The 115343-nt window shown below is 66.9% G+C and carries 106 protein-coding genes, 3 tRNA genes, 1 rRNA gene, 1 other RNA gene, 1 pseudogene and 1 riboswitch (1 of these 113 running past the window's edge); of the genes and pseudogenes, 72 read left to right on the plus strand and 40 right to left on the minus strand.

What is annotated here, in order from left to right; genetic code table 11:
- A 5S ribosomal RNA gene (gene rrf / locus E0E18_RS00005) occupies positions 1-111 on the plus strand; the annotation flags it as partial.
- A gap of 192 nt (positions 112-303) precedes the next feature.
- On the opposite strand, the gene E0E18_RS00010 is transcribed toward rrf, so the two are convergent.
- Positions 304-1143 (minus strand): response regulator transcription factor, encoded by an 840-nt coding sequence (locus tag E0E18_RS00010; RefSeq protein WP_130839027.1) that lies wholly within the window; start codon positions 1141-1143, stop codon positions 304-306.
- Positions 1143-2390, minus strand: coding sequence for an ATP-binding protein (locus E0E18_RS00015; protein WP_161972223.1), 1248 nt, complete (start codon positions 2388-2390; stop codon positions 1143-1145). Before E0E18_RS00015 ends, E0E18_RS00010 begins: the two co-directional genes overlap by 1 nt.
- 264 nt (positions 2391-2654) lie before the next feature.
- On the opposite strand from E0E18_RS00015, the gene E0E18_RS00020 reads away from it, so the two are divergent.
- Positions 2655-3965 carry a PspC domain-containing protein gene (locus tag E0E18_RS00020; RefSeq protein ID WP_130839029.1) on the plus strand — a complete coding sequence of 437 codons (1311 nt, stop codon included), beginning with the start codon at positions 2655-2657 and terminating at the stop codon, positions 3963-3965.
- Here E0E18_RS00020 and E0E18_RS00025 read toward each other — a convergent pair.
- The 3 genes from E0E18_RS00025 to E0E18_RS00035 form a co-directional block, all read right to left on the minus strand.
- Positions 3937-4701 (minus strand): gamma-glutamyl-gamma-aminobutyrate hydrolase family protein, encoded by a 765-nt coding sequence (locus E0E18_RS00025; RefSeq protein ID WP_066589326.1) that lies wholly within the window; start codon positions 4699-4701, stop codon positions 3937-3939. The two genes, E0E18_RS00020 and E0E18_RS00025, sit on opposite strands and share 29 nt — an antisense overlap.
- Before the next feature lie 132 nt (positions 4702-4833).
- Complete coding sequence (locus E0E18_RS00030) at positions 4834-5502, minus strand: helix-turn-helix domain-containing protein (RefSeq protein WP_066589321.1); 669 nt, start codon at positions 5500-5502, stop codon at positions 4834-4836.
- Positions 5503-5564: 62 nt separating this feature from the next.
- Positions 5565-6803, minus strand: a complete 1239-nt coding sequence (locus E0E18_RS00035; RefSeq protein WP_066589318.1) for an NAD(P)/FAD-dependent oxidoreductase — start codon at positions 6801-6803, stop codon at positions 5565-5567.
- Between the two features lie 121 nt (positions 6804-6924).
- Here E0E18_RS00035 and E0E18_RS00040 point away from each other — a divergent pair, with 121 nt between their 5' ends.
- From E0E18_RS00040 to E0E18_RS00090, 11 genes are all read left to right on the plus strand, one after another.
- On the plus strand, positions 6925-8259 hold the full coding sequence (locus E0E18_RS00040) for an allantoate amidohydrolase (RefSeq protein ID WP_110481587.1): 1335 nt from the start codon (positions 6925-6927) through the stop codon (positions 8257-8259).
- A gap of 100 nt (positions 8260-8359) precedes the next feature.
- Positions 8360-9496, plus strand: coding sequence for an ornithine cyclodeaminase family protein (locus E0E18_RS00045; RefSeq protein ID WP_066589312.1), 1137 nt, complete (start codon positions 8360-8362; stop codon positions 9494-9496).
- A gap of 304 nt (positions 9497-9800) precedes the next feature.
- On the plus strand, positions 9801-10436 hold the full coding sequence (locus E0E18_RS00050) for a dimethylamine monooxygenase subunit DmmA family protein (RefSeq protein WP_227871004.1): 636 nt from the start codon (positions 9801-9803) through the stop codon (positions 10434-10436).
- Positions 10433-11461: a PDR/VanB family oxidoreductase gene (locus tag E0E18_RS00055; protein ID WP_237559554.1), complete on the plus strand. Its 1029-nt coding sequence runs from the start codon at positions 10433-10435 to the stop codon at positions 11459-11461. Before E0E18_RS00050 ends, E0E18_RS00055 begins: the two co-directional genes overlap by 4 nt.
- Entirely contained in the window at positions 11458-12504 is a 1047-nt protein-coding gene (locus E0E18_RS00060) for a heme-dependent oxidative N-demethylase family protein (protein ID WP_237559555.1), read from the plus strand. Before E0E18_RS00055 ends, E0E18_RS00060 begins: the two co-directional genes overlap by 4 nt.
- Positions 12505-12622: 118 nt before the next feature.
- Positions 12623-13855: an ammonium transporter gene (gene amt / locus E0E18_RS00065; protein ID WP_130839030.1), complete on the plus strand. Its 1233-nt coding sequence runs from the start codon at positions 12623-12625 to the stop codon at positions 13853-13855.
- A 332-nt stretch (positions 13856-14187) separates the two neighbouring features.
- Complete coding sequence (locus E0E18_RS00070) at positions 14188-14511, plus strand: cupin domain-containing protein (RefSeq protein ID WP_066590038.1); 324 nt, start codon at positions 14188-14190, stop codon at positions 14509-14511.
- A gap of 84 nt (positions 14512-14595) precedes the next feature.
- Complete coding sequence (locus tag E0E18_RS00075; RefSeq protein ID WP_130839031.1) at positions 14596-15072, plus strand: dimethylamine monooxygenase subunit DmmA family protein; 477 nt, start codon at positions 14596-14598, stop codon at positions 15070-15072.
- Complete coding sequence (locus E0E18_RS00080) at positions 15069-16082, plus strand: PDR/VanB family oxidoreductase (protein ID WP_237559556.1); 1014 nt, start codon at positions 15069-15071, stop codon at positions 16080-16082. The genes E0E18_RS00075 and E0E18_RS00080 overlap by 4 nt, the downstream gene beginning before the upstream one ends.
- Complete coding sequence (locus E0E18_RS00085; protein ID WP_130839032.1) at positions 16079-17242, plus strand: heme-dependent oxidative N-demethylase family protein; 1164 nt, start codon at positions 16079-16081, stop codon at positions 17240-17242. Before E0E18_RS00080 ends, E0E18_RS00085 begins: the two co-directional genes overlap by 4 nt.
- Before the next feature lie 125 nt (positions 17243-17367).
- Positions 17368-18654, plus strand: coding sequence for an ammonium transporter (locus E0E18_RS00090; RefSeq protein WP_066589299.1), 1287 nt, complete (start codon positions 17368-17370; stop codon positions 18652-18654).
- Between the two features lie 96 nt (positions 18655-18750).
- Here the strand turns inward: E0E18_RS00090 and E0E18_RS00095 are convergent, their stop codons facing one another.
- A complete protein-coding gene (locus E0E18_RS00095; RefSeq protein ID WP_110481585.1) occupies positions 18751-20232 on the minus strand; it encodes a CitMHS family transporter in 1482 nt (493 codons plus the stop codon).
- 154 nt (positions 20233-20386) lie between these two features.
- Between E0E18_RS00095 and E0E18_RS00100 the strand changes: the two genes are divergently transcribed.
- The 3 genes from E0E18_RS00100 (at position 20387) to E0E18_RS00110 (ending at position 23773) form a co-directional block, all read left to right on the plus strand.
- Positions 20387-22255: a sensor histidine kinase gene (locus E0E18_RS00100; RefSeq protein WP_130839033.1), complete on the plus strand. Its 1869-nt coding sequence runs from the start codon at positions 20387-20389 to the stop codon at positions 22253-22255.
- The gene (locus E0E18_RS00105; protein WP_237559557.1) at positions 22255-22962 is read left to right on the plus strand and encodes a response regulator; all 708 of its coding nucleotides are present in this window, start codon (positions 22255-22257) and stop codon (positions 22960-22962) included. The genes E0E18_RS00100 and E0E18_RS00105 overlap by 1 nt, the downstream gene beginning before the upstream one ends.
- Before the next feature lie 115 nt (positions 22963-23077).
- On the plus strand, positions 23078-23773 hold the full coding sequence (locus tag E0E18_RS00110; RefSeq protein WP_130839034.1) for a hypothetical protein: 696 nt from the start codon (positions 23078-23080) through the stop codon (positions 23771-23773).
- Here E0E18_RS00110 and E0E18_RS00115 read toward each other — a convergent pair.
- The 6 genes from E0E18_RS00115 to E0E18_RS13935 form a co-directional block, all read right to left on the minus strand.
- On the minus strand, positions 23758-25098 hold the full coding sequence (locus E0E18_RS00115) for an FAD-dependent oxidoreductase (protein WP_130839035.1): 1341 nt from the start codon (positions 25096-25098) through the stop codon (positions 23758-23760). The two genes, E0E18_RS00110 and E0E18_RS00115, sit on opposite strands and share 16 nt — an antisense overlap.
- On the minus strand, positions 25098-26270 hold the full coding sequence (locus E0E18_RS00120; RefSeq protein ID WP_066589279.1) for a tyramine oxidase subunit B: 1173 nt from the start codon (positions 26268-26270) through the stop codon (positions 25098-25100). The genes E0E18_RS00115 and E0E18_RS00120 overlap by 1 nt, the downstream gene beginning before the upstream one ends.
- A gap of 88 nt (positions 26271-26358) precedes the next feature.
- On the minus strand, positions 26359-26949 hold the full coding sequence (locus tag E0E18_RS00125) for a TetR/AcrR family transcriptional regulator (RefSeq protein ID WP_066589275.1): 591 nt from the start codon (positions 26947-26949) through the stop codon (positions 26359-26361).
- Positions 26950-27022: 73 nt separating this feature from the next.
- Positions 27023-27937 carry a 3-hydroxyacyl-CoA dehydrogenase gene (locus tag E0E18_RS00130; RefSeq protein WP_066589272.1) on the minus strand — a complete coding sequence of 305 codons (915 nt, stop codon included), beginning with the start codon at positions 27935-27937 and terminating at the stop codon, positions 27023-27025.
- A gap of 21 nt (positions 27938-27958) precedes the next feature.
- On the minus strand, positions 27959-28861 hold the full coding sequence (locus E0E18_RS00135; RefSeq protein WP_130839036.1) for an NADP-dependent oxidoreductase: 903 nt from the start codon (positions 28859-28861) through the stop codon (positions 27959-27961).
- A gap of 57 nt (positions 28862-28918) precedes the next feature.
- Positions 28919-29185, minus strand: a complete 267-nt coding sequence (locus E0E18_RS13935) for a hypothetical protein (RefSeq protein WP_066589266.1) — start codon at positions 29183-29185, stop codon at positions 28919-28921.
- Between the two features lie 137 nt (positions 29186-29322).
- On the opposite strand from E0E18_RS13935, the gene E0E18_RS00145 reads away from it, so the two are divergent.
- The 5 genes from E0E18_RS00145 (at position 29323) to E0E18_RS00165 (ending at position 33421) form a co-directional block, all read left to right on the plus strand.
- Positions 29323-30048, plus strand: a complete 726-nt coding sequence (locus tag E0E18_RS00145; protein ID WP_130839037.1) for a hypothetical protein — start codon at positions 29323-29325, stop codon at positions 30046-30048.
- 17 nt (positions 30049-30065) lie between these two features.
- The gene (locus E0E18_RS00150) at positions 30066-31037 is read left to right on the plus strand and encodes a D-isomer specific 2-hydroxyacid dehydrogenase family protein (RefSeq protein ID WP_130839038.1); all 972 of its coding nucleotides are present in this window, start codon (positions 30066-30068) and stop codon (positions 31035-31037) included.
- 65 nt (positions 31038-31102) lie between these two features.
- The gene (locus tag E0E18_RS00155) at positions 31103-31879 is read left to right on the plus strand and encodes a chymotrypsin family serine protease (RefSeq protein WP_066590031.1); all 777 of its coding nucleotides are present in this window, start codon (positions 31103-31105) and stop codon (positions 31877-31879) included.
- Positions 31880-32185: 306 nt separating this feature from the next.
- Entirely contained in the window at positions 32186-33055 is an 870-nt protein-coding gene (locus E0E18_RS00160; RefSeq protein ID WP_066590029.1) for a 3-hydroxybutyryl-CoA dehydrogenase, read from the plus strand.
- A 168-nt stretch (positions 33056-33223) separates the two neighbouring features.
- On the plus strand, positions 33224-33421 hold the full coding sequence (locus tag E0E18_RS00165) for a CsbD family protein (RefSeq protein ID WP_110482552.1): 198 nt from the start codon (positions 33224-33226) through the stop codon (positions 33419-33421).
- Positions 33422-33471: 50 nt separating this feature from the next.
- Here the strand turns inward: E0E18_RS00165 and E0E18_RS00170 are convergent, their stop codons facing one another.
- From E0E18_RS00170 to E0E18_RS00180, 3 genes are read right to left on the minus strand one after another with little or no spacing between them, the layout of a single operon-like run.
- Positions 33472-35397 (minus strand): ABC transporter ATP-binding protein, encoded by a 1926-nt coding sequence (locus E0E18_RS00170; protein WP_237559558.1) that lies wholly within the window; start codon positions 35395-35397, stop codon positions 33472-33474.
- Entirely contained in the window at positions 35394-36599 is a 1206-nt protein-coding gene (locus tag E0E18_RS00175; RefSeq protein ID WP_130839039.1) for a MalY/PatB family protein, read from the minus strand. Before E0E18_RS00175 ends, E0E18_RS00170 begins: the two co-directional genes overlap by 4 nt.
- Before the next feature lie 52 nt (positions 36600-36651).
- Entirely contained in the window at positions 36652-38031 is a 1380-nt protein-coding gene (locus tag E0E18_RS00180; RefSeq protein WP_130839040.1) for a carboxylesterase family protein, read from the minus strand.
- Positions 38032-38067: 36 nt separating this feature from the next.
- Between E0E18_RS00180 and E0E18_RS00185 the strand changes: the two genes are divergently transcribed.
- The 15 genes from E0E18_RS00185 (at position 38068) to E0E18_RS00255 (ending at position 54482) form a co-directional block, all read left to right on the plus strand.
- Positions 38068-40158: a M3 family metallopeptidase gene (locus E0E18_RS00185; RefSeq protein ID WP_130839041.1), complete on the plus strand. Its 2091-nt coding sequence runs from the start codon at positions 38068-38070 to the stop codon at positions 40156-40158.
- A gap of 10 nt (positions 40159-40168) precedes the next feature.
- Positions 40169-40408 carry a hypothetical protein gene (locus E0E18_RS13940; protein ID WP_066589246.1) on the plus strand — a complete coding sequence of 80 codons (240 nt, stop codon included), beginning with the start codon at positions 40169-40171 and terminating at the stop codon, positions 40406-40408.
- Positions 40409-40601: 193 nt separating this feature from the next.
- Entirely contained in the window at positions 40602-42449 is a 1848-nt protein-coding gene (locus E0E18_RS00195) for an AMP-dependent synthetase/ligase (RefSeq protein ID WP_130839042.1), read from the plus strand.
- A 118-nt stretch (positions 42450-42567) separates the two neighbouring features.
- Entirely contained in the window at positions 42568-43263 is a 696-nt protein-coding gene (locus E0E18_RS00200) for a hypothetical protein (protein ID WP_066589242.1), read from the plus strand.
- Positions 43264-43277: 14 nt separating this feature from the next.
- Positions 43278-44519, plus strand: a complete 1242-nt coding sequence (hemW, locus tag E0E18_RS00205) for a radical SAM family heme chaperone HemW (protein WP_237559559.1) — start codon at positions 43278-43280, stop codon at positions 44517-44519.
- Positions 44520-44529: 10 nt separating this feature from the next.
- Entirely contained in the window at positions 44530-45558 is a 1029-nt protein-coding gene (hrcA, locus tag E0E18_RS00210; RefSeq protein ID WP_066589231.1) for a heat-inducible transcriptional repressor HrcA, read from the plus strand.
- A gap of 60 nt (positions 45559-45618) precedes the next feature.
- Positions 45619-46755: a molecular chaperone DnaJ gene (gene dnaJ / locus E0E18_RS00215; RefSeq protein ID WP_130839043.1), complete on the plus strand. Its 1137-nt coding sequence runs from the start codon at positions 45619-45621 to the stop codon at positions 46753-46755.
- Between the two features lie 36 nt (positions 46756-46791).
- Positions 46792-47562, plus strand: a complete 771-nt coding sequence (locus E0E18_RS00220; RefSeq protein ID WP_066589226.1) for a 16S rRNA (uracil(1498)-N(3))-methyltransferase — start codon at positions 46792-46794, stop codon at positions 47560-47562.
- A 34-nt stretch (positions 47563-47596) separates the two neighbouring features.
- Complete coding sequence (locus E0E18_RS00225) at positions 47597-48688, plus strand: PhoH family protein (RefSeq protein WP_237559560.1); 1092 nt, start codon at positions 47597-47599, stop codon at positions 48686-48688.
- Positions 48685-49323, plus strand: coding sequence for an rRNA maturation RNase YbeY (gene ybeY, locus E0E18_RS00230; RefSeq protein ID WP_078057450.1), 639 nt, complete (start codon positions 48685-48687; stop codon positions 49321-49323). Before E0E18_RS00225 ends, ybeY begins: the two co-directional genes overlap by 4 nt.
- A complete protein-coding gene (locus E0E18_RS00235) occupies positions 49320-50744 on the plus strand; it encodes a hemolysin family protein (RefSeq protein ID WP_130839045.1) in 1425 nt (474 codons plus the stop codon). Before ybeY ends, E0E18_RS00235 begins: the two co-directional genes overlap by 4 nt.
- Positions 50728-51702, plus strand: a complete 975-nt coding sequence (gene era, locus E0E18_RS00240) for a GTPase Era (RefSeq protein ID WP_419866031.1) — start codon at positions 50728-50730, stop codon at positions 51700-51702. The genes E0E18_RS00235 and era overlap by 17 nt, the downstream gene beginning before the upstream one ends.
- 59 nt (positions 51703-51761) lie before the next feature.
- Positions 51762-52634, plus strand: a complete 873-nt coding sequence (gene recO, locus E0E18_RS00245; RefSeq protein ID WP_130839046.1) for a DNA repair protein RecO — start codon at positions 51762-51764, stop codon at positions 52632-52634.
- Complete coding sequence (locus E0E18_RS00250) at positions 52621-53382, plus strand: isoprenyl transferase (protein WP_066589213.1); 762 nt, start codon at positions 52621-52623, stop codon at positions 53380-53382. Before recO ends, E0E18_RS00250 begins: the two co-directional genes overlap by 14 nt.
- Complete coding sequence (locus tag E0E18_RS00255; RefSeq protein ID WP_066589207.1) at positions 53379-54482, plus strand: VIT1/CCC1 transporter family protein; 1104 nt, start codon at positions 53379-53381, stop codon at positions 54480-54482. Before E0E18_RS00250 ends, E0E18_RS00255 begins: the two co-directional genes overlap by 4 nt.
- Positions 54483-54495: 13 nt before the next feature.
- Here E0E18_RS00255 and E0E18_RS00260 read toward each other — a convergent pair whose 3' ends face one another.
- A complete protein-coding gene (locus tag E0E18_RS00260; protein WP_066589204.1) occupies positions 54496-54936 on the minus strand; it encodes a Fur family transcriptional regulator in 441 nt (146 codons plus the stop codon).
- 401 nt (positions 54937-55337) lie between these two features.
- On the opposite strand from E0E18_RS00260, the gene E0E18_RS00265 reads away from it, so the two are divergent.
- Both E0E18_RS00265 and E0E18_RS00270 read left to right on the plus strand, forming a co-directional pair.
- Complete coding sequence (locus tag E0E18_RS00265; RefSeq protein WP_066589194.1) at positions 55338-56720, plus strand: glycine--tRNA ligase; 1383 nt, start codon at positions 55338-55340, stop codon at positions 56718-56720.
- Positions 56721-56739: 19 nt separating this feature from the next.
- On the plus strand, positions 56740-57342 hold the full coding sequence (locus tag E0E18_RS00270) for a hypothetical protein (protein WP_066589190.1): 603 nt from the start codon (positions 56740-56742) through the stop codon (positions 57340-57342).
- Positions 57343-57432: 90 nt separating this feature from the next.
- Here E0E18_RS00270 and E0E18_RS00275 read toward each other — a convergent pair whose 3' ends face one another.
- Positions 57433-59475 carry a TPM domain-containing protein gene (locus E0E18_RS00275; RefSeq protein WP_130839047.1) on the minus strand — a complete coding sequence of 681 codons (2043 nt, stop codon included), beginning with the start codon at positions 59473-59475 and terminating at the stop codon, positions 57433-57435.
- A gap of 50 nt (positions 59476-59525) precedes the next feature.
- Between E0E18_RS00275 and E0E18_RS00280 the strand changes: the two genes are divergently transcribed.
- Both E0E18_RS00280 and E0E18_RS00285 read left to right on the plus strand, forming a co-directional pair.
- The gene (locus E0E18_RS00280) at positions 59526-60182 is read left to right on the plus strand and encodes a YdcF family protein (protein WP_066589178.1); all 657 of its coding nucleotides are present in this window, start codon (positions 59526-59528) and stop codon (positions 60180-60182) included.
- Between the two features lie 16 nt (positions 60183-60198).
- Complete coding sequence (locus E0E18_RS00285) at positions 60199-61482, plus strand: deoxyguanosinetriphosphate triphosphohydrolase (protein WP_130839048.1); 1284 nt, start codon at positions 60199-60201, stop codon at positions 61480-61482.
- Here E0E18_RS00285 and E0E18_RS00290 read toward each other — a convergent pair.
- Positions 61479-61985 (minus strand): guanyl-specific ribonuclease, encoded by a 507-nt coding sequence (locus E0E18_RS00290; RefSeq protein WP_130839049.1) that lies wholly within the window; start codon positions 61983-61985, stop codon positions 61479-61481. The two genes, E0E18_RS00285 and E0E18_RS00290, sit on opposite strands and share 4 nt — an antisense overlap.
- A 107-nt stretch (positions 61986-62092) precedes the next feature.
- On the opposite strand from E0E18_RS00290, the gene dnaG reads away from it, so the two are divergent.
- Positions 62093-64063 (plus strand): DNA primase, encoded by a 1971-nt coding sequence (gene dnaG, locus E0E18_RS00295; protein WP_202616669.1) that lies wholly within the window; start codon positions 62093-62095, stop codon positions 64061-64063.
- 214 nt (positions 64064-64277) lie between these two features.
- Here the strand turns inward: dnaG and E0E18_RS14065 are convergent.
- Positions 64278-64529: pseudogene (locus E0E18_RS14065) on the minus strand (hypothetical protein); the annotation flags it as partial.
- Positions 64530-64698: 169 nt separating this feature from the next.
- On the opposite strand from E0E18_RS14065, the gene E0E18_RS00305 reads away from it, so the two are divergent.
- From E0E18_RS00305 to E0E18_RS00315, 3 genes are read left to right on the plus strand one after another with little or no spacing between them, the layout of a single operon-like run.
- Entirely contained in the window at positions 64699-65817 is a 1119-nt protein-coding gene (locus E0E18_RS00305; protein ID WP_066589166.1) for an S-(hydroxymethyl)mycothiol dehydrogenase, read from the plus strand.
- Positions 65814-66485, plus strand: coding sequence for an MBL fold metallo-hydrolase (locus E0E18_RS00310; protein ID WP_110481567.1), 672 nt, complete (start codon positions 65814-65816; stop codon positions 66483-66485). The genes E0E18_RS00305 and E0E18_RS00310 overlap by 4 nt, the downstream gene beginning before the upstream one ends.
- A gap of 49 nt (positions 66486-66534) precedes the next feature.
- A complete protein-coding gene (locus E0E18_RS00315; RefSeq protein ID WP_419866032.1) occupies positions 66535-66894 on the plus strand; it encodes a metal-sensitive transcriptional regulator in 360 nt (119 codons plus the stop codon).
- A 2-nt stretch (positions 66895-66896) separates the two neighbouring features.
- Here E0E18_RS00315 and E0E18_RS00320 read toward each other — a convergent pair whose 3' ends face one another.
- Both E0E18_RS00320 and E0E18_RS00325 read right to left on the minus strand, forming a co-directional pair.
- Positions 66897-67778 (minus strand): pirin family protein, encoded by an 882-nt coding sequence (locus E0E18_RS00320; protein WP_066589159.1) that lies wholly within the window; start codon positions 67776-67778, stop codon positions 66897-66899.
- Positions 67779-67971: 193 nt separating this feature from the next.
- A tRNA-Ile gene (locus E0E18_RS00325) sits at positions 67972-68045 on the minus strand.
- Between the two features lie 154 nt (positions 68046-68199).
- Between E0E18_RS00325 and E0E18_RS00330 the strand changes: the two genes are divergently transcribed.
- Together E0E18_RS00330 and E0E18_RS00335 are read left to right on the plus strand one after the other, a co-directional pair.
- Positions 68200-68271: transfer RNA gene (locus E0E18_RS00330), tRNA-Asn, on the plus strand.
- A gap of 445 nt (positions 68272-68716) precedes the next feature.
- A complete protein-coding gene (locus E0E18_RS00335) occupies positions 68717-69985 on the plus strand; it encodes an alpha-hydroxy acid oxidase (RefSeq protein ID WP_066589156.1) in 1269 nt (422 codons plus the stop codon).
- A 12-nt stretch (positions 69986-69997) separates the two neighbouring features.
- Here E0E18_RS00335 and E0E18_RS00340 read toward each other — a convergent pair whose 3' ends face one another.
- From E0E18_RS00340 to aceE, 3 genes are all read right to left on the minus strand, one after another.
- Positions 69998-70894: a serine hydrolase domain-containing protein gene (locus E0E18_RS00340; RefSeq protein WP_130839051.1), complete on the minus strand. Its 897-nt coding sequence runs from the start codon at positions 70892-70894 to the stop codon at positions 69998-70000.
- A gap of 27 nt (positions 70895-70921) precedes the next feature.
- Positions 70922-71257 (minus strand): acyl carrier protein, encoded by a 336-nt coding sequence (locus E0E18_RS00345; RefSeq protein ID WP_078057447.1) that lies wholly within the window; start codon positions 71255-71257, stop codon positions 70922-70924.
- Positions 71258-71396: 139 nt separating this feature from the next.
- Positions 71397-74180, minus strand: a complete 2784-nt coding sequence (gene aceE / locus E0E18_RS00350; protein ID WP_066589149.1) for a pyruvate dehydrogenase (acetyl-transferring), homodimeric type — start codon at positions 74178-74180, stop codon at positions 71397-71399.
- A gap of 227 nt (positions 74181-74407) precedes the next feature.
- Between aceE and E0E18_RS00355 the strand changes: the two genes are divergently transcribed.
- The 6 genes from E0E18_RS00355 to bsaP all read left to right on the plus strand — a co-directional run bounded on the left by E0E18_RS00355 (position 74408) and on the right by bsaP (position 79996).
- The gene (locus E0E18_RS00355) at positions 74408-74836 is read left to right on the plus strand and encodes a DUF3052 domain-containing protein (RefSeq protein WP_110481563.1); all 429 of its coding nucleotides are present in this window, start codon (positions 74408-74410) and stop codon (positions 74834-74836) included.
- A gap of 37 nt (positions 74837-74873) precedes the next feature.
- Positions 74874-74946 (plus strand) — tRNA-Val (locus E0E18_RS00360).
- A 162-nt stretch (positions 74947-75108) separates the two neighbouring features.
- Complete coding sequence (locus E0E18_RS00365) at positions 75109-77586, plus strand: HtaA domain-containing protein (RefSeq protein WP_130839052.1); 2478 nt, start codon at positions 75109-75111, stop codon at positions 77584-77586.
- 43 nt (positions 77587-77629) lie between these two features.
- Positions 77630-78706 (plus strand): SURF1 family cytochrome oxidase biogenesis protein, encoded by a 1077-nt coding sequence (locus E0E18_RS00370; RefSeq protein ID WP_066589146.1) that lies wholly within the window; start codon positions 77630-77632, stop codon positions 78704-78706.
- A 37-nt stretch (positions 78707-78743) separates the two neighbouring features.
- Positions 78744-79742: a biotin synthase BioB gene (gene bioB, locus E0E18_RS00375; protein WP_066589142.1), complete on the plus strand. Its 999-nt coding sequence runs from the start codon at positions 78744-78746 to the stop codon at positions 79740-79742.
- The gene (gene bsaP / locus E0E18_RS14540; protein WP_078057445.1) at positions 79742-79996 is read left to right on the plus strand and encodes a biotin synthase auxiliary protein BsaP; all 255 of its coding nucleotides are present in this window, start codon (positions 79742-79744) and stop codon (positions 79994-79996) included. Before bioB ends, bsaP begins: the two co-directional genes overlap by 1 nt.
- A 27-nt stretch (positions 79997-80023) precedes the next feature.
- Here the strand turns inward: bsaP and E0E18_RS00385 are convergent, their stop codons facing one another.
- Positions 80024-81220: an arsenate reductase/protein-tyrosine-phosphatase family protein gene (locus E0E18_RS00385; protein WP_237559561.1), complete on the minus strand. Its 1197-nt coding sequence runs from the start codon at positions 81218-81220 to the stop codon at positions 80024-80026.
- A 100-nt stretch (positions 81221-81320) separates the two neighbouring features.
- Here E0E18_RS00385 and E0E18_RS00390 point away from each other — a divergent pair, with 100 nt between their 5' ends.
- From E0E18_RS00390 to E0E18_RS00420, 7 genes are all read left to right on the plus strand, one after another.
- On the plus strand, positions 81321-82262 hold the full coding sequence (locus E0E18_RS00390; RefSeq protein ID WP_202616744.1) for a Nif3-like dinuclear metal center hexameric protein: 942 nt from the start codon (positions 81321-81323) through the stop codon (positions 82260-82262).
- Positions 82240-83091, plus strand: coding sequence for a zinc ribbon domain-containing protein (locus E0E18_RS00395; protein ID WP_237559562.1), 852 nt, complete (start codon positions 82240-82242; stop codon positions 83089-83091). The genes E0E18_RS00390 and E0E18_RS00395 overlap by 23 nt, the downstream gene beginning before the upstream one ends.
- Positions 83084-83797 (plus strand): histidine phosphatase family protein, encoded by a 714-nt coding sequence (locus E0E18_RS00400; protein ID WP_066589136.1) that lies wholly within the window; start codon positions 83084-83086, stop codon positions 83795-83797. The genes E0E18_RS00395 and E0E18_RS00400 overlap by 8 nt, the downstream gene beginning before the upstream one ends.
- A gap of 37 nt (positions 83798-83834) precedes the next feature.
- An RNA gene (rnpB, locus tag E0E18_RS00405) (RNase P RNA component class A) lies at positions 83835-84293 on the plus strand.
- Between the two features lie 21 nt (positions 84294-84314).
- Complete coding sequence (locus tag E0E18_RS00410; RefSeq protein ID WP_227870999.1) at positions 84315-84692, plus strand: YidH family protein; 378 nt, start codon at positions 84315-84317, stop codon at positions 84690-84692.
- Positions 84683-85018: a DUF202 domain-containing protein gene (locus E0E18_RS00415; RefSeq protein WP_066589130.1), complete on the plus strand. Its 336-nt coding sequence runs from the start codon at positions 84683-84685 to the stop codon at positions 85016-85018. The genes E0E18_RS00410 and E0E18_RS00415 overlap by 10 nt, the downstream gene beginning before the upstream one ends.
- Before the next feature lie 28 nt (positions 85019-85046).
- The gene (locus E0E18_RS00420; protein ID WP_066590013.1) at positions 85047-85229 is read left to right on the plus strand and encodes a hypothetical protein; all 183 of its coding nucleotides are present in this window, start codon (positions 85047-85049) and stop codon (positions 85227-85229) included.
- Positions 85230-85277: 48 nt separating this feature from the next.
- Here E0E18_RS00420 and panB read toward each other — a convergent pair whose 3' ends face one another.
- Complete coding sequence (gene panB / locus E0E18_RS00425; protein ID WP_066589127.1) at positions 85278-86123, minus strand: 3-methyl-2-oxobutanoate hydroxymethyltransferase; 846 nt, start codon at positions 86121-86123, stop codon at positions 85278-85280.
- Between the two features lie 110 nt (positions 86124-86233).
- Here panB and E0E18_RS00430 point away from each other — a divergent pair, with 110 nt between their 5' ends.
- Positions 86234-87577, plus strand: coding sequence for a glutamine synthetase family protein (locus tag E0E18_RS00430; RefSeq protein ID WP_066589125.1), 1344 nt, complete (start codon positions 86234-86236; stop codon positions 87575-87577).
- A gap of 33 nt (positions 87578-87610) precedes the next feature.
- Here the strand turns inward: E0E18_RS00430 and E0E18_RS00435 are convergent, their stop codons facing one another.
- A complete protein-coding gene (locus E0E18_RS00435) occupies positions 87611-89038 on the minus strand; it encodes a helix-turn-helix domain-containing protein (RefSeq protein WP_066589123.1) in 1428 nt (475 codons plus the stop codon).
- A gap of 225 nt (positions 89039-89263) precedes the next feature.
- Here E0E18_RS00435 and E0E18_RS00440 point away from each other — a divergent pair, with 225 nt between their 5' ends.
- The 6 genes from E0E18_RS00440 to E0E18_RS00465 all read left to right on the plus strand — a co-directional run bounded on the left by E0E18_RS00440 (position 89264) and on the right by E0E18_RS00465 (position 97152).
- Entirely contained in the window at positions 89264-90310 is a 1047-nt protein-coding gene (locus E0E18_RS00440; RefSeq protein ID WP_130839054.1) for an ABC transporter substrate-binding protein, read from the plus strand.
- 167 nt (positions 90311-90477) lie between these two features.
- Entirely contained in the window at positions 90478-93744 is a 3267-nt protein-coding gene (locus tag E0E18_RS00445) for a bifunctional [glutamine synthetase] adenylyltransferase/[glutamine synthetase]-adenylyl-L-tyrosine phosphorylase (protein WP_130839055.1), read from the plus strand.
- Positions 93745-93800: 56 nt separating this feature from the next.
- Entirely contained in the window at positions 93801-94823 is a 1023-nt protein-coding gene (locus E0E18_RS00450; RefSeq protein ID WP_066590011.1) for a FecCD family ABC transporter permease, read from the plus strand.
- Entirely contained in the window at positions 94820-95620 is an 801-nt protein-coding gene (locus E0E18_RS00455) for a heme ABC transporter ATP-binding protein (RefSeq protein WP_227870997.1), read from the plus strand. Before E0E18_RS00450 ends, E0E18_RS00455 begins: the two co-directional genes overlap by 4 nt.
- Positions 95621-95719: 99 nt before the next feature.
- Entirely contained in the window at positions 95720-96373 is a 654-nt protein-coding gene (locus E0E18_RS00460; protein WP_110482544.1) for a biliverdin-producing heme oxygenase, read from the plus strand.
- Positions 96374-96495: 122 nt separating this feature from the next.
- Positions 96496-97152 (plus strand): hypothetical protein, encoded by a 657-nt coding sequence (locus E0E18_RS00465; RefSeq protein WP_066590007.1) that lies wholly within the window; start codon positions 96496-96498, stop codon positions 97150-97152.
- On the opposite strand, the gene E0E18_RS00470 is transcribed toward E0E18_RS00465, so the two are convergent.
- Entirely contained in the window at positions 97118-98383 is a 1266-nt protein-coding gene (locus E0E18_RS00470; RefSeq protein ID WP_237559563.1) for a hypothetical protein, read from the minus strand. The genes E0E18_RS00465 and E0E18_RS00470 overlap by 35 nt on opposite strands.
- Before the next feature lie 123 nt (positions 98384-98506).
- Between E0E18_RS00470 and E0E18_RS00475 the strand changes: the two genes are divergently transcribed.
- Entirely contained in the window at positions 98507-99835 is a 1329-nt protein-coding gene (locus E0E18_RS00475) for an MFS transporter (protein ID WP_110481556.1), read from the plus strand.
- A 41-nt stretch (positions 99836-99876) separates the two neighbouring features.
- Here E0E18_RS00475 and moeB read toward each other — a convergent pair whose 3' ends face one another.
- From moeB to thiO, 4 genes are all read right to left on the minus strand, one after another.
- A complete protein-coding gene (moeB, locus tag E0E18_RS00480) occupies positions 99877-101049 on the minus strand; it encodes a molybdopterin-synthase adenylyltransferase MoeB (protein WP_237559564.1) in 1173 nt (390 codons plus the stop codon).
- Complete coding sequence (locus tag E0E18_RS00485; protein ID WP_066589103.1) at positions 101046-101846, minus strand: thiazole synthase; 801 nt, start codon at positions 101844-101846, stop codon at positions 101046-101048. Before E0E18_RS00485 ends, moeB begins: the two co-directional genes overlap by 4 nt.
- 8 nt (positions 101847-101854) lie before the next feature.
- Positions 101855-102079 (minus strand): sulfur carrier protein ThiS, encoded by a 225-nt coding sequence (gene thiS / locus E0E18_RS00490; RefSeq protein WP_066589101.1) that lies wholly within the window; start codon positions 102077-102079, stop codon positions 101855-101857.
- Positions 102076-103332 (minus strand): glycine oxidase ThiO, encoded by a 1257-nt coding sequence (gene thiO, locus E0E18_RS00495; protein ID WP_130839057.1) that lies wholly within the window; start codon positions 103330-103332, stop codon positions 102076-102078. The genes thiS and thiO overlap by 4 nt, the downstream gene beginning before the upstream one ends.
- Positions 103325-103432: riboswitch (TPP riboswitch) on the minus strand. Its footprint overlaps the gene before it by 8 nt.
- An 18-nt stretch (positions 103433-103450) precedes the next feature.
- Here thiO and thiE point away from each other — a divergent pair.
- Positions 103451-104179 carry a thiamine phosphate synthase gene (gene thiE, locus E0E18_RS00500; RefSeq protein WP_130839058.1) on the plus strand — a complete coding sequence of 243 codons (729 nt, stop codon included), beginning with the start codon at positions 103451-103453 and terminating at the stop codon, positions 104177-104179.
- A 153-nt stretch (positions 104180-104332) separates the two neighbouring features.
- Here thiE and E0E18_RS00505 read toward each other — a convergent pair whose 3' ends face one another.
- Positions 104333-105352, minus strand: coding sequence for a DUF1648 domain-containing protein (locus E0E18_RS00505; RefSeq protein ID WP_130839059.1), 1020 nt, complete (start codon positions 105350-105352; stop codon positions 104333-104335).
- Entirely contained in the window at positions 105349-105702 is a 354-nt protein-coding gene (locus E0E18_RS00510; RefSeq protein WP_130839060.1) for a GntR family transcriptional regulator, read from the minus strand. Before E0E18_RS00510 ends, E0E18_RS00505 begins: the two co-directional genes overlap by 4 nt.
- Before the next feature lie 116 nt (positions 105703-105818).
- Between E0E18_RS00510 and E0E18_RS00515 the strand changes: the two genes are divergently transcribed.
- On the plus strand, positions 105819-106388 hold the full coding sequence (locus E0E18_RS00515; protein ID WP_130839061.1) for a GNAT family N-acetyltransferase: 570 nt from the start codon (positions 105819-105821) through the stop codon (positions 106386-106388).
- On the opposite strand, the gene E0E18_RS00520 is transcribed toward E0E18_RS00515, so the two are convergent.
- Genes E0E18_RS00520 through E0E18_RS00530 form a run of 3 tightly spaced genes read right to left on the minus strand, consistent with a single transcriptional unit; the run spans position 106385 to position 108610 of the window.
- Positions 106385-107044 carry an NAD(P)H-binding protein gene (locus E0E18_RS00520; protein ID WP_130839062.1) on the minus strand — a complete coding sequence of 220 codons (660 nt, stop codon included), beginning with the start codon at positions 107042-107044 and terminating at the stop codon, positions 106385-106387. The two genes, E0E18_RS00515 and E0E18_RS00520, sit on opposite strands and share 4 nt — an antisense overlap.
- Before the next feature lie 9 nt (positions 107045-107053).
- Positions 107054-107533, minus strand: a complete 480-nt coding sequence (locus E0E18_RS00525) for a hypothetical protein (protein ID WP_130839063.1) — start codon at positions 107531-107533, stop codon at positions 107054-107056.
- Positions 107534-108610 (minus strand): SPFH domain-containing protein, encoded by a 1077-nt coding sequence (locus E0E18_RS00530; RefSeq protein ID WP_130839064.1) that lies wholly within the window; start codon positions 108608-108610, stop codon positions 107534-107536.
- Positions 108611-108842: 232 nt separating this feature from the next.
- Between E0E18_RS00530 and E0E18_RS00535 the strand changes: the two genes are divergently transcribed.
- Together E0E18_RS00535 and E0E18_RS00540 are read left to right on the plus strand one after the other, a co-directional pair.
- Positions 108843-110009 carry an acyl-CoA dehydrogenase family protein gene (locus E0E18_RS00535; RefSeq protein WP_130839065.1) on the plus strand — a complete coding sequence of 389 codons (1167 nt, stop codon included), beginning with the start codon at positions 108843-108845 and terminating at the stop codon, positions 110007-110009.
- A 15-nt stretch (positions 110010-110024) separates the two neighbouring features.
- Complete coding sequence (locus tag E0E18_RS00540) at positions 110025-111233, plus strand: acyl-CoA dehydrogenase family protein (RefSeq protein ID WP_130839066.1); 1209 nt, start codon at positions 110025-110027, stop codon at positions 111231-111233.
- 45 nt (positions 111234-111278) lie between these two features.
- Here the strand turns inward: E0E18_RS00540 and E0E18_RS00545 are convergent, their stop codons facing one another.
- Positions 111279-112358, minus strand: a complete 1080-nt coding sequence (locus tag E0E18_RS00545) for an NAD(P)-dependent alcohol dehydrogenase (RefSeq protein ID WP_066589077.1) — start codon at positions 112356-112358, stop codon at positions 111279-111281.
- Positions 112359-112568: 210 nt separating this feature from the next.
- Positions 112569-114005 carry a type I glutamate--ammonia ligase gene (gene glnA, locus E0E18_RS00550; protein WP_066589074.1) on the minus strand — a complete coding sequence of 479 codons (1437 nt, stop codon included), beginning with the start codon at positions 114003-114005 and terminating at the stop codon, positions 112569-112571.
- A gap of 222 nt (positions 114006-114227) precedes the next feature.
- Between glnA and E0E18_RS00555 the strand changes: the two genes are divergently transcribed.
- Positions 114228-114812, plus strand: coding sequence for an RDD family protein (locus tag E0E18_RS00555; RefSeq protein WP_078057440.1), 585 nt, complete (start codon positions 114228-114230; stop codon positions 114810-114812).
- Positions 114813-114842: 30 nt separating this feature from the next.
- Here the strand turns inward: E0E18_RS00555 and E0E18_RS00560 are convergent, their stop codons facing one another.
- On the minus strand, positions 114843-115343 hold the 3' portion of the coding sequence (locus E0E18_RS00560) for a DUF4191 domain-containing protein (RefSeq protein WP_066589071.1). Its footprint extends 273 nt past the window's final position; only the last 501 of its 774 coding nucleotides appear in the window; the start codon falls outside the window, past its right edge; it ends in the stop codon at positions 114843-114845.

The following is a 115343-nucleotide window of genomic DNA, read 5'->3' on the forward strand; positions in this document are numbered from 1 at the left end:
GGTTTCAGCGGTGGGGTCACGCCCGGTCCCTTTCCGAACCCGGAAGCTAAGCCTGCCTGCGCCGATGGTACTGCACCTGGGAGGGTGTGGGAGAGTAGGTCACTGCCGGCATCATTCTTTGTTGTTGTTGAGGGTGTGTGGGTGCGGGGTCTGGTTGACTGTCCTGTGTGGATGGTTGGTCGGTTCCTGTGCCTGTGCACTCTTTTTTTGTGTGTGGTGTTTACCCACAATTCACCCCACCGGGGTGGGAGGAGTGTCGCTGCCCGCCGTCCGGTATAGGTGCCCCCGGGGGACGGGGGACAGTCACCCCAACCGGTTGTCGGTCACCCAACGTGACAGCTGATGCCTGTTGCTATGCTGTGTCTTACGCAGCACATGGGAGACATGGGTCTCCACGGTCTTCACCGAGATGAACAGCCTCTCCGCCATCTCGCGGTAGGTGTACCCCCGCGCCAGAAGTCTCATGACCTCCGTCTCCCGCGGTGTCAGCGCGTCCACCAGGACCGGTGCAGCCCCGCCCTCCGATCCCTCGTCCATCTGGGACGGGACCTGCCTGCCACCGCCCGGCATGTCAGTGGACCGCCCACCCGACCCGGCAGCACGCGGCCGTGGGGCGTCGACGTCGGTAGCCACGTCAGTACCCGCTGCCGCTGCGGCACGGTTCCCGTGAGACCCCGAAGTGAAGGCGTCCAGAACATAGCCGGCCAGCCTGGGGGAGAACACGGCGTCCCCGGAATGCACCCGGCGCACCGCGTCCGCGAGCTCCTCGCCTCCGATGCTCTTGGTGACATAGCCCCTCGCACCCGCGCGGATCAGCGCTATGACGTCAGCCGGCTGGTCAGACACGGACAGCCCGAGAAAACGGGGGGTGGTGCCACCCGGCTGTGTGTCCGGTGACCCGGCAGGATGCGCTACGGCGTCGCCGTCCGGAGCGAGGGAGGACCGGATCACCGCCAACCCACCGCCGTCAGGCATGTGGACGTCCAGGACGACCACGTCCGGGCCCAGCCCTGCGATGCCGGCGACAGCGTCACCGACCGTTCCCGCCTCCCCGACAACCTCCAGATCGGCGACGGCATCGAGTTCCGAACGCACCCCCGCACGCACGATGGAATGGTCGTCAACCAGAAACACCCTGATCATCACTGCCCCGTATCGGTCGTCGGAAGGTGAAGCGTCACTTCGGTGCCGAAGGTACCGGAATCAACCGTCGCACTGCCCCCGGCGTCCTTCATCCTCGCGATGACGGACCCGCGGACCCCGTGCCTGTCCGGCGGCACATCCTCAAGACGGAATCCCGGCCCACGGTCGTGGACGTAGATGTCGGTCGCATCATCACCTGTCTCGCAGAACACGTTGACCTCGTCACAGCCGGAATGGCGTGCCGCATTCACCATCGCCTCGCGGGCCGCCCGCAGCAGCTCCATGGAGGCTGCGGTGACCACCCGGTCCTCACCGACGGTCACCGGACGGATCTGCACCCCGTACATGTCCTCCACCTCCCCGCACGCGACCCGCAGACCACCGAAAACAGTCCCGGTGGACACCGACTCACCGGCACCGAACAACCACTGGCGCAACTGGCGCTCCTGGGTACGTGCCAGCCTCACAATCTCCGCCTGGTCGGACTTCCGCTGGACCACAGTCAGAGTCTGCAGCACCGAATCATGGATCCTCGCGGCAATCCGTGCACGCTCCTCATCAGCAGCACGTTCGCGGGCGGCGGCCTCGGCGGTGCTCCACAGCTTCAGCCAGAGAGGAATGAGAACAACAAGAACCCCGGTGACGAGGACCACCGCGGCGACAAGTGCGGGGAGGAAAGGACCCGACCCCTCGGCCCCCCAGGTCCGCCACGCCCAGAACCCCGGCCCGGCGGTGACCAGCAGCAGCCCACCGAGAAGTGCGGCCCACTGGGAGACACCGGGGGAGCGTCCGGGCGTCCTCCCCGGCAACCTGGCCGGGAGACCCGCAGGATCAGGACCGAACGTCCTCCATACGAGAACAGCGCCGGCGATGACGAGCACAGAGGACACTCCGAGGGTGAAAGACACCCCCACCCCGGCCCCGCACACCAGGACACCCACCGGAACCAGGAGACGGTCCACCGTCCCCGCGACCCGGTCACAGCCGCCACCCCTACGGGCCGCCGGAGGATTGGTCGCCTGATCCGCCGAATCCACCTGGACCGTCAGCGCGGTCAGCGCCGCATAGGCCATCGCCCCACTGCCGAAAGCCAGGCATGCGAGGACGAAGGCGATCCGTACCGATCTGGGGGAGACGCCCAGATGCGCGGCCAACCCGGTGCACACCCCCGACAGCACACGGCCCCGCCTCACCCGGTGGAGTTCCGGCGCCGGAGAAGCTGGGGCGGGGGACATGCGACCGGTCATGGTGTCCAGGGTGCCAGCCGGACACCCCCACGGCATCAGGGATCACCCTGAATCTCACCCCGACGACACGTGGCAGCCTACGGCCCCGACCGCCGTCGACCGGCTCCGCCCCCTCGACCGGAGGTCGACAGGGCCGCACCGTCGACCGGAGGTCGACAGGGCCGCACCGTCGACCGGAGGTCGACAGGGCCGGCCGGACAGCCGGGGGAATATCAGGGTGCTCCCCGATGCGCGGACACCCCGCCGACAGGAAAGGTAGGTCCCATGGACGACAACCTCGAGAACCAATTCCGACGCATGTGGGACTCCCGGCCACGACGCCTGCCACGGGACCAGTCACCCCACAGCTGGCTGTTCGGGGTGTGCGAGGGGATCGCAGTCAGGTACCAGATATCCCCGGTACTGGTCCGGGTCGTACTCGGGCTCAGCGTGTTCCTCGGAGGACTCGGACTGTGGGTCTACCTGGCGGCGTTACTGGTGTTCCCGCGCTACGGCGTCCCCCTGTCCCCGGCCGAGATCCTGATGAAGAACGTCACTGACCCCCGCTACGCCGTCGACCGGAAAGTCGGCGTACGCACCGGCCTGGTGGTTGTGGTGATGCTCGTGCTGGGAGGACTCGGCAGCAGCGGGGTGACACTCGGCGGAGTTCTTGGAGGAGCACTGGTCACCGGGGTGGTCTGGTGGCTTCTGCACCAGCGGCTTCCGGAACCCCCGGGAGACCTGACAGGCCACGGGACCACTGAGGCCAGGGCAGGGGCCACCGGGTCCGCGGCCGACCCGGTGACGGCTGTCCCGGACCTCGGGTCACTGACCCCGGCCGACGGCTTCGCCCCGCCGCGGACCACTCCGCCGTCGTGGGATCCGTTGGGGGCGGCACCGTTCGCCTGGGACCTTCCCGACCCGCCGGACCCCGACCCCGGTACAGGACAGTCGGGAGGCACGGCCGAAGCTGACCCGGGAGGCCCCGGAAGCAGAGCCGCCGGGACAGGGACCACCGGCAGCAGGACCCGCCGACCCGGCCCGTGGAGACGCCTGGTGCGGACGGTACTGGCCGGCGTCACCCTGGTGGCTGCCGCAGGTGTCGTGGTGGTCGTGGCACTGTGGGCAGGTGTCGGCAGGGACTCCGGGACGGCGGACACGCCAGACGGGGCGACGATGACCCGGAGCTTCACCGGTAGTGCCGTCCAGGTCCCCGACCTGGACCGGGACCGCACGGTGGAGGCACTGTTCTCCGACGTGGTCGTCGATCTCACCGGGGTGGAGTTCCCTGCGGACCGCGACAGGGCCGTACTCACCCTCGACAGCCGGTTCAGCAGTGTCCGACTGGAGATTCCGGAGTCGACGGCCGGACCCGCCTACCGCATCCGGGTGAACTGCACGGACGTGAAACTCAGTGACATCGACTGCGACAGCACCGCGACCGTGGAGGTCAGATCCACCGGCGGTGGTCGCGGCGGCGCCTCCGCCGGAACCCGCCCTGGGCAGGACGCCACCTCCCCCGGGGTCAGGGAACTGACCCTGGATCTGCGGGCCACCGCCTCAGAACTCAGGATGCGACAACATCCGACTGACTGAGCTGACGCTCCCGCTGCCCGCCCATCCGCAGCAGCAGGTGCGCCAGCTGTGTGGTGGCGACGTCGGGATGCTCAGGATGCCACTGCACCCCGGTGACAGGGGCGTGGTCGTGGAGGACAGCCTCGACCACCCCGTCGGCGGCGCGGGCCACCACCGTCAGATCCCGTCCGAGAACTCCGACAGCCTGGTGGTGGGTGCAGCGCACCGGTGAATCCAGGTCCAGGCCGTCGGTGTCCGTCCCGGGGACCGGGAAAACCGCGGTCGTGACGAACGGGTCGTCGCCGGAGTCGGACCGGTGAAGGTGGGTTGTCTCCAGATGCTGGACCAGGGTGCCACCCTGTGCGACATTGATCAGCTGCAGACCACGGCAGATGCCGAGCAGTGGCGTCCTGCGGGCCACGGCGTCGCGGATCACCGCGATCTCCACGATGTCGGCGGCGGGGTGGTGGCTCCCGGCGTCCTCGTAGTCGGCACCGGCACCGTAGAGGGTGGGGGTGACGTCCTCCCCGCCCATCACCACCGTGACATCCGCCGCCCGTGCCGCGGCGAGAGCGGCGTCGGTACCGACCTCGCCGGAGGCGGTGAAGTGGCAGCTCCACCCCAGGGAGGAGACTGCGGTCCGGACACCGTCGTTGAGCTGCAGGAGCAGGTGGTGGAACTCCGGGTCACCGGGTCTGGAGCTGACCGGGTGGAACACCTCGACGTGGAGAGCAGGGCTGGTGGGCTGGCTGGTCACGTTCGGTGCTCCTTGTCTGTCCGGGAGAGTCTGTCCGGGAGAGTCTGCATGGGAGAGTCGGTCCGGGGCGTTCGCGGCCGGGCCCGGGGGATCGGTCCTCTGATTCAGGCCCTGTAGGTCAGGCTCTGTAGATCAGTCTTGGGGACTGTCTGCCGGGTAGGCGGTGATCGCGAGGAACCGGATGGGAAGTTCATTGAGTTCGGTGGGGCCGTGCACCCCCTCGCCGTCGAGGAGGAGAGCGTCCCCGGGCCGGAGCCGGTAGTCGGTCTCCTGGTAGCGGTAGGTCATGTCGCCGTCGAGCATGTACAGCACCTCGGTTCCGGGGTGCTGGAACCGCGGGTACGTCTCCGAACGGTCGTTGAGGGTGACGAGAACCGGTTCCAGATGCGGCCCGGAGGCTGTACCCCCGTGTCCACGGAAAGAACCGAGAAGCTCATATATGTGGTTGTGTCTGGTCCCGCGTCCGTTGATGATCGTGCCCTTGCCGGCCGGAGTGTAGGCGACCGGGCGTTCCACGGTGGAGTCCCGGAACAGGGTGGCGACCGGGACATCCAGGGCGGCGGCGAGGTTGGCCACCGAAGTCAGGGAACAGGACGTCTGCGCGTTCTCGATCTTCGACAGCATCGCCTTGGACAGACCCGCCCGCTCCGACAGTGCCGCCACCGACATGCCCCGGGAGGTGCGCAGGGCGCGGACCCTGTGTCCGAGACCGACCTCGATGGACCTGTCCTCGACGGGTGTCGTCGGATCCGTGATCTCGTGGTCAGGGACGGCGTCGGCGGGGTCAGTGTGTTCGGTCATGGGCACTGATCGTAGCCGTACCGTGGACAATCCTCAGGACAGACAGACCGTCGGTGACCGGGCTACCTCATCTCGCCGGCGCCGATGTACGGGTGCAGGCTGCGGGTGAGGTCGCCTTCGGCGAAGCGGGACAGACGGAAGTCCGAGGCCGGCACGTCCGGGTCGGAGGATTCCCCGTCAAGCAGGAGGTCGGCGACGAACTCGGCGACGGCCGGTGCGATCTTGAAGCCGTGCCCGGAGAAGCCCACGGCGAGGAAGAGACCGTCGATACCGGAGGGGCCCATGATGGGGTTGTAGTCCGGGGTGGTGTCGTAGCAGCCGGCGTAGGTGCTGGTCAGGCCGGGATCGGGCATGTCCGGCAGTCGGTGCATGAGCTTGCCGATGGTCCACTCGATGAAGTCGTCGTCTGCACGGTTGGGGTAGTTGTCGGGATCTGCCCAGTGCGGTTCCTCGTGGTCGGAGTTGCCGCAGAGGATGTCGCCGTTGGGCTCGCCGGCGAGGTACTGCAGGCTGACGAGATCGGAGAGCACGGGGACGTGGGGGAGGGCCTCGCCGGGACTGACGAGCATCAGCTGTGCCCGCTGGGCGCGCACCGGGATGTCCAGCCCGACGGCGTCCCCGAGGCGGGAGGCCCATGCCCCGGTGGCGAGGATCACCTGGCCTGCTCCGACGGTGGATCCGTCGGCGAGGGTCACTCCGGTGACGCGGGCTCCGTCCTCACCGGATTCGCGGGTGAATCCGGTCACCTCCGTACCCTGGCGGATCTTGGCGCCCTGCCGGCGGGCCACGACGGAGAACGCCATGCCGAGCATGGGGGCGTCTCCGCGTCCTCCCAGGGGTTCATAGGCGATTCTGGCGAAGTCGTCGACGTAGAGGCCCGGCCACAGTTCGCGGGCTTTGTCGCCGCTGATGTACTCGACGTCGATGCCGAGGCCGTGCTGCATGTCGATGGTGGCTTCGAGGTTGCCGACGTTCTCCTCGCCGACGGCGACCATGTAGCCGCAGTTGCGGAATCCGCAGTCGTCGCCGAGGATCTCCTTGGCCCGGTGGAAGAACTGGGTTCCCTTCCACCCCATCTTCGCGACGGAGGGTGTGCCGTAGTGCGCCCTGACGACTCCGGAGGACTTGCCGGTCATTCCTCCGCAGAGCTGGTCGCGTTCGATGACGAGGACGCTCTTCTGTCCGCGGGAGGTCAGGCCCCAGGCTATGGCGAGGCCTTCGAGACCGCCGCCGACGATGACATAGTCGTAGTTGTCCGTGACGCCGGTCGGCGTGCCGGAGGTGCTTCCTGCGCTGCTCATGAAGTGTTGTCCTGTCTGTGGGGGAGGCGTACTGTGGAGCGAGATTCTTGCTGTGAATCGACGACAACTGACATGAAACTACCGCGATGTTACCGGAATGTAACGACAGGAAGAACGAACGATGACTGATATCCCGGCCGCCGCCCGCATCGCCGCAGAACTTGACGGTGACGCCGCCCTGGAGACCTTCCACACGATGTGGAGCGAACTCGACGCGATCGGGGTCCACCCCACGGGTACGCGCCGCTACTCGTGGACCGACGAGGACGCCGCCCTGCGGGCATGGTTCAGCGCCCAGGCGTCCTCCCGCGGCATGGACGTCCACACCGACGCCAACGGCAACATCCGTGCCTGGTGGGGAGGACGCCCGGAGGACGGTACCTCCGGAGTGGTCACCGGATCCCACCTCGACTCGGTGGCGGACGGGGGGAAATGGGACGGTCCTCTCGGGGTGGTGCTCGGATTCCTCGCGGTGGACGCACTCGCGGCCGCCGAGCTGCAGGGGCGACGGGAAGGACCGTCGGGGTACGACGCCTACCGCCGGCGGAAGCCCCTCGGTGTCGTCGACTACATGGACGAGGAGGGCACCCGTTTCGGCGTGGCCTGTCTGGGGTCCAAGCTGATGGCGGGAGCGCTCGACCCCTCGAAGGCCCGGGAGCTCACAGACTCCGACGGGGTGACCCTGGCGCAGGCCATGCGGGACGCCGGCGCAGACCCCACCGGGATCGGCCGGGACGACGCGGAGATAGCCAGGTCAGGTGTCCAGGTCGAGGTCCACATCGAGCAGGGCAGGCAGCTCGACGTCATCGGCGCGCCGGTGGGGGTGGCCTCGGAGATCTGGCCGCACGGGCGGTGGGAGTTCGTCTTCGAGGGGCTTGCCGACCATGCCGGTACCGCCCGCCTGCAGGACAGGAAGGACGCCTCCCTTCCTTTCGCCGCCACCGTGCTGGCCGCCCGTGAGGCAGCCGCGGACCTGGATGCCCGGGCCACCTTCGGCAGGTTCAGGGTGGAGCCGGGTGGCCCGAACGTGGTTCCGGCGACCGTTGTGGCCCTGCTGGACGCCCGGGCCGCCACTGACGGCGTCCTCACTGCGATGGTTGACCGTGTCTCCCGGGCGGCGGGGACCGCGGCGGCGGAGCACGGGGTGACCGTGACGGTCAGGAAGATCTCCCATGCGCCGGTGGTCGAGTTCGACGCCTCCCTGCGTGAACTCCACGGGAAGCTGGCGGCGGCGGCCGGGGAGCCGGCCCCGGAGGTTCCGACGCAGGCCGGTCACGACTCCGGAATCCTGGCGCCGGTGATGCCGACGTCAATGCTCTTCGTCCGTTCCCCGCACGGGGTCTCCCACTCGATGATGGAGGATGCCTCGGATGCGGATGTCCTGGCGGGACTGCGGGCGCTGGTGCGTTCCCTGGCCGTGCTGACCGGCGGGGACGACGAACACTCCGATCATTAACAGATGCGAAACAAACCCTTGACCGGTCGGAAAACACCCGTCCGTAAGTTTCATAGTGTTCAACCTCAGCCACTCCAGGGAATCGCAAGGAGAACCCCGAATGACCATTGACGGCACCGCCATCAACTTCCGCTACCTCAGTGAACCCGACATGATCGAAGCCGGTGTCCTCGACATCGCCCGCTGCGTCGACGTGATGGAGGAGACCCTCATCCTGCTCAACAAGGGTGACTACCGGATGGCAGGTCTCAACCACAACTCCCACGGCGCCATGATCTCCTTCCCGGAGCACCCGGAGTTCCCGGGCATGCCCGCTGACGGCCCTGACCGCCGGTTCATGGCCATGCCCGCCTACCTCGGCGGCCGGTTCAACAACACCGGGGTCAAGTGGTACGGCTCCAACGCCGAGAACCGTGAACACGGACTTCCCCGGTCCATCCACATCTTCGTGCTCAACGACACCGTGACCGGTGCCCCCAAGGCGATCATGAGCGCCAACCTCCTCTCCGCAGTGCGCACCGGCGGCGTCCCCGGAGTGGGCGTGAAGTACCTGTCCAACCCGGACTCCACGGTCCTCGCGGTCGTCGGCCCCGGCGTCATGGCCAGGACCAACACCGACGCCATCCTGGCACTGCGTCCGGGGATCACCACCGTGAAGGTGAAGGGACGCAGCCAGCGCGGCGTGGACGCCTTCGCCGCCTTCCTCAAGGAGAAGTACCCGCAGGTCGAGGTCATCGGATGTGACTCCATCGAGGAAGCGGTGAAGGACGCCGACATCGTCATGGCCGCCACCACCACTGACGCGGCGGGTCCCTCCGCCTTCCCGTACTTCAGGCAGGAGTGGCTCAAGCCGGGCTGCCTCGTCGCAGCCCCCGCCGCTGCGCGTTTCGACGACGAGTTCCTCGCCGGCGACGCCCGCCTGGTCCTCGACGCCTACGGCCTCTACGAGGCATGGGAGGAGGAGTACGGTGACCAGGCGTTCGTGTTGCTCGGCATCCCGGGCACCAGGTGGTACGACCTGGTCCGCGAGGGGAAGCTGGAGAAGTCCAAGATCGAGGTTGTCGCCGATGTCGCCGAGGGTAAGGCCCCGGGCTGGGATCCGGAGACGGTGACCCTTTACTCCGTCGGCGGAATGCCTGTCGAGGATGTCGCCTGGGCCACCGACCTCTACGCGACCGCCGAGGAGAAGAACATCGGCCAGGTGCTCAACCTCTGGGACAAGCCCGTGCTGGCCTGACCGTGGACCGTCGCTGGGATCGCCGGCAGGACAGCAGACAGGATGACCGACAGCTGCGGTGACGGCTGCGGTGGATGGTCCGAGGGGACCGGGTGTGCAACCCGGTCCCCTCGGGGCATGTCTGCCCCTGAGGTGGGTCAGGGGGACTGGTCCGGCGGCTCACCGGTAGCACCGGCGGTTTCCGCCGGCCGGTCCGGTGACGGACGCCGAGGTGTCGGCAGTGTTTCGGGAAGGGCGGGCCGTCGTCACCGACCTTTAACGGTAAGGCTCACAACATGAAACGGTTATTCATGACAATGAACCCATGACCACAGCAGAGATCACCACAGCACCACTGCACACCACCGGCCGGAACCCGCGGGACCCCTCCCCGCCGGCCACCAGTCTGCCCCGCTGGGCCCCCGCGCCGCCCCCGGTCGACGACACCTCCAGCGAACAGATGCTCGTCATCTGTGACGGGGACGCCGGTGCCGGCGACCACTGGTTGCGGGAACTGCGCTCCCGTGGCATCGAACCACTCCAGGTCAGGGTCCGTGCCCCCCGTCTCTGCGCCCCTGTACCCGTGCACACCGCCGAAGAACGGGGCCTCACCGGCCTCTCCCAGCTCCGGAGGATGCTCGACACCGCCACCGTGGGGCTGCGCCTGCTGGTCACGGGAACTGAATGGCAGGTACTCACCGTCACCGCCGCCGCCCTGGAATGCGGACTGCTGCGCTCCGAGATACGTGCGGTCGCCACCTCACCGGGGATCTCCGGGGACCCGGTGCCGCTGATCGTGTTCTGCGTCCACTGTGAGGCGGAGACTCTGTCCCCGGCGGCGGCCCCGGGCGGAACCGTCACCTGTGCAGGTTGCGGCCGGTTGCTCGACATCCACCCCCACGTCAACAGTTCCCGCGCCCGTTACCTGGGCTCGGACGCCACGGCAGGAGAGCTGACATGAACGGTACCGCGAACACCACAGTGAAGGCCGGCCCGGTGACGGGCACAGGCAGGCCCCGTCCTTTCACCGTTGACTCCCGGGTGTGCGAGCTGGTCGTCACCGCCGTGGAACAGCCCACCGAACGGGTGAGGGTGCTCCACTTCGCCGCCCCGGACGGCCGTCAGCTCCCCGGATACTCCCCGGGCGCGAACCTGCAGGTCAATGCAGGCGGCAAATGGAACGCCTACTCTCTGACCGGGTTGGGTGTGGCCCCGGTGGAGTACGTCATCGGCGTCCTCGGTCAGAGCGGGGGATCCCGGTGGATCCACGACAACCTCCGTGTCGGGGACACCGTGGAGGTACGTGGTCCTGAAAACGCATTCCTTCCCGATCTCAGTCAACGGCGCGTCTTCCTTGTCGCCGGCGGCATCGGCGTGACCCCCGTGGTCTCCTACGCCCGCGCGGCGGTCTTCCACGGCTGGGATCTCGAGGTCGTCTACAGCCACTCCGCGCCGGAGGACGCCTTCTCCCGCGAGCTGCGGGAGCTGGTCGACAGGGCGGGAGGACGATTCACCGAGGTGGGGCACCGGGACGAACTGACCGCGGTGCTCACGGACCGTTTCCAGCGTCAGCCCCTGGGGACCCGGGCCTATGCCTGCGGTCCGGACGGGATGATCGAACTGTACCGCAGCGTGGCCAAGAGCCAGGGCTGGCCGGAGGAGCGGCTGAACTGGGAGCACTTCGGTGTCTCGGACCTCGCACCGGGGAACGCCTTCGAGTACCGGGTGGAGGGGGACCCGGAGGGGGTCACCCGGAAAGTGCCGCCCGGGGTCAGCCTGCTCGATTCCCTCCTCGAGGAAGGACGCCGCGTTCCCTACCTGTGTCGGCAGGGAGTGTGCGGCCAGTGCCGCCTACCTGCCCGTGGCGCGACCATCGAACACCGCGACCATGTGCTCGACGACGCCGAGCGTGACGCCGGCGACTGTATTCTCACCTGCGTGTCCCGGGGAACCGGGGACGGAATTCTGGAGGTATCCCTGCCGTGAACACCACACCCGTGAAACTGCCTTCCGACCGCCTGGCCACTTTTCCCTGGCCTTTCTCCGGGGATGAACGGTCCTTCCGCTATTCGGTCAACGTCGGGGAGGCCCGTCTGCCCCAGCCCACAGCGGCGGGGGAGTGGGGTCGTGAGATTATCGCGATCGACGACGACTATCCGGCGCTGATCCGCGCCAGGGAGAATGTGCTGAGTGCCGACCCGGGCAGGCTTGCTGTCGCCGACCACATGGGACCCGCCTGCTGGGACGTGATGCTGTGGCTGATGACCCAGCTCGACGCCGACCACCCGGGTACCATGCACCTCGAACGGATCGGTGACGGTACCGGTGCGGGGGAGTACAGGTGGCGTAACGACCTGCTGGACATCGACCAGACCTTCGTCTTCGGTGACGACAGCTCCCTGCCGGAGAATCCGCTGCTCTTCATCGGCCGCCAGGTTCCGGAGGATCTTCTTCTCGCGACGGAACGGGAGGGCCAGATTTTTCTCGACGCAGGTCTGGTGACATTCGCCAACGACTGGTCGGTGAAATTCGACGTGGGAATGAGTTTCCGTGAAATTCACGGCCCGATTCCGAGGTTCACGGGCGAGGGAATCACGTCGCGTGCGGAGAAGTTCATGATGCTGATGACGGGGGAGAAGATCTACCGTCGGGTGAACTGGACATTCTCCGGAATAGGTTCCAGACGGATGGACGCGAGCCTGGAGACCTATGACCGGTGGGGATGGGAGCCTGCCAGGATCGTCGCAGACAGGGACTGGGGCAGGGTGCAGCTGCGCATCGAGCTCGAGCACTTCGTCCGCCTCCCGGTCACCGGGGCGCACCTGTTCAGCATCCGCACCTACATGGCGTCTCTGGCCGAGATCGCGGCGGTGCCGGAATGGGCGGAACAGCTCGCCGACATCGTCGAAGAACTTCCGGAGGATATTGCCACCTACAAGGGCTTCGTGGAATGGCGGGATGACGCCATGGCCTGGCTCCGGGACAATACCGTCACTGATTCCTCACCTTCCACTGCCGGAAACAATTGACTTCTGTTTCTTTTACCCGGGAGTAACCGAGGGTAGACGGTGGTGACACAGATTCACCGTAATCTCCTCTGCAGTGTTCCGGTCGGGTGCCGGGACAACTGACTGAGGAGAGTTACGTATGGAACCCGCAGACGTTGCATGGATCCTGGCCGCGGTGGCCCTGGTCCTGCTGATGTTCCCCGGCCTGGCCATGCTCTACGGCGGAATGCTGTCAGGGCGCAGTGTCATCAACATGATGATGATGGTCATGTCCTCCCTGGCCGTCACCACCGTCATCTACGTCATTGTCGGACACGGGCTTGTCGTCGGCGAATCTGTCGGCGGGCTAGGGCTCATCGGCGATCCGACAAGCTATTCGTTCTTCTCCGGGCTCGTCCATGACGACGGGGAGGGAACCACCCTTTTCGGGGCCTTCTACATCCTGTTCGCCGCGATCTCGGTGGCCCTTGTCGCATCCGGGGCGGCGGGGCGGATGAAGTTTGACGCGTGGATGATCTTCACCGTCTTCTGGGTCCTGCTGGTCTATGCCCCGCTGGGACACTGGGTGTTCAATCCGGAGGGGTGGATGCGCAACAACCTGGGCCTGCACGACTACGCCGGAGGTACGGCGGTGCACATGAACGCCGGTGCGGCTGGTCTGGCCCTGGCTTTCGCACTCGGCAGGCGGGCGAAGACAGAGGAGAAGCCGCACAATCTGCCTCTTATGCTCACCGGTACGGGCATGATCGCCATGGGGTGGCTGGGATTCAACGGCGGCACCGCCGGTGCGGCGAACTTCCTGGCGCAGTACGTGGTGCTGACCACGATTCTGGCCTTCGCCGGGGGAATGCTCGGATTCATCATCATGCAACGGATCTTCAACGGGGCCTACACGCTCATGGGTCTGGCCACCGGCGGTCTGGCCGGAATGGTGGCGATCACCCCGGTCGCGGACGCGGTGAACCCGGTCTGTGCTCTCGCGGTCGGTGCCTTGGGGGCGGCGGGTGCCTTCGGGATGATCCAGGTGAAGGACCGGGTCGGCATCGACGATGCGGCGGATGTCTTCGCCGTTCACGGGGTGGCGGGGATGGTCGGCGCTCTGTTCGTCGTCTTCTTCGCGGACCCTGCAACTCCTGCGGAGAGGACGGGCATCCTCTTCGGCGGTGAGTGGGACCTGCTGTGGAGGGAGGTGGTGGCCATCGTGGTCACCGTGGTCTTCTCCTTCGTGGTGACCTTCATCATCGCGAAGGTGATGAACATGGTCCATCCGATCCGGTTCGAGGAGTCGGTCGAGATCAGGGGGGTTGACGCCCAGGTCCACGCGGAGACCGCCTATGACCGGGACAGTGCCTACGACAGGGTCATCGAGTAGCTCCTCTGTCAGGCCCGCCCCTGTCGCCGGGTCTGGTGTCGCCGTCGGGTCCCCGTGCGCTGCCGTAGTGGCGGACGGGGCCCGGTGTGTTTCGTGCATGTGTTGCAGGACAGGATGTATTGTTTACCGACCGGAAACTGATCGGAGACCAAGGGGAAAAGGGCGGCCCATAGAGTTTCTCAGTGTTCAACGACGAACACCCGGGGGAATTTTTCCCCGGACCGGAACCACTTTCCAGGAGAGCTCCAGTGACCGACCAGACCGCCACCGACTCCACCGCCACTCTTACCGGCACCACACCGTTCCTCGTGACCAAGGGCTTCTACGAGAACATGCCCCAGATGCCCGTCGAAGAGTACCCCGGCACCGAGGGCTACATCGACGACGTCTACGCAGATCCGTCCGGCTCATCCCTGTGGGCGGGGTACTTCCGCCTCAACCACACAGAGGCGCCGCTGGACTACCTCTACACCTACAACGAGATGAAGGTCGTCCTGGAGGGCACCTTCAAGCTTCACAATCCTGCCACGGGCCAGACCGAGTACGCCGGACCCAGGGACGCCATCTTCTTCCCCAAGGGGTCCCGGATCATCTTCTCCACCGAGGACGAGTACGCCCTGGCCTACTACGTCCGGTGCGAGGATCTCCCGGCCTAGCGCGACGAGACCAGCCGGTCCCCACAGCCGGTCCCCACAGCCGGTCCCGAAGCTCGGGGACCACAGAGAGGAAAGGAGAGCACCGTGCCCGTCCAGATGGAGACGACCACCGTCCCACGTTTCACCGAGACGTCCCCCACCGGCGGGGAGATACAGCGACCTGCCGACGCCCGGTACCGGGACATCGAGGTAGAGGTCCCGGCCGGAGACTTCGACACCACCGCGACCCGTCTGCTCGACCTGTGCCGGCCGGCGGTGGTCGGGGACACGGTGCACCTCACCGGCCCGGAGGAGGAACTCCTCAGAGCTGCCGCTCTGCTGCGGGAGAACGGCTTCGACGACGACGAGATCAGCCTGACCTGCACCACCCCGGGCAGTCCGTTCAGCCGGCCCGGTGCGCGCCGGGTGAACTGCTGCCACTGCCGTACCGTGTTCACCTCGGAAGTTGTCGTCGGTGACCAGGTGACCTGCCCGGGCTGTGGCCGGGGCCTCGTCGTGTACCACCACTTCTCCCGCCAGACCGCCAGCTATCTCGCCTACATGCCCGAGGAAGAGTCATGACCGGCGTACTGCGTCATCCCCGTGTCGTCCGACCCGAGAATCTCGAGATGACTGTGAGCGCGGTCGAGGCGCTCACCCCGGACATCCGCCATATCGTCTTCAGTCCGGTCGAGCCCTGCCGGACCGGGGCGTCCCTGCTTCCCCCCTTCGATGCCGGAAGCCATATCGTCGTGCACTGGGAGGGCGGGGACGGCTCCTCCGGAGCCAACGCCTATTCGCTGACCAATGACGGCGCGGCCCCGGACACCTACGAGATCTCCGTGCGCCTGTCACCGGAAGGGGCGGGAGGGTCACGGTGGGTCCACCGGCTCGTTCCCGGGGACACCGTGACGGTCAGCCGGCCCCGCAGTCTGTTCCGGCGCAGCAACCGGGCGTTGTTCGAGGTGCTTGTCGCCGGAGGTATCGGCGTCACCCCCGTCCTCGCCCATGCCAGGGACGCCGCACGGTGGGGACGTCCGGTCGAGGTCATCTACTCCCACCGTCCGGGGGCGGGTGCGCATGCCGCAGAACTGCGCGCGCTGTGTGACCGCCCCGGAGCGGTGTTCACCGAGGTCGGAGATGCCGCAGAGACCTCGCGGGTGTTCGACCGGGTCCTGTCCTCCAGTCCGATAGGAACCCACGCCTACATCTGTGGGCCGGCTCCGATGATCGAAGCTTTCCGTGACCGTGCCGCCGCCTACCGGTGGCCGAGCGGGCGGGTGCACCACGAGGTTTTCGCGGCACCCGAGCTCGACGCCGGTGAACCTTTCTCTGTCGTCGACGCGTCCTCCGGACGCAGTATCCCCGTCCCCTCCGGTGTCAGCGCACTCAGTGCCCTCGAGGACGCCGGATACCGCGTGCCGAACATGTGCCGCCAGGGAGTGTGCGGCGAATGCCGGCTCTCTGTCACCCGCGGCACCCCGGTTCACCGCGACATGGTCCTCACCGACAACGAACGGTCCGCCGGAGACACCTGGCTGCCGTGCGTCTCCCGTTGTGAGGGCTCCACCCTGGAGGTAGTTCTGCCATGACCGTCCCGTCCACCACCGCCCGTACCACCACCGCCCGTACCACCGCGGCCACCAACCGTGCCGACGGCGTGTACCGTCAGCCGCTTCCGGCGACCCCGCAGGAGGCCGACAGGTCCCTCGCGGAGTTCCCCTTTCCCTTCCCCCACGAGACCTACCGTTACAGTGCGAATGTCGAACCGGCCGAGAAGCTGCGGCGCAGTGCGGCCGGGCAGTGGGGGGAGACGGTCATCGACATCGACCGTCACTACGCCGCCGAGCTCCGCGAGAAGGACCGCATCCTCACCGTCGACCCGTCCCGGTACGTCGCCCTGCCACACATGCTTCCGGCGGAGTGGGACGCCCTGCTCGCCGTCCTCAACGAGCTCGCGGTGGTGTACCCGGGTTCCTTCACCCTGACCCGGACATCCACCGCGAAAGACGGTGAAGACAGAAAAGACAGTGCCGGTGCCGGTGACAGCTACCACTGGTCCAACCGGTTGTCGGATCCCCCGGTCGAGCAGGATTTCACGGTGGGGGACAGCTCCACCCTGCCGTGCGCACCACTGGAGTTCGCCGGCAGGCAGGTCCAGGAGGACATTGCCCTGCTCGCGGAGAGAGACGGAATGCTGTGGGGGGACTCGATGGTCGTGACCTTCGCGGCGGACTGGTCCCCGGCGTTCGACGCGGGCATGAGTTTCCCTGAGATCCACGGACCGGTGCCGAGGGTGCATGAACAGGGGATCGTGGACCGGGCCCAGAAGTTCATCATGGGTCTGCGACCCGGGCAACGGTTCCGCCGCACCAACTGGACCCTGACGATCGACGGACGCCTCGACACCGGCACCGAGTCCTACCCGGAGTGGGGGCCGGACCGCATGAGCGTGGTCAACGGCCCCCTCCGGGAGGTGGGGGACAGGGTCTTCCTGAGGGTGGAGGTGCAGCACCTGATCCGGCTGCAGTGGTCGGGTGCGGTGATGTTCCTCATCCGTACCTACCTGCAGCCTCTGTCCACCCTGGTACGGGTGCCGGAGTGGGCCACAAGGGTCCGGGACGTGCTCGCTGAGCTTCCCGAAGACATGGCCGAGTACAAGGGCGTGCACCGTACCCGCTGGCCGGCCGTGGAGTGGCTGGAGACCGTCGGTGGTGTGGACCCGGCGACACGGCCTGAGGTGGGGAACTGAGCAGTAACTGACATTTAACAGTAGTTACTTCGAGGAAACGCCGGGCGCGACGTCCCGAAATGAACGGCTTCTACCGTGACACATGAACGACAAAATGACGAATCAAGAATTTTCAAGGAGATGACATGGATGCAGCATCCGTCGCGTGGGTACTGACCGCGACCGCCCTCGTCCTGCTGATGTTCCCCGGAGTTGCCATGCTCTACGGCGGCATGCTCAACGGGCGGAGCGTCATCAACATGATGATGATGGTGATGAGCTCCCTGGCTGTGACGACTGTCGTGTACGTCATCGTCGGCCATGGTCTGGTGATGGGGGAATCCGTCGGAGGACACGGATTGATCGGTGCCCCGGGAGAATTCTCGTTCTTCAGTGACCTGGTCACCGACGACGGTGAAGGCACCACGATCAACGGGGCGTTCTTCATCCTCTTCGCCGCTATCTCCGTGGCCCTGGCGTCCTCGGGGGCCGCCGGGCGGATGAAGTTCGACGCCTGGATGGGCTTCGCCGCCATCTGGGTCCTCGTGGTCTACGGTCCGATCGCCCACTGGGTGTTCAACCCCGAAGGCTGGATGCGGGCGGACCTGCAGCTCCATGACTACGCGGGTGGTACGGCCGTCCACATGAACGCCGGTGCGGCCGGCCTGGCTCTCGCACTCTTCCTCGGACGACGGAACTTCACCAAGAAGGAGAAGCCGCACAACCTGCCGCTGATGCTCATCGGTGTCGGCATGATCGCCATGGGCTGGCTCGGGTTCAACGGCGGCACTGCCGGTGCCGCGGACTTCCTCGCCCAGTACGTGGTCCTGACCACGATCCTGGCGCTGGCGGGAGGAATGCTCGGCTTCATCATCATGCAGCGCATCATCGACGGCGCCTACACGCTGCTGGGACTGGGTACCGGTGCCATCGCCGGCATGGTGGCGATCACCCCGGTCGCGGACGCCGTGAACCCGACCGTCGCGATCATCGTCGGGATGCTCGGTGCCGCGGGTGCCTTCGGCGCCATCAAACTGGCACACCGCTTCGGAGTCGACGACTCCGCCGACGTCTTCGCCGTCCACGGTGTGGCCGGCATGGTCGGCGCGATGATCGTCGTCTTCCTCGGGGACCCGGAGGCACCGGCCGAACACGCCGGAATCTTCTTCGGCGGCGGCTGGGACATGCTGTGGAGGGAACCGGTGGCCATCATCGTCACGGTCGGCTACAGCTTCTGCGCCACCTACGTCATCGCCTGGCTGATGAACAAGGTGCACCCGATCCGCATCACCGCCCGCGACGAGAGCGTCGGCATTGACGCCGCCGTCCACGATGAAGCCGCCTACGACCGGTACAACCTCGACCAGAACGAGGCGGACAGTGACTTCGCGGACAGTGAGATCACAGGAGAGGCGGACCGTCAGTTGAAGTGACTTCGCCCGCCGGACGGTGGCAGCCACCGGCCTCTCCCAGATTCAGGACCCCCGACGCGGAACTTGGCGCGACGGGGGTCCCGGGCGTTCTTCCGGCTATCCGGCGTGGAAGGGGACCACGCCGATGAGGATCGAGACGGCCAGCATCACCAGGGAAACGACGACCGCACGCCACAGGACCTTGCGGTGGTGTTCACCGAGGCCGACGTTGGCCAGGGAGACCAGGAGCAGGATCGCCGGGACCAGCGGGGACTGCATGTGCACCGGCTGGCCGGTGATCGATGCCTGGGCCATCTCGACCGGGGCGATACCGTAGTGGGACGCGGATTCGGCGAGCACCGGGAGCACACCGAAGTAGAAGGCGTCGTTGGACATGAAGAAGGTGAACGGCATCGACAGCAGCCCGGTGATCGGTGCGAGATATCCGCCGAGGGAGTCCGGGATCACCGTGGTGACCCATTCGGCCATGGCGTCGACCATGCCGGTGCCGTTGAGGACGCCGACGAGCGTCGCCGCGGCGAAGACCATTCCCGCGACGGCGACGATCGAGCTGGAGTGTGCCGTCATCTCGTGGGCCTGGTCCTTCACCCGCGGGAAGTTGACGACCAGGGCGACCGCGGCTCCGACCATGAACACGTAGGCCAGGGGGAAGATGTCGATGACCAGCAGCACCATCACCAGGGCAGTGAGCACCAGGTTGAACCAGATGAGCTTCGGACGCAGGGTGTCACGGTCAGGGTCGAGCATTGTGTCGGCCATGGAGGTGTGCTCGGACCCGTCGGCGACAGCTCCCGTGACAGCTCCGGTGTCAGTGCCGGTGACAGTGCCGGTTCCTGAACCTGCGCCGGTCGCGGGTACCGCCACCGGTGCGTCGATGCCGACGGTGCCGAGCCGTCGGCGTTCGGCCAGTCCCATCATCCATGCGAAGACGAGGCAGACGACCACTCCGGCGATGAGGGAGGGGATCATCGGGACGAAGACCTCGGAGGGGTCCAGTCCCAGTGCCGCCGCCGCCCGGACGGTGGGCCCGCCCCAGGGCAGGATGTTGACCGTACCGTTGATGAGGCCGGCGACACAGGTGAGGATCACCGGGTTCATTCCCAGACGCAGGTAGAGCGGGAGCATCGCCGAGGTGGTGATGATGAAGGTGGTGGAACCGTCACCGTCGAGGGAGACAGCTCCGGCGAGGACGGCGGTACCGAAGACGATCTTCGCGGGGTCGTTGCCGAGTACACGGGTGATGACCCGTATCAGCGGGTCGAAGAGCCCGACGTCGATCATGATCCCGAAGTACATGATCGCGAACATCAGAAGGGCCGCCGTCGGGGCCATGTCCTTGACGGCGTCGATGACCATGTCGCCGAGACCCAGGCCGGCGCCTCCGATGAGACCGAAGACTGTCGGTACGAGGATGAGGGCGAGCAGCGGGGTCATCCTGCCCGTCATGATCAGGGTCATGAACGTCAGGATCATGAGGAACCCGAGGGCGACGAGAATGCCGTCTGACGGGGTGTGGCTGAGATCGTAGCCGGCGTCCGCCGCGTCGGCGGCGAGCGTGAGAATGCCGCTGGTGGACACTGCTCCTCCTTGGTGTGTCGGTGGCAATGTACGCACTTTAAAGTGACCTCTGACACATGGAAGCACTTGAGCGCATTGCCCCCACTTCGTCCCGAAACCCGCATTGTGTGCATTGTGCTCACCGGCTGTGTCCGGGACCACGTACACTGCCTCTGTGCGATACTCCACCCGCGTACTGCTGCTGCAGCTGGCGACGGTTGTCGCGGTCGTGGCGGTGTGCGCCGGAGTGTTCTCCTGGATCACCTACGACCGGCTCCGTGACAGTGCCGCAGACAACGCCACATCCATCGCCCGCAGCATCGCCGCGGCGCCACAGGTCCGCGAGGCTGTCGCGGCGAGGACGGGACAGTCCGGCCGCTCCGACCCTGCCGATACCCCGTTGCAGGACTACGCCGCCGACGCGGCGGCCCGGACCGGAGCTCTCTTCGTCGTCGTCACCGATGCCCGGGGGATCCGGCTGGCCCACCCCGACCCGTCCCTGATCGGTGAGCGGGTCAGCACATCCCACGACGCCGCCCTGCGCGGTGAGGAAGTCACCGCCTGGGAATCAGGCACCCTGGGTACCTCGGTCCGCGCCAAGGTCCCCGTCTTCGCCCCGGGTACCGGACAGCCCGTGGGGGAGGTCAGTGTCGGATTCCGGCCGGCACACGTGTTCAGCGGTCTTCCGAAGCTTCTGGCAGCCGTCGGTGCCGCCGCCGCTGGGGCGGTCGTCCTCGGTCTCGCCGCGACGGTCCTGATGCGGCGCCGGTGGGAACATGTCACCCTGGGGCTCCAGCCCGAGGAGATGGCGGAACTCGTCCGCGCACAGGCTGCGGTGCTGGAGGGGGTCGACGACGGCGTCCTGTCCCTGGACAACGCTGCGGTGGTGCAGCTGGCCAACTCCAGGGCGGGGTCACTGCTGGGGGTGGAGGACGCCGTCGGCAGGAACTTCACTGACCTGGGACTTCCGGAGGACGCGGTCCGGGACCTTCTGGCCGGCCGTTCCCGCGACCAGGTGGTCGTGGGAGACAAGGTGCTCTACCTCGACGCCCACCCCGTGCACCGCCACGGACGACCGCTCGGCACCGTCATCGTGGTGCGCGACCGTACCGACCTGACCGCCCTGAGCCGGCGCCTCGGGACAGTCCGCGCCCTCGGCGGGGCCCTGCGGGTCCAGCGCCACGAGTTCGCCAACCGGATCCACGTCGCCGCCGGACTGCTGGACGCCGGCCGTGACGACGACGCCCGGGCCTTCCTCCGGGAGATGGAGCAGCGGGGGCCCGTCGACTTTCCCCTGGTGGACGCCGCACTGCTCGCGGAGCCGTTCCTCCAGTCCTTCCTCGGAGCAAAGTCGGTGGAGGCGGCCGAACGCGGCGTCACCCTGCGGGTGGGGCCGGACACCCTGGTCCTGGGCACGGTGGGACCGGTCAACGCGGTAGAGGACGTGGCGACCGTCCTGGGGAACCTGGTCGACAACGCGGTCGCCGCCGCGGCCGGAGGGGCCGCAGCCGGAGAGTACGCGGCCGGTGGGTACGCGGCGGTGAGCCGCCGGGAGCTGCCGGAGACACGCGGCGTCAGCTCCCGGGGTGAGGGGGCGCGCCGGGCGGTGGGCGGTCCCTGGGTCGAGGTCACCGCCCTGCAGGACGCCGACAGTCTGGTCCTCACCGTCGCCGATTCCGGGCCCGGTCTCGCCCCGGCGGCCGGTGGCGTACCTGTCAGAGCTACCGAGGCGGTCTCCGGTCCGGCACGGGGCGTGGCACCGGATTCACCGGATTCACCGGATCCACACGATTCCGCGGATCACACGGACACTCCGGTCGACCGGGTCCACGGCCACGGCATCGGGCTCACCCTGTCCCGTGATCTCGCGCGGCGCAGAAACGGTGAACTGTGGCTCATCGACCCGGGCGGGGACGGTACCGGGGCGGTGTTCGGGGTGCGGCTACCCGGGGTCTTCGCCACGGAGACGACCACAGAGACCACAGATGCCGTAGAGACCACAGTCACATTCAGGGACGACGCAGACGGAAGAGGGGAGCGGTAGTGGCGGCATCGGACAGGACCGGGACCGGGGGTACCTCACCCTCCCCGCGCGGACACGGGGTCCTGGTGGTCGACGACGATTTCCGGGTGGCGCAGATCCACGCCGACGTGGTCTCCGCGACACCCGGGTTCGTGGTGCGCGGGACCGCGCGGTCTGTGGCGGAGGCCCGGGGAATGATCAGCGACCGGCGTCCTGACCTGCTGCTCGCCGACGTTTTCCTGCCGGACGGCGACGGTGTCGAGCTCGTGCGGTCCAGCGGACTGGACGCCTTCGTCCTCACTGCGGCGGTGGAACCGGCGACAGTGCGACGGGCGCTGTCAGCAGGGGTCCACGCCTACCTCGTCAAGCCGTTCACCCGTCAGGAACTCACCGGACGGTTGGAACGCTACGCACGCTACCGCAGGATCGTCGACACCCCGCACCCCCTGTCACAGCGTGACATCGACCGGGCTGTGGCCAGTCTCCACGGCAGCACCCGTCCGGTGACCACGGCCGCTTCCGCCACCGAGAAGCTGCTGCTGGACGCCCTGGGGGACAGGGAACTGTCCGCCACCGAACTGGCGGAGCTCACCGGGGTGTCGCGGGCGACCGCGCAGCGGCGTCTCGCCGCTCTGGCCGGGCGGGGAATCGTGGGAGTGCACCTGCGCTACGGCCGGTCGGGGCGTCCTGAACATCTCTATGCGAGGTCCACCGGGTCAGGGTGGTGAATCACGGTAATCTTTGCGGTGCTGCACAGCTGACCCCCGAACTGTGGCACGGTGGAGGGGCGGAGTCGTCAGTTCAAGGCCCGCCTGTCATCCGTTTCCCACCGAGGAGAATGCCGTGCACCATCGAAAAGGTCGTCCAGTCCGTCTGTCCGCAGCCGCCTCCGTCGGCGCCCTCGGTGTGACTCTCGCACTGCTCACAGGATGCGACAGTGACGGTGCAGGGGTTGTCGGGGCGGACGGTAACGACGGGGACCACACCGACACCGCCCTGAGCACCTCCCTGACACAGGACGCACCGCAGCCGACGACCGGCAGTTCGTCCACCGGGGGGCCCGAGACAGGAACGGGAGCGGGCACAGGAGCGGAGGAGTCGGACGGGTCCCCGCACCCCACGTCCGGGGCCGCGGCACCGTCGACGACACAGACCGGGGACGCCCCGGCCCGGACGACTGTGTCCTACGGCAGCTACCAGGTGCCCCTCGGTGACGACACTCTTCTCTGTTCATTCGAACAGGACCCTGCCCAGGCCGGATACGCCTGGGCGTGTGAGGCACCGGTTCACGTGAACTGGCAGGCGACCGACGGCGGCGAAGCGAACTCCGTCGCCTACCGTCCGGGGGCGGACCCTGAGGTCTACGCCCTGCTCGGCAACTCCGGGATCTCCCCGCAGGACTCTCTCGCCGCGGGCACGGTGACCGGGGTCGGAGACCTGTACACCGTCGACACCACGGTCGCGGACACCGTGACCGTCACCGACATAGCCACGGGAGCCGTGGTCGACCTCACCGGCAACGGTTACACCCGGTCGTGAGACGACCGGGTGCGGGGGATCCCGTGGGACAGCTCAGAGGTGGGACCGGCAGGNGCGGGGGAGGGTCCGCGGTCGGTGGTGGGGTAGTCGAAGGCGGAGGGTCGCACCGCGGATTCGCCGGTCACGGCGAGCTCGGCGGCGATCCGGCCGTAGACCGGCGCGAACTTCATGCCGTTGCCGCTCATGCCGGTGGCCACGGTGAGTGTGCCGTCGAATCCGGGGACGAGGCCCAGGACCGGGGCGTGGTCGACGGTGAAACCGTCGTGGTGCAGGCTGATGCGGACCGGGGCGTCCAACATGCCGTTGAAGAAGGTGGAGGTGCGCTCGGAGAACACCCGGGTGATCTCCTCGGGGAGGACGCCGGTGCGCAGTTCCTCGAGACCGTCGGGGGTGTCGGCGTCCCCGGCGAAGTCCCCGTGGGAGATCTTCACGCTGTACCCGTCAAGGGTCGGGGCACCGTAGCAGTGCCAGATCTCCCCGTTGTCCCGGACGATGTCCCGCATGAAGATCGGGAGGTTCTGGGGCAGGAAACCGGTGATGTCGAGGGGAAGGTACCAGGTCAGGGGAATAGTCTGCACACTGATGTGGTGGGCGAGACCGGGGAAGAGGTCGGCCGCCCAGGAGCCGTTGGCGACGATCACCTTCGACGCGGTGACCACACCCCGGTCCGTCCGGACGACTGTCGCCCCTGCCGGACCGGCCCCCGGTTCGACCGAGAGCACCCGGGTGTTGTCCCAGAGCCGGGCACCGGCGTCCAGAGCGAACTGCTGGGCTAAGGCCACGGCGAGCTCGGGGCGGATTCCGCCTCCGGCCGGGTCGAGGATCGCCGTGTCCGCGGCGGCGCCGGGAGCGGACGGTGCGAAGACCGGGAACCGTTCCGCCAGGGCCGCGGAATCCAGTACCTCGTGGTCGAGGCCGAACTCCTCGATGACCTTCATCGTCTGCACCATGGTCGGGAAGTCGGCGGGGCCTACGGAGACGGCGCCGACGGGCAGGAAGATGTCGCGGCCGGAGCGGGCGTTCATCTCCAGCCACATTTCGCGGGCCCGCTGCACCAGCGGGATGTAGATTCCGCCTTCTTTGAGCGCGACGCGGAACAGTCGGGACTCCCCGGCGTAGGAGCCGCGGGTGTGCACCCGGGTGAAGCGCTCGATCCCGAGGACGGACGCCCCCGGTGCAATGTCGGTGAGCTGCCACAGTGCCATGGAGCCGATGGTTCCGCAGCCGACGACCACATAGTCGTAGTGGTTGCCGTAGTGGTTGCCGTAGTGGTTGCCGGGGTGGGCGTCGTGGCGGGTGGCGTCAGGTGTCGTCGGAGTGTTCATCACGCCATCTCCGGGGTGTCCCAGACGGGGAGGACGGTGCCGATGCCCTTCTCGCAGGCGTTGCGGTAGAGCACCGTGGCCCAGGCGACATCCTCGACAGGCATGCCGCCGACGGAGTAGATGACGATATCGTCCTCACTGAGCCGGCCGGGCGTGTCCCCGTTGATGATGTCGGCGATGTCACTCACCGCCCCCGGTTCCAGGACGCCGCGCTTCTCGAGTTCGAGGAACTTGTTTCCGATGATGCCCACTGTCTCGAAGGCGTCCTCACCGAACTCCTCATGCCAGCTCTCGTAGAGACTGCGGTTGTCCAGCACCAGACGGGCGGCGTCGGAGGCCAGCCATTCGTCGGGCATGTTCAGGCACGCCGGTGCAGAGACGAAGGCACCGGGGGAGAGCCACTCCGGATCGAGGACAGGGTAGTTGCCGGCCCCTGTGCCGGCGGTGGTGGTGTAGGCGATGACCTGGGAATCCCGGACCGCTTCCTCGGCGGTGTCGACGACCTCCACCGTGGTGAACTGGGGGAGGTTCCGGCGGACCCAGGTGACGAAACTGTCGATACCGGCCTGGCTGCGTCCCTTGATCTTCACGGTGTCGAGGGTGGGGACGCCGGCGGCGAACGCCTCCAGGGCGGTCCTGCCCATCACCCCGGGGCCCACGACTGCGGCGACGGTGGCCCCGGCCGGTGCGAGGTGCCGGGCGCCGACCCCGGACACTGCGCCGGTGCGGTAGGAGGACAGCAGGTTCGCGTTCATGATCGCCAGCGGTGCACCGGTGTCGGCGTCGTTGAGGACGAAGGTGTGTATGGAACGTGGAAGGCCGCTGCGCCGGTTGTCGATGTTGGACCCGTACCACTTCACGCCGGCGGTGTGGAACTCTCCTCCGAGGTACGCGGGCATGGCCATGAACCGACGGTCGGGGCCGTTCTTGGGCATCCGCTCATGGGGAGACTCATCGGGGAAGAGGATCTCGGACCCGTGGGAGTTGTGGTTGGCTCCGCCCATCCGGTAGTCGTCCCTGCCGAGCAGGGCGAACATCTTCTCCATGGTGGCCACGCAGCCGGGCATGTCCCTGACCCCGGCGGCGACCATGTCCGGTTCGGAGAAGTAGCGGGTGACGAGCCGGGTACCGGACTCTGCAGGTGGTGTCTGTGCTGGAATCGTTGCTGTCATGACCGGTAGTCAACCGGTCACGTGTTTCGGGGGCGTTGCGCTGCAGTATCGTCTTTGTACAGATGGAGAAAAAACGGGTATGTGCTGCTCAGAGGCCACGCAGTCGGGTGAAGAATGCCTCCAGGGTCGCCAGCATCCGCTCCGTCCGTCCCTCGGGAAGGTCGAACGCGGCGGTGATCTGGGTGCCCATCAGGATGGTGAGGAGCTCGTCGAGGGCAGCGGTGGTGTCTGTGTCGGGAGGGATCTCCCCGTCCTCCACCGCCTCGGTGAGACGCAGTCGGAGGAACTCGCGCCATGACCCGAAACTGCGGGAGAACAGGTCAGCCTCGTCCCCGTGGTTCAGTGCCCGCTGCCAGAAGGCCAGAGCCACCCGGGCCTCCGCCCGGCGGACGTCGTCGAGGGGCATGATCTCCTCGGCGAGGGTCCGCAGCCCGGCCATTCCACGTTCGGTGGTGGACAGGGCGGCACGGATGTCGGTCGCCTCGACGACGTACCGGTAGGCTTCCGTGATCACCGAGTCCTTGCCCGGAAAGTAGTACCGCAGCAGTCCGTTGGAGTAGCCGGTGACCTCGGCGATCCTCCGGGTGGTCACCGCGTCGATCCCCTCGTCGGCGATGAGCCGCCAGACTGACCCTATGATCTCGTGGCGTCTCAGGTCATGGTCGACTCTTTTCGGCATGACCCAGGATTCTAGCCGGGGCCGCCGTCGTGCTCAGGCCCGGGGACGTACCGGGCGGGTGAGCGCAGGGGGGTCAGTCCTCGTAGATGACCCAGTCCGGGTTCGGGCGGACGATACTGCCCTCGGAGTCGTACTCGTAGAAACCGAGACCGTCGCCGACACCCGTATGGCCCTTGTCGATGCCCCTGGACTTGAGCTCGTCACCGAACTTGCGCAGGGGAGAGCCTTCCGGCTGCCGGGCCTGGATGATGTTGTACGCCACATTGAAGCCGACGATGTCGTAGATCTCGAACGGGCCCCTCGGCGAACCGGTGGAGACCTTCCAGTCCTCGTCGATGACCGACGGGTTGGCGGCCTTCTCCACGTAGAGGTTGCCGGCCGCGTTCAGCCAGGGGATGAGCAGGCTGTTGAGGAGGTAGCCGGGAATCTCCTTGTGGATGGGGAACGCCTGGAGGTTGATCTCGCGGGCAAACTCCACGGTCCGGGTGAACACTGCGGGGTCGGTCTGGGCGGTGGCCATGACCTCACCGGTGTTGGACTTCCAGACCATGTTCGCGAAGTGGAGGGCCAGGAACCGGTCGGGATGGCCGGTTGAGTCGGCGAAGTCGGAGGGACGCAGTGAGGAGGAGTTGGTCAGCAGGATGGTGTGCTCCGGAACGGCGGCACCGACGCCGGCCCAGACGGTCTTCTTCAGCTCGAGGTTCTCCGGTACGGCTTCGATGACGACATCGGCGGCCTTCACTGCCTCGGAGAGGTCGGTGGAGCCGGTGATGCGGGCGATCGCGGCGTCGAACTTCTCGTCGGAGAAGTCGGAGAGGTCACGGCTGTAGTGGCCGCGCATCCACTCCCACCGGTCCGGGAGCTTGTCGAGGAACTCCTGCTTGATGTCGTACGCGACGACGTTCTTGCCCGCGTAGGCGGCCTGCATGACGATCTGGGAGCCGAGAACGCCGGTTCCGAGGACTGTCACATTCTGAATTTCACTCATGAGGCCCGAGCGTACGCCCGTTCAGAACCGGAGGACGGTCTTGCCCTTAGCATGTCCTGACTCCACCCGTGCGACCGCGTCGGCGGCCCTGTCGAACGGCAGAACGGCTGTGATCCGTGGGGCGAAAGTGCCGTCTGCGACGAGCCCCGCAAGCTCGCCGAACACCGCCCGGCTACGGCGCCTGGTCACCCCGCCGCCGACGGCAGGATCAGCTGTACTCCGCACAGGACCCGAGGTCAGGGTGAGTGCCTCTACGAGGACGCCCCCTCCGACGAGATCGACGACGGCGTCCACCGGTCCGGCGTCCCGCACCTCCACCGCCCAGTTTCCGGAGGAGGAGACGTGGGTGGCACCGAGTCCTTCGACGAACCGGCGCTTGTCCTCCCCCGCCACCCCCGTCACACGCAGGTCCATGGCGCGGGCGAGCTGGACCACGCAGTGCCCCACCCCGCCTCCTGCGCCGAGTACGAGGACGCGCCCCCCGGTCGACAGTCCGTCACGGCGCAGCTCGTTGAGGATGTCCCATGCGGTGCCGGCGGCGACCGGGATACACGCCGCCTCCTCGGGCGTGACTCCCTCCGGCAGAGGTGTGGCGCCCACGGCGTCGAGTAGGACCCTGCCCGCGAAAGCCCCGGTCCCGGCGGCCGTCGACCCGAACACGGTCATACCGTGCTCCAGGCCGGTCACCGGGTCGGCGGAGAGAACCGTTCCGGAGGCCTCGCGGCCCATCGCCATCGGGAAGTGGACCGGGAACCGGCCCCTGCGGGCCCCAGACCGGACCTTGATGTCCGCCGGATTGACGGAGGACGCCGTGGTGGATATCAGGACATGACCGTCGGGGACCGAGGCGGGGTCCGGGTCGGCGACGTCGAGGAAACCGGCGACTTCCGGGCCTCCGTACGACTCGAAACCGAAAATTCGCATGGGATCCAGGGTATCGCCGGTGCCGTCCGGGCGCGCGACGACGCAACCGGACCGGAGCTACCGGGCGGCGGGCTCCCCGGACGTGAGGGTGGTGCCGTCCACGGATTCACCGGTGGCACCCGTGGCACTGTCCGTCGCAGCGGCCGCCGCGGATTCGGTGGCGGAGGTGGTCGGCTGTCCTGCGCCCTTGTAGCCGGGGTCGGGGGAGACGGTGGTGATCTGGGAGGCGTCACTGTTCTTCTGGTGCGGCGGTGAGCATGCCGAGATACCCAGCGCCAGGATCACGGCGGCGGAAAGGGCGGCGGTACGGCTGATGCGGGTCATCTAACGTCTCCTGGTTCAGGGTGCTCGAGGTGCAGTTGTGGAACGTCACGTCACTTCGGTCCCATCCTAAATGCTCGGTACGCGGGAACGGAACGCGGATACCCGTTCGGGTGTGCGTCCCGCGTTACACTCGGGTAATGGCATCCCGAGACACAGGCCCGGACAAGGATCCGGGCGCAGACCAGTACACGGACCGGTACAGTGCCCCGGACGGTCCCCGCCCGCCCCAGTACCGGAGGGCAGGTACCGGCGGGACGGACGGTGCCACCGAGAGATTCGACCCACCGGACCAGCAGACCCGTCAGTTCACCCCGGAAGGCTACGGTGCGGGTTCCTACGGTGTCGTGCCGCCCGAGGGGGCCGGATACGACTACCCCGGTGGGGGTGAACCCCCGTACGGCCCGTCACAGGACAATCAACCGTTCGACCGGGAACCGTACAACGGACCCGGCTACGGCAGCCCCGACTACGGCCTTCCCCCGTACACCCCGGTGGAGGCGGACACTCCTCCGACCCGTCGGAGCAGTACCGGCAAAGTGTGGACCTCCGTCATCCTGCTGCTGGCCGCAGGCGTCGCACTGCTGTTCTTCATCCTGTGGATCAGCGACCGCGGGTCCGGTCCGACGGTGGAGACCACGGTCACCCGGACGGTCAGTCCTGAGGCCACACCGGGTCCGGCACCGTCGGACAGCAGTGACGAGCCCAGCCTGCAGCTTCCGACCGAGTTCCCCACCGAACTGCCGGACCTGTCCGAGCTGCCGACGAACCTGCCCTCACCGGAGGAACTCGACCGCCTGCGGTCGGAGTTTGATGACCGTGTCGACGGGCTCCTGAACGAGTTGAACGGTCTGACGGCGAACTGACGGGTACAACTGTCCACATGAGCAACCGTTCCGACGGCGGGAGCACGCCCGTCGACCGTCCACTGCAGGTGTACATCGGTACACACCCGCTTCCGCTGACCGCCGCCGCTCTCGAAGCGGAGGGCGCGGTCATCGTCGACGACATCGCGGACGCCGACGCCTTCATCTGTGTCGCCGTCCGCCCCGAGCGTTTCCCCGAGCTGCCGGACAGGGTGAAATGGGTACAGCTGTGCCAGGCCGGGATCGAAGGGTTCATCGGGGCCGGTCTGGTCACCGCAGGGCCCGCGGGCGACCGGCGCTGGTCGAACGCCTCGGGCGTGTACGGACGGCAGGTCGCGGAAGCTGCTGTGGGGCTGCTGTTGTCCGTCATCCACATGCACGTACGAATCGCACGGGCCGCGAGCTGGAAGGTGTGGCGGGACGTGGACGCCGGGACCCGATGGCTCGGGGGATCCACGGTCGTCATCGTCGGTGCCGGCGGCATCGGACGCCACCTGATCGACATGCTCACGCCTTTCGGTGCGGAGACTGTCGCGGTGAACCATTCCGGACGCCCCGTCGACGGAGCGGTCCAGACTCTGCCGTTCTCCCGTCTCGATGAGGCTCTCCCGCTGGCGGACCATGTCATTCTGTCTGCGCCCCTGACACCTGAGACCCGGGGGCTGATCAATGCCCGGACCCTGGCACTGTGCCGTCCCGGTGTGACCCTGGTCAATGTCGCGCGCGGTCCGGTGGTGGTCACCGATGATCTCGTGGACGCCCTGCGGTCGGGGCAGGTCTCCGGTGCAGGACTCGATGTCACCGATCCTGAGCCTCTCCCGGACGGACATCCGTTGTGGACCATGGACAATGTCACCGTGACCACCCACTCGGCGAACACGGTGTCGTCGATGGACGCTCAGCTGGTCGGGCCGACCGTGGAGAACTACCGGCGTCTCCTGCGGGGGGAGAGGATGCTGACGGAATTCGAGCCCGGTTCCACCTACTGAGGTCACGTTGACCGGGGGTGGTGAATGTCCGGCACAGCGGTGGCAGCTCAGGCTACACTGCAGCCATGAGATTCCACCGGAAAACCACTGCCCTCGGTGTGCTGGCCGTCATGGCCACCGCCGTCGCTCCTGCCGTCGCCTCACCGGCGGCAGCCACCACCACCCACGGCGGAGCTCCCATAGTCATCACCACGGACAAGGGGGACCAGGGGCTGTGCACCCTGAATTCCGTCGCCCGACAGGGAGACACCTACTACGGCATCACCGCCGGTCACTGCCTCGACCCTGAGCACCTCGGCGGCAGGGCCGTCTCCGTCAACACATTGTCCGGCGACCTGCTCGCGGACTCCGCCGATCTCAGGGACAGTGACTACGTGATGGAAGGGGACGCCAGCATCTACGCCCCTGACGCGGGACTCGACGATTTCGCGTGGTTCCGTCTCAACAGTTCAGTCGACCCGGATGACACGGGAATCAGCAGCCGTCCGAACACCGGCATCAGTGAGCTTGACGCCCTGTTCGCAGCCCCCCGGCTGGAGTCCGGTGACCCAGTCCCGGTGTCTCAGAACCTCGTCGGCACGATCGTGTGCAAGGACGGTGCGATGACCGGGCGCACCTGTGGCCCTGTCCTGTCGGTCAACACCACTTCCCAGGAAGTTTTCGCGCTGATACCCGCCATCGCCGGGGATTCGGGCAGCCCCCTCTACGTCTTCGGTGACGACGGCCGGGTGCATGTGGTGGGAACGCTCTCGAGCGGGTCGCCGGTGCTGTTCAACCTCTTCGACGGTACCCAGAGTCACATGGCGGCGGTGGGGAAGCCCGGCCCCCTCCCGCAGTCATAAGAAGACCGCAGCAGGCTGACAGTTTCCTGACAGAATCGGCCCGTATCTTCGGTGGTGTTCCCGTGATCAGCGGGAATTTCCGGACCCGAAGGGAACTCATATACGGCTGCTGCGCATTCTCCTCTTGAAACGTCAGCAGACCACCCCCGGCCACGTCAGGTGCCGGGGGTGTTCTGTGTCCGGTACACCGGACTGTCGGGATTGTCCCGGGTAACATCTCACCGACACCGTGATACGGGTTACACTATGAAGATATAAGTGATCTGCTGGTCGGCACCGGCCGGCCCGTACAGCAAGGAGCAGTGGATGGTTCAGCGTGTAGGCGTCATCGGAGCAGGCCAGATGGGTGGAGGCATCGCCGAGGTAGCGGCCCGCTCAGGCAGTGAGGTCCTGGTCTGGGAGACCGAGCAGAGGTTCCTCGACACGGGGAAGGCGAGGATCGAAAAGTCGCTTGCCAGGGCCGTCGACAGGGGAAAACTCACCGAGGAAGACAGGGACGCCGCCCTCGGTCGGCTGACATACACCACCGACCTCGCGGATTTCGCGGACCGTGAACTGGTGATGGAGGCCATCATCGAGAACGAAGACATCAAGAAGGACGTCTTCTCCAGGCTCGACGCCATTGTCGAGGACACGTCCGCTCCCCTGTGCTCCAACACCTCCTCGCTGCCGATCCAGTCGATCGCCTCGGCCACGAAACACCCGGAAAGGGTCATCGGCCTGCACTTCTTCAACCCGGTGCCGGTGCTCAGGCTTGTGGAGGTCATCCCCGCGCTCACCACCTCGGACGCCACCGTGGAGACCGCCCGCACCTACGCCACCGAGGTTCTCGGCAAGACCGCGATCCTGGCGAAGGACCGGTCCGGATTCATCGTGAACTTCCTGCTGGTCCCGTACCTCCTCTCGGCGGTGCGGATGGTCGAACAGGGTGTGGCATCGAAGGAGGACATCGACACCGGCATGAAGCTCGGCGCGTCCCACCCCATGGGCCCGCTGACACTGGCGGACATGGTCGGACTGGACACCTGCGCCTTCATCGCCGACGTCATGCACGAGGAGTACGGCGACCCCTCCTACGCATGTCCTCCGCTCCTTCGCCGGATGGTGCAGGCGGGACACCTGGGCAGGAAGACAGGCAGGGGTTTCTACGACTACACCCGGGATTCCGGCAACTGAGCCATATGCACCTGCCGGACAGTTCGGGTAGAAGTGGAGGAAGACTGCGCGACAGCGCGGCAGCAGTACCACAACGGTGCGGTACCGCCGGCGCAGACAGCATGACGCCGGCAGTCGGACCACCACAACCAGACCAGAACTATCAGGGAGTTGAGCGCCATGTCCGGAATTGACGACGCAAAGAACAAGGCTGAAGGGCTGGCAGGCCAGGCCAAGGAAGCCCTCGGTGACGCCACGGGCAACGAGTCACTGGAGAACGAGGGCCGTGCAGACCAGGTCAGGTCCGAGGTCAAGGAAAAGTTCGAGGAGATCAAGGACAAGGTCACGGACGCCGCGAACAGGATCATCGGTGGCGCCAAGGACTGATCAGGGTCTGATCAGGGTCTGAGCAGGCTCTGATCGGGGTCTGGGCAGGGTCAGGGCCCTACCCCGTCCCGCGGTGAACCCCCGTCGTCGACAGTCACGTCGTCGTCGGGGGTTGTCCCATGGAAACCGAAGCTACGCAGCCGCCGGCGGTCCTCCTCCGACGAACTGGCGGTGAGCCGGAGCAGCTCGGCGTAGATCCCTCCCGAGACCGCCAGCCGGGAAGGGGGACCGATTTCGTCGACACGTCCGCCGTCGACGGTGACGATCGTGTCCACTGTGGCGATGGTGGACAGCCGGTGGGCGATGACCAGGGTGGTCCGGCCGACCATCAGCTCTTCCAGCCCCTGCTGGACCGCCTGCTCCGAGCGCGTGTCCAGCGCGGACGTCGCCTCGTCGAGGACGAGGATCGGGGCGTCCTTCAGCATGGCCCGGGCGACGGCGATGCGTTGCTTCTGCCCGCCGGACAGGCGAAGTCCCCGCTCACCGATCAGAGTGTCGTAACCGTCGGCGAAGCCGCGGATGAACTCGTCGGCGTTGGCCCGGCGGGCCACCTCCCTGACCTCTTCGTCGGTGGCGTCAGGTCTGGCGTAGGCGATGTTCTCCCGTATGGTCCCGGAGAACAGGGACGGCTCCTGGAAGACCACGCCGACCATGCTCCGCAACTGGGCGGAGGTCAGGGCGGAGGTGTCGTGGCCGCAGATCCTCAGGTGCCCGCCGGTGGGCCGGTACAGTCCGAGCAGCAGGTTGACCAGGGTCGACTTCCCGCCACCCGACTCGCCGACGAGAGCGACCTTCTCATTGTGGTGGGCGGTGAAACTGACCTGGTGGATCACCTCGTCGGCGGCGTCGGAGGAGTCGTAGCCGAAGGACACCCGGTCGAAGTCGATCACCGGGGCGTCCGGTGACGTCGGTGCCGGGACAGCGACCGTGCCCGCAGGCTCCACCAGGTCCGGACCCGTCGGGGTCGCGGCGTCCAAGAGAGCCGGATCCGAGGTCGGTTCCGGGGTCTCGTCCATCGCCTCGAAGTAGTCCCGGGACCCCGCGGCGGCCTTCTGAGCCGAATCCACCATCCAGCTCATCATCGACGCCGGCCCCCTCACCGTCGCCACGAGCTGGACCAGCAGCACCATGTCACCCAGGCTGAAATGTCCCTGCAGCGTGCGCAGGAAGAGCATCAGGTAGATCGCCAGAAAGATCACGTTCATCCCGCCGGTGCGCACCGTGTCCATGAGGTGCCACCACCGTGACTGTGACTTTGTCAGGTCCACGGTGTCGGCGAAATGCTCCTGGAAGTGACGCAGCTCCCGACGTTCGGTGACGAAGGACTTCACCACCTTCACCTGGCCGATGACCTCGGCGAAACGGCCCTGCGCGACATCGATGTGCCGGTTCTTGTCGACCTCCCACCTCATCCATCGCCGACTTGTCAGCGCCGTGAGCCACAGGTACAGGGGAAAGATGATGACGAGCAGGAGAGCCAGGGGGAGGTAGTACCAGGCGACTACGGCGAGCACCAGGACGACCGTCAGCAGCATCGAGAAGAAGTTGTTCGCGAAACTCTGGATGAACTGGGTCAGGCCGAGGATCGACCGGTCGAGCCGGGAGATGACGGTACCGGTCACCTGTCGGTCGAAATACGTCTGCGGCAGTGAGAGCAGCCGTGCGAAGTACCTGTCTGACAGCAGCTGCCGCATCCGGACGCCCAGGACGTCACCGAACCAGCCGCCGATGTTGTGGACGACAGTGAAGGCCAGTTCCGTCGCGAACAGTCCGAGGGCGATGAGTACGACAGCCTTCGTCGCATCCGGGATGTCGCGTCCCCCGCCCGCGGCGTCCACGATCACATCCGTGGCAGCCTTGATGAGGAACGGTGACGCCAGTGTCAGCAGGGCGGTACCGGTGGACGCCACGACCACCATGACATAGTACGGCCACAGCTGCCGGGTCGAACGCAGGATACGGGTGAGACTGTTCACTTGTCTCCCGAACAGTTCTCGCCGCCGTGCAGGTCAGCCGAGCTGATGCGGTCCAGGGCCTCGTCGATGACCTCCCGTGAGGTGCCGAAGTTCAGCCGTGCATGACCGGCGCCCACAGTCCCGAAGTCCGTGCCTTCGTTGAGTGCCACCTTCGCGAAAGTGCGCAGACGCTCCGCCGGACGGGTGACGGTCCCGTCCGCACCGCGCAGCCGGTCGACCTCGGACAGGTCGAGCCAGGCGAGGAAGGTGGCCTCCTGGCGGGGCAGCCGCACCCCGGGCAGCACGCGGGGGAGCTGTTCAGCCAGGTACCCCCAGTTCGCGTGGAGATGGTCGACCTCCTCCAGCAGCCAGTCGTAACCGCTGGTGTACGCGGCGGTGGCCGCAGCCGTCCCGATGGTCGAGGCTTCCCCTGTCAGCAGGTTCGACAGGTGTCCGATGGTGCGGGCGTCCTCGGCGGAGGTGGAGATGATCTGCGCGCACTTCAGTCCCGCGGTGTTCCACCCCTTGGACGTGGCGGTGACGGTGACGGTGATCTCCGCCGCCGTGTCCGAGACACTCGCTGTGGGGATGTGGTGCCCCGAGAAGACCAGGGGTGCGTGGATCTCGTCGGAGATGATCCGGACACCGTGGGCGTCAGCCAACCTGACCACCGCGCGGAGTTCCTCGGCGGTGAACGCCCTGCCCAAGGGATTGAAGGGGTTGCACAGGACCATGGAGCCGACCCCGTTCGGGTTGGCGTCGGAGGTGAAGGCCCGTTCCAGTGCGTCGAGGTCGAAGGTGTCGCCCTTCATCGGCACATAGATCACCGGGCGCCGTGTCGCCTGGGGAATCTTCTGGAAGGGAGGGTAGGCGGGCATCGGGATGACGATCGTCGACCCCTCACCGGTCAGTGCCTCGATCGCCACCATCACGCCCTTGACCACGTCAGGGCAGTATGTCACGGCAGCGGGGTCGATCACCCACCCGTGACGACGCTCGACGAAGGACGCCACCGCCTCGGCGAGGTCCCGGGACGCCGGCCCCGCCACCGGATATCCGAAGTACTCCCGGTCCACGGCGTCCTGCACCGCCGCGGCGACGGCGGGGCAGGTCCCGAAGTCAGTTTCAGCGACCCAGAGGGGCAGGACGTCGGCAGGGTAGCGCGTCCACTTCATCGTGCCGCGGGCACGCAGGGTCTCCAGGGAAGGGAAGGTGAGAGTCATGCGGTTCAGTGTAGGGCCGGGCCCGACAACCGGGCGAGTGACGGTCACCCGGTCACAGTGGCAGCAGGGTCCGGACAGTGCGGAGGATGTCCCGACCGGTCGTGGAGGGACCACCGGTCAGGTCGAAGATGCGTGAGATCCGCCCCTCCGCCCACCGCGGCCACCCCGGCTCCCGGCCGTGGGCGAAGGACACGATCTCCGAGCGCAGCTCCCTTCCCAGCCCTTCCAGACGGTGCGGGGCGTCAGGCCCGCAGAATCTCCGCACCAGTGGGGGGTCGACACCGACGGTGCCGAACAGTACGGGGAGTTCACCGCAGTGGAGAGCGTCGATCCGCTGCCCGTCGGCCAGCTCCCCGCCCCGGAACTCACAGGCCCAGACATCACGGCCGGGAGCGGCCTCGAGCAGTCCAGAGGCCCACCGTCGGACCATCGTGTCGCCGACGGTCCGTCCCAACGGGCGGTCACCGTCGACCTGACGGCACCATGCCGCGAGACTGCCCGGAGGGACCCCCAGCGCCAGCATCCCCGGGGCCAGAACCCCGGCGGGGAGACCGGAACGGTGCAGCCACCGGTCCGTCCCGGCCACCCCGGGGAAGCGGACCAGTTCATCCTCCATGGTCGAGACCAGCAGAGGGACGTCACGCAGCCGGTGCAGGTCGACCGGTCCCGGCCCGAGGGCGCAGTCGGTGGCGTAGACGCCGGCGAGCAGCCGGTACGCCCGCCGCAGCCGGTCCTCGCCGAGATCGCTGACCCGTTCCAGGGTGAGGGGACCGCCGAGACCCGCCGCCGTGACCGCCCGGCGCAGCCTCCAGCCGTTGCGCGGCCGGATCCTCGGCAGTCCCGGAGACAGGACCACGGCCCGGTGGAACAGGGCGTCCGCACGGCGTTCGGTGAGCAGCTGCATGATCAGCCCGCCGCCGGCGGACTGGCCCGCCAGGGTGACATTGTCCGGGTCACCGCCCACGGCGGACACGGCGTCCTGCACCCACCGCAGAGCGTGGACGAGGTCATCCACCCCCCGGAAAGCGCCGGGGGTGTCCCCGTCCAGGGGGATGAAACCCTCGAGACACTTCCGGTAGTTCAGGGTCACCACGACGCACCCCGCTGACGCCAGGACCGACCCGTCGTAGAATCCGTCGTCACCGTGGCCCTCCTCGAAACGGCCCCCGTGGATCCACGCGATGACGGGACAGGACGCCACCTCCGCCCCCTCCGGGGCGAAGACGGAGACGGTGGTGGCCGTTCGCAGACCCCGGCGGCGGGAGGAGTCGGAGCAGTCCAGCACCCCCTGCCAGGACTCCGGCGGTGCCGGCGGGGCGAACCCCGGACTGTGCGCCACAGGCACAGCGCGGAACACGTGGACGCCACCGCGGCGGGTGCCGGAGACGGTGCCGTGCGGGGTGGTGAACAGCGGTGCCCGGGAGTCGGTCATGCGGACCACTCTAGGGCCCCGGCTACCCTTGAGGGCATGAATCCGCTGCTGGAACCTTCCCCCCTCGACCACGAACTCCCGGACTTCGCCGCGGTCCGGGTCAGCGACCTGGTGCCGACCTTCCGCACCGCACTGCAGGAGCACGACGCCGAGATCGCCGCGATCACAGGTCTCAGCGAACCCCCGACCTGGGAGAACACCATGGACGCACTGGAGGCGTCCGGCCAGATGCTGCAACGTGTGCTGGCCATCGTGTTCAATTACGCGGGGACGGACGCCACCGACGAGATCACCGCCGTCGAGGAGACCGTGGCGCCGGAGCTCTCCGCCCACAACTCCCGCATCCTGCTCGACCGGGAGCTGTACGCCCGGGTGAAGGCAATGCCTGCCCAGCCCGAGGGAAGTGAGAACGCCGCTCTGCTCGACCACTGGCTGCGAGCCTTCCGCAGGGGAGGGGCGGACCTCGACGACGCCGGTCGGGAGGAACTGGCGGCGATCGACACCCGCCTGGCGGAACTGTCCACCAGGTTCTCCCGCAACCTCATGGAGTCCACCGTACGCAACGCCGTGGCCGTGACCGATGAAGCGAAACTGGAGGGCCTCGACGAGTCGCGCCGGGAGCAGCTGCGCGCCGACGCGGAGGCGGAGGGCAGACAGGGCTGGCTGATCCGGCTCGGACTGCCGGCCGTGCAGCCGGTGCTGGAGGAGCTCGCCGACGCGGACCTGCGCCGCGAGATCGCCTCGGCATCGCGGGCGCGCGGCAGTGCAGGAGCGGCGGACAATTCCGGTGTGGTCCTGGAGACCGTGAGATTGCGGGCCCGGCGTGCGGAGCTTCTGGGCTACGCCCACCATGCGGAGTTCGTGGCGGAGGGGGAGACTGCAGGAACGGTCGACGCTGTCGAAGAGCTGCTGGACACGGTGACACCGGCGGCCGTCGACAACGCCCTCGGCGAGCACAAGCGTGCCCTCGATCTCGCGCACGTCAACGGAGTGGAGGCGGAGACCCTCGGCGAGGCGGACCTGCCCTACTGGTCCGCCAGACTGCGCGAGGAGGACCTGGCGGTGGACACCTCCGGGCTCAGAAAGTACTTTCCGCTGACCAGGGTGCTGCGTGACGGCGTCTTCTACGCGGCCGAACGGCTCTACGGAATCCGGGTCACCCCCAGGGACGATCTGGCCGGATACCACCCGGATGTCAGGGTCTGGGAGGTCAGTGAAGGTCCGGACCGGGGCGGAGAGTCACTCGGTCTGCTGCTCACCGACCTGTACGCCCGTCCGACGAAAAGGGGCGGAGCGTGGATGAGCAGCTTCGTCGACCAGAACAGGCTGCTGGGGCAGACTCCGGTGGTCGTCAACGTCCTCAACATCGCCAGGCCGGCGGAGGGGGAGGAGGCGTTACTCTCCCTCGACGAGGTCACCACGCTGTTCCACGAGTTCGGGCACGGACTGCACGGACTGCTCTCCGATGTGCGGTACCCGTCACTGTCGGGGACCAACGTGCCCCGGGACTTCGTGGAGTTCCCGAGTCAGATCAACGAGAACTGGGCGCTGGAGCCGGAGGTCCTCTCCCACTACGCGCGGCACGTCGAGACCGGGGAGCCGCTGCCTCCTGACCTGGTGTCGGCGGTGAAGGCCGAGGCCCGGTGGGGGCAGGGGGTCGCCCTGACGGAGTTCATCGCCGCTTGCCGGGTGGACCTTGCCTGGCACCGGCTGTCGTCCCGCCGGGCCGCCGAGGTCACCGATGTGGCGGCGTTCGAGCGTGCGGCGCTGGAGGACGCCGGTCTCACAGTTCCCGGTGTGGGGCCCCGCTACTCCTCGACCTTCTTCAGCCACATCTTCGCCGGCGGCTATTCGGCGGACTACTGGAGCTACCTGTGGGCGGAGGTTCTCGACGCCGACGGCTTCGACGGTTTCGTCGACACCGGTGCGGCCGCCGGAGAGGTGACACAGCATCCGGACCCGGACGACGTGCGTTTTGCGGGGGAGAGGTTCCGGCGGATGATCCTGTCGCGTGGTGCGACGATCGACTACGACGACGCTTTCTGGATGTTCAGGGGCAGGCAACGCAGTGTCGCACCGTTGCTGAGCCGACGGGGACTGTCCGGGTCGGGGCCGGTGTCCGGGTAGTATCGACCGGGTGACGGACGGATTCGAGCAGTGGGTGATCGGCCTGCCGGTGTGGTTCCAGACTCCTCTGGTGCTGGCGGCACTCTCTGTCGTCGCTCTGGCGGCGGCAGTGGTCCTGCTCCGCGTCCTTGCCCTTGTTCTTCCCCCTGACGAGGCGGAGCGCCGGGCTTTCGGTGGTGTCTCCCGTGGCAGCGGCGGTTCCGGTGCCGGACCGGGTGACAGAGACAGGGAAGGAGGTGCCCGGCGGTGAAGCAGCATTCACGGGTACGGCAGGCCCTGGTCCTCCTTATCGTTTTCCTTGTAATAGTATGGGCGGTCACGGCGATTTTCTGAGCTGATCTTCCCGATTTGTCCCGCGACAGAATCCCCGGGGGTATGTTCGCATATTGATGATTTCACAATGTGTCGCGAGCCACACTCAGGCACTGACTGTAAGGAGAGACATGCAGGAGTACTCCTCGGAGGCACTGTTCACGGTCGGAGAGAACGAAACCTGTCTGACCGTTCTGCGCGACAACACCCGACGTCGGCCGCAGACCGTTCTCTACAGCCGCCCCCGGAAGTTCGAGTGGGTCGACGTCCGGGCCGACGAGTTCCTCCGCGAGGTCTACGGTGTCGCCAAGGGTCTCATCGCCAACGGTGTCGAACAGGGTGACCGGGTGGTCCTCATGTCGGACACCCGCTACGAGTGGAACCTCTTCGACTTCGCGATCATGGCCGCGGGCGCGGTCTCCGTGCCGATCTACCCCTCGTCCTCGACCTCGCAGTGTGAGTGGATCGTCGAGGATTCCGGGGCACGGATCGGGATCGCCGAGAAGTCCGGCCACGCCACCCGCCTGGAGACGTTCGTCAACTCCGGTTCCCCGGCAACGAGTGCGGGACCGGACAACGGGTCAGGCGCCCACCTCGACCGGGTCCTGACCATCACCGAAGGGGCGGTCGACACGCTCATCGAGGAAGGGAAGGACATTTCCGACGCCGACGTCGACGCCAGGATCGACGCCACCCGATCCTCCGACCTTGCGTCCCTGGTCTACACCTCCGGCACCACAGGCCGGCCCAAGGGTTGCAGGCTGCTGCACTCCAACTGGCTCGGTGAGGTCCGTGCGATCCTCACGAACCCGATCGGCGGCATCGCCGTCGAAGGCAACCGGGGCCTGACATTCCTCCCCCTGGCGCACGTGCTGTCCCGGGCGGTGTCACTGGCGACCACCCTGGGCGGGGCGACCCAGTCACACTGGTCGGACATGTCCACCCTCGTCCCCGAGTTCACCCGAGCCCAGCCGCATCTCATCCTCGGCGTCCCCAGGGTCTTCGAGAAGGTGCACGCCGGGGTGAAGTCGAAGGCCGTCGACGGAGGAGGCGTCGGCGCGAAGATCTTCCCCCTCGCGGAGAAGACCGCCGTCGAGTACTCCAAGGCCGCCGACACCCCTGAGGGGCCCGGTCGACTGCTTCGTGCGCGCCGTGCCCTGTTCGACCGGCTGGTCTACCGCAAGGTGCGTGAAGCGCTCGGCGGCGCACTGCAGTACTGCATTTCCGGAGGTTCGGCGCTGAACCCCGAGCTCATGCACTTCTTCCGCGGTATCGGCGTCCGGATCTACGAAGGCTACGGCATGACCGAGACAACGGCCGCCATCGCCGTGAACTTCGAACCCGACAACATCATCGGCACCGTCGGCAAGCCTGTCGGCGGCAACACCGTCCGAATCGCCGCCGACGGTGAGATCCTCATGAAAGGCGTCGTCGTCTTCGACGGCTACTGGAACAATGAGGAGGCGACCAGGGAGAGTTTCACGGAGGACGGTTTCCTGCGCTCCGGAGACCTCGGCGCCCTGCTGCCGACCGGCCACCTGAAGATCACCGGCAGGAAGAAGGAGATCATCGTCACCGCAGGAGGCAAGAATGTCTCCCCGGGGCCGCTGGAGGACATACTGCGCTCGGCTCCGCTGATCTCCCAGGCGATGGTCGTCGGAGACGACCAGAAGTTCGTCGGCGCCCTCATCACCCTGGACGAGGATGCCCTCCCGGCGTGGAAGAAGCGCAACAACGTCGACGCCGACACCCCGGTGCGAGAGCTGGCGAAGAACCCGGTCCTGCGCGCGGAGATCCAGGACGCCGTCAATGAGGCGAATGACACCGTCTCCCACGCCGAAGGCATCAAGAAGTTCCGGATCTGCGCCCGTGACTTCAGTGAGGAACGGGGCGAGATGACACCGTCGATGAAGGTCAAGCGGTTCGCCGTGGCGCGGAACTTCGCCGACGACATCGCGTGGATCTACACCTCCCACTGACCTCTGGAGAACCCGTCCTCCACACCCGTCACACCCCGGCCCCGCCTCCCGTGGCCGGGGTGTCGTCTGTCCTATGGTTGTCACGTTCCACCATGACGCCTGAGGAGAGGAGACCGACGTGCACGATGCCGCCCGCCTGCGTCTCCGGGAGCTCACCCAGGGTGTGTACGACATCGGTGACGAGATCGCGGAGGGTATCGACCACGTCGCCGCGGCAATGACGGACTGGGACGTCCTGCTGGTCGGGGACTGCATGGAGGAGCTCGCCGAGTCCGTGGAGCAGGGCAGACCGGAAGTGCGCCAGTATCTCGCGGAGCTCAACGGGCTGCGCCAGGCGTTCGTCTCCGGGGTGAACGCGGGGACCCTGTCGGCACCCACGGACACCTGGTACCACCCGGGCCGGACCCTGTCCTTCCTGCATCCCCGGCAGAAACTCCCGGATTCCACCGCGCAACCCGTGCCGGAGCCGCCGGTGGTCAGCACGGCGACACTGAGGATGACACTGCGGAGACGCAACGAAGAACTCACCGGGGAGCTCGCCGAGCTCGCAGAGTGGGTCGTCGCCCAGACCGAGGAAGCTGTCGAACGTCAGACAGTCCTGCTTCCTCAGTCGTTCGCCCGCGCCTGGCGTCACACCAGGGACACGGTGGCGACCTGGAACCGGGAGGTCGTCGGCGACCACGCCGCTCTGGTCGCCGACATGCAGGGGGAGGCGCCTCCGGAGTTCCTGGCTGAACGAGCCAGGGTCGAGAGAGTCCTCGCGCGTGTCAGGGCCCGTAACCGCAACCGACGCCGCGGTTCGGCGGTGGGATGAGTACGCTGCAGTCAATGGACACGCAGCCAATGGACACGCAGCCAGCGGACACGCAGCACGACACACACGGCCTGTACATCCATGTCCCGTTCTGCACCACCCGTTGCGGATACTGCGACTTCAACACCTACACTCCCGGCGAGGACGGCACCTCCTCGGTGGAGACCTACCTCAGTTCCCTGGAACGTGAACTGGACCGGGCGGCAGCTGACTGGGACCGCCCGGGGCCGCCGTCCACGGTGTTCATCGGGGGAGGCACCCCGTCCCTGCTGGGCGCGGACGGACTTGCCGGGGTGCTGCGCGCGGTGCGGCGCAGCCTCGGTCTTGCACCGGACGCCGAGGTGACCACGGAGTCCAACCCGGAATCAACCTCACCGGAATTTTTCGCGACCCTGCTGGACGCAGGCTTCACCCGGATCTCGCTCGGCATGCAGTCCGCCTCAGCCCGGGTGCTGAAGATCCTGGAACGCAACCACACCCCGGGACGGGCCACCGCCGCGGCGGTGGAGGCGACCGGGGCCGGGTTCAGACATGTCAACCTCGACCTCATCTACGGCACGCCCACGGAGACCGACGAGGACCTGAGACGTAGCCTGGACGCCGCCCTGGCGACCGGGGTGGACCACATCTCGGCCTATTCGCTCATCGTCGAGGACGGCACGGCCATGGCCCGCAAGGTCCGCCGGGGCCAGCTTCCCGCCCCCGACGAAGACACCTACGCCGACCGTTACGAGATGGTGGACGCCGCGCTCCGGGACGCCGGAATGCACTGGTACGAGGTCTCCAACTGGGCGCGACCGGGTGGGGAGTGCAGGCACAACCTCGTCTACTGGCGGGGTGGCCAGTGGTGGGGTGCCGGTCCGGGAGCCCACGGTTGCGTACGTCTGCGCGAGGGTGTCGAGGGCAGTCACGACGGCACCACCAGGCTGGTCAACGCGAAGCTTCCCCGCCGGTACGCGGAGGCACTGTCCTCCGGAGGTTCGCCGGTCACCGGGGTCGAGATGCTCAGCGCCGCCGACGCTCACGTGGAGAGGATCATGACGGGGCTCCGTCTGTCCGAAGGTCTGCCCGACGAGATGCTCGCGGGGGCCCCGGAGACGGTGGCCCGGCATGTCGGTCTCGGGCTGCTGGAAAAGTCCGGGGGGCGAACCAGGGTCACCGACGCCGGGCGGCTGCTCGCCGACGGCATCATCACCGACATCCTCGTCGAGGAGGACCGACGCTGTGTCGGCGCCGGCCGGTCCGGGACCTATTAGGCTTGGACCTATGACGAAGGCGAGTACGGCAGATCAGCGACGCGGAGAAGTGCTGCGGGCCATTGTCGCGGACTTCATCTCCACCCAGGAACCTGTGGGCTCGAAGGCGCTGGTGGAGAGGCACAGTCTCGGGGTGTCCTCGGCCACCGTACGCAACGACATGGCCGTGCTGGAGTCCGAGGGCTTCATCACCCAGCAGCACGCCAGTTCGGGGAGGATCCCCACGGAGAAGGCCTACCGTGTGTTCGTCGACGGGATCCACCGCATCAAGCCGTTGAGTGCCCCGGAACGCCGCGCGATCCTCCGTTTCCTCGAGGAGGGTGTCGACATGGCCGATGTCCTGAGACGCAGTGTCCAACTGCTCGCCCAGCTGACCCGGCAGGTGGCTGTCGCCCAGCTGCCGGACCTGAGGAGAGGGCGTGTCAAGCACTGTGAAGTGGTGAAGCTGGCACCGTCCCGTCTGCTGCTGGTGCTGATCACCGACACCGGGCAGGTAGACCAGCGAAACGTGGATCTGACTGCCCCCCTCCCGGACGATGACGTGCCTCGCCTGAGGGACCTCATCAACTCCACTCTCGTCGGGCACACCCTCGACGACGCTTCGGCGGAGATCGCCGCAATGGCCTCGGGTGAGGATCTGAGAGTTCCCCCGGAGCTGAAGGACGCCGCACTGGCCTGTGCCACGGTCCTTGTCGAGACGATGCTGGAGCGGTCCAACGACCGGCTGATGATCGCCGGTACACCGAACATCGTCCGTGTCGGCGAACTCGAGGGCGTGCTCGACGCCCTCGAGGAACAGGTCGTGGTTCTCCGGCTCCTGTCCGGTGTCCGGGACCTGGGAGTCTCGGTCACGATCGGGGAGGAGAACACTCCCGCGGAACTGCAGTCCGCCACGGTGGTGTCCACCGGCTACGGCTCCCGTGACGAGATTCTCGGGGGGATGGGCGTCCTGGGGCCGACCTACCTGGACTACCCCGGAACCATCAGTTCGGTCCATGCCGTCGCCCACTATGTCAGCCGCATCCTCGCGGGAGAGTAGAATGCCGACGGAGTACCACAACTGAGAAAGCAACTGGGAAAGTAAAGGAACAGGAATCCCTTGGCTCGTGACTACTACGCCATTCTCGGCGTCGAGCAGGATGCGACGGAGGCCGAGATCAAGAAGGCCTACCGTCGTCTCGCCCGTAAGTACCATCCTGACGTGAACCCGTCCGAGGAGGCGGCGGAGAGGTTCCGTGAGGCGTCACTGGCGCAGGAGGTCCTCACCGATCCCGAGAAGCGGCGCATCGTCGACGCCGGTGGGGATCCCGAGGACCCCGGTTTCGGTCGCGGGGCGGCCGGCGGTTTCAACGCCGGTGGCTTCGGTGACATCTTCGACGCCTTCTTCGGCGGCGGTGGCGGTGGGGGTCCGCGTGCCTCGCGGGTGCGCCCCGGCAGTGACGCCCTGCTGCGGATGGACCTGACCCTGGAGGAGTGCTTCACCGGGGTCCAGAGGGAGGTCACCGTGGACACGGCCGTGCTCTGTGACGTCTGTGACGGCACGGGTTCGAAGTCGCATTCTGCGCCGGTGACCTGCCCGACCTGTCACGGTCAGGGGCAGGTCATGGAGATCCAGCAGTCCATCCTCGGACGTGTGCAGGTAGCACGGGCCTGCCCGCGGTGCCAGGGTACCGGGGAGATCATCCGGGACCCCTGCGAGGAGTGTGCCGGTGATGGTCGGGTCCGCGCCCGTCAGGACATCACGGTGAACATTCCGGCCGGTATCCGGGACGGTATGAGGATCCGGATGTCCGGCAAGGGCGAGGTCGGGCCCGGCGGTGGCCCCTCCGGGGACCTCTACGTCGAAGTCCGTGTCGAGGAACACCCCTGCTTCGTCCGCGAGGGTGATGACCTGCATGTGACAGTGCATGTCCCGATGGTGGACGCTGCACTGGGAACCAGTGTCGACGTCGACATGCTCGATGACTCGGTGGTTACCGTGGCCGTGGAACCGGGCACTCAGCCCGAGGCTGTCGTCCGGGTGAAGGACGCCGGAATGCCCCATCTGCGTCGAGAGGGACACGGCAACCTCATCGCCCATGTCGACGTGTCGGTGCCCACCGAGCTCGACCGGCGGTCCCGGGAGCTGCTCGAGGAGCTCCGCGACCGTTCCCAGGAGACCTCGGGGGTGCGGACCACGGAGAATGAGCGTTCCGGCGGGCTGTTCTCCCGGCTGCGCGGAAAGTTCGGCCGGTAGCGTGACCGATCTGTGTCACCCCGGGGTGAACCGCCCATGACCGACCCGGTGTTCCTCGTTCCGGATCTCCCGGCCCAGATCGACCGGGCCGGGGTGACGGGGCTGCTCAGGCTGCCTCCTGCGGAGGCGAGACATGCCGGGGTCAAACGTATCCGTCGTGGCGAACAGATCGTCCTCACCGACGGTGCAGGCCTGGGCGTCACCGCCACCTGGACCGGGGAGGGTGACACAGCGACCGGAACGGGCGTGCTGCCCCGGCGTACCCCCAGACCACGGGTGACGGTGGTGCAGGCGTTGCCGAAGGCGGAGCGCTCCGAACTGGCGGTGGATCTGGCGGTCCAGGCCGGTGCGGACCGGATCATCCCCTGGCAGGCTGACCGCTGCATCGCGAAGTGGGACAGGAAGGCTGCCAAGGCCAGGTCCCGCTGGGAGGCCACCGCTGTCAGTGCGATGAAGCAGTCCCGCAGGACCGAGGGTGCTGTGGTGGGTGAGCTGCTCACCGACATCGCGGGCCTGCCGCGTGCACTTTCCGGGAGGCCCTGGCGGGAACCGGTGGAGACGACCAGGATCCTGGTCCTCCACGAGGAGGCGGCCACGCCCCTGGCGGAGATCGACCTCGACGTGGACGAGATCGTGCTCGTCATCGGTCCGGAAGGCGGGGTGTCGCCGCGCGAGCTCGCGGTCGTCGCCTCATTCGATGATCCGGGTGGACCGGTCGTCCTCGGCCCGGAGGTCTACCGTTCCGCCGCTGCCGCGGCGGTCGCACTCGGGGCCGTCGGCGTGCTCACGGACCGCTGGGCACGGTAGACTTCACCGGCGAGAACAGTCACACAGGAGAAATGTGAAGCAACCAACGAGGCGTATCGCCTCCACCACGGTCGAGCTCGACCCGGACACGGCACAGACGGTGGCAGGGACCGCAGACGAGAACCTGCGCATCATCGAGGACCATGTCGCCGCGGACCTGCTGAGCCGTGGCAACAGTGTCACGGTCCGGGGGGAGGCCGCCCAGGTCTCCCGTGCGCGCCGCGTCCTGCGGGAACTCGAGTCCATGGCCTCACGTGGTCACGTGATCACACCTGACCTGACCAGGAGGGCGGTCGACCTCGTCGACGCGGACCCGCCGTACGCCGCCGGTGCCGCCGGCGAGGGCGTGACGTCGGGCCACGGACCGGGCACGGTCACCGGTATGGCGGATATCGCCGGTGACGCCATCGTCACCAGACGGGGCCGGACAGTCAGACCGAAGTCCCGCGGACAGCGTGAGTACGTCGACGCCGTCGACACCTCCACCGTGGTGGTCGGTGTCGGTCCCGCGGGCACCGGGAAGACCTACCTCGCTGTCGCCAAGGCTGTCCAGGCGCTGCAGAAGCACGAGGTCACCAGGATCATCCTCACCCGACCGGCTGTCGAGGCGGGGGAGAAGCTCGGTTTCCTCCCCGGCACTCTCGGCGAGAAGATCGACCCGTACCTCCGCCCCCTCTACGATGCGCTGGGGGACATGCTCGACCCGGAGGCGGTACCGAAACTCATAGAGTCCGGTGTGATCGAGATCGCACCGTTGGCGTACATGCGTGGGCGCACGTTGAATGACGCCTTCGTCATCCTTGACGAGGCGCAGAACACGACACCGGCGCAGATGAAGATGTTCCTCACCCGGCTGGGGTTCGGCACGAAGATGGTCGTCACCGGTGACCTCACCCAGGTTGACCTGCCCACCCACCAGACCAGTGGTCTGACTGTGGCACGTCAGGTCCTGGAGGGGGTGGACGGGGTGGCGGTCACCGAGTTCGACAGTTCCGATGTGGTCCGCCACCACCTGGTGGGTCGGATCATCGAGGCCTATGACCGGTTCGAGGCGGAGGCCGGTGCGGCCGCAGAGCTTGCCCGGCAGGACCGCGAGGAGATCCGGGCGGAAAGGAAGAGACGATGAGTATCGAGGTCTACAACGAGTCCGGGGTCGGCGAGGTCAACGAGGAGGAGCTCATCGACGTCGCCCGCTTCGCCCTGTGGAGCCTGGACGTGCACTCCTCCGCGGAGCTGGCGATCCACATCGTCGACCCGGACACCATCGCCGACCTTCACCTGCGCTGGCTCGATCTTCCGGGGCCGACCGACGTGATGAGCTTCCCCATGGACGAACTGACGCCGGGATGGGGTCGCAAGGACGGCCCTCCGCCGGGTCCGGGCGTCCTCGGGGACATCATGCTGTGCCCCGAGTTCGCCCGTGGCCAGGCTGACCGGGCGGGCCATCCGCTGGCGCATGAACTTGACCTGCTCACCGTCCACGGGGTCCTGCACCTTCTCGGTTTCGATCATGTCGTGCCCGAGGATGAGCAGCGGATGTTTGCCCTGCAGAACGAGATCCTCGCCAACTGGTACGACTCGCAGGTCGAACGTGGCGTCCACTTCGCACCCAAGCCGACCGGGGCGGGGGCCTTCCCCTCCGCGGCGGACCGTGACGACACCGGGGACGCCGGGGATCCCGGGGAGTCCCGGGACCCGGGGCATCCGGACAGTGGCACCGACTCACCCGGCACCGGCTCACCCGGCGCTTCTGAATCATGACCGGGCTCACCCTTGTCGGGTTACTCGCCCTCGCCGTCGTCGTGGTACCTGTCGCCGGGATCGTCTCCTCGGTGGAGACGGCGCTCTCCCAGCTGTCCGTCGCACGGGTGGAGGCTCTCGTCAAGGCCGACCGTCCCGGCGCCCCGCGACTGCAGCGGGTGATGGACCGCAGGCCGGACATCATCAACCTCCTGGTGCTCGTACGGACCGTGCTGGAGGCCTCCGCCGCAGTGCTGGTCACCATCGTCGCCGAAACACTCGTCGAACCCACCGGGTGGGCCATCGTCGTCGCCGTGGTCGTCTCGACCCTGCTGATCTACGTCATCGTCGGCGTGATTTCCCGTACTGCAGGACGCCGCAATCCTTACTCCCTGTCGCTGCGGGCGGCACCTGCGGTGCTCGTCGCGGCGAAGGTCCTGACCCCGTTCTCCCGCCTGCTCATCCGTGTCGGCGGTCTGTTCACCGGCGGCGGCGCCCTGAAGGCGGGTCCCTTCGCCTCCGAGATTGAACTGCGGGAGGCCGTGGACATCGCCTCGGAGCGCGGAGTCGTGGAACGGGACGAGCGCAAGATGATCCAGTCCGTCTTCGACCTTGGCGCGACGACCGCCCGGACCGTGATGGTGCCCCGCCCTGAGATGGTGTGGATCGAGCAGGACAAGACAGCGGTCCAGGCCACCCGGCTCTGCATCCGTTCAGGGCTGTCACGTATCCCCGTCGTCGGGGAGAGTGTCGACGACATTGTCGGTGTGGTGTACCTGAAGGATCTCGTCACCCGGACCTACGACGCCGGCCAGGAGGCGAGACTGGTGCTCGTCTCCGAGGTGATGCGTGAACCGTTCTTCGTCCCGGACTCCCGGATGCTCGACGATCTGCTGGAGGACATGCAGAGAGACCAGATCCACATCGCCGTCCTCGTCGACGAGTACGGCGGTACCTCGGGACTGGTGAGTATCGAGGACATCCTCGAGGAGATCGTCGGTGAGATCAGCGACGAGTACGACGGTTCCGCTGTCGCCGACATCGAGGAGCTCGGACCGGGAAGCTACCGGGTCGTGCCGTGGCTCAGCCTGGACGACCTCCGCGAACTCTACGAGGACGCCGGCGTGGAGTTCGACGACGACGAGTACGAGGACGTGGAGACCGTCGCAGGTCTCGTCGCCTTCGAACTTGACCGGGTCCCGCTGCCCGGAGCCGAGGTGGATGTGGCGGGACTCCACCTGACATGCGAAGGTGGCAGGGACAGACGTGGACGGGTGAAGGTCCGTTCCGTCGTCGTCACCGGCCCTGCAACCGGCCCCGCCACCGGCCCTGTGACGGGCCCGGTCCGCAGCGAGGTACCCGACACCGCCGGGCCTGACACCCTGTCAGACGGCACCGACAACCATCACACGACCGGAGAACCCGATGACCGACAGTCCTGACTTCCCCTCCCTCCCGGAGGACGCCGCCGCGCCGGTGGACTTCTCCGCCCCGGAGGGCTTCCGGAGCGGTTTCGTCAGCTTCGTGGGACGGCCGAACACCGGCAAGTCCACCCTGACGAATGCGCTGGTCGGCGAGAAGATCGCGATCACCGCCGATCAACCCGAGACGACCCGGCACCCGATCCGGGGAATCGTGCACCGTCCGGACGCGCAGGTCATCGTCGTCGACACGCCGGGTCTCCATCGGCCGCGCACCCTGCTGGGCGAAAGGCTCAACGAGGTCGTCAAGGAGACCTACGCCGATGTGGACGTCATCGGACTGTGCATCCCCGCCGACGAGAAGATCGGACCGGGTGACCGGTGGATCCTTGACGCGGTGAGGGCGTCCGCCCCCCGTACACCGGTCGTCGGCATCGTCACGAAACTGGACAAGGCGTCCAGGGACGAGGTCGGGGCCCAGCTGGTCGCTCTGCACGACCTCCTCTCCGGTGACGGGGTCGACGCCGAGGTCGTGCCTGTATCGGCGAAGGAGCAGGTGCAGCTCGATGTCCTGCTGGACGTCATCACAGGTCTGCTGCCCGAGGGGCCGAAGTTCTACCCGGACGACCATGTCACCGACGACGACCGTGAGACCCGGATGTCCGAGCTGATCCGCGAGGCGGCACTGTCGGGACTGCACGACGAGCTTCCACATTCGGTGGCCGTGCAGATCGACGAGGTCTTCCCGTCCGAGGACAGGGAGGGAGTGCTCGAGGTGCACGCGGTGATCTTCCTGGAACGGGAAGGCCAGAAGAGGATTCTCCGCGGGAAAGACAACCGGCGGTGGGGGAGGATCATCCACAACGCCCGGCAGTCGATCATCGGACTGGTCGGACAGAACGTCTACCTGGACCTGAGGGTGAAGGTCGCCAAGAACTGGCAGTCCGATCCGAAACTGCTCGGACGGCTGGGTTTCTGACGCCGGGACCGTAGGCGGGCGGACGGTGCCGATGCGGGCCCGGGCGCTAGACTCAGGGCATGCCGAAAACCTCCCGTCCCAGTTACCGGGACGAGGCTTTCGTGGTGCGTACCTACGACCTGGGGGAAGCTGACCAGATCATCGTGCTGCTGACCCGCCACCACGGCATCGTCCGGGGGGTGGCCAAGGGGGTGCGGCGCACCAGGTCCCGCTTCGGCGCGAGGCTTGACCGTTTCTGCCTCGTGGACGTCCTCATCTATCCGGGGCGCAACCGGTCGAAGCCCGACGGGGGACTTGCGGTCCTGTCGGATGCGGCCGCGGTGCGCACCTACGCGCCCGCCATTGTCGCGGATGTCGACAAGTTCTACGCGGGGGTGGCGATGCTGGAGATCACGGAACTGGTCGTGCGCGGTGACGACAGTGACGCCGAAACGGTGCTCGAGCTACTGGATGCGGCACTGGGCGACCTCGCGGCATCCACGAAGCCGGGCACAGGACCGGGCACAGGGAGGTCCACTGCCCCTGACACCACGGGGACGCTTCCGCAGACCGTCTCAGGCTCCGGAACCCTGACCACGCTGCTGCCTGCCGTGACACAGGCGGACCGGCTCGTACTCGAGGTACTCACCGCCACAGGGTGGGCACCGTCACTGGTGGACTGCGCCCAGTGTGGTGCGCCCGGCCCTCACCGGGCATTCCATCCCGGTGCCGGAGGGGCGGTGTGTGTCAGATGCCGCCCTCCGGGTGCGGTGGAGCCGGACCCTGCCGCTGTCCGGGTGCTGTGGCTGCTCAGCCACGGCAGGGAGTCCGCGGTGGCGGAGATCGCGGCGTCCCCCGACGGAGGCGGGATCCTGCGGGAGGCGCACTCTCTTCTGCTGGCACACACCAGGTACCAGACGGAGAACGGCTGCCGGGGCTATGCCGCCCTGTAGGCTCTATGCCGTGACTTCATCGCCTTCCCGCCCCGAGATCCCCGCAGAGTTCGTTCCCCGCCACATCGCCCTGGTGATGGACGGGAACGGCAGGTGGGCCACCGGTCGCGGACTGCCCCGCACCGAAGGACACCGCAGGGGCGAGGCCGTCCTGATGGACCTTGTGGACGAGTGCCTGGAACTCGGGGTGGAGTGGCTCTCCGCCTACGCCTTCTCCACTGAGAACTGGCGCCGGAGCGCAGAGGAGGTCCGGTTCCTCATGGGCTTCAACCGGGACGTTCTGCGTCGCCGCCGGGACGAGCTGGACGCCAAAGGCGTCCGGGTGCGGTGGGCGGGGCGTCGGCCCCGGCTGTGGCGGTCGGTGATCTCCGAACTGGAGAAGGCGGAGGAACAGACGCGGGACAACTCCCGGCTGACCCTTGTCATGTGCGTCAACTACGGCGGTCGCGCCGAAATCACCGATGCCGTGAAGGCTGTGGCCGCCGACATCGCCGCGGGGAAGCTGGATCCCCGGGAGGTCACCGAAAAGCGGTTCGCCACTTACCTCGACGAGCCGGAGATGCCGGACGTGGACCTCTTTCTCCGTCCCTCGGGTGAGCAGCGGATCTCGAACTTCCTGCTGTGGCAGTCCGCCTACGCCGAGATGGTGTACCAGGACGTGCTCTTCCCCGACTACACGAGGGATGACCTGCGGGAGGCGGTGCTCGAGTACGCCCGCCGTGACAGAAGGTTCGGTGGTGTGAAATGACCGGGGAGGACCAGCCCACCAGAAAAGACCTGAAGAGGTGGCGACGCTACCTCGCCGATGAGCGGGCCGAGGGTGTGGTCTATCGTGAACTGGCACGTAACCGGACGGGCGAGGAGCGGGAGATACTGCTCGGTATCGCCGAGGCGGAGGCCCGCCACGAGCAGTACTGGAGGGACCGTCTCGGTGATGAGGTCGGGCTTCCGCAGAAGGCGAGTCTGCGGACCCGGATGAACGCCTGGCTGGCCCGCCGGTTCGGTTCGGTGTTCGTCCTGGCGCTGATGCAGTCGGCAGAGGACCGCAACAACTACCTCACCGACGCCGAGCGCAGCGATGACCTGGCGAAGATGGCTGCCGATGAGAAGATCCACGCGGAGATCGTCAGGGGACTGGCGACCCGCGGCAGGGCGCGGATGTCAGGGGACTTCCGGGCGGCGATCTTCGGCGCGAATGACGGGCTGGTATCGAACTTCGCCCTGGTACTCGGCATGTACGGAGCGGGGGCGGGGCAGTCGACGGTTCTCGCGGCAGGCATCGCCGGTCTGCTGTCCGGAGCCCTGTCCATGGCGGCGGGGGAGTACGTCTCCGTGACCTCGCAGAAGGAGCTTCTGGACGCCTCGATCCCGGATCCGGGCACGAAGGAGGCGGTCCCGAAGCTGGACGTGGAGCGCAATGAACTCGAGCTGGTCTACCGCGCCCGGGGGATGGGTCCTGAGGAGGCGAAGCAGAAAGCTCACCTGGTCTTTGAGCGGATGAACGACCTCGACGCGCTGGACACGGTGGACGAGTCGGAGGTGGAGGAGGTGAGACTCGAGCAGGACCAGGGCGGGTCGGGTCTGTCTGCGGCGGTGTCGAGTTTTCTGTGCTTCGGTACGGGTTCGCTGATACCGGTGATTCCGCTGATCTTCGGCATGTCCGGTCTTCCGGCGATGGTGACTGCGGCGGCGCTTGTCGGGGTGGCCCTGCTGTGCACCGGTGCGCTGGTGGGACTGTTGTCAGGAAAGCCGCCGCTGTGGCGGGCTCTCCGGCAGCTCGGGATCGGTCTGGGGGCGGCCCTCGTCACGTTCGGGCTGGGGACGGTCTTCGACGTGGCGACGGGCTGAGCCGCAGGTCGGTTCAGGATGCCCGGCGACGGGCGGCACAGTCGGGGCACAGTCCGAAGACGTCGGCGGTGTGCCCGGCGAGGGTGAAGCCGTGGTCTGCTGCCACCCGCGCCGCCCACGCCTCCACCGGGCCGCCGTCGATCTCCACGGTCTTCCGGCAGTTGGTGCAGACGAGATGGTGGTGATGGTGGTCGGTGGAACAGCTGCGGTAGAGCATCTCCCCGGAATCGTCCTGGAGTGTGTCGACCATCCCGGCGGCGGTGAGCTGCTGCAGGGTGCGGTACACGGTGGTCAGTCCGACCTTCTGTCCGCTGGCGGTGAGGGCGGCGTGGATGTCCTGGGCGCTGGTGAAGCTTGTCAGTCCGTCGAGGGCGCCGACGACCGCGGTGCGCTGCCTCGTGGTGCGTTGACCGATGCGCGGTCGGTCGTCTGAATGGTCCCTTGCAGTGTTCATGATGACCCCAGCCTAACCCGGTGATCCGGGATTTGACAGCAACCCGAGGTCGCCGTAAATTGGGGACAGTTCCCCTGGTGCGGGTGTTAACCCCCCCCAACGCCCCGCCAGTTAACGGGGAACAAGGCCCCATCCTTTCGAGGACAGCGTGGCCGGGGCCCGCGATAATCCCCCCCAACTTCGCGGGCCCTTTTTTAATGCCCGGGTGCTGCTGTGTCGGTCGCGTCCCGGTCCTGTCCTGCCTCTGTCCTGGCTCTGTCCTGCCTGTGTCCTGCGGGGCAGGAGGACGAACCCGGGCAGGACGGTGGGTCACCACCCCGGTAAATGGCCACGGGGGAGAACCCCGGTAGGATGAGTCTGATTGTCCACGAGTGAGCCTTCCGAGGAGCGTGCCGAAGCACATGGCTGCCAGCAGCATCGATACCGTCGTCAACCTCTGTAAGCGCAGGGGCCTGGTCTTCCCGGCCGGCGAGATCTACGGCGGTACCCGCTCCGCCTGGGACTACGGTCCCCTCGGCGTGGAGCTGAAGGAGAACATCAAGCGCCAGTGGTGGCGCCACATGGTGACGTCCCGGCGGGATGTCGTGGGTGTCGACACCTCCGTCATCCAGCCCCGCCAGGTGTGGGAGGCGTCCGGCCACGTGGAGGTCTTCACTGACCCGCTGGTCGAGTCGCTGTACACCCACAAGAGGTACCGTGCGGACCATCTTCTTGAAGCATACGAGGAGAAGCACGGCCATCCGGCGCCCAACGGTCTGTCTGACATCAACGACCCTGAGACCGGTCAGCCGGGGAAGTGGACCGAACCCCGTGCGTTCTCCGGTCTGCTGAAGACCTACCTCGGCCCGGTGGACGACAAGGAGGGTCTGCACTACCTGCGCCCGGAGACCGCACAGGGCATCTTCATCAACTTCAAGAATGTGCTGGGAGCCTCCCGCCAGAAGCCGCCTTTCGGTATCGCCAACACGGGAAAGTCCTTCCGTAACGAGATCACCCCGGGCAACTTCATCTTCCGCACCCGCGAGTTCGAGCAGATGGAGATGGAGTTCTTCGTCAAGCCGGGTGAGGATGAGGAGTGGCACCAGAAGTGGATCGACGACCGGTACAACTGGTACGTCGACCTCGGTATCGACCCAGACAACCTGCGCCTGTTCGAGCACCCCCGGGAGAAGCTCTCCCACTACTCCAAGCGCACGGTCGACGTCGAGTACGCGTTCGGTTTCCAGGGATCGAAGTGGGGTGAGCTGGAGGGTATCGCCAACCGCACCGACTACGACCTGAAGACCCACATGGAGCACTCGGGGGAGGACCTGTCCTACTTCGACCAGGCCACCGGTGAGCGGTGGATCCCGTATGTCATCGAGCCGGCCGCGGGCCTCGGCCGCGCGATGATGGCCTTCCTCGTGGACGCCTACTCCGAGGATGAGGCCCCGAACACCAAGGGTGGCGTGGACAAGCGGGTGGTGCTGCGTCTGGACCGACGCCTCGCCCCGGTGAAGGTCGCTGTGCTGCCGCTGTCGAAGAAGGAGACGCTGACGCCGACGGCGGAGAAGATCGCCGACGACCTCCGGTCCCTGTGGAACGTCGACTACGACACATCCGGAGCGATCGGTCGTCGTTACCGTCGCCAGGACGAGATCGGCACCCCGTTCTGTGTCACCGTCGACTTCGACACTCTCGAGGACAACGCCGTGACGGTGCGGGAGAGGGACACCATGGTCCAGGAGCGTGTCAGCCTGGACAAGCTGCAGAGCTACCTCGCTGCCGAGCTGGCCGGCTGCTAGAGGAAGTCAGGACGCCGACATGCCGAATCCGGACATCCGCTGGGCCCCGCCTTCGGACGGGCACACCTTCCCCATCTACGCCGGTCCCGTCGCGGACATGGAGAGGGTGGGGGAGTTCTCTGTCGAGCGCGACACCGCCACCCTGCGGTTCGCCGGTGACACCTGGCAGCTGGAGGCGGGCAAGGGGCCGGTGATGCGCGCGACAACGTCGCCGGACACCGGGTCACAGGTGTTCACGGCCACCGGTGACGGGGAGTCTTTCGGCCGGTCGACGAATGTGCTGTGCACGGTGGACCGCCATCAGGTGGTCATCCACCGGGAGTCCCGCAAGGAGTATGTCATCCTCGACGCCTCGGGCAGGGGTGGGCCGGGTCAGGAGGAACTCGATCTGCAGAAGGCGCCGAAGGTAGGTCAGTTCTCCGCTGAATCGGGTGCACTGAAGAAACTGCATGTCGAGTTCGAGGGGGCCGGACAGTCGCTACCTCTGGACGCCCAGGTGTTCATTTCCTGGGTGGCCAGGCATGCGATCGAGTCGCGGATGATCTCGTCGACGTGGGCGATGACGCTCTTCCTGGTGATCCTGATTCCGCTGATTCTGCTTTACCTGCTGAACGTCATCTGACCGGCGCCCTGTCAGTTGTGGCGGGAGGTGGCGCGGGGGCAGGGGGCGGCTCCGTGACACGCCCTGTGCCGGCCAGCAGTGCGAAGGGCGTCAGAATCCGAAGTCTCCGCCACCTCCGCCGAAGTCTCCGCCACCACCTCCGCCGAAGTCACCGCCTCCTCCGAAGCCGCCGCCGAACCCGCCGTGGCCACTGAAGAGTGAGCCGAGAACCATGCCGGTGACGAGGTTGCCCATTCCGTTGCCACCACCGCCGTAGTTGTCGTGCCGGCGGTTGTAGTCGTCGATGTCCTTCTGGGCGTACTCGGCGGCCTGGGTGGCCACGGAGTTGGCCTGCCGGGCTGCGGCGAAGGCGTCTTTCGGTCTGGTGTCCCGCAGGCGACGGGCATCGGAGAGTGCCTGCCCCGCCGACTGTGCCAGGGAGCGTGCGGTGACCCCGACCATCGCACCCCGGGTGTGGATGGTGTCCTCAACGCTCTGCAGCCTGGCGGTGGCGTCGGCGATGGTCCGGTCGACCATGGCGATGGTGCGCTCATAGGTGTTGCGGGCGCCACGGGCTTCGTCGATCTGGATGTCGAGTTCCCCGTCAGCCTCGAGAAGGGCGGAGTAGGTGCCCAGCGGGTCCCGGGAGCCGTTGGCACGGGCCTCTGCCAGTGCGTTCCTCGCTTTCTCCACGGCCGCCGCCAGGGCAGTCCGGTCGAGGTCGGCGTTGCTGGCGGCGTGGTCGGTGGCTTCGGTGATCTCTCCGTCGACCTCGTCGATGAGGGACTGCAGGTTGGCACGGGCCTCACGGAGCTGGATCTCCGCGTGGGCGACTCCGTCCAGCTGGCTGGACGCCTGATTCAGTGCGAGCCTGGCGGCGCGTGCGGCGTCCACCAGCTCGCCCTGCTGGCCTGCCGGGAGCTTCAGCAGTTCCCTGGCGTGGCTGATGGCCTGCTCGGCGTGGGAGATCTCGACTTCGGCGATGTCCGGGTTGTCGAGGACCGAGGAGAGGAGTGCCGGGTCGACCCGGGTCTTCAGCGATTCCAGTGTGGCCCGGGCTTCGGGGATCCGGGTGCGAAGGTCGACGGTCTCCTGGAAGAGCTTGTCGACGATCTCCGGGGCGTTGATGAGCTTTTCCCGCAGGGTGGCGAAGCGGTCTGCCTGGGCGTTGAGCTTCTCCACGGCCGTGCCGCAGGAGGCGATGATGCTGATGAGGAGGTCCCTCTCCTCCGCCTCGTCGCGCACCAGACCGTTGGCCAGGCGCTGGTGGTCACTGTAGGCCTGGGACAGGGTGCGCTGGGAGGATTCGAGTGCCTTACGCAGTTCCCTCGTCCTTTCAGAGCCGAACTCCGATTCGGCGGTCTCCAGCTCCTGGGCACCCTTGCGGATGGACTCGTCGGTTGACTGGAGCTTCTCGGCGGCGACGGTGCGCAGTGCATGGGTGGGCTGCTGCGCGAGGTCTGACGTCTCGCCTGGGGTGATGGAACGGGTGGCCTCGATCTGGGCCTCCTCGTCCCTGCGCTTCTTGCGTTTGGACCAGACGACGGCTCCACCACCACCGACAGCGAGGACGCCCACACCACCGAGCAGCCACGGGGTCGCCGACCCTCCGCTGTTTTCCCCGGCGACGACCTTGGCTATTGCTTTCCCACCTTCTGCAAATCCCGAGTTGAGGTTCTTGTCGGCAGCCTTCTTCACGTCTTCGGTGACGGAATTCGGTACCCGGGTACCGGGGCGGACCGAGTACTTTTCGGCACCGGTGTCGATGACAATGACAAGGCCGTTGTCGATGCCCGACTGGGACAGGAGTTGATCTGCCAGCGGACCTGTGGTCTCCGGGGCGTTGTCCACGTACACGAGGTACGCCTTGACCCCGGTTTCGGACGGACCCTTGGCGAGCAGGTCGGAAATCTCAGACCTGTCCGAGTCCGAGAGCACACCGGCGTCGTCGATGACCTGGGAGTTCAGGGTGATCTCGGTATCAGTCGCCGTCTGGGCGAGCACCGTGGTCTCCGCGAATGCGGGCGTGGCCACGGCAGTGCCGAGGCCCGCCGCCCCCAGCCCGGTCAGACCGGCGATCGCGAGGGACGCCACGAAGCGTCGTGAACGTCGGTTACCGGACGGGGAGACAGGGGCGGAATTCACAGCGCGCATAGGTACAACAATAACCGGATTCGCGGGAGGCGGTGCGTAGAGTTGTCTCCATGACTGTCCTGAGAACCCTGGGAAGCATGCTGGGGGCCGGCATCCGCGGCCTGCTGTACATGATCACCGGCACCGTGGTGGTGGCGCTGCTCATTGCCGTGGTCACCGCCGGTCACGTGTGGGCGTACGCGAGGCAGGACGACCAGGGGCGGGCGGACACGATTCTCGTGCTCGGTGCGGCGCAGTACAACGGCACCCCGTCAAAGTGGTTCGCTGCCCGCCTGGACCATGCGGCGGACCTCTACGCCTCCGGCGTGGCCCCGAGGATCGTCACGGTCGGCGGGAAGCTCGCCGGTGACGCGTACACGGAGGCACAGGCGGGGGCGTCCTATCTGGAAGGCCGGGGCGTCCCGGCGTCCGACATCTCCGCGGTAGGCGAAGGCAGCGACACCCTGGAGTCGGCGGTCGCCTTCGCTGACACCGCCGAATCGCAGGGATGGGGAAGTACCGTGGTCGTCACCGACCCGGCGCATTCCCTGAGAGCCACAGAAATGGTCCGTGACCAGGGAGTGTCTGCCCATGCCTCGCCGACGCGCACCGGACCGGCTGTCTCAGGCAGGGAGGCCCAGCTCGACAGCATCCTCCACGAGACAGGTGGTCTGCTGTACTACCGGGTCACCAGGAACAGCGGTGGCGACTACACGGTGAACGACTGAGACGGGGCCTGCACCGATGGAGCGTTACGCCTACACCGCCCATGACCTGGAACGGTTCCTGCCGACCCCGCCGAAGCACCTCGGTGTGGCGGGGGCGCTGCCGGACGGCCGGGAGGACTTCGACCGGGACCGGGCACGGGTACTGCACAGCGCGGCACTGCGCCGCCTCGCCGACAAGACACAGGTCGTCGGCCCGGGCGAGGGCGACACGCCGCGTACCAGACTGACCCACTCCCTGGAGGTCGGTCAGATCTCCCGGGGAATCGGTACGGCCCTCGGGCTCGACCCTGACCTGTGTGAGCTGGCGGGACTGACCCACGACATCGGCCACCCCCCGTACGGACACAACGGGGAGGCCGCGCTGAACACTCTCGCGGCCGGCTGCGGGGGCTTCGAGGGCAACGCCCAGACCCTGCGGATACTGGTCCGCCTGGAGCCGAAGGTCCTCGACGCCGGAGGGAGGAGCCGGGGGCTCAACCTGACCCGGGCGAGCCTGGACGCGGCGGCGAAGTACCCGTGGGGTCCGGTTGACGCGGACGGGAGGCACAGACGCAAGTACTCCTGCTATGCCGAGGACGCCGACGTCTTCGACTGGGTGCGCGACGGTGCCCCGGAAGGACGCCGTTCCATGGAGGCCCAGGTGATGGACTGGGCCGACGACGTCGCATACTCCGTCCACGATGTCGAGGACGGGATTCTGTCGGGACGCATCAGTCTCGGGGTCCTGTGGGACCTTGTCGAACTGGCGAATATCGCGGACAAGGGGGCCGCAGCGTTCGGAGGGGATCCGGCCGAACTGCTCGAGGCCGCCGACCGGTTACGGGGAATGGACCTAGTCTCCCGGGCGGCGGACTTCCACGGGGGGCTGCCGGACCTGGTGGCTCTCAAGGCACTGACAAGTGAACTGGTGAGCCGGTACGTCACCGCCGCAGTCACCGCGACCCGCGCTGCCTACCCCGGTACGGCGGGGCTGGGCAGGTACTCGGCTGACCTGGTCCTTCCCCCGCAGGTGGTCGCCGAGGTCACGCTGCTGAAGTCGGTCGCGGTCCTCTACGTGATGGACGAGAGACGGCATCTTGCCAACCAGGACCGGCAGCGGGACCGGATCTACCGGGTGACCTCGTATCTGGCAGCAGGTGCCCCGGGTTCCCTCGACCTGCTCTTCCGCAACTGGTGGCTCGAGGCGGAGGGGACGGCGGGAAAACTGAGGGTCATCATCGACCAGGTGGCGTCTCTGACAGAATCGCGGCTGGAGCGGATCGACCGGGCGGCAAGTGCGGAGAGCGCTGCCTGGGGTTAGGCGGCACCGTCGTCTTCGGCGTCGGGTATCGCACAGAATGTCCCGTAGTGGTCCCCGGTGTAGTACCAGACGTCAGGGTCGGTGCCGGTCCCTCCTCCGACCACGATCCGTCGGGCACCCCGGTGGCCGACCCCGGGGGTGTCCACGGTGTACTCGCGGTAGAAGCTCCCGTCCTCCCGGGGGAGTGTGCCCTCGTAGTTTCCGAAGTGCTTGCCGTCGTCGGCCCCGTGCTCGAAGGGACCTCCGTCGAGGATCGCGTCGATGACCTCGTCGGCCTGCTCCGGGAGGGTGTCCACGGGACAGCTGCCGCCACCGGATCCCGTCTGCGGAGTGGCAGGGGCTGCTCCGGCTGCCCGTGCGGTGGTGGACGCGGTTCCGGCTGCACCGGTCGTGTCGGTGCTGCCGTCTCCGCCGGCCACGGTGTCCACGCCGAGGAAGACCGCGGCAGCCGCCACGACGACCCCTGCGACGGTGCCGAGAGTTTTCCTGGAGTTTCCTGACATTCCGGTTCCCACGGTGGACAAGTGAACCACACCCGTGCGACCGGTGTGAATCCGCCGCGGTGCCGGGCCGGCCTCGCGCCGGGCGTGGGTGACATACCATGGTCGCCATGGCACGAGGACGTATTCCGGACACCGACATCGCCGCGATCAGGGAACAGACCCCGATCGAGGACGTCGTCGGAGAATATGTTCAGCTCACTCCCGGCGGAGTCGATTCGCTGAAAGGCCTGAGCCCGTTCAAGGACGAGAAGACCCCGTCCTTCCATGTCCGTCCGAACAAGGGGTACTTCCACTGTTTCGCGACAGGTGAGGGCGGTGACGTCTTCAGCTTCCTGATGAAGATGGAGCATGTGACCTTCCCCGAGGCGGTGGAACAGTGCGCTGAGCGCATCGGCTACCAGATCAACTACGAGGGCGGGGGTCCGGTGAACCGTGTGGAGCCGGGGACCCGCCAACGTCTCATCGCGGCCAACCGTGCCGCTCAGGAGTTCTACCGTGCACAGTTCACTGACACGGACAACCGTGACCCGGGCGCGGAGAAGGCAAGGGCGCTGCTGCGTGACCGTGGTTTCAGTGACGACCTTGTCGCCGACTTCGGCTGCGGTTACGCCCCTGACGGGTGGGACACGCTGACCAGGTACCTGCTGCGGCGAGGTTTCAGTTTCAGGGAACTGGAGGACGCCGGACTGAGCAGAATGGGCAACAGGGGTCCGATCGACCGTTTCCACCGTCGTCTGCTGTGGCCGATCCGCAACTCTGCCGGGGATGTCATCGGTTTCGGGGCCCGCAAGCTCTTCGAGGACGACAAGCTCGGCAAGTACATGAACACCCCGGAGACTCTGCTGTACAAGAAGTCGAAGGTCCTGTTCGGTCTCGACCGGGCGAAGAAGTCGATCAGCTCCGACCACCAGGCCGTGGTGGTGGAGGGGTACACGGACGTGATGGCCCTCCACGCCGCCGGGGTGACCACTGCCGTCGCCGCCTGCGGCACCGCCTTCGGTGAGGAACACCTGCAGATGCTGCGGCGGTTCATGCTCGACGACCAGTTCTTCCGCGGGGAGATCATCTACACCTTCGACGGGGATGAGGCGGGCCAGAAGGCCGCGATGCGTGCCTTCGACGGTGACCAGAAGTTCACCGGGCGCAGTTACGTGGCCGTGGCCCCGGACGGGATGGATCCCTGCGACCTGAGGATGGAGAGGGGGGACGCCGCGGTGCGCGAGATGGTGGCGTCCCGCATCCCGATGTTCGAGTTCGTGATCCGCACCATCATCCGCGGGTACGACACCCACTATGTCGACGGGCGGGTGGACGCCCTGAGGCGGGTCGTTCCGCTGCTCGCGGGGATCCGGGATGACGCGCTGCGGGACGAGTACGCCCGTCAGGCGTCCGGCTGGCTGTCCTGGCCGGATCCCTCGGAGGTTGTCGCGAAAGTGCGTGAGGCTGCGAGGACGGCGGGCGGCAGGGGGGTGTCCGGAACGGAACTCAGGGAGGGGGTGGCCAGGGCGAACCGTCGGGCTGCGGCCGCGCAGTCACAGGCCACGGATGCCCCCGTGTCACTGCTGCAGCGGCCGGACCCCGGTGACGCCTACCTGCGTCCGGTGCGTGAGACCCTCAAGCTCATGCTCCAGGAACCGGGACTGGTGGGTCCTGCCGCAGACGGGCTGCTCGTGGAGAGTTTCGAGCATCCCACGTACATGGCGGTGGCCCGGGCGGTGAGGGACGCGGGGGGAGTGGCGTCCGCCACGGCCGGCGATGCGGGGTGGCTGGACGCCGTGAGTGCGGCGACCCGCGACCCCATGTGCCGTGCGGTGATCAGCGAGCTCGCGGTGGAGGAGCCCCGGTGCACCCCGGACAGGCTCAGGTTCTACGCCCCCGCGGTTGTCGCGAGGATGGAGGAACGGTGGGTCGGCAACGAGATCGCCGAGCTGAAGTCGAGAATGCAGCGCATGCGGCCCGACCTCGGAGGGTCGGAGAAGAAGGAGTACAACGCCACCTTCGCCGACCTGATGGCGCTGGAGAAGTACCGCAGGACCCTGCAGGAGCAGGCGCAGAGCTACGGGGAACTGTCTGACTGACGGCTCGTGGCCGTTTCGTGGCCCGTTTCGTGGACCACGGTGACGGCCGGGTGGCGGCGTCCCCGGCAGGAGTGCCGTCGGCGGGACTACGGCGGGACTACCTGGTGCCGGCGGGGTTTCCGTGACCGTCCTGGTCGGCGACGGGGCGTCCGTGGGAGTCGGTCATGGCCCGTCTCCCCGACCCGACGGGCCGGTCTTCGTCGTGGACGGTGAGATCGTCCTCGAGCAGAACCTCGCCGTTGCCGAGTGTCGAGGAGGTGCGCCCGTTGAGGTCCCTGACCTCCCGCATCCGGGGTTCCGGGTCGAGCCTGTCTGCCAGGGCCTTACGTCCGGCGTGGAGAGCCTTCCGGGTGACCGGGGAGTTGATCACAGCTTCGTAGCCGTTGCGGATCTGCTCGAACCGTCGGCGTCCTGCCCGGGTGCCGAGGACGTAGCCGGCTGCTGCTCCGATGACGAGTTGGATCATGGCGTCCACCCTATCGCAGCGTCGGGGTGCCGGTCGCGGGAACGTCGGTAGGGTGGTGAGGGGAACTGGCGGACGCTTCGAGTGGCGGAGTGTCAGGAACCGCGGTTTACTGTCAGTGAATTCGAGCCCGTCGCAGCAGCGAACACCCCTGTGAAAGGAAACGACCACCGTGAGCACAACCGTCAAAGGCGTCATCGCCCGCGAGAAGAACGCCCCCGTCGAACTGGTCGATGTCGTGGTTCCGGACCCCGGGCCCCATGACGTCATCGTCAGGATCCAGGCCTGCGGGGTCTGCCACACCGACCTCGCCTACCGTGACGGCGGCATCGGAGACAATTTCCCCTACCTTCTGGGACATGAGGCCTCGGGGATCGTCGAGACCGTGGGGGCCGAGGTCTCGCATGTGGCGGTGGGGGATTTCGTCGTCCTCAACTGGCGGGCGGTGTGCGGTGAATGCCGCGCCTGCCGGAAGGGTCAGCCGCAGTACTGCTTCGCCACATTCAACGCGAGCGAGCCGATGACGCTCGCCGACGGTACAGAGCTGGAGGCGGCACTGGGCATCGGCGCATTCATCGAGAAGACCGTGGTACACGAGGGTCAGTGCACCAAGGTCAACCCGGAGGCGGACCCTGCCGCCGCGGGCCTGCTGGGGTGCGGCATCATGGCCGGCCTCGGTGCGGCCGTCAACACCGGTGAGATCAGGCGGGGCGAGAGTGTCGCGGTCATCGGGTGCGGTGGCGTGGGCATGGCCGCCGTCGCGGGAGCGAAGCTGGCCGGGGCCACCACGATCATCGCCATCGACGTCTCCGACGAGAAGCTCGCCCGGGCGCGGGAATTCGGTGCCACACATGTCATCAATTCGGCGTCCCTGCCCCCGGCCCCGGACGCCACGGGTGAGGACCAGCCGGTCGTCAAGGCGGTCCACGAGATACTCGGAGGCATCGGCACCGACGTCGTCGTCGACGCCGTGGGCGTGCCGGCGACCTACCGCCAGGCCTTCTACATCCGGGACCTCGCGGGACGGGTTGTTCTCGTCGGTGTCCCCACGCCGGGGATGGAGCTCAACCTTCCGTTGCCCGACGTGTTCGGGCGGGGAGGGTCGCTGAAGTCCGCCTGGTACGGCGACTGTCTGCCGGAGCGGGACTTCCCGCTCTACACGGACCTGTACCTGCAGGGTCGGTTCCCTCTGGCGGACTTCATCGACGAGCGCATCAGCATCGACGCCGTGGAGGAGGCGTTCGCTACGATGAAGTCGGGCAAGGTCCTCAGGTCGGTGGTGGAACTGTGAGCGGCACCGGAGAATCAACCCGCTCCTCGGGATCCTCGGACACCGGGCTGCGGATCGACCGGGTGGTCACCCACGGGGTGTTCGAGCTCGACGGCGGTCAGTGGGAGGTCGACAACAACATCTGGCTCATCGGTGACGGTGACGACGTGATCATCGTGGACGCCGCCCACGACGCCGACGCGATCGCTGATGCCGTGGGTGACAGGAACGTCCGCGCGGTGATCTGCACCCACGCCCACAACGACCACATCACGGTGGCCCCTGAACTGGCCGAACGTTTCGACACCAGAGTTTTCGTGCACCCCGGTGACCAGATGCTGTGGGACCAGACCCACCCGGGTGTCACCCATGCCGACCTCGGTGACGGGCAGACCTTCGACATCGCCGGGACATCGCTGCGGGTCGTCAACACGCCCGGGCATTCGCCAGGGTCGTGCTGTCTCTATCTGCCGGAGGCGAAGGTGCTCTTCAGTGGAGACACTCTCTTCGCGGGAGGGCCGGGTGCGACAGGGCGTTCCTACAGTGACTTCGGGACGATCATCGATTCGATCCGTGGTTCACTTCTGACCCTGCCCGATGACACTGAGGTGTACACGGGACACGGTGACGCCACCTCCATCGGTTCTGAGGCACCCCACCTCGACGAGTGGATCGCGCGGGGGCACTGAGCAGGTCACCGCTTGTCCGGTATACCCCGGTGGGGTATAGAATCCGGGTATGGGTACCGGTGACATGAATCTCCATATTGCGGCGCAGACGGACGACGGGTGCGGATGCGACTGCTCCAGCGAGCCCGCCGACAACGGGTACACCCCGGAGAAGAAGCGCTACCTCACCCGCCTCAAGCGGATCGAAGGGCAGGTGCGGGGTCTTCACCGCATGGTCGATGAGGATGAGTACTGCATCGACGTCCTCACCCAGATTTCGGCGGTACAGTCCGCGCTCAAAGGGGTGGCACTGGCTCTGCTCGACGACCATATGCAGCACTGCGTCCTACACGCCGCACAGCGGGGAGGCGACGAAGCTGTCGAGAAGCTCGACGAGGTCTCCGCCGCCGTGTCCCGTCTGTTGAAATGAGGTCACCCGGGAGTGAAAGGACTCTCGAGAGCTGATATCTCCATCGACCAGACCAGGATCTCGGCATCCTCCACCGCGGTGACGGTCACGCGGTCCGTGTCCGTCAGCCGGGCGGCATCCCCTTCGGTCAATGTGGCGGAGAGGTCAGGCAGGGCGACCACGCCTGTGGCTGTCAAGACATGGGTGAACCGGGACGCCGGGAGAACCGCCGACTGTCCGGCGGCGAGACGGCCGACGCGGAACACTGCACCGGGGGTGTTGATGTGCAGCGGGGTGACAGTCGGGGAGTCCGTCTCTGCGGGAACTGTGGAGGGCGGAGAATCCTGAAGGTCTGCGACGGCCGGTCCGCTGGCGACCGTGACCAGGCTGACCCTGCTGACCGGGCTGACCCTGCTGACCGGGCGATGTGCGTCCTCCGCCGTGTCCGGGGCGTCCCGGGCGGCGGTGAGTGCCGCGGAAAAGTCGGCGGTGCGGTACGTCGGCGAATGGTCCGGGCGGTCCGTGGGCAGCCACATCTGGACCACCCGCAGTACCTGACGTGAAGTGAAGCCGGCGGCATTCGTCTCCGCATGCGCGATCCCACGTCCTGCGGAGATGGCCTCAGCTTCGCCGGGGCCGAGTTCGGTGACAGTGCCGCGGGAATCGCGGTGCCGGAGGCGTCCTTCGAGCACCCAGGTGACAATTTCGGAGTCCCTGTGCCGGTGCATGTCGAACCCTTCCCCGGGTTCCACGAGATCGTCGTTGTGCACGAGGAGGGCCCCGAATCCCGCCTCGGCCATCAGGCGTGGTGTGGAACCGCCGGTGAACGCGAAGGACTGCCGTGACCTGATGTCATTACCGGGCCAGATGGACCGCTCCGCCGAGCGCACGATGACAGTTGACATGTCAACAATATTAGCGGGGAACGGCCGGGCACACCACGGAAGGAGACGCCGGGACATCGGCCCATGCCTCGCCCGCGGCAGGCTCGCCGACAGGAGGCTTGCCCGCAATTGGTGGCTTGCCCACAGTGGACCCGTCCGGACCGGGATGTCCCGTAACGACGGAAGCGCGTCGCAGAGTGCGACGCGCTTGCTGTGGGGCCAGCGGGGCTCGAACCCGCGACCAACGGATTATGAGTCCGCGGCTCTAACCGACTGAGCTATAGCCCCGCGGAACAGTGTAGCGGGTGGCCCTCCACATGCCGTGCACGCACCCCGGAGGACGGAATATCCGCAGGTAGATTCCCTGATTTGTGGGCCCGCACCGGTTCTGGGTATAGTTCTGTCTCGTTGCAGGGGCCGGCACCGACCTCCTGCGAAGTATTCCCCCTTAGCTCAACGGCAGAGCATTCGACTGTTAATCGAAGGGTTACTGGTTCGAATCCAGTAGGGGGAGCAGAAAGGCCCCCGACCAGCGAGAACGGTCGGAGGTTCAGCTGTGTCCGGGTGTTCACCGTCGGCGTACAGGCGCGCTCTGTTGCTCACATCGAACACCTGTAGTGACCGTTCCACGTATCCTGGGGCGGAACCGCAGACCTCGATCAGGGAGTGACCATGCAGAGAATCATCCGTTACGCGCTCGTGACCGTCGGCAGCTGGGCCGTGACCCGGGTCGTCGACCGGGTCCTTGACCGCAGGGGTACCAGGGGCAGGCGCCGCGGCAGAAAGTGACTCAGGCGGCGGAACCCGAACCCGGGGCCGCCCGGGAACAGCGGGCACGTCCCAGGTGTCCGGCAGGAGGGCGGGTGACAGGTGTCACCCGCCCTCCTCTGCCCTGCATCACCTGTTCAAGGGTAGCGTTGAGCAGGTCAGAAGTATCGTTTCAGCAGGAGTACAGAAACATGGCGTCACAGCGACCCACACCGTCCGCTCTCCGGCGGAGATTCCCTCCGGTCAAGGACCTCAGAGAGCTCATGAAGTTCGAGAAGCCCACCATCGACATCACCGGTCGCAGACTGGCGAAGGCGACCAATGTCTGGGAGCTCCGCAAGATCGCGAAGCGTCGCACCCCCACAGCCCCCTTCGACTACGTCGACGGCGCGGCGGAGAACGAGATCTCCCTCAACCGGGCACGGATGGCCTACCGTGACCTCGAGTTCAACCCCGGGGTGCTGAGGGACGTCAGTGACGCCGATCTGTCGACGGAGATCTTCGGTGACCGCGTGAGCATGCCGCTGGCGATCGCCCCCACCGGTTTCACCCGGATGATGCAGACCGAAGGGGAGTACGCCGGGTCCGCCGCAGCAGCAGACAAGGGAATCCCCTTCTGCCTCTCCACCATGGGAACAGCCTCCCTGGAAGATGTCGCAGCCCACACACCGGACGGCAACAACTGGTTCCAGCTCTACCTCTGGAAGGACCGGGAAGCCTCCAAGGAGCTGGTGCAGAGGGCGTGGGACGCCGGCTACCGCAAGCTCATTGTCACCGTGGACACCGCCATCGCGGGAGCGCGCCTCAGGGACATCCGTAACGGGTTCTCCATCCCGCCCCAGCTGACCTGGAAGACAGTGCTCGACGCGTCCTACCGGCCCGCATGGTGGTTCAACTTCCTGACCACAGAACAGCTCTCCTTCGCCTCCCTGTCCCGCAGCTCCGGGACAGTGGCGGAACTCGTGGACCGTATGTTCGACCCCGCCCTCACCTTCGACGACATCGACTGGATCCGGGAACTCTGGCCCGGCACCCTGATCTGCAAGGGACTGCAGACAGTCGAAGACTCACAGCGGGTGCTCGACCACGGTGCGGACGGAATCATCCTCTCCAACCACGGGGGCAGGCAGCTCGACCGCGCCCCCGTCCCGCTGCACCTGCTGCCCAAGGTGCGTCAGGCTGTCGGAGAAGAGGTCACCATCGGACTCGACACCGGAATCATGGACGGTGCCGACATTGCGGCTGCCGTCGCACTCGGCGCTGACTACACCCTCGTCGGACGTGCCTACGTGTACGGCCTCATGGCCGGAGGGCAGCGCGGGGTCGCCAGGATGCTGGACATCATGGAGGACCAGATGCGCAGGACCATGCGCCTCTGCGGCGTCACGAAGGTCAGTGAACTCACCCCCGACCACGTGACCCTCAAAACCTCGGAAGCCGCCTCCGGCTACTGGATCTGACCACCGTCACGGTCACGCGCCCGGAAAGCCGTCAGTCCCCACGGCGCCCCAGACCCCGGCATTGAAATCAGCCCAGCGTCGCCTGGCCCAGTCGCCGAACGCACGGTCGGTGAGCACGATTCCTGACGTGCCCGTCGCCCGGTGAAACCACAGGAAAGTACCGGACTGGCCGAAATGACCGGCAACGTCCTCCGGCATGGAGGACGCTAGCCAGTGGGGGAACTTGTGGCCGTGCAACTCGAACCCCAGGCCCCACGGACAGGGACGCTGCCGCCCGTAGCCGGGAACCACACCGTCGAGATCCGGGAACTGGGGCGTCAGTGCCTCATCCCACAGGGAGACCGGAAGCAGCACCGGCGACAGGAACTCGCCGGCCAGGCGAATCAGAGCGTCCAGTGACGCGCTGAACCCGTGCCCGGCTGATCCGGCGACAACCAGCTCCGCAGGAGCAATCCCCAGAGGCTCGGCCACCGCCGCCCTCACATAGGTGGGGAAGTCGAGACCGACCTCCGAGACGGCGGCAGTGACCAGGTCCGCGAGAATCTCGAACCCGGCCGAAGAATAGATACGTCTCGCCCGCGGAGCCTTCTCGCGGACACGGTCGGAGAACCCGGTACCCGAAGCATGGGACAGCAACTCCTGGACCGTGGCGTCCGCGGGGCCGGCCACCACCACGCCGGTGGAAGACGAAATGCCGTCGACCGTGTCATCGAGGGAGAAACACCCCTCCGACACCGCCACGAGCACGGTGTAGGCGGTCACGAGCTTGCTCACGCTGGCGAGCGGAAAAAGCCGGTGACCGTCACCGACCGTCACCGGGGACTCCGGACCCGGCAACAGTACAGCGGCACTGACATGGTCGACCGGCCAGTCACGGACCTCTGCGAGAACCTTCTGTGCGGTCGTCACTGCGTGATCTCCCCTACGGGTCCGGTGCTACGCAGCCGTCGACTCGGTGACCGCAGCGTCCGCCAGATCACCGACAGTGCGGGCCGACCAGATCTCGTCCTCGGTCAGTTCCACCCGGAAGTCGTCCTCGATCTTCACGGATATCTCGATGAGTGCGAGAGAGGTCAGGTGGAGATCATCAGTCAGCACAGATCCGGCGGTGATGTCACCGGCCTCCACACCGGAGACATCCTCGATGATCTTCACTATCCGGGACAGGGGAGTGGCCTCTGCCGGTGAGGATGTGGCAGCGTCCTCCCTGACCTCGGTTGCCCCGCCGAGGGCTGCGATGAGCCTCTCCTGTGCCTCACGTGAGATCTCCAAGGGACCACGGACCTTTCTGCCGTACCGGCGGTGAGCTGCAGGTGAAGAACCCGCCGACAGCAGTCGGCGATGTCTGTCGCCGATACTAGCAACGGTGGGCAGGTAACCACATTCTGAGATCGTGACCCGGCTCCCGGGATCAGGCCTTGGTCGGATCGTTGAGTTCGAGGGACGCTGCGGCGTCCTTCACGACGTCCCAGGAGACCTTGTGTTCACGGGCCAGGGCGGAAAGCACCGCGACGGTGATCGACTCGGCGTCAGAGTTGAAGAACCGCCGGGCAGCTTCCCGGGTGTCGGAGAATCCGAAACCGTCGCAGCCGAGGGTGGTGTAGTCACCGGGGACGTAGGGCCGGATCATCTCGGGAAGTGAGCGTGTGAAATCGGTCACAGCGATGAACGGGCCCGGGGCGTCCTCGAGAACCTCGGTCACATAGGGCCTGGGAATGACGCCGTCGGGGTGCCTCAGCTCGTCGAGGTCCAGCTCACGTGCTTCACGGGCCAGCTCGGCCCATGCAGGAACAGAGTAGAGGGCCACGTTGACGTTGAATTTCTCGCGCAGCAGGACCTTCGCACGGATCGCCTCTGTCATACCCACGCCCGAGGCGAGGACCGTCGCCACCAGATCGGTGGCGGGAGCTTCCCCGGCGTCCCCGGTCGCTCCGGCCCCCGTACCGACCAGACGGTCGGCAGGCGAATAGAGGTAGATGCCCCGGAGCAGGCCGTTGACATCCAGATCCTCCGGTGCGGCCGGCTGCTCCACCGGCTCGTTGTACACGGTGAGGTAGTAGATGACGTTCTCGCCCTTGCCGTCAGGACCCGAACCCTCGCCGTACATGCGGCGGATCCCGTCACGGACGATGTACGCGATCTCGTAGCCGAACGCCGGATCCCAGGACACGACGGCCGGGTTCGTCGACGCCAGCACGGGGGAATGGCCGTCCATGTGCTGGAGACCTTCACCGGTGAGAGTGGTCGCGCCTGCGGTCGCCCCGATGAGGAAACCACGGGTCATCTGGTCCGCCGCCGCCCAGATCGAGTCACCCGTGCGCTGGAAACCGAACATCGCGTAGAAGATGTACAGCGGGATCATCGGCTCGCCGTGGGTGGCGTACGAGGTACCCGCCGCAATGAACTCTGCGACAGAACCTGCCTCGTTGATGCCCTCGTGCATGATGTGACCGTCTCTGGCCTCCTTGTAGGAGAGCATGAGGTCAGCGTCCACCGGCGTGTAGTTCTGGCCGTGGGGGTTGTAGATCTTCAAGGTGGGGAACCAGGAGTCCATACCGAAGGTGCGGGCCTCGTCGGGGATGATCGGGACAAGGCGCTTCTCGATCTCCGGGTCCGCCATGAGCTCCTTGAGTGTGCGTACCAGGGCCATGGTGGTGGCTACCTTCTGCTTGCCCGACCCCTTGAGGACCGCGCGCATCAGTTCGGCGTCCGGGATCTTCAGCGGGGTGTAATCGACCCTGCGCTCCGGGACGGGACCGCCGAGCTCCCTGCGCCGCTCCAGCATGTAGCGGATCTCGGGGGAGTCCGGTCCGGGATTGTAGTAGGGCGGCAGCTTCGGGTTCGCCTCGAGCTCCTCGTCTGTGACGGGGATCTCCTGCTTGTCGCGGAAACGCTTGAGATCGTCGAGGGTGAGCTTCTTCATCTGGTGGGTCGCGTTGCGCCCCTCGAAGTTGTGCCCGAGTCCGTACCCCTTGATCGTGTGCGCGAGGATGACGGTCGGCTGGTCCTTCGTCTCCAGGGCCCTCTTGTACGCGGCGTAGATCTTGCGGTAGTCGTGACCGCCGCGGCGCAGGGCGAAGATCTCCTCATCCGTCATGTCCTCGACGAGCTTCGCTGTCTCGGGGTCCCTCTCGAAGAAGTTCTTGCGGACGTAGGCCCCGTCCTTACCCTTGAACGTCTGGTAGTCACCGTCAGTGGTGGTGTTCATGATGTGGACCAGGCGACCGTCCTGGTCCTTGTCCAGCAGACGGTCCCACTCGCGTGCCCAGATGACCTTGATGACGTTCCAGCCGGCCCCCCGGAAGAAACTCTCGAGTTCCTGGATGATCTTGGTGTTGCCGCGGACCGGACCGTCGAGCCGCTGCAGGTTGCAGTTCACGACGAAGGTGAGGTTGTCCAGGTTGTTCAGGGATGCCTGCTGGATGAGGCCGCGGGCCTCCGGCTCATCCATCTCACCGTCACCGAGGAAGGCCCACACGTGCTGCTGTGAGGTGTCCCGGATGCCCCTGTCATGGAGGTACTTGTTGAACCGTGCCTGGTAGATGGCGTCCATCGGGCCCAGACCCATGGAGACGGTGGGGAACTCCCAGAACTCCGGCATGTCCCGGGGATGAGGGTAGGAGGGCATGCCGTGTCCGGGCCTGGACTTCTCCTGGCGGAACCCGTCCATGTCCTCCTCGGACAGGCGCCCTTCGAGGAAGGCGCGGGCGTACATGCCGGGCGAGGCATGGCCCTGGAAGAAGACCTGGTCGCCGCCGCCGGGATGGTCCTTTCCGCGGAAGAAGTGGTTGAAGCCGACCTCGTAGAGAGCTGCCGCGGACGCGTAGGTGGAGATGTGTCCGCCGACACCGATTCCGGGGCGCTGGGCGCGGTGAACCATGATGGCGGCATTCCAACGGATCCAGCGACGGTACCGCTTCTCCATGGCTTCGTCACCGGGGAACTCGGGTTCCATCGTGGTCGGGATGGTGTTGACGTAGTCGGTGGACAGCAGCGGAGGAAGGGAGACCCGGCGGGCGTCCGCCCGCTCGAGCATCCGGAGCATCAGGTAGCGGGCCCTGTCGGGGCCCGCCTCTGACAGGAGTCCGTCGAGGGAGTCCATCCACTCCTGGGTCTCATCCGGGTCGGAGTCCTTGAGGTAGGACGCGACGCCGTCGCGGATATTACTGAAGTTGCTGTCGTGGGCAGGGCTCATGACGTTCCTCCTGGTCTGCGGAATCAGTGTCGTTCCTGAGGCACAGCGGTGGCGGCCGAAGGAACGCGGTCCCCCCGATCCTAGCCCCGTCCGCGGTACTCGGTTCGGGGGAGAAATCACGGGGGTGGCAGGGGAAAGAAACGCCCAGGTCTGGTGCGGTCACGCTCGATCACCTACTATTCAGACCCATAATGCTCGAAAACTTACGAAAGGTCAGGGACAAGCCAGTGGGAGACGCCGCAGGGGCGACGGTGGGCAGTGAGAACGGCTGGGCGGAGCTCATGGATGTGACGGGCGGCCAGATCGTCCAGGAGCTCGGCTGGGACGAGGATGCCGACAACGGGATCAGCGAATCCCTCGAAGACGTCATCGGCAGTCAGCTACTCGACGAAGAGACCGACGAGATGGTCGACGTGGTCCTCCTGTGGTGGCGCGCCGACGACGGCGACCTGGTGGACGGTCTGGTGGACGCCACGAGGAACCTCGGCGAAGCGGGCCGTATCTGGCTTCTGACTCCCGCCGCGGGTACCGCGGGTACCGTGGATCCCGGAGAGATCGCGGAATCTGCGCAGATCGCCGGCCTGGTCCAGACGACCTCCACCCGACTGGGGTCCTGGCAGGGGGCCTGTCTGGTGGCGCGTGGAGTGAAGCGCTAGAGTCTTTCCGGTCGGCAGTAGGCGATGCTGCTGTCTGGCGCACTTAGCTCAGTTGGAAGAGCAGCTGGTTTACACCCAGCAGGTCGGCGGTTCGAACCCGTCAGTGCGCACAGGGGTACACACTTTCGGGGGTAGACAAACGGTGGAATGTCTGTCGTACTGCGACAGGTGCCGTTTCCGGGTTGGGTAATCCTCCGGGCGCGACTAGCCTTACCTAACTGAAGAAGGCTGTGCTTTCAGAAGTGTCCGCCGTGACCAGGAGAATCCCACCTATGTCGTCCCCCCGCTCGCTCCGTCTCGCTTCGGCGGCAGCACTCGCTGCCGCGATGCCCCTGGTCGGAGTTGCTGTCGTCCCCGCCTCTGTCCTACCTGCCGCTGTCGCGGACGACACCTCGCAGTGTCGTGCAGTGTCCGCCGCGGACATGGCCTGGGGTATCAGGCAGTCGCTCCGGAACTACCTCACCGGTCCGATCGCCGCAGGAGGCTGGGATCTGGACGGCATCACCTACACCGGTGCCACCGAGAACGCCGAGGACGGGGCGTTCCACTTCACCGCCGATCCCCGCGGGTCCCGTGTCGAGGGCGACGCCGCCGACCTTCCGATGGGCGGGACGATGCACCTGACCGGACACGGGGGAATCATCAACGTCACGCTGTCGAACTTCGAGCTGCAGATCCGGGGCAACCGGGGTCAGCTCCTCGCCGACGGACGGTACCTGGCCGCAGATCCGGCGGCGGTGGCGAGCCTCGTCGGCGGGCCTCCTGCGTTCACGCAGCAGCCGGTCGCGACATTCACCTTCGACAGGACTCTCACCCAGGCCGGGTCAGCGTCCGGAAGTGCCGTCCTCACCGGAGCCAGCTGGATCCACGAGAACCTCAACAAGGGTCTGCTGGGCTCGTACGGCGAGGGCAAGAACGAGGGCGACCCGGTCGTCGTCACCGTGAAGACCTCGGGCCCGGGGGACTGCGGTGTGGACAGGAATGCGGTGATGGCCTCCTCCGCAGGTCAGACCGACACCGTGGAGAGCCCGGCCGCGTCTGCCTCGGGCACAGCCGCCGCTGCCCAGGCGGGCACACCGGCTGCCCAGGCGCTTTCGCCGGTGACCGGGGCGGCAGCGGGAGGTACGCCCACGGGCACCGGATCCTGCACCGTCGCTGACGCGTCGGTGGGTTGGGGGCTGAAGAAGTCCTTCCGCAGCTACCTCACCGGGCCCATCGCGATGGGACGCTGGGACCTCGACCAGGTCGGTTTCAGCGGTTCCGAAGGCGGAGACGACGGACAGTTCCGGTTCACCGCGGACCCGTCGGCGGTGAAGCTTTCCGGCGGGGACGCCGACATCCCGCTGAAGGGGTCCGTCCACCTGACCGGTCACTTCGGCGCCCTGGACATCACCTACAGCAACATGGTCGTGAAGGTCCGCGGCACCACCGCCCAGTTCATCGCCGACTACCGGTCGAACACGGTCTCCAGCTACACCGCCGGTGCCCAGGTCACCGGCGCAAAGACCGGGACCCAGGTCCCGATCGCCCAGTTCGAGCTGACCTCGCCGATCTCTGCGGCAGGTGGCTCGGTGAAGGTCTCCGGTCCCGGTTACATCACCGAGGACGGTAACCAGTCCCTGGGCGGCAACTACGGGGAAGGGAACAACCAGGCCGACCCCATCGACATCACCCTCGACACCTCCGGAGCGGGCTGCGCCACGGGGGCCGGATCCCAGTGGCTCGGCGGCATCACCTCTGCGGGGGCGGCGTCCTCCGGAGGGTCTGCGGCTTCGGCCGGTGTGGCCGCCGCCGGCACCCCGGACCTCAGCGTCACCCCGAGAGTCTCCGGTATCACCTCCGCAGGTTCGACGGGCTCCGCCGGAACGTCCGACACCACCTGCCAGGCCTCTGACGGTGACAGGAACGTCGTGGAGACCAGGATGGGCTGGGGGATCAAGGATTCCTTCCGGTCGTACATCAAGGGTTCCATCGCCAAGGGTGACTGGACCACCGGCGGCGGTGCCGTCTACAGCGACGGGAACTTCGTCTTCAGCGGGTCCGAGGGCACCCTGAAGGTGTCCGCTGGTTCCGTGACCTCGGGGACGCTGAAGTTCGGTGGCTCCGTCACCTTCACCGGTCACGAGGGGGTGCTCCACACCGTGGTCTCCGACCCGGAGATCCGTCTCAACGGTGGCACAGGGACCCTGGTCGCCAATGTCAGCTCCAACGACACTTCCGGAAATCCCCACGACTACGGCCGCATCTCCCTCGCCGACCTGTCCCTCTCCGGGGTCAGCCTGGAGGGCGGGATACTCGACGGCAGTGCCTCGGCGTCCCTCAGCGCTGACGGATCCACCGCACTTGCCGGCTACTACTCGGCGGGCGAGGCCCTGGATCCGGTGAGCTTCCGGGCGGCTGTCTCCGACAGCTGCGACACGACCTCCGCCGCATCGCTGGGTGACAAGCCCGCCGATGAATCCGACGGAGACGCCGACAAGGACGACAAGGCGGCGAAGGAGCGGAAGCAGGGGAAGGTCACCGTCAACGGCGCTGAAGCGACCGACGGGGAGAACAGCGACACCGGTCTGGTGGCGTTCCTCAAGGATCCGCGTTCCATGGTGCCCAGTGTCATCGCCGTGATCGCTGCGGCTGTCGCCGGAGCCATGGCGGTGCGTCTGCGCCGCACCAACCGCAGGATCGACGAGATCGCGGCCGCCACCGGTACGGGGGTCGTCTCCGGTGGCGGGGAACCCGGCGAGGACGACTGACCCGGATCCGGGTCAGTGCGCCGTCGCGGACTAGACTGGGACCGTGTCTGAACCCCGTGACCGGTCCCCAGTCTCCCCGGATCGCCGCCAGCGGCGACGGGGATGGCGGGCCTTCCTGACCCCGGGCTGGGTCATCACCGCCGTACTGTCGCTGGCTTTCGCCTATGTGGCGTTCACGGTGCTCGCCCCGTGGCAGCTCGGGAAGAACTCCGACACCCAGAAGTTCAACCACCGCCTTGAGGCGGCGCTGGAGCATGACCCGGTCCCGGCGTCCTCGGTGATGCCCCGGGACCGTACTCCGGCGGGGGAGGACCGGGAGTGGACCAGGGTCTCACTTCAGGGGGTCTTCCTCCCGGACGACGAGGTTCTGCTGCGCAACCGGCCGGTGGACACGTCGCCCGCGTTCCAGGTGCTCACCCCGTTCCGCACCGACGACGGGCTGACTGTGCTGGTCAACAGGGGTTGGGTCAAGCCGTTGGGGGGCGGTACCGGTGTTCCCGACCTCACGGCGGCACCGGCGACGCCGATCACCGTCACCGGCTACATCCGCAAATCCGAGGCACTTCCGGACACTCCTCCGATCACCGACCAGGGGCGTGTCCAGGTCTACGGAATGAACACAGTGCAGATCGGCGATCTGACGGGACTGCCGTTGGCGTCCGATTATGTGCAGCTCGACGAGGAGTCCGTTGAAGGCAGGGCGGGTGAGGGGCTGACCCCTGTCCCGTTGCCCACCCTCGATTCGGGGCCCTACCTGTCCTACGGCATCCAGTGGATCGCGTTCGGGATCATGGTTCCGGCGGGGCTGGGCTATTTCGTGTGGGCGGAGATCCGGGAACGGCGGCGTCACCGCGACGAGCTTGCGGCGGCGCAGGTTCCTGCCGCCGGTGCGGGACCGGTCGGAGGCTCGGAGGCAGAGAGTTCGGCGGAGTCCGGGGAGGTCCGTGACGCCGGGCATCCGCCCGGGACTTCGGACCAAGCAGGCACGGCCGGCGCTGACGGCACGGCCGACACGGACAGAGCTGCGGCCAGCAGGGAGCAGAAACTCGCGCAGCGCTACGGACAGACCCGGAACCGGGCGTTCCGGGACCGCAACGCACGCGACGAGGAAAGGTTCTGACTGGAAACTGTACGGTGTTCAAGTTAGAGTGTGTGCCATGACGGACATACTCACGACTGCACGTACCCGCGTCCTCGACGAAGGACGCGGCCTCGACTACGACCAGCTCCGCCGCGTCCTCGAACTCCCCGACGCCGACATCCCCGAACTGCTGGCGCTCGCCCACGAGGTGCGGGTCCGCTGGTGCGGTGAAGAAGTCGAACTGGAGGGCATCGTCAGCCTGAAGACCGGGGGCTGCCCGGAGGACTGCCACTTCTGCTCCCAGTCCGGGGTGTTCGATTCACCGGTGCGCTCTGCCCGGCTCGACATCGCCCAACTGATTGAACAGGCACGGCAGACAGCCAAGACCGGGGCAACCGAGTTCTGTATCGTCGCCGCAGTGAAAGGCCCGGACGAGAACCTGATGTCCCAGGTCGAGAACGCGGTCAGTGAAATATACGCGAACGTCGAAGGTATCGACGTCGCGGTCTCTGTCGGAATCCTCTCCCCGGAGCAGGTCGGCCGTCTCAAGGCGGTGGGGGTCCACCGGTACAACCACAACCTCGAGACCGCGAAGAGCTACTTCCCCCGGGTTGTCACAACCCACACCTGGGAGGAAAGGCGCCGAACCCTGGAACTGGTCCGCGACGCGGGTATCGAAGTCTGCAGTGGCGGCATTCTGGGAATGGGGGAGACACCCGCGCAGCGTGCGGAGTTCGCGGTCCAGCTCGCCGAACTCGAACCCGACGAAGTTCCGTTGAACTTCCTCGACCCCCGGCCCGGAACACCGTTCGCAGACATGGAGGTGATGGACGGCAGGGACGCCCTGCGCGCTGTTGCGATGTTCCGGCTCGCCATGCCGTCGACCACTTTGCGGTTCGCCGGAGGACGCGAGCTCACCCTCGGAGACATGGGGATAGAACAGGGACTGCTGGGAGGTGTGAACGGGGTCATCGTCGGCAACTACCTCACCACCCTCGGACGACCGGCCGAACTGGACCTGGACATGGTCGACCGTCTGCGCCTTCCGATCAAGGTCCTTAGCAGGAGCGTGTGATGCCGGCGAACGGTCAGAAGACGGGCAGTCGCCGCCGCCCGAGGGGGACAGGACCCTGGGACCCGTGGACAGGTGCAGACCTCGGTGCCGGGGAGTGGATCAGTCACTCCCCGGCCCAGGAGGCGGGACTGGACGTCCCACGCTACTGCCCGGAGTGCGGGCGTCGCCGCACAGTCCAGGTGACGCCGCACGGTTGGACAGCTGTGTGCCCCAGACACGGGGAGACCTCGTCGGCCGAGTCAGAGCAGCGGTGACGGGGCACGTGCTGGCAGGCAGATCTGTCAGGCAGACGGTGCCCGCCTGACCCGGTCACGGGCCCACGCGACTATTCCGGGCAGGGCGTTGTCGAGCTCTCGTCCGGCACGGTCGAAATCGGCGTCATCCCCGTAGTACGGGTCCGCCACCTCCCGGTCTCCGGCGGGACTGAAGGACCGGAACAGTGCGATCCGAGCGGGGTCGACACCGGCCTTCTCCAGGGCCTTCCGGTTCGAGGCGTCCATGACCAGGAACAGGTCGGCGTCCCGGTGCTCCGGACCGAACTCTGCCGCAGCATGCCCGGAGGCGGTGTACCCCTGTCTCTGCAGCCAGGCGGCGGCCCGTGGGTCGACAGCCTCACCGACGTGCCAGCCCGTGGTTCCGCAGGAGTTCAGACGGACCGCATCCCCGAGCCCGGCGTCCTGCAGAGCCCTGCGCAGCATGATCTCACCCATCGGTGACCGGCAGATGTTGCCTGTGCAGACCACGCATATATGTGGCCTGTCGTCGGCCCAGTCTGCGACGACCCGTTCGAGTTCACCGACCTCCGCCACTGACCAGTCCGAGGCGGCGTGCTCGTCGCGGCCACCGTAGCCCCAGTCCACGAGAATGCTCCGGACACCGTAGGCGTGCGCGCCCTCGACATCGTGGATCCGGTCGCCGACCAGGAGAATGTCACTGCGGTTGGAGGGACCGCCTCCGGCCACCGGTGTCGGGTCGAGGCCCAGGCTTTCGAGCGCGTAGCCTACGACCTCGGTTTTCGTCCGGCGCCCGTGTTCGCCCTCGGTGGCCGTGGCGATGACGTCGAAACAGTTGAGGACGCCGAGATGCTCCAGCATCATGCGGGCACTCGACTCCACCTTGGATGTGGCGGTGGCCAGGACGATCCCGGCGTCCTTCCAGGAGTACAGGAGTTCCTTCATCCCCGGGTAGGGACGGCAGTTGCGCCAGCCACCGCCCGAGTAACAGGACCGGTAGTCCGCGTAGGTGCTCTCCAGCAGACTGCCTGTGAGCCCGAGTGACTTCAGGGTGTCGATCATCGGGGGCCCGGCGATCCTGCGGACCTGCTCCTCCGGAGGAGCCTCGGTACCGTTGGCGGACAGCGCACGCAGGAAGCAGTCGCTGATCCCGGGGAGGGAGTCCACCAGGGTCCCGTCCACGTCGACAAGAATGTACCGGGGTGAATGTCCCGGGGCCGGGGGAGTGTCCGATGAAGCTTGCACGTTCACCAGAGTGCCAGAAAGAGGGACGCCGTGTCGCCGGGGGCAGCCGCTCCGGCCGGCAGGGCCGCTCCTTCCGGCTATCCTCGGTGGGGTGAACAACATCGGGACAGCACCTGCCACCCCACCTGCCACCTCGCCCGGCAACCGACCCGGCAACCGACCCGGCACACTGACCGTCGGGCAGGTCGTCGACGCCGTCGAACATCTCTACCCTCCGCAGCTGGCGGAGTCCTGGGACGCCTGCGGTCTGGTGTGCGGGGATCCCGCCGATCCCGTCCGGAAGCTGCTTGTGGCCGTCGACTGCACGGATGGGGTGGTCGAGGCTGCGGTGTCGGCCCGGGCTGATTTCCTCCTCGTGCACCACCCTCCTCTGCTGCGGGGGGTGACCGGGGTGCCGGTGACCCACCCCAAGGGTCGACTCGTGCACCGCCTCATCCGGCAGGGTGTGGCACTGTACGCCGCCCACACGAGCGCGGACGCCGCGAGACCCGGTGTCGCGGACCGGCTCGCGGAACTGCTCGGCGTCACCCCCGGTGCACCCCTGACGCCTGTTCCCGACGGTGTCGACCCGGAGACGGCGACGGGGATCGGACGGGTGGGAGCCCTCGACACCCCGATGACACTGCAGGAGTTCACCGACCGGGTCGCGGCACGGCTGCCCGCGACAGTGTGGGGGGTGCGCGCCGCCGGCGACCCCGACCGGGTTGTGCGCAGGGTCGCCGTCGCCCCGGGTGCCGGGGACAGTTTCCTCGGCACCGTCGCGGAAATGGACGTGGACTGCTATGTGACCTCCGACCTTCGTCACCACCCGGTGGACGAGCATCTGCGGGCCGGCGGGTGCGCGGTGGTGGACACCGCCCACTGGGCGAGCGAATTTCCGTGGTGCAGGTCCGCGGCAGATCTGCTCGCCGAGGAGCTGCCGGGACTGGACACCGGGGTCATCGACCTCAGGACAGACCCCTGGACCCTGCACAGGTCCTCACCGGGGACCGGCGGCAGAGGAGAAGGTGACGGGCAAGGTGACGGACACCGTGAATTCTGACCATCCGGCACATGACCCTGTCCTTCGCGGCGGGGACCGGGACACTCTGCTGACTCTTGTCCGTGTCGACGAGAGGATACGGCTGCTCAAGGCCAGACTGGACGCCCTGCCCGAGACGGCGGAGGTGGAACGCCTGGAAGAAGCGGAGGCGGCCCGGCGGCGCAGAGAGATCGGGACCCGGCGCATCGCCCACGACATCTACGGCACCCTCCGGCGTCTGAAAGCGGACTCCGCCAGGCTGCGGGAGCGGCGGCGCGACGACATCGCCGGGCTCCGGGCCGTCACGGACCCGGTCCGGCGCCGCGACCTCAGACATGACCTCGAAGTCGCCGAGCGTCGGCTCGCCGAACTCCGTGAAGACATCGCACGGGAGCAGAGGACCCTCGCCACTTTCGGGCACGCGTTGGACGGGGCAGAGGATTCCCGGGAGGGAAACCCGGGACACGCCGGAGACGGTGCGACCGGTCACGGGGACGCCGGCAGGCACGGTGACACGGACGCAGGTGCCGAGCTGGCGCGTGCCCGCGAGGAGGAACGTGCCGTGACCGGTGAGATCCGACGCCAGCTCACCGAACTCGCGGCGCGGTCAGTGAGGCTGAGGGCGGCACTGCCGCACGAGATTCTGGTGCGCTATGAGCGGTGTGAACGTGACCAGGGGATCGGCGCCGTCGAACTGGACGGTTCCACCTGCAGATGTTGCTGCATCCAGCTGGACACCGCCACCATGCGCCGGTTTGCGGGGACCCCGCCGGACTGGCTCGTCTCCTGCCCCGAGTGCGGGGTCCTCCTGGTCCGTGCAGTCAGCTCCGGAGGTGCCGACCATGTCTGACCGGCAGAGGGAGCAGAGTCCGCAAACCTCCGCGCGACCCGGGTGGTTCGGTTCGGGAGCCCGGCCGCTGCGTGTCCTGCTGCTGCGTCACGGGCAGACGCCGATGTCAGTCGCCGGTGTCTTCTCGGGCAGGAGCGACCCCGAGCTCACGGCGCTCGGCCATGCCCAGGCGGAGCGTGCGGCGTCCTGGCTCAGGGTCAGGCAGGACGCCGGGGAGGGCATAGACGCCGTCTACACCTCACCGCTGGTCCGCGCCCGACAGACCGCGGACGCGGTCGCGGAGGAGCTCGGCATCGAGCCCGTGACCACCCCGGACCTCATCGAGACCGACTTCGGGGTCTGGGAGGGGCTGGAGTTCGACGAGGTGCACCGCCGTTGGCCCACGGAACACGCGGACTGGGCCGCAGACCCCTCGGTGTCCGCCGTGGGCGGTGAGAGCATGGACGCGGTCGCCGCGAGATGCGGGAGGCTGATCGGGAGTCTCGAGAGGTCCGGCGGCGACGGCGGGACCTGGCAGGGACGGACTGTGCTGCTCGTCAGCCACGTCTCGCCGATCAAGGCGATCCTGCGGACGGCCCTCGAAGCTCCCGCCACGGTCTACTCGACACTGCACCTCGATCTCGCCGGGTTGTCCGTCGCCGAGTTCTACCCGGACCGGTCGGTGGTGCGGGAGGTCAACGACACCCATTATCTGCAGGGGCTGTGACCGTGTGGTCCGGTGCCGCTGCTATGGTTGTCGACGTCGAGAGGGTCGGGTGATCGCGCCCACCGGAACCGCACCGTCAGCAGGTGAAGGCCGGGGTCGAGGAAAGTCCGGACTCCTCAGAGCACGGTGGTTGTTAACGGCAACCCGGGGTGACCCGCGGGCAAGTGCCACAGAGAATAACCGCCCGGAGACGCCCGGACCTGTGTCCGGGTGATCTGTCCGGGTAAGGGTGAAAAGGTGCGGTAAGAGCGCACCAGTGTGCCGGGTGACCGGTGCAGCTGGGTAAACCCCACCGGGAGCAAGGTCACGTGGTCGCACCGTAACCCCGTCAGGGGCCGGTGGTGCGACGTGCCCCGACGGCTGCTCGTCGGACAAGGGGCAGGTAGACCGCTGGAGGCGGCCGGTGACGGTCGTCGTAGATGGATGATCACCACCACCCGGGTACCTGAGGGTGCCCCGGGCGGTACAGAATCCGGCTCACAGACCCCCTCGACACCCACGTCTAGAATTGACCGGCGTGAAAGAAAACCAGGACGCCAGACCGTGGCTGACCCGGACACTGTTCCCCACGGGAGATGATCCCGACCCCCGGTTCACCCTGGCCAACGAGAGGACCTTCCTGTCATGGATGCGGACCTCTCTCGCGTTCATCGCCGGAGGTGTGGCACTGGAGGCGTTGCCGACCGATGTGCTGCCCGGCAGTCTCCGCACCGTGGCCGCGGTGATCGCGATGGGACTGGGGGTGGTTCTTGCCGCGGGTGCGGCGCTGCGCTGGCTGCGTGTCGAGCGGGCCATGCGGGAACGGAGGTCGCTGCCGGCGCCGGCTGTCGTCCCGGTGCTGTCACTGGGGGCGGTGGTCGCCGCCGTGACGGTGGCGGTGGTGCTGTGGATGTGATCCCTCCGGGACGTGTCGTCGATCCGGGTCTGCAGCCTGAGCGCACCAGTATGGCCTGGGGCAGGACGTCACTGGCCTTCATGGTGGCCGCTGCGGTGTTCCTCCGCTCAACGGCGAGTTACGGGCCGCCGGTGGTGGCCGTGGCCGGGGGACTGTTCGCCGTCGCACTGGGCGCAGCGCTGGCACAGAAGAGGCGCTACCGCCGGGCGGCAGAAGGCGTGGCACGGGAACGGGTGCCCGCCCCTGTCGGTGCAGTGGTGGCACTGTCCCTGGGCACCGTGGCACTGGGGAGCGCGGGGCTGTTATTCGCTGTAGCAGGACACTGACGGTACGTGCCGGACTATGGTGGGCGGTATGAGCTCCGATGACACGGGACAGAAGTGGTACTACGACACTGCCACGGGTGAAGTCACCCGGGGTAAGGTCCGGGGATGGGACACCCGTATGGGCCCGTACGATAGTGAAGACGAGGCCCGCAGCGCCCTGGAGACCGCCAGGGCACGGTCTGAGGCTGCCGACGACTGGGACAGGAACTGACGCTCCACGGGGTATCCGGAACACCCGCCGGCAACGGCAGGGATCCGGTCAGAAGCAGTGTTCCGGGGCGGGGAAGGTTCCTTCCTCCACTTCGTGCCTGTAGGCGGCCGCCGCGGCGGTGAGGTCCTCACCGACGGTGGCCCACTGCTTCGCGAACTTCGGACGACGTCCGTCCGCGGGCAGTGCCACCATGTCATGCCACACCAGCACCTGCGCGTCCGTACCGGGGCCGGCTCCGATGCCCACGGTGGGCACGGTGGAGTCCGCGGTGATCTGTGCGGCGAGGTCAGCGGGCACCATCTCGAGCACGACCATGTCGGCCCCGGCGTCCTCCACGGCGTGGACGTCGGCCACCAGCCGGGAGGCGTCCCCGCCCCGTCCCTGGACTTTGAAGCCGGAGAGTGCGTTGACGGACTGCGGGGTGAAACCCACATGCGCGCAGACGGGGATACCGGCGTTCACCAGTGCCCGGATTCGTGGCGCGATACGAACTCCGCCCTCGATCTTCACCATCGCGGCACCGGAGCGTCGCAGCATCTCGGAGGCCGAGAGCACGGCCTGCTCGTCGGAGGCCTCGTAGGTGCCGAACGGGAGGTCAGCGATGACGAGTGCATTCCCGGAGCCCCTCACCACCGCCGCGGTGAGCATGATCATCTCCTCCAGGGAGATCTGCTGGGTCTGGGGGTAGCCGAAGACGACATTGGCGGCAGAGTCCCCGACCAGCAGGCACTCGACACCCCCCTGGGTGAGTGCCCGGGCCGTGGAGTAGTCGTAGGCGGTGAGCATCGCCCACTTCTTTCCCTCGGCTTTCTTACTTCGCAGGTCGGCGATGCGGACCTGCCTGGTGGGAACGAGGTATCCGGTGGCGGGAGAGCCGGCAGTGGAGTCAGACATGTCACAGTATTGTGCCACTAACACTGGACCGGTGTTAACGGCATGTAACTTCCCGTGCGTGGGGTGGGGGAGGCCGACACCGGTACCCCTTCCGTGGATACGATGGGGGCATGAGTCGTCAACAGGAATTCGTTCTCCGTACCCTCGAGGAACGGGACATCCGTTTCGTCCGCCTCTGGTTCACGGACATCCAGGGGTACCTGAAGTCGGTGGCAGTCGCCCCTGCCGAACTTGAGGGCGCATTTGAGGAGGGTATCGGCTTCGACGGCTCCTCCATAGAGGGCTTCTCGCGGGTGGTCGAATCAGACACCATCGCCCGCCCCGACCCGTCCACATTCCAGATCCTGCCCATCGACGGGGCGGACGGTGACAGGAACCTCACCGCGCGGATGTTCTGTGACATCGCCATGCCCGACGGCGAGCCCAGCTGGGCCGACCCCCGCCAGGTCCTGCGAAGGCAGATGAACATTGCAGCTGACCAGGGATTCAACTGCTACATCCACCCTGAGATCGAGTTCTTCCTGCTCAAGAACCAGGACGGTGAGGACGGCCGGCCCCTTCCCGCCGACACCGGAGGATACTTCGACCAGGCCGTGACGGACGCCGCCCCCCAGTTCCGTCAGGATGCGATCACCGCTCTCGAATCGATGGGGATCTCCGTCGAATTCTCCCATCATGAGGCGTCCCCGGGACAGCAGGAGATCGACCTGCGCTTCGCTGACGCACTGTCGATGGCGGACAACATCATGAGTTTCCGCTACATCATCAAGCAGGTCGCCAACCGGAACAATGTGCGTGCGACGTTCATGCCGAAGCCCTTCTTCGACTACGCGGGTTCCGCGATGCACACCCACATGTCCCTGTTCGAGGGTGAGTCGAACGCCTTCCACGACCCGGACGACGAGTTCTTCCTCTCCTCGACGGCGAAGTCCTTCATCGCCGGAATTCTGGAGCATGCGCCGGAAATTTCGGCGGTCACCAACCAGTGGGTGAACTCCTACAAGCGTCTCACCAGCGGTGCAGAGGCCCCGACAGCAGCCACCTGGGGTGCGGCGAACCGGTCCGCACTGATCAGGGTGCCGATGTACACGGTGAACAAGCCCTCCTCCCGCAGGGTCGAAGTGCGCAGCCCTGATTCCGCAGCCAACCCCTACCTGAGCTACGCGGTGCTTCTCGCCGCAGGTCTGCGGGGCATCCGTGAAGGCTACGAGCTGATGCCCCCGGCCGAAGACGACATCTCCAACATGACCCGACGGGAGAGGATGGCCATGGGCTACAAGGATCTGCCCACCGACCTTGACCTTGCGCTCCGGGAGATGGAGAAGTCGGAGCTGGTCGCTGACGCACTCGGGGAACATGTCTTCGAGTTCTTCCTGCGCAACAAGTGGCGGGAGTGGAAGGAGTACCAGTCCCAGGTCACCCCCTGGGAACTCCAGCACAACCTCGAGTTCTAGGTCGCTCCGGAGGCTCCCGCGGCCGACCTGCGGTCAGCGGGCCCCGTCGGTGACGTTTCTCCGGTAGCTTCCGGGTCCTGTACCGAAGAAGCCGGTGAAGGCTTTGGTGAAGCCCGCGCGGTCGGAGTATCCCAGCAGCCGGGAGACCTCGGACACCGGCCTGCCGGAGGACAGCAGTTCGCGTGCCGCACTCATCCGCAGGTGACTCCGCCAGGTCCGGAAGTTCTGGCCGGTGACCTTTGTCCACGTCCGGGACAGGGCGGACGTGGAGATCCCGGTGAGTGCACTCCAGTCACTCAGTGTCGCGGAGTCGCCCGGAACCCGGAGATGGTGGTGCATGGCGTGGTGGACGGCTGACGTCGCCGCATCACCCCCGCAGGCTCGGTTGTGGGCGTCCTTCCCGGGGCGGATCATGTCCGCCACGAAGCCGTTCCTGCTCCCCAGTCCGCCGAGGAGAGTGTAGCTGCTGACGGATGTGTGCAGCAGGAACGCCGACAGTTCGCCGGGGAGATGCACAGGTGTGACAGAGTCCAGATCCGCAGGAAACGGGGAATCTGTCTCAGTGAACAGCGGTATGACGAGAGAGTCGGCGTCGATGTCGATGACATTGAAGACTCCGGACGGTATGCACAGGGCGTCGCCCCGGGTGAGCGGGAGTCTCCTGTCACCGAGGGTGACAGTGGCGCTTCCCCGGTACACCCATACCGCGACAGAGAAGCCGTTGATCCGTGGCCAGGTGCGCGACGGTGGCAGGGCGGACGGCGGTTCCCCGTTGAGGCGGTCGGACCCGGGGGCGTCGAGAAAGAAGGGTTCCGGCTCCCTGCCGCCGCCCCCGACGTGCGAGATGAACTGTGAAGGGGTCATTCCCACGGACCGTCTGAATGCCCTGGTGAAACCGGCGTGGGTGTCGAAACCTGTCGTCGCAGCTGTCCACGCCACCGGCCTGCCCTCCAGCAGCATCCGTGCTGAGCAGGCCATTCTGGCTTCCGATCGCCACTCGCTGAATGTCAGGCCCGTCTCGGAGGAGAACTGCCGGGAGAGGGTTCTCGGGCTCACACACGTCTGCCGTGAGAAATCCTCCAGGCTCTTCCGACTTCCCGGGTTGGTGAGCAGTAGACGCGCTGTCTCACAGGCCTCACGGGAATGTGGGAGAACGGGCGGGTGGGGGAGCGTGGGAGCGGTGTTTCCCGGGGCGGCATCGAGGATCATTCCCACTGTCCGCAGTCGGGGGCTCGTATCGGAGAGATATGACAGTCCGGCGCAGTAGCAGAGAAGCAGCCGGTCCCTCCACCCGTCGTGGAAACTCATGCGCGCTGAATCGCCGACCGCGGCCATTTTCTGTGACTCGGGAAAGAGCAGCGGGACCAGCAGAGAGTTTTCGTGGACCTCGGCGGAGTGCCGTACTCCCCTGCTGATCCACACCGCCTGTCCCGCGTTGAGCGGGTGGCGGTCACCTGCCACCTCTGTCGTCGACGAACCCTGCAGTTGCCAGAGGAGTACCGCGTGGCGGTGATTGACGATGTCCCGGATCCGGGTTCCACGGAGGGGAGGTTGACAGGGAAAGGTGTACAGGACTGTCCTCCCGGGACAACTGAGGGTACTTAGGTCGCCCTATTATCTGGGGGGATTGTCTGCGAGTCAAGCAGACTGTCACGTGATCCCGGGTGAAAGGCTTATAGGACAGTTATGGTTCCACAGGGTAGATCCGCAGGACGGCGCCGGAGGGCGGCAGCGGCGTTCTTCGCGGCTGCGGCACTGGTTTTCGGCACGGTGGCGTGTTCCGGGGACGGGGAGGACACCGGCAACGGTGACGCGACAGAATTCATGCCCGCAGGTGACGGCAGAAGCAGCTACCCGCTGAAGATCACCACGTCGGTCGGTACGGCAGAGCTTGAACAGCGGCCGGAGCGTGTGGTGACCTTCGGTGGAGTTTCGACGGAGGTTGCACTGTCGCTGGGAATAGTTCCGGTGGCCTCCGACGACTGGACGACATACAGCTCCCACCTCGAGGATGACGGCGCCGCCAGAATTCCGCAGATCATCGATCCGGTGGAATCCGGCGCTCCGACGGAGGCCATTGCCGAGGCAGACCCCGATCTCATCGTCTACTTCTCCTGGAAAGACCAGGGCAGAGACTTCGACCAGCTGTCCTCGATCGCTCCCGTGATCGTGTACGACTCCACCGATGTGGACTGGCGGACCCAGGTCAGGGATCTTGCTCTCGCCACCGACCTGGGTGACGCCGGGGATGCGGCGCTGCAGAAGAACGACACCGCGATGGCCGGTATCAGAGATGAACACCCGGAATGGAAGGGAAAGACCGCGGAGTTCATCTCCGACAAGGGGGGAGGAATCTACTTTGAGTCCTACGGAGGTTCGACCGGTGAGAAATTCTTCCATTCCCTGGGATTCACCAGTCCGGAGGTTGCCGGGAAGTACAATTCCTCGAACTCAGGCACAAAAAACCAGATCAGCACCGAGAATATCGGCGAACTCGACGCTGACATCATCTTCGTCTACTGCAGTAAAGGTATGCCGACATTGAGTGCGAGCTCCACATTCCAGGGCTTCGAAGCGGTGAAAAAAGGCCTGGTGTTCCCGATGGAGTATGACGACCCGGACAACAAAGAGCCGGTTTCCGTGGCAGTCGGACTCCGACAGCCGGGGCCGCTCACGGAGGTCTGGCTGGCGGAGTACTTTGAGCGGCTTCTCGGTGACAAAGTGGCCGTATAGCCCCTCAAAGTGGCTGCGCAGTCCTGTGTGAGGCTCTGCCACGCAGCCCGGTCCCCGGCTTTCTGAGGGCGGCAGTCCGTCCGGCATCACCTATACTGAGGTGACGTGAACCACGTAGCCGGACCGGGTGTGCCCGGAGGGAAGAGGACCGGTACATTGCCGTCGAGATGCCATGTCGTCAGCCCGGAGCCGTGGTCGTCGTCACCGGTGAAGGCGGTGGAGTCGAAGTGAGCCAACCGCGCACCTCACGTCGTGGCGTCCCGTCTGCGGCCTCCCTGGGATTGACCCGGCCGCACGCAGCCGCCGACCTCGCCGCCCTGGGATGGGACGATGAAGACCATCTTGACCTCCTGTGGACCCTTGCAGCCACCGGTGACCCGGACCAGGCACTCAATGCTGTGGTCCGGCTGATGCAGTCGGCGGGGGAGGAGGGGGTGCCCTCTGCAGCGTCCCCGGAACAGCTGCAGCAGAGGCTGGACAACGACCATGAGTTCCGGGTCCGTCTACTGGCCCTGCTCGGAGCCTCCACCCTCCTCGGCGACCATGTCGTCGCGCACCCTGCGTCATGGCCGGAGCTCGGCGAGGCACTGCCGGACAGGGAAGAGATGATGGCGGTGATGCTCTCCTCCGTCGGCGCGGTGGATGTGGAGGGGGTCGACGACGACGGACATGATCTGCACGGAGCCGGTTCACTGCTGCGCAGGGCGTCCTGTACCGGTGCTGAGGCTGACCGGGCCATGCGGTCGGCGTACCGCACACTGCTCGCCCGCATAGCGTCAGCTGACCTGGCGGGGACTTTCGTCCCTCGTCGTGGGGAAGCCCCGACGCCGAAAGGAAGGACCGGCTACCCGGAGACCGTCCCCTTCGAGGTTGTGTCGGAGAAACTCTCCGACGCCGCCGACGCCGCGCTGACGGCGGCACTGGCGGTGGCGGTGGCGACAGTGTTCCCCGAGGGGCCGGTCCCCCTGCGCATCGCGGTGCTGGCCATGGGCAAGTGCGGCGCCAGGGAGCTGAACTACATCTCCGATGTCGACGTTATCTTCGTCGCTGAACCCGCGGACAACCGGGCCACCAGGCTGGCAGGGGAGTTCATCAACATCGGATGCCGGTGCTTCTTCGAGGTGGATGCGGCGCTGCGTCCCGAAGGCCGGCACGGTGCACTGGTACGTACCCTCGAATCCCACCTGGCCTACTACCGGAGGTGGGCCTCGACCTGGGAGTTCCAGGCTCTGCTGAAAGCCCGGCCCATGACCGGGGATCTGGCCCTCGGCCGTGCGTACGTCGAAGAACTGGCGCCGATGGTGTGGACCGCCTCACAGCGTGAGGATTTCGTCCCCGACGTCCAGGCCATGCGCCGGAGGGTCATCGACAACGTCCCGGAGGGGCTGCAGCAGCGGGAGCTGAAGCTCGGCCCGGGCGGCCTGCGTGACGTCGAGTTCGCGGTCCAGCTGCTCCAGATGGTGCACGGGCGTGCCGACGAGAGCCTGCGGGTGCGGTCGACGGTCTCCGCGCTCAATGCCCTCGTCACCGGTGGATACGTGGGAAGGGAGGACGGTCGCACCCTCATGGAGTGCTACCGCTTCATGAGACTGCTGGAGCACCGGATGCAGCTCCGGCACCTCAAGCGCACCCATCTGCTGCCCGAGGACGGTGACACCACCGGTCGTACCTGGCTGGCACGTACTTCCGGACTTGTCGCCGGTGGCACCCGGACCTTGGCCGAGGAACTGGAGGTGCGTGTCCGCGCCACCGGTCTGCAGATCCGGCAGCTGCACAACAAGCTGTTCTACCGTCCGCTGCTCACTTCCGTGGTGGCGATGTCGGTGGAGGAGATCCGCCTGACTCCCGAGGCTGCCAGGAGACAGCTTGCGGCTCTCGGCTACCGTTACCCCGACCGGGCGATGGACCATCTCACCGCACTGGCGTCGGACGGTACCCGACGGTCCCGGATCCAGGCGGTGATCCTGCCGTCACTGATGGAGTGGCTGTCTGACACCGTCGACCCGGACGCGGGGCTTCTGGCCTACCGGAAACTGTCGGAGGCGGCGTCCGACCGGTCATGGTTCCTCCGGCTGCTCCGGGACGAGAACATCGTGGGGCAGCGGTTGATGCACATTCTCGGCACTTCACCGTATGTCACCGATCTCTTCCTGGCGGCACCGGATGCCGTGACTCTGTTGTCCGACGGCGCGACCGGGCCGAAACTGCTGGAGAAGGACGCCGGGGTCATCAGTCATTCCCTGGTCGCTGCAGCGGGACGCTACCGTGACCCGGACAAGGCCATATCCGTCGCCCGTTCACTGCGTCGCACGGAGCTGGCGCGGGTCGCAGCGGCCGATCTGCTGGGGATGATGGACGTTCCCGAGGTCGCGAGATCACTGTCGTTCGTGTGGGACGCTGTGCTGGAGGCGGCACTGTCGGCCGAGATCAGGGCCTGGGAGGACGCCAACCGGCGCAATGCGCCGGCCGTGGTCACCGTGATCGGAATGGGCAGGCTGGGTGGGGCGGAACTGAGCTACCGTTCCGACGCGGACGTCCTCTTCGTCTGTGAACCGGTCCGGTCCGGGGCCGGCAGCAGTGCCAGCAGCAGTTCGGGCGACGGTGGCGGCACCCGTGACGGGGACGCCGACGGTGACGGGTTCGCCGTGACGGACAATGACGCGGTGACCTGGGCCATCGGCATCTGCGACCGGCTGCGTACCCGCCTGGCGAAGCCGTCCCAGGATCCTCCCCTGGAGGTCGACCTCAACCTGCGTCCGGAGGGCCGCAGCGGTCCGACGGTCCGGACGCTGGAGTCCTACGGTGCCTACTACCGGCGGTGGGGGGACACCTGGGAGTACCAGGCTCTCCTGCGCGCGACATGGGTGGCCGGTGACAAGGACCTCGGTATCCGTTTCCTGCGCAGCATCGACCCCTACCGTTACCCGGAGGGGGGCGTGGACGCGAAGACCGTGCAGGAGGTCCGGAGGATGAAGGCCAGGGTGGATGCCGAAAGGCTTCCGCGCGGAGCCAACCGGGCGACCCACACCAAGCTGGGCAGGGGCGGGCTGACGGACGTGGAGTGGACCGTCCAGCTGCTCACGATGCAGCACTGTGACCGTATACCTGCACTGCACAACACCTCCACCCTGGAGGTCCTGGAGGAGATCGGTTCCGCCGGTCTGCTGTCGGAGAAGGATGTCGTGACGTTACGGGAAGCGTGGCTCGCGGCCAGCAGGGCACGTAACGCCCTGGTCCTGTCCAACGCGAAGACTCCCGACCAGTTGCCGCCCCCGGGTGCGCAGCTGGCACATGTGGCGGCAGCAGCCGGCTGGGACCCGGCGGACTCTCAGGGCTTCCTCGACGACTACCTCAAGAAGACCAGGTTGGCGAGAAAAGTCGTCGACAGGGTGTTCTGGGGTGAGGAAGTGGTTGACGCGCGGTACGACGGGTGAGAACGACTGGGGTAGGCTCACCTTCCGTGAAATCGCATTCGGAGAACCGGACCGTCCTGGAGCACCGGACGGCGGTCCGCTGGACGACGGTCGGGGTCCTGCTCGTGGTCCTCGTCGTGGCGGTACTGGTCAACCTGGTCCTCGGCCAGTACGCGCTGTCTCCGACGGAGGTGGCACGGGTACTTCTGGCAGGGCCGGGCGACACTTCACTGGAGGGGGGCAACGTCATCTGGCATATTCGTCTGCCTCGGATCGTGCTGTGCCTCCTCGTCGGCTCCGGACTGGCGGTGGCCGGTGCCCTGCTGCAGGGGTTGTTCGGGAATCCTCTGACCGAGCCCAGCGTCATCGGGGTGACCTCGGGAGCCGGTGTGGGTGCGGCACTGTCCATCGTCTTCAACCTGTCTTTCGTCGGGGCGGCGACGACCCCGTTGCTCGCGTCCGTGGCCGGCGTCCTCACCACGGTGGCGATCTACCGGCTGTCCCGGATCCGGGGTGAGGTCCAGGTGCTCACCCTGGTTCTCACTGGAATCGCGGTCAATGCGGTGGCGGGGGCAGCGATCTCCTTCATGATCTTCCTGGCGCCCACGTCGTCGAGGGAGCAGATCACCTTCTGGCAGATGGGGTCGCTCAACGGGGCGATGTGGAGCCAGGTCGCGGTGGTGGTGGTACCGCTGCTGGTGTGTCTCGTGGCGTCCTGCCTGATTGCCGGGCGGATCGACCTGCTGAGCCTGGGGGAGCGGGCGGCCGGGCACGCCGGGGTGAATGTTCCGGCGATGAGGATGTGGATCATCGGCCTGTCCACGGTCCTTTCCGCTCTGGCCGTGAGTTACGCGGGGATCATCGGTTTCGTCGGTCTCATCGTCCCCCATATCCTCCGTCAGGTCATCGGTGCCTCGAACAGGTGGCTTGTACCTCTCAGCGCTGTCGGTGGTGCGGTGCTGCTGCTCATCGCCGATCTGGCGGCCCGGACACTCATTCCTCTGGCAGACCTCCCGATCGGGATTTTCACTGCGCTGGTCGGGGGGCCGACATTCTTCGTCCTTCTGCGCCGGATGCTGAAGAAAGGTGGTGTGGCGTGAGCTCACACGACACTGCACCGGAGCCGCTGCTTGCGGCGGACTCCGTCACCGTGTCTCTCGGAGGACGGGAGATTCTCCACGGTCTGGACCTGGCGGTGTACCCGGGGGAGGTCCTGGGCCTGATAGGGCCCAACGGCGCAGGGAAGTCGACCCTGCTGTCCCTGCTCGCCGGCGACACCGAACCTGACGGTGGCGAGGTGAGACTGCTGGGGAAGAGTTACCGGGAGTACTCGCCGAAGGACGCCGCGCGTGCCCGGGCGGTCATGCTGCAGGACTCGACCGTCTCCTTCGCACACCTTGTCAGGGACGTGGTGGAGATGGGCAGGGCAGCCTGGCCACGGGACCCTGAGGCAGACCGGCGCATCGTCGACGGTTGTCTGGCCGAGGTGGGGATGGACCACATGCAGTTCCGGGAGATCACCACCCTGTCCGGCGGTGAGCGTGCCCGTGTCTCCCTGGCCCGGGTGATGGCGCAGAAGGCACGCTGTGTCATGCTCGACGAGCCGACCGCCGCGATGGATCTCGGCCACCAGGAAAGGACGATGCGCAGCGCCCGGCAGTTGGCTGCCGGCGGGGACGGGGTCATCGTCGTCCTCCACGACCTCAATCTGGCGGCACAGTACTGCGACCGGCTCGCTCTCCTCGAACAGGGACGAATGGTCGCGGTGGGTACCCCGCGGCAGGTGTGCACGGCCGACAGGCTGAGCAGTGTCTACCGGTGGCCGGTCAGTGTCGACGAGGTCGACGGGTCCCTGTGGATCAGGCCGACGCCGGACGCCGTACCGGACGGAGTGTAGGACCCAATCAACCGTTCGGTTGATGTGAAGTCAGGTGACCCTTGGTTAGCCTCGGTGTTGCACGATGTCAGAGGACCCCACTTGACGGAGGAACTGATCATGACCACGGCGTCCACCACCCTTCCCGTCCCCAGTCTGTCCGACCGGCTCCGCGAGGAGACGCGCCAGGCACACGACAGGGCGGAGCACTCCGCCTTCATGGTGAAGCTGCTCGCAGGTGAGCTGGACGCTGACGCCTTCACCGCGCTCCAGGAGCAGGCCTACCTGTTCTACACGGCGCTGGAGGAGGCTGTGTCAGCCTGCGCGGGTGACCCCCGCCTCGCCGGTGTCGCTGACCGACGGCTCGACCGCCGGGCGGCACTTGTCCATGATCTCGGGGTGCTTCACGGCACCGTGGATGCGGAGCCCCTGCCCGAGACTGCCGCATACGTCGCCGAACTGCAGCGCATCGGCCGGGACCGTGACATCCCGGCACTGATCGCCCACCACTACACCCGTTACCTGGGTGATCTGGCGGGCGGCCAGGTGATCGGCCGTCTGATGGGGCGCCACTACGGCGTCCCCTCGGACGGCCTCACCTTCTATGATTTCCCGCACGCCCCGAAACCCAAGGTGTACCGGGACGGGTACCGGGCCGCACTTGACGCCTTGGATCTCACCCCTGCGGAACAGACCGCCCTGCTCACTGCGGCGGGCGAGGCGTTCGCATTCAATTCAGGGGTCTTCCAGGGCCTGGAGCGAACCAGGATGTAACTTCCCGTGAGGTCAGGGTATGCTCACTTCTGTTGTGTCGTCCTCAGGAAAAGTCAGGGCGACGGTGACAGTCCCCGGCCACGGCAGACCGGCAGTCAAGGAAAGGCGGCGGAACAGTGGAGATGAGAGAGACACTGGCGGCGGACGGGCACGCTGACCGTGTCGCCGCCGCCGGAGACCTGGTGGACGCAGTCTCCTCCGCGGCAGTGGACTGCGTGGGCCGCTCCGCCGTGGTCCGCCGCCTCTCGGCGGGTGAACTCCCCTTCGCCGGGCGGGCCGCCTGGTTGGAACAGCACTGGGAGGGGCTCAGGATCCTCCGGGACTGCCCCCTGGTGCCGGTACCCGTACGTCATGAACTGACCACGACCACCGACCGGCTGAACACCGCACTCGACCGCGCCCATGCCGGAGCCCGGTGGCGGGACCGTCATGTCACGATGCCGTCGATGTTCACTTTCCGACGTCACGTCACCTCGCTGAAGGACGCCGGAGATCTTCTCGGTCTCACCGCGGAAGCCCATGTCCGTCTGCTGTGCGCAGGGGTGGGTTCAGGAGTGGCAGGCGCAGAAAGCCACACCCGTTCGACCTCGGCGGTGCGGTCGGTGCTGTGCTCCCTGGTCACCGACGACGAGGATCTGGAGCGGCTCTCCGAGGAGCTCAGCGCGGGTCTGTTCATGGTGATGCAGCACGGCTCCGACGTCTGCCGCGCCTACCAGGGGGCAGGCCCGGACCAGATCTGCGCGGTCACTGTCGCGACGATCCGGCACGCACTGCGGTGAGTGCCCACCATCCTGCCGTGCCGGCGACGAGAAGTACCCCGAGATTTCGCAGCGCAAGGACACCCACCGCCACCGGGGAGGGTGGCACGGTGAGCATCCAGTCGTAGTAGACGGGATAGACGAACGTCGTAAGCAGGGCGGTGGCCAGAACTTCCACGGCGAGTACCGTGACAATCCTCCTCCGGCAAAACACCAGTGCCACCGCTGTAAGAGGTGCCAGCCAGGTGATGTACTGGGGCGAGAACACCTTGTTCGTCGCAATCAGCAGCGCCACCAGGGTGAGGCTGAACGCCAGCGCCTGCTCCGGCGACCAGTCGTCCCGGACCAGTCGGCACACGGCCCAGGACAGGGCGACCAGCACGGTGACCACCGTGGCGACTGTGGCGACCGTCGTCATCGTCGCAGCACCGGGGCCGGTGATCTCGAAACTCTTGGACGCCGCGTAGCTGATACTCCACCGCAGGTCACTGTCGGCGGCGAATGACGCTGCGACCATGACCGGGGTGGCCACCAGCGACTCGATCTGCAGGCCCCTGTCGGACTGGTAGTCCAAGGGGGACAGCAGCACGTCCACCCCTGCCACCATGCCCGTGACAGCCGCCACCACCACCAGTGAGCCCAGGAACCAGAAGACCCGCACCCACGTCGACCGTCGCCGCGCTCCGCCGACCAGTGCCGCACCGAGGACTCCGGGCCACAGTTTCATCATGGTGGCGACGGCCAGGACAACAGTCGCAGCCCGTCGGGCCACCGGCGTGCGCGCGAAGAGCAGCGCAGCGAACACCGCGACGGCCACAGAGGGGAACAGGTCGAGCCGTGACAGTATGATAGGCCCCGACAGGCCGACGAAACCCACCCAGAACCAGGCGGCTCTCAGCCCCCTCCCGCGCTCGACATGAACGAGCCAGCCGGTGAACAGTGCGGAAGTGAGGACACAGAGCGCCATGAACCACCGGACGTAGGCGTCCTCGTCACCGGGGAACAGTGCCACGAGACGGGCGGGGAGCGTGCCGAGGACCGGATACTCGGTCATCGCACCCTCGGCTGTTCCCAGTGCGCCCGAGCGGTAGTACTTGATGTCACCGGTGGACGTGTCGAAGCGGTCGATCCACACCAGAGGGATCGCGTGCGCGAACACCCACGCCAGCCAGAGCACCGGGCGTCGGTGGTGTACCGGGGCGTCCGCGTCCGCCGAAGCGCCGGGCCGGGAATCGGATCTGAGTCGGGTCACGGACCCTGATGGTATCCGCCCCTGGCCCGGGACCGGGTTCCGACACCACCGTGGGGCGGGTGATTTCCATTCCTTCCGTCCCCGGGAGGCGATGCGGTTGTCCCGGGTCTAAGCTGGCTACACGTGCAAGTATCCGCATCCGCCGCAACACCGAACGACCGCCTGACCGGTCGGGCCCTGACCGTCTGGTCTGCGGGCATCCTCGCCTACATCCTGGCGATCACAGGACGCACCTCACTCGGGGTCGCCGGTGTGGAGGCCATGGACCACTTCGGCATCTCGGCGTCCCGGCTGGCGGTCTTCTCCTCGGTGCAGGTGGGCGTCTACGCCCTCGCCCAGATACCCACCGGCATGCTCATCGACCGACTGGGGCCACGCCGGATGCTCGTCGTCGGCGCGCTGATGATGGGCGTCGGTCAGGTCCTTCTGGGCGCCACCGGGTCCTACCCGGTGGCGATTCTCGCCCGGGTGATCATCGGTTCCGCCGACGCCACCGCATTCCTGTCCGTGATGCGGATCCTTCCGGCGTGGATACCCATGCGACGGACGCCTCTGTTCACCCAGCTCACCGGAAGCCTCGGCTACATCGGTCAGTTCATCTCGGCGGTGCCGTTCACCGCTCTGCTCCACGCCCACGGCTGGGAGGTCTCGTTCGTGAGCCTGGGCGCCACCAGCGTCCTTGTCGCTGTCCTGGTCCGGGTGGCGGTACGTGACACCCCGACGCAGCGGGACGGGTCCGTTACTTCGGCGGCGGAGACGGGGAGGCGGGACGGCAACGGTCCCGGCATCGCGGGAGTGCTCTCGTTCGTGTTGCGCCAGCCCGCCTGCTGGCTCGGCTTCTTCATCCACTTCACCCTCATGAGCCAGATCGTCTTCACTCTGCTGTGGGGTAAGCCGCTCATGACCCTCGGCATGGGACTGTCGGACGCCCAGGCCTCTGCGGTGCTGGTGATCAACATGGTGGTCAGTGTGCTGGTCGGCCCGCTGGCGGGGATCATCTCCGCCCGCTCAGGTCGGCGACGGCCCTTCGTCGCGCTGGGGGCCACTGTTGTCGTGGCACTGAGCTGGGTCGTGTTCTTTCTTCCCGACGCCCCCCGAGGGTTCGCCGCGGTGATCGCGATGAACATCATCCTGCCCGCCATGGGCCCGGTGGCGAACTTCGGTTTCGACACTGTCCGTGAGGAAATTGACCGGCGGTTCACCGCCACTGCGACGGGACTGTCGAACATGGGGGGGTTCGTCGCCGCGATGGTCGCGTCCCAGGCGGTCGGTTTCATTCTCGACGCCTCCTCCGACAGCGGAGACTACACCTGGGATGATTTCAGGTACGCCTGGTTCGTCGCCGTGGGGGCGGTGTGGGTCGTCGGCGTCCTCGGACTCCTCGTCAGCAGGCGGGCCATGACCCGCTGGAGGGCGGGCAGGGACGCTCAGACAGTGACTGTGCGGCAGTGACTGGGCGGCGGTGACTGTGCGGCGGTGACTGGGCGGCAACCTCAGTACGTCGGAAGCTCCGGGTGGAGGTCGTGGACCCAGGCGAGAATTCCCCCGTCAAGGTGGGAGGCGTTCTCCTCCCTTGCGGCGAAGTAGGGTGCCGTTGCGTCCATGGCCTGCCCGGACCGGCCTCCGGACTTGCAGTAGAACACCACGTCCCTGCCACGCGCCCGGTCAGGAAGGGCGTCGACACCCCGTTTCATCAGGTCAGCCAGGGGGACGGCCACGGCACCGGGAATACTGACGATGTCGCGCTCCCAGGGTTCCCGGACGTCGACGAGGGCAGCTCCGGTGTCCAGCACCTCTCCCAGTTCTGCCGGGCGTACGGTCGGATGCGGCGCGGCCGCGCAGACTGCGGCAGTGCCGTCGTCCACGGCGGTGACAGGGGGCGCCGCAGGGTCGGGGAGGATCTTCAGCTCGCGGAAGGTCATTGCGAGTCCGTCGTGGATGAGCAGTCGTCCGTAGAGCGGCGTGCCGGTTCCGGTGACCAGCTTCACCGCCTCCGTGACCATCAGTGCACCCACCGTCCCCGGCAGCGAGCCGACGACCCCGCCGGCGGCGCAGCTGGGTACCTCACCGGGAGCAGGAGTGTCGGGGTGCAGGTCCCGGTAGCTGATGCCGTCATGGTCAGGACCGTTCCAGAACACAGACAGCCTGCCGTCGAACCTGAGGATCGAACCCCACACGCACGGGGTGTCGGTGAGTGTGCAGGCGTCCGAGACGACGTAGCGGGTCGCGAAGTTGTCCGCCCCGTCCATGACCAGGTCGTAGGCCCCGATGATGTCCACGGCGTTGTCTGCGGTCAGTCGGGTGTGGTGCTGTTCCACGGTGACGCGGGGGTTGACCCGTGCGACGGCGTCCGCGGCGGACTCCACTTTGGCTCGGCCGATGTCCGGGGTGCCGTGGACGACCTGACGTTGCAGGTTCGACACGTCGACCGTGTCGTCGTCGATGACCCCTATCGTCCCCACCCCGGCGGCGGCCAGGTAGAGCAGGGCAGGGGATCCCAGACCCCCGGCCCCGGTGACGAGCACCCGCGCATTCTTCAGACGACGCTGTCCCTCGGGACCGATCTGGGTGAGGGTGAGGTGACGGGCGTACCGGACGAGCTCGTCCCGGGTGAGCTCGGGGGCAGGGTCGACCAACGGTGCGAACGGCAGGGACTTCGGGTTCACAGTGCCTCGTCCTCCCTGCCGCTCCCGGTGTCGATGCGGCCGTCCATGGGAGAGGACGCCAGGGCGCCGTCGGCCCATGACCGTCTCGGGATTCTGCCGGCGTTGCGGGCCAGGCGTCCGGCCTCCACCGCGAGTTTCATCGCGGTGGCCATCGATGCGGGATCCTGTGCGCGGGTGACGGCGCTGGCGAGCAGCACACCGTCGCAGCCGAGTTCCATGGCCAGCGCGGCGTCCGAGGCGGTGCCCACTCCCGCGTCGAGGATGACGGGCACGTTCGCACGTGCACAGATGAGTTCGATGTTGTGGGGGTTGAGAATGCCCAGCCCGGTACCGATCGGAGCTCCCAGCGGCATGACCGCCACTGCTCCGGCCGATTCCAGTGAGCGGGCGACGGCCGGATCGTCGGAGGTGTAGGCGTACACCTCGAACCCGTCCGCGGTGAGCTGCTCGGTGGCGTCCACCAGTTCGATGACGTCGGGCAGGAGGGTGCGGTCGTCGGAGAGGATCTCGAGTTTCACCCGGTCAGTGCCGAGGGCCTCACGGCCCAGCCGGGCGGTGAGCAACGCGTCCCGTGCCGTGTAGCAGCCGGCGGTGTTCGGCAGGACATCGATCCCCAGCTTGTTGAGCAGGCCGAACAGTGAGGTTCCGGTGGTGGGGTTGAACCGTCGGAGTGCGACGGTGGTGAGCTCGGTGCCGGAGGCGACGAGGGCGTCCTCGAGTACGGTCATCGACGTCGCACCCCCGGTACCCATGATGAGTCTGGATTCGAGGGTGGTGGTTCCGATGGTCAGTGACATGTGGCTGTCTAGCCTCCCTGCATGGCGGTGATGATCTCGACTTCCGCGCCGGCCGCCGGCACGGTGGTGGACCAGCGGCTGCGTGGTACGACGGCAGCGTCGACGGCGACGGCGACGCCCAGCTGGTCGGATTCCGGGTCGTGCCCGGTGATGTCGGCGACGATGTCGGCGACAGTGGTTCCGTCGGCCCACCGGCGGTCGTGGCCGTTGACGGAGATGGTCAGGGCGGTCATGGTGCTGTCCTTTCCCGGGGTGTCCGGTGTCCGTTCGACGGGTCCCCGGATGCAGAGTCCACAACTGCAGGGTCTGCAGTTCTCCGGGGGTCGGTGGCGGCGAGTATTCCGGCGTCCTGTTCAGTCGGTGCGGTTCCGAGTACCAGGCCTGCGGCGAGGTGGCCGCCGAGCGGGGCGAGCAGGATCCCGTGGCGTGAGTACCCGGTGGAGATGACCAGACCGTCGACGCCGTCGAGGCGGCCGATGTAGGGCAGGTCGTCCGGGGTGCCAGGGCGTGCCCTGGCGAGGATTTCGGTGAGTTCGAGGTCAGCTGCCCCGGGGACGAGGACCTGTGCGTCCCGCAGCAGCTGGTAGGCGCCTTCGAGGACGACCCCGTCGAAACTGTCCTCTCGCTCGGTCGCTCCGATGACGATCTCACCGTCGGTGCGAGGGACCAGGTAGACGGGTCGTCCGTCGACCATGCCCCGTACCGTACGTTCCAGCAGGGGAGGACGCCCCGGACGCAACCGGGCACGGAGAATGTCCCCGTGCACCGGCCGGAGTTTCACACAGTCGGCCTCCGGCAGTCCTCCGACCGTGGCGAGGGACACGCCCGGGCACAGCAACGTGGTCCCGGCGGTGATGACGGTACCGTCGTCGAGGCGCACCCCGGTGACAGCGCCGGTGGCGTCCTCACCGGCGCGCAGCACCTCGACTGCCCGCCGTCTCAGGAGGATGAACGGCGGCCCCCCGGCGGCGGCGGACGTCTCCAACGCCTCGATGAGCGAGGGGACCAGGCGGCGGGGGTTGATCTGGTGGTCCCCGGAGACGAGGAACGCCCCCGATATCGTCGGTGACAGTGCCGGTTCCAGGCTCCTGGCCTGGCGGGTGGTGATGCGCTCCACTGTCATTCCGGCGGCCCGCTGGACTTCGGCGAGGTCGGAGAAATAGTCCCTGTCACCAGGGTGTGCACCGATGTCGAGGGTGGGGGTGTCCCGGAAGCCGACATCGTGCCCGAGCAGGTCGGTGAGTTCCGCGACGAGCGGGGGGTACATGGCGGCCGACGTGGTCATCAGGGTGCGCATCGTCGTGTGCTGGTACATCACCTCGCTCACCGCGGCGATCATGCCCGCGGCGGCGCGGCTGGCGCCCATACCGGGTTCAGGGTCCACGACCGTGACCGCCTGGCCTGCCTTGTGCAGGTTCCAGGCGGCGGTGAGACCGGCGACCCCGGCTCCCACGATGACGGTGTCCGGTCCCGTGGATGTGTCCATCAGCTTCCTTTCCTCCGGCGGCATGATCCGCGTCAGGTGTGGACGGTCGACCGGTGCTCCGGTCCTCTCAGCCCCTGCAGGGGCTCCCGTAGTTCGCCTACGGCTACTATTCCACCACATGAGCCTCTCCCGATTCAGCGCCACCCCCGACCGTGACCTGCGTTCCCGACGCCTCGACCAGCTGCGGTCCGCGTCGTTGTACCTGTGCACCCCGGCGAGGGCGGGGCGAGGCGATCTGAGGGACTTCCTGCATGCCGCCTACGACGGGGGTGTGGACATCGTGCAGCTGCGCGACAAGTCCATCGACACCTGCGACGAGATCGCCGCCCTGGAGGTCCTGGCTTCGGTGGCGGAGGAACACGGGAAGATGTTCGCGGTCAATGATCGGGCGGACATCGCCGCCCTGGTGGGGGCGGATGTCTTCCATGTCGGCCAGGACGATCTGACTATCGCACAGGTGCGGTCGCTCCTGGGCCCGGACGTGGTGGTGGGACTGTCCACCCACTCGCTGCCGCAGGCACGCGCCGCGATGGAGGACGCCGAGCTCGACTACTTCTGCACCGGGCCGCTCTGGGAGACCCCGACGAAGCCGGGGCGGGCGGCGACGGGGCTGTCACTGGTGACGGAGACCGCGCAGATGCTGGCTTCGGCCCCGGACCAGTGGCAGCGGGACAAGGTGTGGTTCACGATCGGCGGGGTGAATGCGCAGACACTGCCGGAGGTGCAGGCGGCGGCCGGGGCGGGGGCGGGGGGGCACCCGGTGCGCGCCGTGGGGGTGCGTCCGCTGACTGAGGCCGCCGATCCGCGGGCCGCGGCGGTGGAGCTCAAGGCGACGCTGGGGTGGTGAGCGCTGCAGGGGTCGCGCCGGGTGCCTGCTGCCCGTCCGACCCTGCAGGAACCGCGGCCTTCCCCTCGCTGCCAGTAGTACCGGGACGCGGAAATCAGGTACCTGACTTCCGCCTCCCGGCACTACTGGCGACAGTGATGGGGGACAGGCCGGCTACCGCGGTTGAGTGATTCCCCGGACCGGGACGCCGTAGTGCTTCAGGGTGGACAGTGCGCGGTCGGCGTCTGAACAGGTGACGTCGACGACCCGACGGTTGGTGCGGGTGATCCGGACTCCTGGACCACCGGAGGTGATGAGACCGGTGCCGTTCCCGTTGTGGCGCCAGCCCCAGCCACCCCACTCCATGGGGTTGATTGTGACTGCCTCGGCGTGGGAGATCTCATCGAGGGGAATCTGCTTGTTCGGGATGCCCAGGGCACTGCGGTAGCTGAAGCCACGGCTATCGATGCGCAGCCGCCAGGTGCAACTGGTGAGCATGGCCAGCGCGATGAGGGTGATGAGGACCAGCATCGACCACAGGGGAATTCCGGAGAGGACGCACGCCAGGATCGACACTCCGGTGACCGCGTACAGGAAGGCCTGGACCCACGGGCTCATGGACTCGGTGCGGAACCAGACGACTGATGCGGTGGTGGGCACTCCGAGGTCAGGTACGGAGGTGGCGTCGTCGGGACCCGGGGCGGTGCGAGGGACGGGACGGACCAGCAGAGCCAGCCCCAGTGCGATGACCAGTGGCAGGACAATCGTCCAGACCAGTGTGGTGCTGCTGAGGGAGGCTTCGGCAGGGTCATCGATTCCACGCTGATCCATGATTATCCGTACCTGGAGGACCATCAGAAGAGAGACGGTCCAGGCCATCAGACCTGTCGTGAACCGAGCTGCGTTGCCGACGGTGGCACCACCACGGGTGAACGCGGCGAACGTCGCCAGCGTGAGGACGGCGGACGCGGTGGCCACGGTGATCAGCGACCACGGAGAGGACGTGCTGTCGGCCTCGCCACTACCGGAGAAGTGCGTCGCGACGGTGTCCGGTACATCTCCCAGCAGGAGCACGGTCCAGGCGAATCCGGCGACGATGATCAGCGCCAGAGAAACTGTCGTCCTGAGGAGGTAGCGGCGCTGGGCGCGGAGAATCTCACTGCTGTCCGGGGAGTCGGTCAATGTGGTGGTCATGAGAGGCCTTTCTCGGTGAGCATGCGGGTGATCTGGGACAGGGATGCTCCGGTCCTGCGGGCGGCGAGGACGAGGTCGGTGACGGCGGCATCGACCAGGTCGGGGCCTGGCGCGGGGTCGAGGACGACGGCGCCGCGCCCCCGGCGGAGTTCGATGACCCCGTCATCGCGCAGGGCGCGGTAGGCCTGCAGCACCGTGTTGCGGTTGAGGTCGAGGGAGGAGGCCAGTTCGCCGGCCGGGGGCAGACGGTCGCCGGGGGAGAGTTGACCTGTCGTGACCTGGTCGGTGACCTGCCGGACGATCTGGCGGTACAACGGCGCCGGGTCCGAGTGGTCGATGACGATCAGCATGATTCAAGGCTAGTACAACTAGTACAAATAGCACAATGGTCCGATGCTGCCGACCATCTGCTGGGACGCCCCGTCCCACCCCTGCCGACCAGCCCGAACACCGGTAGCATTCGGTCATGGACACCATCACAGACCCCACAGCGGCCCCCGCCAACCAGGGCTACCCGGTCATCCGCCCCGAGCGCATCGACGGTTCGGACACCGGCGCCATCCGCGCACTCACCGCCGAGGCCTTCGCCCACGCCGACCACGCGACAGGCTCTGAGGCACAGATCATCGACGCACTCCGCGACGCCGGCGCGCTCCGGTACTCCCTTGTCGCGGTCCACGCCGGACGCATCGTCGGTCATGCCGCCGCGTCACCCGTGACTCTCGACCCCTCCGACGACGGGTGGTGGTACGGCATAGGGCCGGTATCGGTGCACCCGGACTTCCAGCGGCAGGGGACAGGCTCCGGCCTCATGCGCGCCCTGCTCGACCTGCTCATCGTCTACGGTGCGACCGGAGCGGTCCTGCTCGGCGACCCGACGCTCTACGCCCGCTTCGGATTCGCCGCCCGTGAGGGGCTGGTCAAGGCTGACCTCCCCCCGGAGCAGGCGGCGTCCTTCCAGGCGCTGCGTCTCGACGGTCGCACCGGGTGCCCACAGGCGACCGTCACCTACCACCCGGCGTTCGACGTGGACTAGATCTCGCCGGCCGGGAGGAAACCGTCGACGAACTCGACAGTCCGGTCAGCGGGGAGAGAAGAGCGGTCCGCGAACACCGTGATGACCTCGGCGACGAGTTCACGGGAGGTGTGGGAGTCCTCCCGCGGCAGGTCCGCGGTCGGTGTCGCGTAACCGACGGCCGGCTCCATGGTGAGCGCGGAAGGCCCGAGGATCAGGTACTCCAGTCCCACGGTGGAGTTGAGCCGGTCATCCACGGTCTTCTTCGCGTCCGCGTAGGGGTAGAAGGAGTCGTTCCCGGGGACCCGGTGGTGGGTGGCGCCGAGGTAGGAGACATTGATGAACCGGGGCGTCTGTCCGGCGTCCCGCAACCGCTCCAGGGAGTCGATCACCGCGAGGGCGGCGTCCCGGTCGACGGCGTAGGTGCGCTCCGGCGATCCTCCGCCGGCTCCGGCGGACCAGACGATGACGTCAAACCGGGCGAGCAGGGTGTCCCATTCGTCCGGGGTGACCCGGGTGATGTCGAGAACCAGGGGAGTGGCTCCCGTGCCTTCGATGTCGGCGGACTGTTCCGGGTCGCGGATCACCGAGGTCACGGAGAATCCGAGGTCGCCGAGCATCGGTGCAGCGAGCAGAGCGACCTTGCCGTGGCCGCCGATAATGAGTGCGTCAGTCATACCCCGTGTCTACGCGTCGATCCCGCCCTTCGCCAGTGCAGCCACCGCAGTCTCCGCGTCGGAGCAGGTCGCCTCGATGTACGTCCCGTCGCTCTTCGTGTTGCAGAACCTCGGCCCGGACGCCCGGATGAGCCCGGTCCCACCGGCCATGTTCGAGCGTGGCCCCCAAGCTCCCCGGTCCCAGGTGTTCACCTCGACCAGCTCCACGGTGTCGATCTCGTCGTGGGGAACTGACTTCCGGGGAACGCCGACCGCCGATGCCCAGTGGAATCCAGCGTCATCGACCCGCATAGTCCAGCTGGAGATCATGACCGACAGGCCCCCGAAGATCGCGACGGAGACGAGGGCGGACAGGGGAGTGAGCTTTCCGTCGACCTGCAGTATGACCAGTACGAACGCCAGGAGTCCCAGGATGAGGGCCTGGACTTTCCAGGGCATCCATTCCCGGTAGGTCCAGACTCCGGTCCGTGCTGAGGACGATACGGTCATCTAACCGTTTTCCCGCTTCGCCAGTTCCCGCAAGCCCGGGGCGACCGAGGCGATCTGGCTGAGCAGCCGGTTGAGGTCCTGGCCGTCACCGACGAGGGTGAGGTTCGCCGACCCGAGGGCCTCGGACAAGGAGGCGACCATCTCGGGCATCTGGTCGACCATCTGCTTGTCGATGATCACGCCCTGGTTGGACGCCACCGCCTCGGAGGTGGTGCGCAGGGCCGCGGCCTCGGCCTCCGCCTCAATGCGCTTTCGCTGCGCTTCAGCCTCCGCGGGCTTGACGACCTCGGCGATCAGCTCCTGCTCCCGGAGGATGGCCTGCTCGGCGGCGAGTTCGGACTGCTTGGCGACGACCTGGCGGTCTGCCTCGGCCTTGGCCAGCGGGCCGGACGCCTCGGCCTCCGCCTTCGCCTGGGCTGTCTGCTTGGTGTTCTCGGCGGTGAGCAGGTCGGTGTCCCTCTGGTACTCCGACTTCAGGCGTGCGGTCCGCTGCCGCTCCTCCTCGATCTCGGCGTCCCTTCGGGCTTCGGCGACCGCCGCCTCCCGTTCGACGCGGGCGAGCTCGGGGGCAGACAGTGAACGGATGTAGTTGTTGTCGTCGCTGATCGAACTGATCTGGAAGGAATCGATCTGCCAGCCGAGCTCGGCCATCTTCGGCTCGGCGTTGGTGAGTACGTCCGAGGCGAGACGCATTCTGTCGGAGATCATCTCCTCCACGGTCATCTGTCCGATCATGGCCCTGGTCTCGCCTCCGAAGATGTCGTAGGCGGCCCGGAGAACCTCTTTCCGGTCGGTACCTTCGAAGCGGCTGGCGGCCCTGGTGATGTGCTCCTTGTCCGGTCTGACCCGGAAGACGACGGTGGCCTCCACCGCGACCTCGACATTCTGGGCGGAAGGTGCGGCCACGCGGACCTGGACGGTGTTCGCACCGATGTAGAAGCGCTGGACGCGGTGGAGCAGCGGGACAGACCAGGCCCCTCCTCCGACGACGATGCGGTAGGGGCTGTCAGGACTGCGGTGACCGAAACCTCCGCTGACGAGAATCGCTTCGGTGGGTTTCGGCACGTCGTAGAGCATCTGTGTTCTTATCCTTCCGCTTGTCTGCCGGCTGGGGAACGGTCACCGGTCGTGTGAGGACAGGCTATCAACCCGACGGACACCCCGGGTGGATCTGTGCGGCCCGGGGGTGGCTGAAAGAGAATTCAGGAAAAGCGTCGACCCGGTCACCGGTGCCGGGTAGTGTCCTGACGTACCGATAGCGGTCAGTGACCGGTATCGACCCAATTGTCGGATGTGAGGAATAACACCAGTGAAGTTGGAGCTCACCCCGGAGGAGACCGCGTTCCGCGACGACCTCCGAGCCGTCTTCCGGGAAGTGCCGGAGGACATCGGCGTCAGATACCGGGCAGGCCGGACCACCAGAGAAGACATCGTCGAGACCCAGAGAATTCTCAACAGGCACGGGCTCGCGGTACCACACTGGCCGGTCGAGTACGGCGGACAGGACTGGACCCCCACCCAGGCGCACATCTACACCAACGAGCTGCAACGTGCGGGAATACCGGAGCCCCTCGCCTTCAATGTCGGCATGGTGGGCCCCGTCATCGCCAACTTCGGCAGCAGGGAACTCCGGGACAGGTTCCTCGCCCCGACCGCCAACCTCGACATCTGGTGGTCACAGGGTTTCTCCGAACCTGGGGCAGGATCCGATCTGGCAGGGCTGAAGACCACCGCCGTGCGTGACGGGGACAGCTACATCGTCAACGGCCAGAAGACCTGGACGACCCTCGGCCAGTACGGGCAGTGGATGTTCCTTCTGGCATGTACCGATCCCGGGGCCGACAAGCCCCAGAAGGGCATCTCCTTCCTCCTCGTCGACCTGGACACCCCCGGTATCGACCGCCGTCCCATCCGTCTCATCGACGGCTCCGTGGAAGTCAACGAATTCTTCTTCACTGACGTGCGGGTGCCGGCGGAGAACCTCGTGGGAGAGGAGAACAATGGCTGGACGTACGCCAAGTTCCTCCTGGGCAACGAGCGTAACGGGATGGCACAGGTGGGGACCAGCCAACGCATGTACACCGCGCTGGTTTCGACGGCCGAGAACAGGACGATCGCCGGTCGTCCGCTGACACAGGACCCGGAGTTCCGGCGCCGTCTGTATGCGGTGAAACTCCGCCTCACGGCCCTGGAGTCCACCATGCTCCGGATCACCGCCGCCAGTGAAGGTGGCCGGCCGAGTCCGCTGTCGTCGCTGCTGAAGATCGAGGGTTCCCGCATCATCCAGGAGCTCGACGATCTCGCCGTGGCGGTCCTCGGTCCGGACGCCGTGGAGATCACCGGCGTCACCGGGAAAGACGCCGCATTCCCCGGAGACGCCGTCGTCGAATACCTCAACCACCGGAAAGTCTCCATCTACGGCGGCACCAACGAGGTGCAGGCCGGGGTCATCGCCAAGGCGATTCTGGGTCTCTAGGAGGACAGGACAATCATGGATCTCTCACTCACTGAAGAACAGCAGATGCTCGCGGACAGTGTCCGGGACCTGTTCACCGCAGCACCCGGGGACCCCACCGCCGGAGGACAGGCCCCGGAGGACGGGCTCGGATTCCGCAGGGACCTGTGGCTGCAGGCCGCGGAGACAGGATTGACCGGGCTGCCCTTCGACGAGAAGTACGGAGGCTCCGGTGCCGGGATAGCCGAGGTCTGGGCGACGACCAGCACGCTGGGCACCCTCGGCGCACCTGACCCGCTCGTCGACGCAGCCTATTTGCCGGGGTGGATCATCAGCGATCTCGGAACCGAGGAACAGAAGCACCACTGGCTGTCCCGGATCTCATCGGGGGAGTCCGTCGTCACCGTCGCCCACGCGGAACCCGGAGTCGGATGGGAAGGGGCACGCTCCACATCTGTGTCAGCGACCGGCGGCACTCTCTCCGGGGTCAAGAGGGCGGTGACGGTTCCGGACGCCGCGGACACCTTCCTCGTGACCACCGGTGGCGCGGACGGCCCCGGCGTGTACCTGGTCCGCGCGGACGCGCCGGGAGTCACGGTGACCCTCCACCGGAATGCCGAATGGCTGCGTACAGGTACGGTGACCTTTGACGGTGCGGAAGCTGAACGCCTGGGGGACGCAGATTCTGAGCTTGTTGCCGCGGCACTCCGCCGCGCCACAGCCCTGGGCAGGATCGCCCAGGGAGGCCGTGCTGTCGGGCTGATGGCGACCGCGGTGTCACAGACCGTGGACTACCTGAAGGTCCGCAGGCAGTTCGGGGTGACACTGAACCGGTTCCAGGTGCTCACCCACCGGGCGGCACAGCTGTACTCTGATGTCGAGCTGTCCCGGTCGATGTCCCTGTGGGCGGCGGCAGTGGCGGAGTCCCTGTCCGGTGGCGCGGGTTCGATGTCCGCCGCCGACCTCGACGAACTCACGGGGTCCGCCCTGGACGCGCATAACTTCCTCCTGGGCCGGGCACGTACCGTGGCAGAGGAGGCGGTGCAGCTCCACGGGGGTATCGGCGTGACCTACGAGGCCGCGGTGAGTCACTATGCGGCGGCACTGACCGGCTTCCGCCAGTTGTACGGGGGAGAACTGGAGTCCCTGGCGGCGGGTACCTCCTCGCCCCGGCTGACGGTCGCGCCGAGTGCCCTGCCCGGCAATGCCATCGCGACCGGAGCGGCAGGCGCACCCCGTAGCTGAACGGGACCGGGGGGACCGGGTCAGACGGGCCCCGGGGGGACCGGGTCAGAATGTCGAGGCGTCGATGACGAACCTGTACCGGACGTCCGACCTCACGGCCCTTTCGTAGGCCTCGTTGATGTGGTCGGCGTCGATCAACTCGATCTCTGCGGCCACGCCGTGCAGGGCACAGAAATCCAGCATCTCCTGGGTTTCCGCGATGCCGCCGACCAGTGAACCCGCCAGCGACCTGCGACGCCCCGTGAGCAGACGTACCGGAACACTCATCGGCCGTGAGGGTAGCCCGATCTGCACCATGACGCCGTCGAAGCGGAGGGTGGACAGGTAGGCTGCGACGTCCAGGTCGACACTCACCGTGTTCAGTATCAGGTCGAAGCGTTCCCTGCATGTGGTCGCGAAAGTACCGTCAGCGGTGGACACCAGGTCGACCGCACCGAAATCCAGCGCCTCGGCACGCTTCGACTCTGAATGGGACAGCACAGTGACCTCTGCCCCCATCGCGACCGCGATCTTCACCGCGACGTGGCCCACCCCTCCCATCCCGACCACGGCGACGCGGCGCCCCGGTCCCGCACCCCAGTGTTTCAGCGGCGAGTATGTGGTGATGCCGGCACACAGCAGGGGCGCCGCGGCCGCCGGGTCGAGGCTCTCCGGGACATGGAGGACGAAACGGTCACGGGTCACGATCTCTGTGGCATACCCGCCCTGAGTCACCAGGCCGTCCCCGTAGGGGTTGACTGACGCATAGGTCATGACAGTGCCGTTGTCACAGTATCCCTCCTCACCTGCCAGACAGGGACCGCAGGTTCCGCAGGAGTCTGAGAAGCATCCCACCCCCACACGTTCGCCGACGGAGAAGTCGGTGACGGCGTCCCCGATGTCGGTGACACGGCCGATGATCTCATGGCCGGGTACGAGCGGCACCGGTTTGGGGCCGAAGTCTCCCCGGACGTTGTGGATGTCCGAGTGGCACACCCCCGAGTACTCGATGCGGATACGGACGTCGTCGGGACGGAGCGCGCGACGGGTCACGGTGACCGGGGTGAGCGGTTCACCGAGGGAGGTGACGCCACGGGCGGCGACGGGGCGGGCGACAGTGCTGTCAGGCAGTGCGGGTGTTGTCATGAGGGTTCCTTCGCGCCGGCCGGGACAGGCCGGGTTCAGTCGTGCAACGGGTCGGATAGGTACCGGGCGGCAGCGGATGGCACCGGGGCCCACCGGGCCGTACCGGGGTGTGGTGAGACCGGGAAAGACGGTCCCGTGAACGCCGAGACCCCCGTCCTCCGGGGAAACCGGCGGACAGGGGTTCGGACGCAGACAGCAGGAGAGACCCGACTAGCAGTCGAAGTACATCTCGAACTCCTGGGGGGTGGGGCGCAGACGCACCGGGGCGATCTCCTTGTCGTACTTGTAGCTGATGTAGGTGTCGAGGAGATCGTCGGTGAAGACGCCACCGTCGGTGAGGAATTCGTTGTCCTCCTCGAGGGCCTTCAGTGCCGCCTCGAGGGAGGTCGGGGCAGTCGGGATGAGGGAGGCCTCCTCCGGGGGAAGCTCGTAGAGGTCCTTGTCGACCGGAGCGTGCGGCTCGATACGGTTCTTGATGCCGTCAAGTCCGGCGAGCATCATCGCGGCCATACCGAAGTACGGGTTACCCGAGGGATCCGGTGCGCGGAACTCGAGGCGCTTGGCCTTCGGGTTCGAGCCTGTGATCGGAATACGCACGGCGGCCGAACGGTTACGCTGCGAGTAGACGAGGTTGATCGGGGCCTCGAAACCGGGCACGAGGCGGTGGTAGGAGTTCAGTGTCGGGTTGGTGAACGCGAGGACCGAACCGGCGTGGTGGAGGATGCCGCCGATGTAGTAGCGGGCGAGGTCGGACAGACCCGCGTAGCCGTTCTCGTCGAAGAACAGCGGCTTGCCGTCCTTCCACAGGGACTGGTGGGCGTGCATGCCCGAGCCGTTGTCCCCGGCGAGCGGCTTCGGCATGAACGTGGCGGTCTTGCCGAACTGGGCTGCGGTGCCCTTGACGATGTACTTGAAGGACTGCAGGTCGTCCGCGGCATGGAGCAGGGTGTTGAACTTGTAGTTGATCTCCTGCTGTCCGCCGGTGCCCACCTCGTGGTGGAAGCGCTCGAGATCGTAACCGGCGCGGATGAGGTTCTTGGCCATCTCGTCACGGACCTCGACCGTCTGGTCGAGCGGGGGGACCGGGAAGTAGCCGCCCTTGATACCGGTCTTGTGCCCGAGGTTGGGAGTGCCGTCGAGATTCGTGTCCCGGCCGCGGTTCCACCAGCCTTCATCAGAGTCGACCTCGTAGAAGGAGTGGTTGATGTCGGTCGAGTACTTGACCTTGTCGAAGAGGTAGAACTCCGCCTCGAGACCGAAGTTGCAGGTGTCGGCGATGCCGGTGGAGGCGAGGTACTCCTCGGCCTTACGGGCGACATTGCGCGGGTCACGGGAGAACGGCTCACGGGTGAAGGGGTCATGGACGAAGAACTTGATGTTCAGTGTCTTCGTCTTCCGGAACGGGTCGACCGTAGCAGTCGCCAGGTCCGGAAGCAGGCTCATGTCGGACTCGTCGATGGTGGTGAAGCCACGGACGGACGAACCGTCGAATGCCAGGCCGTCGGTCACGGCGTCCTCGTCGAAAGCGGCGGCGGGGATCGTGAAGTGCTGCTCCACGCCCGGGACGTCGGTGAACCGGACGTCGACGAACTCGATGTCGTTGTCCTTGATGAACTTGGTGACCTCTTCGGCCGTCTTGAATGCCACTGTGGGACTCCTTGCAGTCATGGTCGGCACAGCCTCGGTAACGCGCGGCAGTGCACCGCGAGTGGCTGAGTCTGGGAAAAAACTTATTATCGGGTTGTTGCCCGGCCGTCAATCCAGTGTTACCGACATGTAACACTCGCCGGGTCCCTGGAGTGAGGGGCCGTATCCAAGCCTACGGGACAGGTTGGGAGGCTGCCACGCTGCCCCGGTAGGCTGTCACCCATGGCGAAACGGCAGAACAACCGGTCAGGCAGCGGTGCGGACAAGGAGGCGCAGCGACGCCGCCGGCAGGAACAGCGGCAGCAGGCCCGCCGTGAACGGAGCCTCGACAGGGCGTCACAGCCGGTGTGGCTCGAAGGTCCGCAGGTGCCCGGTCAGTACGAGGATCCCACCGATCTGAGCCCCTACCCGGGGAAGCTGCTGGGTCTCCCGCAGTCCGGGCCGGGGTCGATCTCGCCGCTGTTCCCCAGGCTCATGGCGCTGCTCATCGACTGGCTGGCGTCCTGGGCGGTGGCGGGGATCATCGTCAGTCAGACGGGGGTGCTGGGAGGTGTGTCGACGGTGACGATGATTGTCTGGATCGTGCTGCGCGTCATCACGGTGTGGTTGTTCGCGCAGTCACCGGGGCACGCGATCATGGGCATCGGGGTTGCCCGGGTCGACAACCCGGACAAGAGGGTAGGCCTGCTCCGTGCCCTGTTCCGCACCATTCTCACCGTGTTCCTCTTCCCCCCGATCATCCAGGACACGGACGGCCGTGGCATGCACGACCGTGCCACGGGTACTGCGGTGATACGGACCCGCTGACCCCGGTGGGCCCCCGGTGTTCGCTCCGGGTCAGCCCCGGCGGTTGCGCTCGGACGCGCGGCGTGCCCGTCGGTTCATGCCCGACATATTTGCCTGACGGGGGAGAGGACCCTTCGGCAGTGCCGCCTCCCTCGAGTGCAGGCGCGAAATCGAGGCGATCCTGTTGTTCAGCGAGTCGACCTGGTCCTTCTTGATGTTCCGCGGGTACTTCATCAGCGCCGTCTGGATCTTGCGGACCTCCACCTCGTCCTCGCCGTCACCGATGTACATGTCGTAGATGGGGACGTCACCGAGGATCCGGGCCAGCCTCTTGCGCTCCTGCGCCATCATCGGACGCAGCCGGGACCGGTCTCCCTCGCCGACGAGCACGACACCGGGCGTACCGACGACCCGGTGGACAGCGTCCATATGGGTGTTGCTCGCCACACCGGTCTCGGTGATCCACTTCATGCCCACACCGGAACGCAGGTTCGTCAGGGCCCATGCCGCAGCGCCGGCCTGGCCCTCAATCTGGTCGTATACGCCGGACTG

Source organism: Corynebacterium neomassiliense (genome assembly GCF_900626215.1).
Classification (GTDB): Bacteria; Actinomycetota; Actinomycetes; order Mycobacteriales; family Mycobacteriaceae; genus Corynebacterium; species Corynebacterium neomassiliense.

Excerpts from the sequence above, each read along its gene's own strand:
- E0E18_RS00010 (WP_130839027.1), bottom strand. The coding sequence starts at position 1,143 with ATGATCAGGGTGTTTCTGGTTGACGACCATTCCATCGTGCGTGCGGGG.
- E0E18_RS00015 (WP_161972223.1), bottom strand. The coding sequence starts at position 2,390 with ATGACCGGTCGCATGTCCCCCGCCCCAGCTTCTCCGGCGCCGGAACTC.
- E0E18_RS00020 (WP_130839029.1), top strand. The coding sequence starts at position 2,655 with ATGGACGACAACCTCGAGAACCAATTCCGACGCATGTGGGACTCCCGG.
- E0E18_RS00030 (WP_066589321.1), bottom strand. The coding sequence starts at position 5,502 with ATGACCGAACACACTGACCCCGCCGACGCCGTCCCTGACCACGAGATC.
- E0E18_RS00035 (WP_066589318.1), bottom strand. The coding sequence starts at position 6,803 with ATGAGCAGCGCAGGAAGCACCTCCGGCACGCCGACCGGCGTCACGGAC.
- E0E18_RS00040 (WP_110481587.1), top strand. The coding sequence starts at position 6,925 with ATGACTGATATCCCGGCCGCCGCCCGCATCGCCGCAGAACTTGACGGT.
- E0E18_RS00045 (WP_066589312.1), top strand. The coding sequence starts at position 8,360 with ATGACCATTGACGGCACCGCCATCAACTTCCGCTACCTCAGTGAACCC.
- E0E18_RS00050 (WP_227871004.1), top strand. The coding sequence starts at position 9,801 with ATGACCACAGCAGAGATCACCACAGCACCACTGCACACCACCGGCCGG.
- E0E18_RS00055 (WP_237559554.1), top strand. The coding sequence starts at position 10,433 with ATGAACGGTACCGCGAACACCACAGTGAAGGCCGGCCCGGTGACGGGC.
- amt (WP_130839030.1), top strand. The coding sequence starts at position 12,623 with ATGGAACCCGCAGACGTTGCATGGATCCTGGCCGCGGTGGCCCTGGTC.
- E0E18_RS00070 (WP_066590038.1), top strand. The coding sequence starts at position 14,188 with ATGCCCCAGATGCCCGTCGAAGAGTACCCCGGCACCGAGGGCTACATC.
- E0E18_RS00080 (WP_237559556.1), top strand. The coding sequence starts at position 15,069 with ATGACCGGCGTACTGCGTCATCCCCGTGTCGTCCGACCCGAGAATCTC.
- E0E18_RS00085 (WP_130839032.1), top strand. The coding sequence starts at position 16,079 with ATGACCGTCCCGTCCACCACCGCCCGTACCACCACCGCCCGTACCACC.
- E0E18_RS00090 (WP_066589299.1), top strand. The coding sequence starts at position 17,368 with ATGGATGCAGCATCCGTCGCGTGGGTACTGACCGCGACCGCCCTCGTC.
- E0E18_RS00120 (WP_066589279.1), bottom strand. The coding sequence starts at position 26,270 with ATGACAGCAACGATTCCAGCACAGACACCACCTGCAGAGTCCGGTACC.
- E0E18_RS00125 (WP_066589275.1), bottom strand. The coding sequence starts at position 26,949 with ATGCCGAAAAGAGTCGACCATGACCTGAGACGCCACGAGATCATAGGG.
- E0E18_RS00130 (WP_066589272.1), bottom strand. The coding sequence starts at position 27,937 with ATGAGTGAAATTCAGAATGTGACAGTCCTCGGAACCGGCGTTCTCGGC.
- E0E18_RS00135 (WP_130839036.1), bottom strand. The coding sequence starts at position 28,861 with ATGCGAATTTTCGGTTTCGAGTCGTACGGAGGCCCGGAAGTCGCCGGT.
- E0E18_RS13935 (WP_066589266.1), bottom strand. The coding sequence starts at position 29,185 with ATGACCCGCATCAGCCGTACCGCCGCCCTTTCCGCCGCCGTGATCCTG.
- E0E18_RS00145 (WP_130839037.1), top strand. The coding sequence starts at position 29,323 with ATGGCATCCCGAGACACAGGCCCGGACAAGGATCCGGGCGCAGACCAG.
- E0E18_RS00150 (WP_130839038.1), top strand. The coding sequence starts at position 30,066 with ATGAGCAACCGTTCCGACGGCGGGAGCACGCCCGTCGACCGTCCACTG.
- E0E18_RS00155 (WP_066590031.1), top strand. The coding sequence starts at position 31,103 with ATGAGATTCCACCGGAAAACCACTGCCCTCGGTGTGCTGGCCGTCATG.
- E0E18_RS00160 (WP_066590029.1), top strand. The coding sequence starts at position 32,186 with ATGGTTCAGCGTGTAGGCGTCATCGGAGCAGGCCAGATGGGTGGAGGC.
- E0E18_RS00175 (WP_130839039.1), bottom strand. The coding sequence starts at position 36,599 with ATGACTCTCACCTTCCCTTCCCTGGAGACCCTGCGTGCCCGCGGCACG.
- E0E18_RS00180 (WP_130839040.1), bottom strand. The coding sequence starts at position 38,031 with ATGACCGACTCCCGGGCACCGCTGTTCACCACCCCGCACGGCACCGTC.
- E0E18_RS00185 (WP_130839041.1), top strand. The coding sequence starts at position 38,068 with ATGAATCCGCTGCTGGAACCTTCCCCCCTCGACCACGAACTCCCGGAC.
- E0E18_RS00195 (WP_130839042.1), top strand. The coding sequence starts at position 40,602 with ATGCAGGAGTACTCCTCGGAGGCACTGTTCACGGTCGGAGAGAACGAA.
- hemW (WP_237559559.1), top strand. The coding sequence starts at position 43,278 with ATGGACACGCAGCCAATGGACACGCAGCCAGCGGACACGCAGCACGAC.
- hrcA (WP_066589231.1), top strand. The coding sequence starts at position 44,530 with ATGACGAAGGCGAGTACGGCAGATCAGCGACGCGGAGAAGTGCTGCGG.
- E0E18_RS00220 (WP_066589226.1), top strand. The coding sequence starts at position 46,792 with ATGACCGACCCGGTGTTCCTCGTTCCGGATCTCCCGGCCCAGATCGAC.
- ybeY (WP_078057450.1), top strand. The coding sequence starts at position 48,685 with ATGAGTATCGAGGTCTACAACGAGTCCGGGGTCGGCGAGGTCAACGAG.
- E0E18_RS00235 (WP_130839045.1), top strand. The coding sequence starts at position 49,320 with ATGACCGGGCTCACCCTTGTCGGGTTACTCGCCCTCGCCGTCGTCGTG.
- era (WP_419866031.1), top strand. The coding sequence starts at position 50,728 with ATGACCGACAGTCCTGACTTCCCCTCCCTCCCGGAGGACGCCGCCGCG.
- recO (WP_130839046.1), top strand. The coding sequence starts at position 51,762 with ATGCCGAAAACCTCCCGTCCCAGTTACCGGGACGAGGCTTTCGTGGTG.
- E0E18_RS00250 (WP_066589213.1), top strand. The coding sequence starts at position 52,621 with ATGCCGCCCTGTAGGCTCTATGCCGTGACTTCATCGCCTTCCCGCCCC.
- E0E18_RS00255 (WP_066589207.1), top strand. The coding sequence starts at position 53,379 with ATGACCGGGGAGGACCAGCCCACCAGAAAAGACCTGAAGAGGTGGCGA.
- E0E18_RS00260 (WP_066589204.1), bottom strand. The coding sequence starts at position 54,936 with ATGAACACTGCAAGGGACCATTCAGACGACCGACCGCGCATCGGTCAA.
- E0E18_RS00265 (WP_066589194.1), top strand. The coding sequence starts at position 55,338 with ATGGCTGCCAGCAGCATCGATACCGTCGTCAACCTCTGTAAGCGCAGG.
- E0E18_RS00270 (WP_066589190.1), top strand. The coding sequence starts at position 56,740 with ATGCCGAATCCGGACATCCGCTGGGCCCCGCCTTCGGACGGGCACACC.
- E0E18_RS00275 (WP_130839047.1), bottom strand. The coding sequence starts at position 59,475 with ATGCGCGCTGTGAATTCCGCCCCTGTCTCCCCGTCCGGTAACCGACGT.
- E0E18_RS00280 (WP_066589178.1), top strand. The coding sequence starts at position 59,526 with ATGACTGTCCTGAGAACCCTGGGAAGCATGCTGGGGGCCGGCATCCGC.
- E0E18_RS00285 (WP_130839048.1), top strand. The coding sequence starts at position 60,199 with ATGGAGCGTTACGCCTACACCGCCCATGACCTGGAACGGTTCCTGCCG.
- E0E18_RS00290 (WP_130839049.1), bottom strand. The coding sequence starts at position 61,985 with ATGTCAGGAAACTCCAGGAAAACTCTCGGCACCGTCGCAGGGGTCGTC.
- dnaG (WP_202616669.1), top strand. The coding sequence starts at position 62,093 with ATGGCACGAGGACGTATTCCGGACACCGACATCGCCGCGATCAGGGAA.
- E0E18_RS00315 (WP_419866032.1), top strand. The coding sequence starts at position 66,535 with ATGGGTACCGGTGACATGAATCTCCATATTGCGGCGCAGACGGACGAC.
- E0E18_RS00320 (WP_066589159.1), bottom strand. The coding sequence starts at position 67,778 with ATGTCAACTGTCATCGTGCGCTCGGCGGAGCGGTCCATCTGGCCCGGT.
- E0E18_RS00335 (WP_066589156.1), top strand. The coding sequence starts at position 68,717 with ATGGCGTCACAGCGACCCACACCGTCCGCTCTCCGGCGGAGATTCCCT.
- aceE (WP_066589149.1), bottom strand. The coding sequence starts at position 74,180 with ATGAGCCCTGCCCACGACAGCAACTTCAGTAATATCCGCGACGGCGTC.
- E0E18_RS00365 (WP_130839052.1), top strand. The coding sequence starts at position 75,109 with ATGTCGTCCCCCCGCTCGCTCCGTCTCGCTTCGGCGGCAGCACTCGCT.
- bioB (WP_066589142.1), top strand. The coding sequence starts at position 78,744 with ATGACGGACATACTCACGACTGCACGTACCCGCGTCCTCGACGAAGGA.
- bsaP (WP_078057445.1), top strand. The coding sequence starts at position 79,742 with ATGCCGGCGAACGGTCAGAAGACGGGCAGTCGCCGCCGCCCGAGGGGG.
- E0E18_RS00400 (WP_066589136.1), top strand. The coding sequence starts at position 83,084 with ATGTCTGACCGGCAGAGGGAGCAGAGTCCGCAAACCTCCGCGCGACCC.
- E0E18_RS00420 (WP_066590013.1), top strand. The coding sequence starts at position 85,047 with ATGAGCTCCGATGACACGGGACAGAAGTGGTACTACGACACTGCCACG.
- panB (WP_066589127.1), bottom strand. The coding sequence starts at position 86,123 with ATGTCTGACTCCACTGCCGGCTCTCCCGCCACCGGATACCTCGTTCCC.
- E0E18_RS00430 (WP_066589125.1), top strand. The coding sequence starts at position 86,234 with ATGAGTCGTCAACAGGAATTCGTTCTCCGTACCCTCGAGGAACGGGAC.
- E0E18_RS00440 (WP_130839054.1), top strand. The coding sequence starts at position 89,264 with ATGGTTCCACAGGGTAGATCCGCAGGACGGCGCCGGAGGGCGGCAGCG.
- E0E18_RS00445 (WP_130839055.1), top strand. The coding sequence starts at position 90,478 with ATGCCATGTCGTCAGCCCGGAGCCGTGGTCGTCGTCACCGGTGAAGGC.
- E0E18_RS00460 (WP_110482544.1), top strand. The coding sequence starts at position 95,720 with ATGACCACGGCGTCCACCACCCTTCCCGTCCCCAGTCTGTCCGACCGG.
- E0E18_RS00465 (WP_066590007.1), top strand. The coding sequence starts at position 96,496 with ATGAGAGAGACACTGGCGGCGGACGGGCACGCTGACCGTGTCGCCGCC.
- E0E18_RS00485 (WP_066589103.1), bottom strand. The coding sequence starts at position 101,846 with ATGTCACTGACCATCGGAACCACCACCCTCGAATCCAGACTCATCATG.
- thiS (WP_066589101.1), bottom strand. The coding sequence starts at position 102,079 with ATGACCGCCCTGACCATCTCCGTCAACGGCCACGACCGCCGGTGGGCC.
- thiO (WP_130839057.1), bottom strand. The coding sequence starts at position 103,332 with ATGGACACATCCACGGGACCGGACACCGTCATCGTGGGAGCCGGGGTC.
- thiE (WP_130839058.1), top strand. The coding sequence starts at position 103,451 with ATGAGCCTCTCCCGATTCAGCGCCACCCCCGACCGTGACCTGCGTTCC.
- E0E18_RS00505 (WP_130839059.1), bottom strand. The coding sequence starts at position 105,352 with ATGACCACCACATTGACCGACTCCCCGGACAGCAGTGAGATTCTCCGC.
- E0E18_RS00510 (WP_130839060.1), bottom strand. The coding sequence starts at position 105,702 with ATGCTGATCGTCATCGACCACTCGGACCCGGCGCCGTTGTACCGCCAG.
- E0E18_RS00515 (WP_130839061.1), top strand. The coding sequence starts at position 105,819 with ATGGACACCATCACAGACCCCACAGCGGCCCCCGCCAACCAGGGCTAC.
- E0E18_RS00520 (WP_130839062.1), bottom strand. The coding sequence starts at position 107,044 with ATGACTGACGCACTCATTATCGGCGGCCACGGCAAGGTCGCTCTGCTC.
- E0E18_RS00525 (WP_130839063.1), bottom strand. The coding sequence starts at position 107,533 with ATGACCGTATCGTCCTCAGCACGGACCGGAGTCTGGACCTACCGGGAA.
- E0E18_RS00530 (WP_130839064.1), bottom strand. The coding sequence starts at position 108,610 with ATGCTCTACGACGTGCCGAAACCCACCGAAGCGATTCTCGTCAGCGGA.
- E0E18_RS00540 (WP_130839066.1), top strand. The coding sequence starts at position 110,025 with ATGGATCTCTCACTCACTGAAGAACAGCAGATGCTCGCGGACAGTGTC.
- E0E18_RS00545 (WP_066589077.1), bottom strand. The coding sequence starts at position 112,358 with ATGACAACACCCGCACTGCCTGACAGCACTGTCGCCCGCCCCGTCGCC.
- E0E18_RS00555 (WP_078057440.1), top strand. The coding sequence starts at position 114,228 with ATGGCGAAACGGCAGAACAACCGGTCAGGCAGCGGTGCGGACAAGGAG.